Below are 115,041 nucleotides of genomic sequence, written 5' to 3'. Positions count from 1 at the left end.
GCACATGGTGCTCCATGGTGGTGACAGCACCGGCGGACGGGTCCACCGAATGCACGACGGGATCGGTCAGGAACCGCTGCACCAGGCGGTCGATGTTGCCGTCGAGGGTGGCCGAGAAGAGCAGCCGCTGCCCATCGGGCCGCACCTGCAGCAGCAGCTTGGTGATCTGCGGCAGGAAGCCCAGATCGGTCATCTGGTCGGCCTCGTCGAGGACCGTGATCCGCACCTGGTCGAGCACGCACTCGCCGCGCTCCACCAGGTCGTTGAGCCGGCCGGGAGTCGCGACGAGAACCTCGGCGCCGCGCCGCAGCGCACCGGCCTGCTTGGTGATTGAAAGACCGCCGACCACGGTGGTCAGCCGGAGGTTCACGGCCGTCGCGTACGGGGTCAGCGCGTCCGTCACCTGCTGAGCGAGCTCACGGGTGGGCACGAGCACGAGCGCGAGGGGCGCCCTGGATTCGGCGCGCATTCCGGCCGTACGCCCGAGCAGCGCGAGCCCGAACGCCAGCGTCTTGCCGGAGCCGGTGCGCCCCCGGCCCAGGAGGTCACGGCCGGCGAGCGAGTTCGGCAGGGTGGCGGCCTGGATCGGGAAGGGGGTGGTCACGCCTTGGGCGGCGAGGGTCTTCAGCAGCCCCGCGGGCATGTCCAGCTCGTCGAATCTCTCGACGGCGGGGAGTGCGGGCGTCGTGCTTTCCGGCAGCCGGAATTCCTTGGGAGACGACGTGGAGGACGCGGGGGAAGAGGCGCGCCGGCCTGACTTCTGGGGCCTGCGGGGCATGCGATGGTTTTCCTTCCTGGAAACAGCGCAAACCGGGGTTCGCACCCATAAGGTGCGAACCCCGGTTTGCGGTGACGTCGCCGACGATCAGGCGGGGACGATGTTCTCCGCCTGCGGGCCCTTCTGGCCCTGCGTGACGTCGAAGGAAACCCGCTGGCCCTCGAGGAGCTCACGGAAGCCCTGGGTGGCGATGTTCGAGTAGTGGGCGAAGACGTCCGGGCCGCCGCCGTCCTGCTCGATGAAGCCGAAGCCCTTTTCCGAGTTGAACCACTTCACGGTTCCCTGCGCCATGATTTTCTCCTTCTGTAGGCAGAGGCCCCATCCGGAGATGCCGGAAAACAAGAAATGCGCCAGAAAGGAATATTCCCGCCGGGCGCACATAAGTTCATGGGTACCACAACTGCAACAACGCAAGCGTAACACGCTTTGGCGGAGCGTGGGGGCGGGGGCCGGTGGCCCCGCTTCCGGGCCCGGTGGCCGTCCTGCTGATGTGACCGTGTCCGGCCGGGGCGCAGACGGCACCAGGGGCCTGGACGCGTGCGGCCGAACCCCCGGTTACAGCCCCTGCCGGATCAAGGCATCGGTTCGCCGGGCCCCTCCATCGCGGGGCCGAGAATCCGTACGGCCTCGGCCATCGGCACCAGCGCCTCCGGCGCCAGCAGGGGGAGCAGCGGGATCGCCCGTACCCATCCCTCCTGGTCCGCCAGCAGCTCCAGGACGATCGCCCGGGCGGCCGCCATATCGGGGGCCGTGCCGTCCCCGGCGGCATGGGCGAGCGCCAGACAGAGCCGCGGGATCGCGTCGGCGGAGCGGCGCTCCGGGTCGGACGTCGTCGGTACCCCCGCCAGATATGAGGCGACGGAGGCCAGAGCCGCGGCACGTCCGTCGGGCGATGGTGCCGCCTCCGCCAGCTGCCGCGCCATGGCGAGGTCACCCTCCACGGCGCACAGGACGGCCAGCTCGGTGGTGGGGAAATGAGGCGTCGCCGCCGTCCGCAGCCGCAGGATGTCGGTGCCCGTGTCCAGGAGCGAGGGTGCCCCCGTCTCGATACCGAGCCGTTCGAGCAGGGCGAGAAGCACCACGGTCCGGTGCGGCACGCTCTGCCGCGCCAGACACACCTCCGTGGCGACCTCCCGAAGGGCCTCGTATAGAAGGGGGGCGGGTCTGCGCACATCAGGGCCGGCGAGCAGCAGCTCGGCGACCCGCGTCAGCGGATCGGTCAGCGACCCCTCCCGCAGGCGCTTCCCCAGCAAGCCGATCACCGGTGCGGCCACCTCCGCCGCGACCTTCGGGTGCGGGGAGACAAGCCCGGCGGCCACGGCCGGACGGGCCTCGGCGGGAGCCAGCCGGGCGGCGTCCGGCGCCTCCCCGGCGTACGCGAGAGCCTGGGCGACTACCGCCTGCGTACCGCGATCACGACGGTCCGCCACCAGCCGCACCGCCTCCTGCGCCGCCCGACTCGCTGCCTCCGTGAATCCGCCCTGAGAACAGCCCAGAGACAGGGCCGACAGGTGCCGGGCCCGGTGTGCGGGGTCGGAATCGGTATCGAGCAGGGCGTATGCCTGATCGCTTTCCCCGATCACGCCGAGCGCGTGGACGAGGGGGCGCGCCCAGGGCAGGGGGGTCCCGGGCGTGGCGGACGGGTGTGTCCGTACGACGGGGGCGAGGGCGGAGAGCATCCGCGCGCGTGCGAGGAAGGGGTTGCCGGCGTCGAGGGCGGCAGTGGCGCGGTCGAGCAGGGCCAGATGCGGCAGCCGGTCGGAGCTGTCGTCGTGGGGCTCGGGTGCGGTGACCGACGGAATGCGTCCTCGGGGAGCTTGTCGGCGACTCCGCTTGCCCTGGGGCGAGAGGGATGACCGCCCCGGCTCCTCCCCCTCTCTCCTTCTTTCTCTCTCCTCCCGCTTTCGGCTCCGTACCTCCCGATCGCGCGCGACACTCCTTGCCTGGCGGATGCCCATCGCCGCGTCGAGGTTCGCCGACCCTCTTTCTGCGAGATTGTCGCCCAACGCTCCTTCAGCCAGACCTTGCTCGGCCAATAGCTCCCGGAACGGTTCGAGGGCAAGCCACCCGATTTCGGCGTCTCTCATGGTGTGGCTGAGGCGGTCCAGGGTGGGAGCGACATCCCGGCGCAGATACGCGCGATCGGCCTCGGACAGGTTCCCGGGATCGCGCAGCGCGGCCAGCAGCCTTTCCGCGGCCGTCTTCACGAGCCGGGGGGCCACCGACGTGCGGCGAATGAGTGCCAAGGCGCCAACGGCGAGAACCTCCATGAACGCCAACTCGTCCTCGGATTCCGCCTCTTGGCAGAGTTCGATAATGCAGTTCTGGGCCTCGCCCCTGTGGCCTTCGTTGACCTCGGCGATGGCTGCCCAGATGTCGACCGCTGCGGCCCGAGCCCGGGGGCCGCCCATGCTCAGGTCGCGCGCCCGATCCTCAAGGGCTTTGAACCGGCTCTCCCGGTCCTCCCCGGGCAGCAGACTGGCTTCCGTGACCGTGGTCACGATGCCGCCCGCGCCGCCCGCGGCCGCTGCCTGGGACAGGATGTGCGAGGCCTCGGTCTGCTCGGCGTCGCGGAGTTCGCGGGCTGCGGCGGAGAGCGCGGCCGACGTGTCCCAGCCTGGGCCGGGGCCATGAGCGGCCCGAGTGGCGCGCCCTGCCCAGAGCGCCGCTTCCGTCGCGACCTGAATCGCTTCCCCTCCTCCCACGCGTCCGATCTCCATGGAGAGCGCTGCCAAGCGGCTTGCTCTCGCCGAGGGGTCGGGGCCCGAACGCGCGAGGGCGAGGGCACGTTCCGTGTCTCCAAGGCGGACACAGAGGGCGATGGCCTCCGGTGGCACGTGGTGGGTCCAGCCTGTCAACAGTGCGGCGGTGGCAGCCTGGCGTGCGGCTGTCGCGACTTGTGGCTCGGCGAGATCCGCGTGTGCTGCCGTGTCCACCTGGGCGAGCGCGACATCCGCCCCGGTGTCGGAGGCGAGCCGCAACAGCCGGGGAGCGTCCAGTACGTACTCCGCACGCGCGGCCGGATCCTCCAGCAGTCGCACGTGGCCGGTCAGCAGATAGGGCGAGGTGCCCTCGGGCCAGGCGGCGCGGCGCAGCCGGTCGTCAGCCCAGGTGCGAAGTGCCGTGGTGTGGTGTGCCGACTCCTCTGGGGTGAACTGCCGGCGGAGCGAGGCGAGGAGCCCGGGGTGGCTCAGGGAGTACGTGGCGGTCGCCGGACCGTCCAGGACGACGCACTGCCCGTCCGGGCCGTGGACGATCCCGCCCACCTGCTCGGGAGACGAATCGGTCAGCTCCGCCAGGTCGGCCATCCGCAGCCCTCCGCCCGATGCAGTGAGCAGGCCGAGGACCCGACGACCCAAAGGGTGCGCGAGCAGCCTCTCGGCCGCTTCCGACGCCACTTGCTCGATGTCGGCGGCGCGCGTGCCAGGACCGAGCGGCCGGTAGCAGCCTTGCTGTCGAAGAGGATGCTGGGCAGGGATGTCGGCGGGCAGGCCTACCGGGCGCCGGACCGAGGCGATGATCCTCAGGTTGGGGTCGGGGCGGGCGGGGAGCAGCGCCGCGATGCTGCCGGGCCCACGCTGCCCTCGTCTCTTGACGCTGTCCTCCGATCCATCGGTGACATTCCAGGCCGTGTCCTCGTCGAGCCCATCGATGACAAGCAGGAACCTGCGCTTGCCCTCTTTGCTTCTTTTTGCGGCCAAATTGAGATATTCACCCCACTTCTTCCGCTTGTTCACCTCCTTGCCCGTGGGCTCCTTGAGGGCTTGGGCGACTTCTCTTGAGCCTGGATTGGCATTTTTCCGGGTGAACAAATCATCGATCTGCCCGGTGAGTTGATCCAGGAAGGCCGCGCGTGTGTGAGTGCCGTGAGCCTCCGAGACGAAGATGTGCACGAGGTCGACGTCGCGTCGCCGCTTCGCAGTCGCGGCGTATGCGGCGAGCAGTGCGGTCTTACCCACGGCGAGCTTAGAGTGCCAGCACAAATAGGCCGATTCGGACCCGGAAGCGGCGACGAAGGCGGCCATCGTGCCCATCTCGCTCTCGCGGCCGTCCAGCTCGCCGGATGGTGCCAGGGCGCGCAAGGTGCGGGCCCAAGGTCTCCGGCCCCGCGGGGTGAGTTTCTGGGCCGACTGCCCTTGCGCCGCTCTGAGAAGGGCCTCCCACTTCTGGTCCTGCGGCCCACGGCCGGCCTTCACCTCGGCTCCGTGTACCAGTGCCCAGAACACCGCCTCGTTCCTCGCGGTCGGCGCGGTTCGGCCGGACAGCCAGGACCGGAGGGTTTCGTGGTGGAGTGAGCCGCCGGCTAAGGTGCGGGCGTCGCTCGGGCCGTAGGGCTTACTCAGAGCTGCTTCGAGCAGCTCACCCAAGGCCCTGCCCAGGATCTCCCGGGGCTGTTCCCGCTCGTGGATTGGTCCTGGCATTGCCTCTCCTTCCGCTGCGGGTCGAGCGGGGTCGCGCTCGATTCAGGTTGCGTTTTATGCACTGTGACCTGCATAAACCGTGGCAAGGGGGGTGCACACGTCATAGGAGCGGAGCCCGCTCCTGTTCCAAGCTGAGGCCACTCGACCACAGGCCGTACCGGCCTCGAACCGAAGGAGCCTCATGTCCGCCCTGCTCGCCCTCCTCGACAACTCGCTCCCCGTCCGCGTCGCGGCCGCCGGACTGCTGTACGTGGGCCTCGTCGGCACCGTGGCCCTCGTCTCGGTCCTCGCCCCGACCCCGGAGCGCCGCCGCGACGCGCGCTCCACGCTCTCCATCCTCATCCGGTGGCGCCGCTCGAAGTGACCTGATCGACCGGCAGCATGAGCGGGGTCCTGACCCGAGAGACATTTCACCGCCCCGTCTCGCAGGGGCACCGGTTCTGAGACATCTGCCCGCATGGAAGGCGCCTTCATGCGGGAAGGCATGGCGGTACGGCCGCTGCCCGTGCACCAAGCCGTGGTCGGTTCACCTTCGGGTATTCCCTTGGCCGAATCGGCATCCTGCACGGTGGTCGGCTGTTAGCGTCTGGCTGTTCCGGAGAGTCACCGTCATGCCTCCATGGCCAGACCCCGAAAGCGGTGGCCACGCAGTGCCCGAAGAACATGCCGTCGGCGCCGACGAACCGCGGCTCAGCTGGGATCCCCGGTATCAACCCTGCATCCGGACGGTGGGCACCGACGGATCCAGCGTCACCCACTCGCTGCGCACGCTGTTCCGCGACGCCGAGAAGCTGAGTGATCTCGACTGCGCCACCCCCGGTGAGGCGGTCGCCCTCATCGAACATCTGCTGGCCATCTGCTTCGCCTCGGGTAACTGCCCCTCCTCGCCCGAGGAGTGGCTGTCGTGGATCACTGAGAAGCGTGACCTCGCCCCCGTGGTCGACTGGCTGACGGATCAACCGGCCGACGTTTGGGACCTCTTCCACCCGGATACGCCGTTTGGCCAGAACGCACTGCTCGCAGAGCGACTCCAGGAAGAGGGAACTGGGCCCGCACAGTTGGTCATCGAGCGAGCCGGCGACTACAGCCAGCATCTCGATCACCATCATCTGGAGCGCGGAGAGCCTCTTCCCGCCGCCGAGGCGTTCCGCGCCCTGCTCACCCAGCACGTCTACGCTCCCTATGGACGTGGCCGTCTCTCCGGCGGCAAGAAGGGTGATGAGAAGGGCGACAAGGAGCCGGGTAAGTGGATCACTTACATGGCCTCCGGGCGTCTGCTCGGACGGATCCGGGTCATTGCCGTCGGCCGCTCCCTCGGCGAGACTCTGCGGCTCAATCTCTATCCTCCTGAAGGGCCGGGAGAGCCGCTCAACACCTCATGGACGACCGCGGGGGTCGAGCGCCGGAGCTTCAAGGAGAAGGCCAAGCCCCGGGCGCCCCGGAGCTCCGCCGATCTCCACAGTGCGCTTTACCGGTCGATCCTCATGCAGCCCAGTTGCGATGGTCAGGGTCAGATCGTTGTCCACCGCGTTCTGATCGGCGCCGGCGAAGAGCTCGACCTGGACCCGGAACGGCACCTCCAAGACGCCGTGTTCGCCCAGACTCTCGGGGGACAGAGCAAGCCCCTGTGGCCGTCCCCTACCCGGGCCCTCTGGCTTGAGGCCCACGCCCTCTACAGCGCCGTCGACAATGTGACGCACGGGCTCTACGCGCGCCTCTACTCCCTTCGTACGGCCATGGCCCGGCACGAAGGGGCTCCGTTCCGGCTCCGCGCCGTCGGTCTGATCACCAAGCAGTCACTGCCGGCCGACTGGCTTCAAGGCAGCTACCCCTTTGGCCCGTTCATGGTCGCGCACCTGCACCGTGCGTCGTACCGGGGTTCCGTGATTGCCGAGTATGTGGCGCGGATGCTGAAGAGCGCGGCCGTCGTGGCCTTCGAGAATGTCTACCCCGCCGCCCGCGCCGCCGACGAGCCCGGCGGGCTCGAACGGTGCGACGCCCGAGAGGAGTTCTGGCCCGCTGCCGCACCGTCCTTTGAGCTGCTGCTCGACAGAGTCGTCGAGGAGCATGCGATCGACGACGACGATCCGGTCTCGGAACCGCTGCTCGACTACGCCGAGACCCTGCGGACCATGGCCCGCGCCCATCTCGTACGCCGGCTGGACTCGCTCCCGCCCAACAACCGTAGTTACCAGGCCCGGGCCCGCGCCGAGGAGTGCTTCGACAGGGGCATGCGAAGCGCCAAGGCCCCCGCCGAACTCCGAGGGGAGATCGCGCATGACTGACAACTACGCCCATCTCATGGACGACGTCACTCCGGCGGGCTCGTTCCCTCACGACAGCGAGGGCCTCGTCAATTGGCTCGCCGCCCTCGTCCATAACCGCGACTACGGCACCCTCGCTCAACTGCGGCGCGCGGGCGAGCCGAACAATGCCCATATCCGGGCTGGTTGGCACGGCGGAGACACGCACCGCGAGCTGTTCGAGCAGGTCGCCTTTCTCTTCGCCGTCTACCACCAGGGCCGTTCCAAACCCTGCCACGGGGACGGCAGTCTGGGCACCGCGGCCCGCAGGATCGGTGACGGCACCGGGCGCGGGCCCGACAACCCTGGCGCCCAGCGGCTGATCGACCGGGTGGTGGCGAGCCGGCGGATTCCCTGGCGGCATCTTCAGCACGCGGTCACCCGGCTGCGGACCTGCGAGCAAGCCCCGCCGTCCTGGAGCGAGCTCACCGAGGACCTGATTCGCTGGCACGACCGCAAGGCGCGGATCGCCTACCGGTGGTCGGTCGAGTTCCACAGCACGGCGAAGCGGCGCTGAACCGTGAGCAGAAGGTGCTGAAGCGTGCACAGCAAAGCGGACGACACAGAAGGAAGCGACCACGTGACCGAGGCCCCACGGAGCCAGTTCCTCTCCCTGCATGTGATCGAGACGCTCGCCGCGGTCCTGCCCGTCCGCGACGAGAACGGTCAGCCGAAAAGTATGGTCTTCGGCGGGGTCGAACGCCACATGATCACCAGCCAGGCCCGTCGGCGCGCGGAGCGTGTGCACGCCCGTGACCGTGCCAACGCCGGGGTCGGCGCCCTCAAGGGCCACAGCATGGGAGTGCGTACGCGCGAGTGGGCCCTGCTTGCCGCCCGCGAGCTGGAGTCGGCGTACGGCTGGGAGCGGGACGAAGCCATGACCACGGCCCGCGCCGTCATCGAGGCGAGCGGGCTGAAGTTCGGCGACCCGGCGAAGAAGACCGTGGCCAACCTGACCAAGGTGCTGGTCTTCGCCCCGGCCGACGCCGGTGTACGGATCGCCGCCCACCTCGCCGAGCAGGCCGAGTCGCTGCGCCCGTGGCGCGACGAGTATCTGGCGGCCCGGGCGAAGGCCGCCGCGAAGAAGCCCCGTAAGGGAGTGGCGAAGAAGGCCGAGCCGCCGGCGGAGGAGGAATCCGGTGCGGAGCCGGGTGCGGAATCAGGTACGGCCAAGCTGCCGGCGCTGCCCAAGACCACGCGTGACGCCGTGCTGCTCGCCCTCGCACCCCGGGACGCCGTGGACATCGCGCTCTATGGTCGCTTCCTCGCCGAGATCGCGGACTCGCCGAACGTCGACGGGGCGGTGCAGACCGGCCATGCCTTCACCGTGCAAGAAGCGGAACAGATCGACGACTTCTACGCGGCAGCCGACGATGCCAAGCAGGACCGCAAGCGCAACGCCCTCAGCTTCCTGGACGCGGCGGACGACGCGGGCGCGGGCATGACCGGCTACCAGTCGCTCATCTCCGGCACCTTCTACCGCCACGCCGTTCTCGACCGTACTCAACTGCGCACCAATCTGCGTGTGGCCGGCATGAGAGCCGAAGAGGCGGAGGAGACCGCGATCGCCGCCGAGCAGGAGTTCGTGAACTCCTTCGTCGAGGCGTTCCCCGAGGCGAAGAAGAACTCCACGGCCTCCACCGGATCCCTCCCCGGGCTCGTCCTCGCCTTCGAGGGTGAACGCCCCTACAACTACGCCGCGGCCTTCCAACTCGCCGTCGACGAAAGGCCCGTGAGCGAAGGGGGCGAGGGTCCGGCCGGTCCCGCCGCCGTCCGCCGACTGCTGCGGCATCACGCCTTCGTCAGCAAGCGGCGGCCCGATCTGCTTACCGCGCGGGTCCTCACCTACGACCCGGGGATCGACGACATCCTGCGGACATCCGACCTGCCCGCGTCCGTGACCGTGGTCGAGAACGCCGAGGGTCTCACCGGATGACCGCGCCGCATGTGCTGCTCGTCCGGCTGGCCGGGCCCCTGCAATCCTGGGGTGTGGCCGGCCGGTTCGCGCGCCGTGACACCCACACCCGGCCCACCAAGTCCGGGGTGATCGGGCTGTGTGCGGCCGCCCTCGGCCTCGACCGTGACGAACCCCTCGGCGAACTCGCCGATGTGCGCTTCGGAGTCCGCGCCGACCGGCCGGGCACACCGCTGCGCGACTATCACACGGTCGGCGGCGGACGGTACCCGCTGCGCCCCCGGGACCTCGTCACCGACCACCGCCGGGCCGCCGCCGCCAAGACGGCCCCCGCCTCGGCCTCCGGCAGGCACCCCGCCTCGGCCTCCGGCCCGGACGGGCAGCCCCAGGAGCCGTACGGGCGCCACACCCTCGACCACTGGTACGGCTCGCCCAAGCTGATCGAGGCGGACCCGGGCTCCGGCGCCCTGGTCTCCCAACAGGTCCGCCGGCACGCCCTGCTCACCGAACGCTGGTACCTCGCCGACGCCGCCTTCCTGGTGGGCCTCCAGTACGAGGACCGAGCCCTGCTCGACCGAATCGCCCACGCGCTGGAACACCCGAAGCGCCTGCTCTGGCTCGGCCGCAAGGCGTGCCCGCCGTCCGGCGACCTCACCCTGGGCGTCGAACCCGGCACGCTGGAGGACGTGTTCCCCCGCAAGAGCCTTCTCCCGTCCGTGGGGGTCGGCGCTCCCGAGGCGCACGGCGGCAGCCCCTGGGCCTGGTTCGAGAGCCCGGTTCCACTGCCCGAGCACGCTCCGGTCCAGGACCAGCCGGTGCGGTTCGACGCGGCCGGGCCCGTGCACGGACCCCGCTGGGAGACCCGGCACCGCATCACCATCGCCCCGCACGCCAGCGAATGGGACATCATCCCGTGAACACCACGCCCACCGGCCCGTCGCCCGCCGCCGCCCGGTTCGTCACCACGCACACCCTGCTCTCCCTGGACGCCCGGCACCCCTACACGGCCAAGTCCCTCATCGACGCCCAGGACATGCACCGGACCGTGATGAGCGGATTCGCGGGTTGGGTCGACAACGGCAGCAGGGACGCCCGCGCGCAGATGGGCATCCTGTCCACCTGGACCGTCGATCTGAGGGAGGCGCGGCTCTCCCTCGTGGTGCAGTCCGCCGTGCCCGGCGACTGGGACCGCGTGCCGCGGGCGGCGCTCGCCGAGAAGCCGCACACGCTGACCGTCGACCGCACGTTCCGGGTCGGCGACCGGGTCGACTTCCGTACGGTCGTCAACCCCGTCCGGAGCGTGTCGCCCCCGCCCGACGCACCGCGCAAGACGCGGGGCACCCGCGTCGCCCACACCCGGCCCGAGCATGTGAAGGGCTGGTTCGCCCGGCGCCTTCAGCCGGCCGGCGAACCCGCGGTCGCACCCGACGGGGTGACCCGCATCGGGGCGGACGCCGATACCGAGCGGCTTGCCCTGCGGATGCTGCCCAAGATGTCGTCTCCCGCGCCCCACAAGGGGCTTCGGATCGCCCGCGCCGAGGTCAAGGGGACATTCACGGTCACGGACCCGCAGGTATTCGTCGCCGCGCTCACCCAGGGCATCGGGCACGCCCGCGCTTACAGCTGCGGACTGATCCTGGTGCGCTGACACCGGCCGCCTGCCTGTCCGTTCAGCTGTCCGCCCGCCTGACCAGCCGCCCGTCAATCCGGCCATCCGGCCGACGGTCCGCCCACCTCGGCGCCGCCTCACCGACCGGGCGGCGCCGCCGCGTCCTCCAGCAGGACGCGCGGTGTCCCCGTGCCGTCGGCCGGCACGGTCCACACGTCCTCGGCGCCGGGCCGGTCGTCGTCGGCGGAGGGTAGCGCGTAGGCGACGGTCCGGTCGTCGAGCCAGACCGCCTGGTCGTCCACGCTGTGCCGCTCCGCGAGCGGCGTCGACTTCAACGTCCGCAGATCCAGGATGTGTTCGCGCCACAGCGCGGTCTTCCCGAGGACGCGCTTCTTGTACGCGACACGGGTGCCGTCGGGGGAGAGGGACGGGCACTCCACGTTCTCGGCGAGGGTGGTGACGGTACGGGCGGTGAGCGATCCGCGGACCAGATAGGTCTGGTCGCGGGTACCGAGCGTGGCGTAGAAGGTGTCGTCGTCGGGGGCGAAGGTCACGCCCCAGAAGTTCACGTCGGCGTTCCGGTACGGATGGTCGTCCAGGGTGATCGCGAACTCTTCCAAGCTCGGGACGAGTCGCCAGGTCCGGGTGTCGAGGATCGACGTACGGGTGGAGAAGAAGGCCGTGCCGTACGACTCGCCCTTGACGAAGACGGTCCAGGCGGCGAGATGCCCGCTGGGCGAGACCCGGGCGCGGCTCGGGACTCCGGCGAGCGCGATCGAGCGCCGGGTGCGCAGCCCGGCGTCGAGGACCAGGGCGCGGTAGGTGGGGCGGCCGAGGGTACGGGTCGCCTGGAGGCAGACCCCGGTTCCGGCGGCGGCGTGGAAGCGCAGACAGGCGACCGGGGAGGCGGTGCGGGTGGCGCCGGCGGGCGCGGTCGCCGGAACGGAGACGAGACGGTCGTGCCGGGGCCCCGCCGCGGTGGTGCGGAAGACCATCCGGCCCGGCGTGTCCAGGCGGACTTTCCCGCTCGCGAACGCCGGGCCGCCCGGACGCGGCGCGTTCTCCCGCGCGGCCTCGTCCGCCGCCGAGACCACGGCCCAGGTGCCGATCCCCGCGAGGAGCAGCACCCCCAGGGCGAGGATCAGCAGTCGGCGCTGCGGGGTGAGGGTCATCGAGGATCTCCCGAGGGACGCAGGGCCACGCCGGCGACCGCCGCGCAGCAGGCGAGGCCGGCGGTGGCCGTGGCGAGGGCGGGGCCGTCGCCCCAGGACGCCCACGCGGCGCCGAACGCCAGGGAACAGCAGAAGCGCGCCAGTGCCTGACCGGTGCCGACCAGGGCGATGCCGCTGGCCCTCAGCCGGGCGGGCACCACGGTGGCGACGGCGGCGGGCAGCACCCCGTCGGTGGCGGCGTAGAAGGCGCCGTGCAGGGTCAGGACCAGGAAGGGCAGGGCCGGGGTGGCGGGCGCCCAGAGCAGCAGGGTGTACGCGAGTAGCAGACCGGCGTGTCCCGCGAGGAACACCGTCCGGCGGCCGATCCGGTCGGCGAGCCGCCCGGCGGGCAGCGCGAGCAGCAGGAACACGGCCGCGGTGCCGAGCGGCAGCAGCGGCAGCAGTTGCTCGCCGACCCCGGCGCGGCGCTGGAGGAGGATGTAGAGGAACGCGTCGCTGACCGTGGTGAGGCCGAGCAGTACCGCGCAGCCGGCCAGGGCCCGCAGCCGCCGGGTCCGCAGCAGCCCGAGCGCGGCCCGCAGATCCACCCGCGCCTCCCGGGCGTCCGCCGAAGTCCCGGCCGGCGCCTTACGCGTCCCCTTCGCCCGTGCCCCGCCGCTCTCCCCGCCCGCTTCCCTGGCCGGTTGCTCCGGGAGTTGTCCGGTCGGTGTCTTGCGTGTCCCCCCGGCCGGTTCCTTTCCTCGCGCGCCGGCTTGGGCCGCCAGGCGACGTCCGCTCGGTACGAACAGCACGAGGACCAGTACGCCGAGCGCCGCCACACAGCCGCTGACCGCGAACACCGCGTCGTAACCCCCCGACGCCACACCGAGGATGAGGAATGCGGCGAGCGGGCCGAGAAGCGCGCCCGTGGTGTCCATCGCGCGGTGCAGACCGAACGCCCGGCCCTGCCGCTCCGGCGGCGCGGACAGTGAGATCAGCGCGTCGCGCGGCGCGGTGCGCAGACCCTTGCCCGTGCGGTCCAGGGCCAGCGACACCCCCAGAGCGGCCAGTTGGGGGACCAGGAGGAGGGGCTTCACCACCGCCGACAGGCCGTATCCGATGCCGGCCACCAGCTTGTGGCTGCGGACCCGGTCGGCGAGATGGCCGCCGGCGAGCTGGACCAGCGCGCTCACCCCGTTCTGCAGACCGTCGAGCATGCCGAAACCCAACGGCCCGAGTCCCAGCCCGAATACCAGATACAGCGGCAGCACGGCGGTGACCATCTCGGAGGAGGCGTCCGTGATCAGACTGACGGTGCCGAGCGCCAGCACGGTCGGGGAGAGCGTACGGAGAGAGTCGCGGGCCCGGCGGCTGGACGGGGCGCGGGTCGCGTCGGGCGGTGCGGTGCGATCGGCCAGGTACACGGGCGAGTCTCCAACTGCCGTGGGCGGGGCGCGCGATGGTCGGATCCAGGGGCTGTCCGGCGGATCGCCGTCGGACCGACCCTAGCCGCTGGACGCCGTGCGAAGGGCGCGATCGGGACGGCTTCGCGACCGCTTGCCACCAATTCCGCGAAAGGCGTCATCGTCACCGTGTTGTGCGCCTATCTTCCCGTTGTACGCTGCGAGTCGAGCACAACGTCCGCGCTGTGCGCAGGGGGTGTTCGTGGGGGGTTTCACCGGCGGAAGGCCGAAGCGCCGACGCTTCCATGCCGACTGTCCGTCTTTTCACGCACGTGGGATCCGGTCCGCCCGGGTGGGGGATACCCAGGGCCGGCCGCGGCCCGGGGAGCCAGGCCACCGGCTGCCCGGCGACCGCGCCGGGTAGCCGCACCCGCGTACGCCCGCGCGGTCGGCCGGACGGTGCCCCGACGGGCACCGCGACGGCCGCTTCGCGTGTGTGTGCCGGCGAGGAGTGAGGAACGGCGGACCGACCAGCCGCCGCCCCGCTCTCGTCGTGCGCCGCCCGGCCCTTCGTTCGTGCCCTTCGTCTGATTCGTCGTTCGTTCTCAGCACGCTGCTTCGCCCCGTTCCACGCCCGGCGCACCGCTCGTCGTCCAGCGCACCACGGCTCGTCGACCGGCCGGTTCGCCGACCGGCGGCGTGGAACAGCCAGCCATCCGGACCAGCCGCTCTGGTCCGGGACCGACCCGAGGGGGGTGGGTGTGTCCGATCGTGACGTCAACACACCCGGAATATCCGACAGTTCACGTCTCGCCACGCTCGCGGGAGCGGACCGACCGCTCCACGCGCTGGCCCACCGGCTGCTCGATGTGGCCGAACGGGGACTCCCGCTGATGCTCCTCCCCGAAGGGGACGGCTTCGTCTTCACCCGCGCCGCGCGCCGCCCCGGCGACGGCACCCGGACGCTGGAGCGGCGCGGCATCAGCCTGCGCTACGCCGCCATCACCGCGCTCGGCGTCCGCTTCCTGCCCGCCGACCGCCGGCGCGCCGTCCTCGGCGGCCGCACCGCCGAGGAGTTCACCGGGTTGCTCGTCGAGCGGCTTTCCGGGGTGCGCAATCTCGGTGACGCCGCTCTGGTCGCCTGGGCCGCCGCCGAGACCGGGCACCCCAAGCTGTCCGACGCGCTCGACCGGGTCGCCGCCCTGGACCGGCCCGGAACGCCCCAGTACACCGTGGAGGCCGCCTGGGTGCTCTCCGCGCTCGCGGCCGCCCGCGTCACCCGGGCCGTCGACGTCGAGGACCGGCTCACCGCCGCCCGCGACCGGCTGCTGCGCGCCCGGATCGGCCGCGGTCCGCTCTTCCCGCACGCCACCGGACCGGGCCTGACCCCCTGGTACCGCGCGCACATCGGCTGCTTCGCCGATCAGACCTACCCCCTCCAGGCCCTCGCCCGCGCCCACGCGAGCGGTGACGGCGACTCGGAGGCGCTCGCCGCCGCCGACGCCTGCGCCGCCCGGATCTGCGCCCTCCAGGGCGAGGGCGGCCAGTGGTGGTGGCACTACGACGCCCGGCGCGGCACGGTCGTCGAGGGCTACCCCGTCTACAGCGTCCACCAGCACGCCATGGCCCCCACCGCGTTGCTCGACCTGGCCGAGGCCGGCGGCGGCGACTTCGGCGAAGCGGTCCGCCGCGGTCTGCGCTGGATGGCCGAGGTCCCCGAACTCGCCGCCGCCGGGCGCCCCGAGCCGATGATCCGGGACGAACTCGGCGTCACCTGGCGCAAGGTGTACCGGGGCGATCCGAAGAAGGCCGTACGGGCCGCCCGGGGCCTGGGCACCCGGGTCCTGCCGGGGCTGCGGCTCGGGCCGCTCGACCGCGTGTTCCGGCCCGCCGCTGTGGACCGTGAGTGCCGCCCTTACGAGTTCGGCTGGATGCTCTACGCCTGGCTCGGCGGCCTCCCCGGACAGCGGCCGGCGCACCCCGACGCGCTCCCCAACTCCACTGGGGGTAAGCCGAGATGACGTTACGTAGGAACCTGTTCGGCGTCACACTCGACGCCCTCACCCTGGACCAGACCGTCGACCGCTGCCTGACCGCCGTTCGCGCCGGCGAACGTCTGGAGATCGGCGTCGTCAACGCCGCCAAGCTGGTCGCCATGCGCCGCGACCCCGCTCTCTTCCGCGCCGTATCCGGCTGCGATCTGGTCCTCGCCGATGGCCAGTCGGTGGTATGGGCCGGCCGGCTGCTCCGCCGCCCGCTGCCCGAACGCGTCGCGGGAATCGACCTGTTCGAGCGGCTGCTCGCCGAAGCCGAGAAGACCGGACTGTCCGTCTACTTCCTCGGCGCCACCCAGGACGCGCTCGACCGGATGCTCGACCGGATCGCCGTTCGCCACCCGGGCCTGCGCGTCGCCGGAAGCCGGAACGGCTACTTCGACGACAGCGAACAGGGAGCCGTCGCCGACGCGATCGCCGCCAGCGGCGCCCATCTGCTGTTCCTCGGCATGACATCGCCCAAGAAGGAGATCTTCACCGCCGGTTACGGTGCCCGCACCAAGGTCGGGCTCGTCCACGGCGTCGGCGGCTCCTTCGACGTACTCGCCGGCGTCACCCGCCGGGCCCCCGTCCGCTGGCAGCGCCTCGGCCTCGAATGGCTCTACCGGGCCCTCCAGGAACCGCGCCGCCTCGGCCGCCGCTACCTCACCACCAACGTCTCCTTCGCCCTGATGACGGGACGGGAGCTGCTCCGCCGTACACCGGCACCGTCGATCAGCACCGCAAGCAGGGGAGAATCGTGATGCGCGTCGTCGTCGTGGGACAGGGATACGTCGGACTGCCGCTCGCCGTCCGGGCCGCCGAGACCGGCCACGAGGTGATCGGCTTCGACGTCGACACCGAACGCGTCAAGAGTCTGGCCGCCGGGGAGTCGTACGTCGAGGACGTCTCCGCCGAGCGGCTCCGCGCCGCCCTGGAAGCGGGCAGCTACCGGGCCACCGACGCCGTACGCGACTGCGGCGGCTTCGACGTGGCCGTCGTCACCGTACCGACCCCGCTGCACGAGGGCAGCCCGGACCTGCGCTACATCGAGGAGTCGGCCCGCGCCCTCGCCCGTTATCTGCGCCCCGGCGCCACCGTGATCCTGGAATCGACCACCTACCCCGGCACCACCCAGGAACTCTTCGGCCCACTCCTGGAGGAGGGTTCGGGGCTGGTCGCGGGGACCGACTTCCATCTCGGCTACAGTCCCGAGCGGATCGACCCCGGCAACCCCGTCTGGGGCTTCGAGCAGACCCCCAAGGTCGTCTCCGGGGTCAGCCCGGCCTCGCTGAAGGCCGTACAGGGGTTCTACGACGGTCTCGTGGACACCACCGTCCCCGTCGCCTCGCCGAAGGAAGCCGAGCTGGCGAAGCTCCTGGAGAACACCTTCCGGCACGTGAACATCGCCCTCGTCAACGAGATCGCGATGTTCGCCCGCCACCTCGACATCGACGTCTGGCAGGCCATCGACGCCGCCTCCAGCAAGCCCTTCGGCTTCATGCGCTTCACCCCCGGACCCGGCGTCGGCGGGCACTGCCTGCCCATCGACCCGTCGTACCTGTCCTGGCGGGTCCAGCGCGAACTCGGCCAGAGCTTCCGCTTCGTGGAACTCGCCAACGACATCAACAGCCACATGCCCGACTTCGTCGCCCGCCGGCTGATCGACGCCTTCAACACCCGCAGACGGTCCGTGAACGGCTCGCGCGTGCTGCTCCTCGGCCTCGCCTACAAGAAGAACACCGGCGACGCCCGCGAGTCGCCCGCCCTGCGGATCTCGCGGCTGCTGCTCGACCTCGGCGCGGAGGTCCGCGCCGCCGACCCGCACGTCGTCGAGAACCATCGTGTCGATCCCCGGCTCGTCCGTGTCGAACTCACCGAGGAGGAACTGACCGCCGCCGACGCGGTGGTGCTCCTCACCGACCACGACGCCTTCGACTACGACCTCGTCGAGGCCCACGCCCGCTACGTCTTGGACTGCCGCCGCCGGCTGAGCGGTCCCCGGATCGAGGTGCTCTGACCCCATGAGCCCGACCCCTCAGCGCATCGTCTGCGTCGCGGGCGCCCGCCCCAACTACATGAAGATCAAACCGGTGTTGGACGCTCTGGAGGCCCAAGGAGCCGAGACCGTCCTCGTCCACACCGGACAGCACTACGATCCGGCCATGAATGAGGTCTTCTTCCAGGACCTCGGACTGCGCCCGCCCGACCACTTCCTCGGCGTCGGCTCCGGCAGCCACGCCACCCAGACCGCCCGCGTCATGACCGCCTTCGAGCCGCTCCTCGACACCCTCGCCCCCGACGCCGTCGTCGTGGTCGGCGACGTCAACTCCACCCTCGCCTGCGCTCTGGTCACCGCCAAGGCCGGCCCGCTGCTCGCCCACGTCGAGGCGGGTCTGCGCAGCCGCGACTGGTCGATGCCCGAGGAGGTCAACCGGGTCGCCACCGACCGGCTCAGCGACTATCTGCTCGCCCCGTCCCCCGACGCCGCCGACAACCTGCGCGCCGAGGGGTACCGGGACGACCAGATCCACGTCGTCGGCAACGTCATGATCGACACCCTGTTCGCCAACCGGGAGCGGGCCGCCGCCTCCGACGTCCTCGCCCGGCTCGGACACGAGCCGGGCACGTACGGGCTCGTCACGCTCCACCGTCCCGCGAACGTCGACGACCCCGCCGTCCTCACCGGCCTCCTCAAGGCCCTCGGCGAGATCGCCGCCGACTGCCCCCTGGTCCTGCCCGTCCACCCCCGGGCCGCCGGGAAGCTGACCGCGCTCGGCGTCCCCGGAGGCGTTCGGCTCGTACCGCCCGCCGGATACCTGGACTTCGTCGCCCTCCAGGCCGGCGCCCGGATCGTGCTCACCGATTCCGGCGGCGTCCAGGAGGAGACCACCGCGCTCGGCGTCCCCTGCGTCACGCTCCGGGACAACACCGAGCGCCCCATCACCGTCGACCAGGGCACCAACGTCCTCGCGGGCCGCGATCCGGAGCGGATCACCGCCACCGCGCTGCGGATCCTCGCCGACCCGCCACCGCCCCGCCGCCCCGGACTCTGGGACGGCCGGGCGGGCGAGCGGATCGCCCGGGTGATCCTGGAGGGCGGCACGGCGGCCGGCCGGCCGCGGCCCACCGACACCGAGCGGGGCCGGCGCGACCGGTGAGCTACGCGACACGACGCTCAAGACCGGCCGCGCCAACAGTCCCGCGATCGCCGAGGATCACCTTTATCCTCTTTCAGGGCACGGTAGTTGAGGGCCGCCGCACCAGGCGCAGGGGGGAAACGCCATGGACCTCGCAGAGATCTTCCGGGTCATGCGACGACGCTGGTACGTCCTGCTGCCAGGGCTGCTGCTCACCGCCGGGCTCGTCGTGGGGGCCTGGCGGGTGCTGCCGGTCTCGTACAGCTCGCAGAGCACCGTCGCGCTGCTCAACTCCCGCAAGGGAGCGGCGGCCGACGGCAATCCGTTCCTGAGCATGGAGCCGTCGCTGACCGGTATGGCCGACAGCCTCGCCCGCAACGTCAACTCCGATGCGGCGAAGGCGGATCTGAAGCGCGCGGGGCTCACCGAGAAGTACGAGGTGAAGATCGCGGACAACGCACAGGGGCCGTTGCTCTGGATCACCGTCACCGGTCACGACCCGGCGGCGGTCCTCGGGGGGAACCGGACGCTCATGGCGTTCACGGGCAAGCGGCTCCAGGAACTCCAGGCGGACCAGAAGGTGGCCCCGGACGCGATGATCCGGATCACCACCATCGTCCCGCCGCAGAAGCCCGAGGCCCAGCTCAAGTCCACCATCCAGTACCTGGTGATGGGCGGGGGTCTCGGCATCGTCCTCAGCCTGGTGGCGACCTTCTTCGCGGAGGCCCGCCGCCGGGGCCGGGGGACCACCACGCCCCCCCGGCACCGCCAGGGTCCGGGCGGCGGCGACGGGCCCGCGCCGCGCGCCGCCCGGCCCGAACAGCCTGGGGAGCGCCACGCGTTGCCGGACCAGCGTGCCCCGTACGAACAGCGCGACCAGCCCACCGTCCAGCTGCCCGTGCGACCGGCCCCCGGGACCGGCCCCGCCCGGCGCCCTCCGTCCTGGGTCAAGTGACCGGCCCGGGCGGACCCCGGCCAAGAGGAGCCCCCGATGCGGAACGACGCCCCCGACCAGGCGTCCCCGGCACCCCAGGCGTCCCCGTCACTCCAGGCGTTCCCGTCACTCCAGGAATCGCGGGATTCTCAGGGGTTACGAGAGCCCCGGGAGCCACGGGAACCCCAGGGCACCCAGGGCTCCCAGGACGCTCGGGGCTCCCAGAAGTCCCGGGAATCCCCGGTGGCCGAGGAGCCCGGGGGGCCCGAAGCGCCCGACGGGCCGGGCGCGGAGACGCTGGGCAGCAAGGTCCGCTCCGCCACCCGCTGGAGCCTGATCAACACCATGGTGATGCGGCTCGGCAACTTCGCCACCGGCATCATCCTGGTCCGTTACGTCCTCGATCCGGCCGCCTGGGGCGTCTACGGCGTCGCCCAGACGGTCCTCATGGTGCTGCTGTCCGCCAATGAACTCGGCGTCACCCTCGCCGTGGTGCGCTGGAACGGCGACGTACGCCGCTTTGCCCCCACCGTCCTCAGCCTCAGCGCCCTGTCCAGCGGCCTGCTCTATCTGGCCCTGTTCGCCGCGGCACCGGCCGTCGCCGGACTGCTCGGCGCCCCCGAGGCCACCGTCGTCCTGCGGGTGATGTGCCTGTGCCTGGTGCTCGACGGCCTGTCGCAGGTGCCCGCCGGCGTCCTCACCCGGGAGTTCCGCCAGGGCCGCCGGATGGTGATCGACGCCCTCAACTTCGTCGTCAGCACGGGGGTGACGCTGCTGCTCGCCCTCCAGGGCCAGGGCGCGCTGAGCTTCGCGTGCGGCGCAGTCGCCGGGAACGTCGTGGCCCTGGCCGGCTGCGCGTTCGCCGCGCCCGGCATGCTCCGCTTCGGCTGGGATCCCGCCCAGGCCCGGGAACTGCTGCGGTTCGGGCTGCCGCTCGCCGGGGCCAGCCTCCTCTCGCTCGCCGTCGTCAACGCCGACGCCATGATCGTCGGCGCGGTCCTCGGGAATGTCGCCCTCGGCTACTACATGCTCGCCTTCAACATGGCGGGCTGGCCCGTGCGCGTCATCTCCGAGACCGCGCGCCGGGTCTCCTTCGCCGGATTCTCGCGGCTCGCCGACTCTCCGAAGGCCCTGGTCGACGGCTTCGCCCGCGCCCTCGGCCTCCTGATGACCGCGACCGTGCCCGCCTGTGTGCTGCTCGCCGCGCTCGCCGGACCGCTGGTCGAGCTGGTGTACGGGGCGAAGTGGCGGCCCGCCGCCGCGGCGCTGCCCTGGCTGATGGCCCTCGGACTCGCCCGGATCGCCGCCGAGCTGACGTACGACTGTCTCGTCGCCGTCGGCCGCCGCCGCGCGCTTCTGCTGATCCAGGGGATCTGGCTGGTCACGCTGGTCCCGGCGCTGACGCTCGCCGCCCGGGCGGGTGGGATCGGGACCGTCGCCGTCGGTCATGTCGTGGTCGCCGGACTGATCGTCCTGCCCGCCTTCCTCGCCGCCCTGCGGCGCGGCGGCATCGCGACCCGCGCGCTGCTGCGGGTGTGCGCCCGGCCCGTGCTCGGCGGGGTGGTGATGGCGGTCCTGCTGGTGCTGGGCCGCGGCCGGCTGGGGGAGGGGCCCCTCGCGCTGTGCGCCACGAGCGTCGTCGGGCTCATGGGATACGGGCTGTGCGCCCTGCCCGGCCGCACACTGGTACGCGGCGCGCTCGACCGGCGCCGCCGGACCCGTGCCGCCGCCCCGGCCACCATCCCGGACCCGGCCCCGGCCGGCTCCGTACCGACACCCGCCACCGCGACCGCCACTGTTACTGCCGGCGCTGCCACTACCACTACCACTACCACGGCTCCGGCTCCCGCTCCCGACTCCGCTCCTGCGCCACCGCACCAGCCGGCCGGTCCGGCACGAGAACGATGAGGTGAGTCCCCTGGCCCGATCCGGCCGCCGCCGCACTCTGCTCACAGCGACCCTGCTCGCCGCCGTCCTGCTGTTCTCCCTCTTCACCTTCACGGGCCTCGGCCAGCAGGTGCTCTGCCTCGGCGGTGCCGCGCTGTGCGACGCCCGTGCCCTCACGGAACCCCATGCCTCGGGCACCCCTCAGGGCGGCGCCGACGGCAAGCCGGCCGCGCGGAAGGGCTGCGCGAGCCCCCGCGCCTGCGGCTACCCCGACGCCACCACCACCGGCCCGCGGACCGCCACCCTGACCCCTCAGTCCACCGGAAACGCGGCCATCCGCACCGACGGCACGGTGATCAAGGGCTGGGACATCACCGGCTCCCTGGATATCTACGCCAACGACGTGACCGTCGTCGACAGCAGGATCACCTCCACCAACTGGTGGGGCATCAATCTGCGGCCCGGCTACACCGGACTGCGCGTCCTGCACACCACCATCACCGCCGTCCCCGGCAAGGGACCGGACAACGGCGGATCCGACTACGCCGTCTCCAACATGAGCACCAGCCCGGTCGAGGTCGGCTTCTGCGACGTCTCCGTCTTCGGCGACGCCCTGTCCATGGGCCAGGGCGACATCCACGACAACTACGTCCACGACATCACCCCGTTCCACAATCTGGGCGGGGAGTGGCAGCACACCAACGCCGTCATCAGCAACGGCGGCGGCAAGGGCAAGCTGACCATCCGGCACAACACGCTGCTCAACCCGACCCCGGTCGACCAGGGTGCCTCCGCCGCCGTCGGGCTCTTCGCGGACAGCGCGCCCGTCACCCACACCGTCGTCGATGACAACTGGCTCGCGGGCGGCGCGTACAGCCTGTACGCGGGTGGCAAGGACGCGACCGGCATCGAGGTCACCGACAACGTCTTCTCGTCGCAGTACTACCCGAACGGCGGCAAGTACGGGCCGGTCGCCTACTGGAATCCGACGGGCGAGGGCAACGTCTGGCGGGGCAATCGGATGGCGGACGGAACCCCCGTGGCCGCGCCGAAGCAGTGACGGCCGGAGCCGCACGGACGGCAGCGGAGACAGGCGCGAGTGGATCACGCGATCACCTGATAAATCCCCTTGCCGCGACTACGGTTGAGCCGATCCACTCTCCCCTCGCACCACCTCTCCCCTCGCACCGCCTTTCCACTTTCGATCCGCCTCTTTCGACCCCAGGTGGTTGATGCGATGTCCGGCATCCGTGCCCTCCGCGCCCGTTTCGTCGACGCCCCCGACTCGCTCGGCGAACGGTTCCGCGCCGCCCGCTGGGAGCGGTTCCGCGCCTGCTTCCCCGGCATCGAGGAGAAGCGGGTGGTGGACCTCGGCGGTACCGCCGAGAACTGGCTGCGCTCCCCACTCCGGCCCCTGCGGGTGCACCTGGTCAACCTGGAGCCGCACCCCGGCGTGCTGCCCGAGTGGATGAGCGCGGAGGTCGCCGACGTGACCGACCCCGACGTCCCCGCCAAACTCGGCGAGTTCGACCTGGTGGTGTCCAACTCCACGATCGAGCACGTCGGCGGCCCGAGCCAGCGCCGCCGGTTCGTCGCCGCGATCGAGCAACTCGCGCCGCTGCACTGGGTGCAGACCCCGTACCGCTACTTTCCGATCGAGCCGCATTTCCTGGCCCCCGGCTTCCAGTTCCTCCCGCTGGCCGCGCAGGCGAAGCTCGTCCGGCACTGGCCGCTCACCCACAGCCGGCCCGCCACGCCCGAGGAGGGCATGGACGCGGTCATCAACATCGATCTGCTCACCCGTGCCGAGATGCGCCATCTCTTCCCGCGGTCCGTGATCCTCGCCGAGCGGGTCGCCGGCCTGACGAAGTCCCTCACCGCCGTCCGCAACCGCCTGTGATGCGACGGGTGTTACGGGCCCCATGGGAGCTGCTCAAGAGGCGCTTCGGCTGGCTCGTCCTGTACGAGCTGCGCAACAAGGCGCTGCTGGCGCCCACCGCCTGGCCGCTGCGCCGGTTCGAGGACGCGGAGACGGCCCGGCTCACCCGGGCCCTCGGGCGCCGCCCGGCCGCGCGGGTCGTCACCGTCGTCGCCACCCACCGCCGCCCCGAGGCCCTGCGGCGGGCGGTGCGTTCGGCCCTCGGTCAGACCGTGCGCGACCATGTCGTCCTCGTCGTCGACGACGGCGCCGGCTTGGCTGAACTGCCGGACGACGAGCGGCTGTTCGCCGTCTCTCTGCGCCGCAACACCGGCGTCGCCGGCGTGGTGCGCAACATCGGCATCCGGCTCACCGACTCGGCGTACGTGGCCTTCCTGGACGACGACAACGAGTGGGAACCCGATCACCTCGAACACGCCCTGGCCGCCCTCGACGCCCCCGGCGGACCGGACGGCGTCTACACCGCGCTGCGCCGGATCCACCCGGACGGCACCGAACGGGACGTCCTGTCCGTTCCGTTCGACCGGCGCAGGGCCGCCCACACGGCCTTCCTCGACACCAACGCGTTCGTCGCCCGGCGCACCCCCGCCCTCCATTTCAGCAGACTCCGCCGCACCCCGAGCGTGCTGCCCCGCGAGGACTGGGAACTGATCCGCCGCTACGCCCGCACCCACCGCGTGGCGCACCTCGCCCGGCCCACGGTGCGCTACCTGGTGAATCCGGCCAGCCACTACACCGCGTGGGAGGACTAGGACGCGTCTTCGAGCTGCCTCCCCCAGGGCCGAGCACTGGGGCGATGAATATCCACGAGCTTCGACGGCGCTTCGTGTCAGCGGCCTCGGCCTGAAGCCGTGCGGAGCAGTCGTGTCCGTCGGCCATCGGCGGTTCGGCGAGGAAGGCGCGGTGGCTCATCGGTCCTTGAGCGTGCGGTCGTCGGCCTCGGAGCGACTGGCCATAGTGCGGCACCGAAGGCAGCGGCCTGGTGTCCGGCGGGAGACGCGCGAGTCTCCACTCGTGCGGGATGTCACGGTCGCCGACGCCTGGGGCTATCGCCGCCGTCGTCTTCACATGGCCCGCGACTTGATCCGAACGAGGTCATCCGTACGCCTCGGTTCACAGGGCCTCCGGTACGACCGCCCCGGGCAAAGGCTTGTTGTATACCTGTCAATCGCGTCGACTGGCTGGCACGCTCTCAGCCAGCCCCCCCACGCCCTGCCCCTCGCAGCGAAGGAGCCCGCGTGAACCGCCTGCAGACCTCGCCCCGCCGTACCACCGTCCGCGCCGCCGCCCTGCTCGCCTCGGCGGCCATGGTCGTCATCGGTGTCCAGACCGGATCCGCCAGTGCCGGCGCTCCGCGCGAGGCCGGAGCGACCGCGGTCGCCCTCAGCGCCTCGCAGCGCGTCGCCGCCCTCCAGGACGCCCAGGCCGGAGCCGACGCCACCGCCCAGGCCATCGGCCTCGGCGGCCAGGAGAAGCTGGTCGTCCGTGACGTCGTCAAGGACGCCGACGGCACGGTCCACACCCGCTACGAGCGCACCTACGCCGGCCTGCCGGTCCTCGGCGGCGACCTCGTCGTCCACGAGAAGAAGGACGGCGCCCGCTCCACCACCAAGGCGACCGGCGCCCGGATATCGGTCCCCACCACCGCCCCGGCCGTCGCCGCCGCCACCGCCGGCAAGTCCGCCGTCGCCGCCTCCGACGCCCGGTCGGCCAAGGCCGACACCACGCGCAAGGTGATCTGGGCCGCCACCGGCAAGCCCGTCCTCGCCTGGGAGACCGTGGTCACCGGTACGCAGGCCGACGGCACCCCGAGCCGCCGCCACGTCATCACCGACGCCACCAGCGGCAAGGGGCTCTTCTCCTACGAGTCCATCGAGACCGGCGTCGGCAACACCCTGTACAGCGGCCAGGTCACCCTCGGCACCACCCCGGGCAAACAGGGCTCCTACACCCTCACCGACGCCGCACGCGGCGGCGCCAAGACGTACGACCTCAAGGGCGCCACGACCGGCACGGGCACGCTGTTCACCAACACGACCGACACCTGGGGCAACGGCCTCGCGTCCAACCGCGAGAGCGCCGCCGCCGACGCCCACTACATCGCCGCCACCGCCTGGGACTTCTACAAGAACGAGCTGGGCCGCAACGGCCTGCGCGGCGACGGAACCCCCATCAACTCGCGGGTCCACTACGGCGACGGTTACGCCAACGCGTTCTTCGACGGAACCTGCTCCTGCATGACGTACGGCGACGGCCCGGGCAACGCCAAGCCGCTCACCGTCACCGACATCGCCGGCCACGAGATGGCCCATGTCGTCACCTCCTACACGGCGGCCCTCGTCTACAGCGGCGAGTCCGGCGGCCTGAACGAGGCCACCTCCGACATCTTCGGCTCCTCGATCGAGTTCTACGCCAACAACGCCACCGACAAGGGCGATTACCTCATCGCCGAGAACCTCGACCTCAACGGCAACGGCACCCCGCTGCGCTACATGGACAAACCGAGCAGGGACGGCGTGTCCAAGGACGCCTGGTACTCCGGCATCGGCTCGATCGACGTGCACTACTCGTCGGGCCCGGCCAACCACTTCTTCTATCTGCTGTCCGAGGGCAGTGGTACGAAGACCATCAACGGGGTCACCTACGACTCGCCGACCTCCGACGGCCTGCCCGTCACCGGCATCGGCCGGGGCAAGGCCGCGAAGATCTGGTTCCGGGCGCTGAGCACCAAGTTCACGTCCTCCACGAACTACGCGGCCGCCCGCACCGGCACCGTCGCGGCGGCCACCGACCTGTACGGCGCGGGCAGTGCCGAGGTCGCGGCCGTCCAGAACGCCTGGCGGGGTGTCAACGTCAACTGATCAGACCGTGACGGCCGGGTGACAGGAGAAACGCGCGGCGCTCCCGGGAGCGCCGCGCGGTACTCCCCGTCACCCCCGCGCGGCACCCGTGGGCGGCCCGGCCCGGTGCCCCGCCGCGCCGGCGGCTCCGGCCGGGCCCCCGCCCCCGCCGAGCAGGGCCCGCACCGCGGCCCGGGCCGGCCGGCGGCCGAGGGCCGCCCGGGAGAACTCCCGCAGCAGCACCGCCCCCCGGAACGCGGTCGTGGCGGCGAGCCCGTGGCGCCGCCGGTAGAGCCGGACCCGGTTGACCACGAGCAGCGACCACAGCCGCGGCGAGACCCGCGACTCCCCGCCGAGATGGACGGCGCGGGCCTCCGGTTCGAGCCGGGTGCGGTGGCCGAGGTCCCGGGCCCGCAGGCAGTACTCGGTCTCCTCCGAGTAGAGGAAGAACGACTCGTCCCACGGCCCGCAGTCCGCCAGGCACTCGGCGGACAGCGCCATCAGCGCCCCCGTCGCCCAGTCCGGACTCGTCCGCCCCGCGTAGGCGCCGGGTGCGGTGACCAGCTCGCTCCAGCGCGGGAACCGGCCGGCCCGCCGGTTGCCGAGCACGGCCTCGCCCAGCGCCCGGGGCACCGTGGACTCCCGGCGCAGCGAGTGGACCAGGGTGCCGTCCGCCTCGTACAGCAGGGGCACCGTGATCCCGGCCCGGGTGCCGTCCGGCAGCTCGTCGCCGAGGCCCGCGACCAGGGTCGCGGCGCACCCCTCGGTCATCCTGATGTCCGGGTTGCAGACCAGCACCGCCGCGCAGTCTCCGTCGAAGGCCCCGGCCGCGCGCAGGGCCGCGTTGACGCCGAAGGCGTAGCCGCCGTTGCGGCCGGTCTCGACGACGGTGGCGTCCGGGGCGTGCTTACGGAGCACGGCGACGGTGTCGTCCGAGGAATCGTTGTCGGCGACGACGAGCCGCCACTCCAGACCCGCCATCGCGGCCGGAAGCGCGTCCAGGAAGCCGGGCAGCACGGCCGCGCTGTTCCAGGTCACGACGACCACGGCGACCGTGCCGGTCCGGCGGTCCTCGGACCGATCGAGTTGACGGGACATCACATCTCCACGAGCTGAGGCGAGTCGGTGGGACGGGCGAGGGGGCCGACGGGGGGCCCGGGAACCGAGGCGTGCGCGGCCGCCTCCCGCCGTACGAAGCCGAGGCAGCTGCCGCCGAGGCCCAGCAGGAGGAAGAACACCCCCGCGAACATGGGGAAGCTGAGCGTGTCGAAGGTGGCCCCGATGACCAGGGCCACCATCGATGTCGCGAAGAACGCCTGTCCCAGCTCCCGGTCCGCCTCGTCACCCGCGAGGCGCCGGATCGCGCCGCCCTGGTGCACTCCGGTGAGCCCGAGCAGCAGCAGGCACGCCACGCCGAGCGCGCCGAGTTCGGCGAGCGTGAGCAGGTACTGGTTGTCGGTGAAGAAGTAGCGCTCCGGCGTGAAGGTGCCGAAGGCCCGGCCGAAGAGCGGATCCTGGGTGAAGTACTCGTAGATCTTCGGGTACTTGATGGTCCGGGCCTGGGTGCTGCTGTCGGCGTTGTTGAGGCTGCCCGCGAACAGCCCGGTGATGGTGCCGATCAGTCCCGGCACGAGCACCTTGAACACCGCGACCGACCCGAACAGGATGCCGATCGCGGTCCAGCGCCGCTGCGGCTTCCAGCGCGGCATCATGATCAGCACGACGACCAGGACGCCGATGATCGAGGTGCGCGACACCGTCAGCGGGAGCCCGCCGCCCAGCAGCACCACGGGGGCCCACCGGCGCAGCGCCCCGGCGGCCCGGCGCGCCGGATCGAGGGCCTGCGCGAGGGCGAACGGCAGCAGGATCGCCAGCATGCCGCTGAACTCCAGCGGATGCGCGGTGAGCGACCGGGGCCGGGTGAACGAGCCCCGGTCCAGGACCGAGACGCTCGCCACGCTCGAATTGAGCCCGGGGATGTGCAGCGAGTCGGCGATGTTGGTGCCGGTGAAGAAGTCGTACAGACCCAGCGCGGCCACCACCGACCCCATCACCACCAGCCGGCGCAGCAGCACGTCCAGCCGCTTGCGGTCCTGGATCCCGGCCGAGGCCACGACCACCAGCGACACCCACACCAGGAGCACGATCAGTCCCCGGTCGGCCGCCAGTATCTCCTTCTGCGAGCTGATCCGGTCCTGGTTGGCGACGTACGAGAGCAGCACGGCCAGCGCCAGGACCAGCATCACCGTCCGTACGGTACGGGTGCCGGGCGCGGGCGCGATCCGGCCGCGGGACCAGGTCGCGAGATACCAGAACAGCCCGAGGAGCGCGAACACGTTCGCCGGGGTGCCGGCGCCGCCCAGCGCGGGCAGCGCCAGGTTCGACGGCAGGAACAGGGCGAGTGCCAGATAGCCGGTGAGCACCGCCGCGGCGTCGAGCGGACGGGTCAGCAGGGTACGGATCCGGCCCGCGCCCGGCCGGGGCGCCGACGGGGCGGCCCCCCGGGGCTCCGGAAGCCCGCGCGCGCGGCGCCGTGCCGCCGCCCAGGCCTCCACCACGAAGGACAGGACGAAGGCCCCGGCGAGGCCGAACGCCACCACGGCGGCGACCTTCTGATAGCGGGACTTGGGCTCCGACACCGGCTTCTGCGGCGGGACGATCCGGGCCGACCGCACCTCGTAGCCCTCGGGCACCTTCACCTGCCGTTGCAGGGTGCGCAGTTGCTCGGCCGCGTAGTCGGTGATCCGCCGCGTCTCGTCGAGTACCCGCGTCCGGTCCTCGCCGGTGACCGTCAAGGTGAGCAACGGTCCGTCCGCGTTGGCGGCGAAGTCGACCCCGTAGGCGTCCGTGACCCCGCGCTCGCGCAGCGACCGCACCGTCTCCGGCGACTGGAGGGCCCGGATCAGCACATCGGCCGTCCCGATCAGCGAACCGCTCGTGTACGCCAGCGGGTTGCCGTAACTGGGGGCCGGCCGGGCGACCCGCGCCGAGTTCAGCAGCGCCATCTCGGCGCGCGACTCGTAGGTCACCGGGACCGTCGTCGCGAGGTAGCCGCCCGCCAGCAGGCTCAGCAGGGTCAGCGGCACCATCACGTACCAACGCCGGTACAGCACACGGAAGATGTCGGCGATGCTCACGAATCCTCCCCCTGCCGACCCCGGTGGTGCCAGTATCGGTCCCGATGACCACGGACGGGGGCACAGACGTGAAAACGGGTGCGAGAGCCGCGACGACGGCCACGGGTCCGGCCGGCGACACCGCTGCCGACGCGGCCGCGGATCCCGAAGTGGGGGCCGGGGCGCTGATCCCCGAGGGATTCGCCCGGGTGCTGCTGCGCCGCTGGTACGTCCTGCTGTTCACGGCACTCGTCACCGCCACCGCCTGCTACCCGGCACTGCGGCCCCCGCCGCGCTACCAGAGCTCTGCCGTGCTCGTGGTGAAGCCGCCGCGCACCGGCAACCAGCCCAACCAGCTCACCAACCTCCAGCCCTCGCTGGCGATGGTCTCCTACGCGGTGGTCCAACAGATTCAAGCGCCCGAAGGCAAAGCCGAGTTGAAGAAGGCGGGGGTGCACGGAACCTATCGCCTCGTGCCGCGCAACAGCGGCACCAGCGCCACCCCGTCCTACTCGATCCCCACCCTCCAGATCGAGGCCGAACAGACCGCGCCCGAGGAGGCCGACCGGGTCGTCCAGGCGATCGTCGGGGTGTACGGCCGGCATCTGGCCGCCCTCCAGACACGGCAGAACGTCCCGACGGCGAGCCTGCTCACCGTCGACCTGCTCAACCGCCCCGGCACCGTCGCCCTGCCGCCCAATCGCACCCGCGCCGTGGCCGGGGCGGGCGCGCTCGCCACCCTGGTGGGCGTGGTGTCCGCACTGTGGTCCGAGCGGTACGCGACGGCGCGGCGCCGGCGCCGCGCCGCACGCCGGCTCACCGCGGCGCATCGCACTCCGTGAGCCGTCCGTCCGACTCCTCGTACCGCGCGCCCGTCCGCGGGCAGCACCACACCCCGGGCCGAGCGGGATCGGGGGTCAGCCGTTCGCCGGCCCGGCCGACCCAGCCGGTCTGCCGTGCGGGCACCCCCATCACCAGGGCGAAGTCGGGTACGTCCGAGGTGACCACCGCACCGGCCGCGACCAGGGCCCAGCGGCCGATCGTCACCGGCGCGACGCACACCGCGCGGGCCCCGACCGCCGCGCCCTCGCCGACCCGTACAGGGACCGGCTCCCAGTCGCCGCCCCGCTTCAGCCGCCCGTCCGGATCGACGGCGCGCGGATGGTGGTCGTTGGTGAGCACGGCCGCCGGGCCGATGAAGACCCCGTCGCCGAGGACGGCGGGCTCGTACACCAGGGCGTGGTTCTGCAGCTTGCAGTTGTCGCCGAGGGTGACCCCGGGGCCGATGTAGGCACCCCGGCCGATCACACAGTTCTCGCCGAGGCGGGCGTCCTCGCGGATCTGTGCGAGTTCCCACACGCTGGTGCCGGCGCCGACGACCGCCTGGGCGTCGACCTGGGCGGTGGGCTGCACCCGGTAGTTCACGGACATGCCTTTCCACGGAGGGACTTGAGGGGGAAAGCAGGAGAACAGAGGGAAGGGGGCGGAGGGGCAGGGGCGCCGGTCAGATGCCGCGCCGCCGCCAGGACCGCCACCACAGCCACTCGCGCGCCCGGTCGGCCACCGCCGACAGGATCAGCGGCTGGAGGTACGGCATGGTCCGCGCGCCGATCCGGCGCCGCAGCCGCAGCGCCCGGTACTCCGGCAGCGTCTCGGCGTCCGGGCGGCACGCGCGCGCGAAGGCCTCCAGCTCGGCCACCGGCACCACGCCGGTGCGCCCCCGGTCGTACGCCCGGTAGGCGCGCCGCAGCGCCTGCCGGGCCAGCCGGGTGTCGACGAGTTCGGCCAGCCGGCCGGCCTGGGGGAGACGGTCGCCGCACTTGTCGAGGACCGCGGTGAAGGCAGCCCGGCGCTGGCGGATGTCGTCGAGCTGGCCGCCGAAGTCCGTGGTGGACATGTTGTGTCCGTGCACCCGGTAGTACGCCTGGTCCGCGCCCTGGACGTAGCCGACGTCCGCGTGGGCGGCGAGCCGCATCCACATCTCGATGTCGCCCGCGTGCGGCAGTTCCGGGTCGTAGCCGCCGACCTTCCGCTGGAGGCTGGTGCGCACCATCACCTCGGGCGAGGTGATGCACCCGGTGCCCTCGCGGAAGCGCCGTTCCAGCCACCAGTGCCCGGGGTAGACGACGGATCCGGTGCCCTGGGTGCGGGCCGCCGGCAGGGGGCCGCCGTGCTCGAAGCGCAGCGGCCGCCCGTAGCAGAAGCCCGCCTCCGGGTGGGCGTCGAGCAGTGCGGCGGCGCGGACGAGCGCCCCGGGGACGAGCCGGTCGTCGGCGGACAGCAGGACGACGTAGTCGCCGTCCGCCCACTCCAGGAGCCCCTCGTTGTACGTGGCGATGTGCCCCCGGTTCGTCTCGTGGACCCGTACCTCGATCCTCGGGTCGCCGGCCGCGAGCTTGCGGGCCACCTCCGCCGAGTCGTCGGGGGATGCGTCGTCGATGATCAGCACCCGTACGTCGAGACCGGGCTGTTCGTCGAGCACACTGCGTACGCAGTCGGCCAGGAAGTGGCCGTACTTGTAGCAGGGGATCACGACGCTGACTGAGCTCATGTGGGGCGTTCCCCGTCTTTCCGTGGAGGCCGGTTCGGCGGCCGAGGCAGGTGGGGCGGATCGGGTCGGTGGGGCCGGTGGGGTCGACGAGTCGGTGGGCCGGTGGGGCGCCCCGTCCGCGGGACCGGTCCGCGGCGGACCGGCGCCCGGCCGGTGGATCAGCCCGTCGTGAAGAGAGGGCCGACCCAGTAGTTCGTGGCGTTGTACGAGGAGGTCGGGAAGGCGCTCACGGTCCCGTATTTGTAGAGACCGTTGGGCCGGTCCGAGGTGCTCGCCGGAGCGCTCAGCGGATAGTTCAGAAAAGCGGTGCCGAAATAGCCGCCGTCCGAGGCGTAGTTGCCGTTCGGCGCATGGTACGAGACCACATAACGGGTCTGGGCGGTGACGGGGACCGGAGTGGCGAAGGTGAGCCGCTGCCATCCGGTCGCCGTCTCGCCGGTGAAGGTGCCGCTGGCCAGCAGGGTGCCGGTGTCGCTCCACAGACTGCCGGTGTGCGTGCCGGTGTTGGTGGCGGACTTGTAGAAGGTGACACCGGTGACCTTGCCGTCCACCGCCGACTGGAACCGGGTGCCCAGCTCCAGCGAGTTGGCGTCGTTGGTCTCCGCGGCCTTCGACGGGACGGCCTCGGCGCCCCACAGATCACACGGGCAGGCGGTGGGCGGCGGGGTGGCGCTGGTGGTGAAGGTCCAGTCGGACGGTGCCGTCATCACATTGCCCCACAGGTCGGCGGCCTGCACGGACACCGTGTAGGGGGCGCCGAGGGCGAGCTGCCCCGACAGGGTGAAGGCGGCGGTGCGGCCGTCCGCGCTCAGCGTCGCCTTACCCGGCACGGCCGCGCCGCTTTGGTCCTTCACGGTGAACACCAGCGTGCCGGCGTCCACCGCCGTGCTGAACGCGGCGGACAGCGGCGCGGTGATCGACACGCCCGTGGCGTTCGCCGCGGGGGTCCGCGCGGTGACGGTCGGCGGCACGGTGCTCGCGGTGCCGGTCTCCAAGATGGCGTCCACCCAGTAGTTCGCCCCGTTCGCGGACTGGGCGGGGAAGGCGCCGGAAGAGGTGTACTGGTAGACGCCGTTGCCGCCGTCCGTCCCGTTCTTCAGCGCCGTCAGCGGGGCGAGACCGGCGCTCTGGGAGGTGAAGTAGCCCTGGTCGTAGGAGTATCCGCCCTTGGGGGCGAAGTACGAGGCGATGTAGGTCGTGTCGGCCTTCACCGGCACCGGGGTGGCGAACTTCATCTGCTGCCAGCCCGACGCGGTCTCACCGGTGAAGGTGCCGGTGGCGAGCAGTTGCCCGGACGCGGACCACAGACTTCCCTTGTGCGTACCGGTGTTGGCGGCGCTCTTGTAGAAGCGGATGCCGGTGATCGTGCCGGGGGCGGAGCTGCGGATCTTCACCCCGAGTTCGACGGAGCTGCCGTCGGCGCCGTTGGGAGTGGCGGGCGCGGTGGAGGCGGGCCAGACGGTGCACGGGCACTGCTGGGCCGCCACGGTCAGCGGCACCGTCGTCTCGGTGCCTATGTTGACGCTGTCGTCCACGGCCCGGACCTTGAGCTGGACGGAGCCCTGGGTCATCGGTGTCCAGGTATAGCTCCACGAGGCGGTGCCGTCGGCGGCGCGCCAGGTGGTGCCGCCGTCCGTGGAGACCTCGACCCGGGCGACCACGCCGCCGCCGGTGTCCGCGGCCGTCCCGGTGACGGTGATCTGGCGCAGTGCGGGGACGGAGCTGTTCGGGGCGGGGCTCGTCACGGTGACGGTGGGGCCGGTGCTGTCGGCGGAGGCGGTGGCGGCGACCAGCGTGGACTGCAGGGTCTTGGGCTGGATCCCCATGTCGGCGAGGATGTTCACGGTCGCCTGCTGCATCCGCTTGTCCTCGGTGACGACCCCGCCCGCCGGGTCGGACGTCGGCACGTTGGCGAGCCCCCATGACCACTGCACGGTGCCGGTGCCGAACACCAGCGCCTTGGACGTCTGGTCGCGGAAGGCGACCAGACTGTGGGTGGCGGTGCCGTTCCCGTAGGAGTTGCCCCAGTCGAGCAGGTACTTGCCGTCCTGGATGTCGACGGATGTCGACGACATCCGGATCTCGCCGGCCGGCCGCGAGGCGTTCTCGACGTCGGCGTCCCACTCGTAGCCGAGGGTCCCCGTCGGGAAGGTGGCGACCTGGCTGCCGGTCAGCGAGGCGACCGAGGTGTTGCGCCACAGCCGCATCTTCGCGTACGCCGCCGGGACCTTGATGGCGTCGCTGCGGTAGCCGTTCACCTGGAACAGCGAGCCGGTCAGGATGTTCTGCGGCCGGTACGGCGCCCCGCCCTTGGTGCTGTCCGGGTCCATCCAGGTACCCGTCCAGGTGGTGCTGGGGTCGGGGACGCCGTTCGGGGTCGGGAACTTCAGCTTGGTCTCCTTGTAGCAGACCAGGGTCCGGTCGGCCGCCTTGCCTGAGTCGATGGCCGGCTCCAGCCGGGTCTTCCAGAAGATCTCGTTGCCCGCGAAGTACCCCTGGTGCTGGCCGCCCTTGCGGGCGTTGAGGACATGGGTGAACTGCTCGGCGGTCCAGTACTCGTCGTGCCCCTGCGAGATGTACATCCGGTGCTTCGGCAGGATCGTGGCGCCCCGGGTGGCGATGTCGACACCGGAGGTGTAGCTCACGTCGTAGCCGTTGCGTTCCAGCCAGGCGATCATCTCGAACTCGGAGCCGTAGACGCCGTTGTCGCCGCCGATGTCCATCGGACGGTTGTAACTGACCTTGTACGCACGCCCGTCGGGGGCCGGACCGTTGCCGTCGTAGAGATTGGCACCGCCCCATTTGTTGTACGCCTGCCAGGACTGGTCAGCCGTCTGCACGAGGATGTCGGAGGTGCCGGCGTCGTTGCGCACGATGACGGGGTACGGCATCAGGCCGTTGCCGTCCGCCTGGTCGAAGTTGACGATGTAGAGCCCCGAGACGGCGTCCGCCGGCACCGTCCAGGACGCGGTGACCGGCCAGTTGCCGCAGTCGAGCAGCCCCGTCGTCTTGTCGGAGAGGCAATCGGCGCGCTTGGTGGTGTAGTTGGCGGGATAGGTCTGCGCGGCCTGTGCGGCCGTCGATATCTGCCGGGCACCGTCGCCGCCGTACCAGCCGAGCCGGAAGACGGCGACGTGGTACGCGACCGGCGACTGGACCTTGAACTGGACGGTCTCGCCGGGCTGCGCGCTCACCTTCGTCGCGAAGCCCGCGATGTCGCCGTAGCTGTTCCCGGAGAACCAGTCGGACATCGGCGTGCCCGGCTTGGAGTTCTCGCACACGACCGGGTTGCCGCCCGTGCCGCACGGGTCGGTGACGGCGCTCGCGGGTCCGGCCGCCGGGAGGAACAGTGCGGCCGCGAGGGCGACCAGGGCGAACACGGCGGTTCTGGTCCGTCGGAACTGCTTCGGCATCGCGGGGCCTTTCAAGGGCGGTAACGGTCCTGGCCGGGGCGGCCGGCCGGCGGGCGCGCTCAGGCGAGCGCGTGCACCAGCGCGTCGACGACCCGGCGCTGCTGGTCTGGGGTGATCTGCGGGTACAGCGGGAGCGAGAGGATCTCCGCGGCGGCGGCCTCGGCGTGCGGGAAATCGCCCCGCCCGTAGCCGAGTCGGTGGTACGCGGGCGTCAGATGGACCGGCGCCGGATAGTGCACACCCGCCCCCACACCCTCGGCGCCGAGCTTCTCCACCACCGTGTCGCGGTCGGACCCGGGGACCCGCACCACGTACAGATGCCACACGTGCGTGTTGCCCTCGTCCGTGACCGGCCGGATCACCCGGCCGGCCTCGGCGAGCGGGGCGAGGAGTTCGTCGTAACGGGCCGCCGCCGCCCGCCGGGCCGCGTTCCCGGCCGCGAGCCGGCGCAGCTTCGCCCGCAGCACGACAGCCTGGAGCCCGTCGAGCCGGCTGTTGAACCCCGGTACCTCGTGCCGGTACTTGGCCACTCCGCCGTGGTTGGCGAGGGCCCGCACCAGGGCGGCGGCGCCCGCGTCGTCGGTGAGCACCGCGCCCGCGTCGCCGTACGCGCCGAGGTTCTTGCCCGGATAGAAACTGGTCCCCGCGATACCGCCGCGTCCCGGGGTACGGCCGGCCCGGCTCGCGCCCTGGCTCTGCGCCGCGTCCTCCACGATCCGTACGTGCGGCGGGAGTCCGGCCGCGAGGGCGGCGACGTCGGCGCACTGCCCGTACAGATGGACCGGCACCACCGCGCGGGTGGCGGAGCCGGCGGCGGCGACGGCGGCCCGGGGGTCGAGGAGCAGCGTGTCCGGCGCGCAGTCCACCAGGACGGGACGGGCCCCGGTCCGGGTCACCGCCCCGGCGGTGGCGATGAACGTGTTGGCGGGCAGCACCACTTCGTCGCCGGGCTCAACCCCGCTCGCCCGCAGCGCCAGTTCCAGCGCGTCCGTGCCGTTGGCGACGCCCACGACATAGGCGACGCCGCCGAATTCGGCGTACTCGCGCTCGAACGCGGCGACTTCCTCGCCGCCGATGAACGCGGTGTCCGCGAGGATCCGGTCGAATCCGGCGCGTACCTCCGCGTCGACCTCCGCGTGGGCCGCCCGCAGGTCGACCAGGGGGATCCGGTCCATCAGCCGTTCGCTCCTCGTGCCGGGACCGCCGGGAAGCTCCGGGCGGCGTCGTCGTGGTGGTGGTCGGGTCGTAAGGACGTACGGGGCCGCGCGGGGCCTTCTGGCAGGCCCGACCTGGCGAGCCGGTCGAGGGCACAGGGCGGTGCGGCGCGCAGCCGGCGAGCCGGGGACCCGGCCCACACCTCGCCCGGCGGCACGTCGGCGAGGACCACGGCGCCCATCCCGACGAGGGACCAGGCGCCGATCGCCGTCCCCTCGCGGACCAGCGCGCCCGCGCCGAGATAGGCGCCCGCCCCGATCCGGGCGGCGCCCCCGAGCCGCACGCCCGAGGCGAGCGTCGCGAAGTCGCCGACCCGGTCATCGTGGGTGAGGACCGTGTGCGGCATCACCGCGACATGCCGGCCCAGCCGCACGGCCGCCGTCAGGACGGTGTGCGCGAGCAGCACCGTGCCGGGGCCGAGGACGCAGTCGTCCGCGATCGCCACCGTGGGGTGGACCACCGTGGCGTAGCGGTCCTCCGGCAGCCCGAGACGGTCCACCAGCCGGGCCCGGGAGGCGTAGTCGCGCGGGTTGCCCACGCACACCGAGAACACCGTGTCCTCGGGCAGCTCGGCGGCCCGCTCGGTGCCGCCGAGCACGGGGACGCCGCCGACCTCGGTGCCGTGCAGCGCCGGGTCGTCGTCGAGATGGCCCGCGAGCGGCAGGCCGGCGGCGAGGGCGGCCTGCGCGGTCTCCCGCGCGAAGCCGCCGGCGCCGATGACGACCAGGGTGCGGCTCACCGGCGTACCGCCGCGTCCCGCAGGACGGCGGCCACCCGGTCCTGCTGCTCCCCGGTCATCGTGTGGAACAGCGGCAGGATCAGTGAGTCGCGGGCGAGCCGCTCGGTCACCGGCAGCGGCGCCACCGGGTGCCCCGCGTAGGCGGGTTCGAGATGGCTCGCCATGATGCCCCGGCGGGCCGACACCCCGGCCTCGGCGAGCAGTTCGAGCAGCCGGTCCCGGCCGACCGGGAAGTCCTCGGCGAGCAGCACCCAGTACGACTGGACGTTGCCCTGCCCGTACGCGGGATCCTGAACCGGCGTGAGACCCGGCACATCGTCCAGCAACTCGCCGTATCGGGCCGCGAGTTCGCGTCGGCGGGCGACCAGGGCGTCCAGCTTCTCCAACTGCGCCAGACCGACCGCGGCCTGAATGTCGGTCATCCGGTAGTTGAACCCGGTCTCCAGATAGCGTTCCAGGACCGGCTTCCCGCTCGCGTGCCGATCGGCCGCCGACACGTCCATCCCGTGCTCGCGCAGCCGGCGCAGCCGCGCCGCCCACTCCGGGTCGTCCGTGGTCACCATGCCGCCCTCGCCGGTCGTCAGCAGCTTGCGCGGATGGAACGACCAGGCCGCGAGCAGCGCGCCCCGCCCCACCGGCCCGCCGTCCACCGTCGAGCCGATCGCGCAGGCCGCGTCCTCCACCAGCGGCAGCCCCCAGTCCGCGCAGGCCGCCCGCAGTGCGCCGATATCCGCCGGCACCCCCGCCTGGTGCACCGCGAGCACGGCACGCGTGCGGGGGGTGCGGACCGCGTCGACGGTGTCCGGGGTCACATTGCCGGTGGCCAGGTCGACGTCGGCGAAGACCGGGACGGCGCCCACGTACCGGACGGCGTTGGCGGTGGCGATGAAGGACAGCGACGGCACCACCACCTCGTCGCCGGGGCCGAGCCCCAGCGCGAGCAGCGACAGATGCAGCGCGGTGGTGCAGGAGCTGACGGCCACACCGTGCCGCGCCCCGACCCGCTCGGCGAAGGCCGCTTCGAAGGCGGCCACCCGCGGGCCCTGCGCGACCCAGCCGGACCGCACCGCCTCGGCGGCGGCCCGCGCCTCCTCCTCGCCCAGCCAGGGCACCATGACCGGGATCCGCGCGGGTGCCTCCGCCTCCGGTTCGGCGGCGGGGACGGCGGCGGCGGTGGTGCCGGCGTCGGAGCGCTCCGCGCGCCACCACGCGACCAGGTCCCGGAGCCCGTCCCGCAGACCGATCTCCGCCTTGAACCCGATCCGTTCCGCCGCGAGCGAGGTGTCCGCGAGCCGCCGCGTCACCCCGTTGACCGCGCGGGCCGGGCCGTGCACCGGCTCAAGATCGGAGTCCATGGCATCGAGGAGCGCGTCGGCGAGTTCCCGCAGCGAGGTCTCGGTCGCGCTCGCCACGTTGAACACCTCGTCCGTGACGTCCGCGCGCGCCGCCAGGATGTTCGCCCGCGCGATGTCGCGGACATGGACGAAGTCCATCGTCTGGGTGCCGTCGCCGAGGATCAGCGGCGGTTCGCCCGCCTCGATCCGCTCCATCCAGCGGATCAGCACCTCGGTGTAGAGGCCGTGGATGTCCATCCGCGGCCCGTACACGTTGAAGTAGCGCAGCGCCACGTAGTCCAGGCCGTACATGGCGTGGAAACTGCGCAGCATCCCCTCGTTGAACGCCTTCGCCGCCCCGTAGAACGTGTCGTTGTTGTACGGGTGGTGGCGCTCGGTCGTCGGGAAGGACTCCGCCAGACCGTAGACCGAGGCCGACGACGAGGCGATCACCTTGCCCACCCCGGCCGCCGCCGCGGCCTCCAGGACATTGAACGTCCCGTCCACCATCACCTCGTTGGCCAGCCGGGGTTCCTCCGCGCACTGGGTGATGCGGATCGCCGCCAGATGGAAGACGAGATCGGCGCCCGCCGTCACCCGCCGCACCGTGGCCGCGTCGCGGATGTCGCCCTCGACGAGTTCCACCCGCCCGCTCGCCAGCGCTCCGGCCAGATTGGCCCGCCGCCCGCGCACCAGGTTGTCGAGCACGACCACCTCGCGCGCGCCGCCCTCGAGAAGAAGGTCCGTCACATGGGAGCCGATGGTGCCGGCCCCGCCGGTGACCAGGATCCGCTTGCCCTGGAAGTCGTTCAACGTCCCGCTCCCGCCGTTGTGTTCACGTTCCGCTCGGGCCGCTCCGGACCGGTCCGCAGCCCGACGACCGCACCACGGAACGACAGGCTCCGCGACGCCGCCTCCAGGATGTCCAGCACCCGCAGGCCCGCCCGCCCGTCGGTCAGTGGCGCCCGCCGCCCGGTGATCGCCGCCGCGAACTCGCCGACCATGGCGCCCAGCGCCTCCCGCTCCCCGAGGGCGGGGGCGACCATGTCGCCGCTGCGGTACGAGATGAGGGCCTGGCGCCGCTCGTCCGCGCCCAGGTCCCGGGGCGTGGCCAGGTCCACGCCCCGGTCGAAGACCGCGATGCGCTGCGCCGGGTTCAGGTCGTCCCAGATCAGCGTTCGTTTGGCGCCGCCGACCATGGTCGTGCGGACCTTGGTGGGGGAGAGCCAGTTGACGTGCACGTGCGCGATGGCACCCGTGCTGAGCTGGAGGGTCAGATACGTGATGCAGTCCCGGCCCGCGCCGATCGGGTCGGCGCCGTGCGCCGCGACCGCCACCGGCTGTACGTGCTCGGGCAGGATGAAGTCGAGGATGGACAGATCGTGCGGGGCCAGATCCCACAGCACGTCGATGTCCCGCTGGACCAGGCCCAGATTGATCCGCACCGAGTCCACGTAGTGGACATCGCCGAGAGCGCCCTCGTGCACCAGCTCGCGGATCTTCGTCACGGCCGGGGTGTAGCAGTAGGTGTGGTCGCACATCAGGGTGAGACCGCGCTCCTCGGCTTCCGTCACCAGCCGCAGCCCGTCGGCGTACGTGGTGGCCAGCGGCTTCTCGACGAGCACGTGCTTGCCCGCGCGCAGCGCCGCGAGCGCCACGTCCACATGGGTGCCCGCCGGGGTCGCGACGGCGACCGCGTGCACCTCGGGGTCGGCGAGCACCGCCGCGTAGTCGTCGGTGGCCCGCACCGTGGAGTAGTCGCCGAGGACCTGCCGGGCGCGCCCGGCGTCGAGATCGCACAGCCAGCGCAGCCGGAAACGGTCGCAGGCCTGGAAGTTGCGGACGAGGTTGGGACCCCAGTAACCGGCGCCTATGACGGCGACTCCCAGCCGCTCGTCGGATCGGTCGGCGTCGTTCAACGTGTTCCCCTCCAGGTCAGTGGGCGTGCCGGCCGGCGGCGGGAGATGCCGGCGCGGCGCGGTGGTGCGGGGTGGTGCGTTGTGCTCGGGGTGGAGCGGGGCGGTGCGCGGTCTTCGCGTGGTGCGGGGAGCCCTGTCAGTACGCGCCCGTGCCGCGTACGACGGCGGGCCCGGTGCGCAGCAGGATCACCGTGTCCAGGCCCAGCGACCAGTTGTCCACATACGCCAGGTCGAGGCGCACCGCCTCGTCCCAGGGCAGGTCGGAGCGGCCGCTGACCTGCCACAGGCCGGTCAGCCCCGGCTTCACGAGCAGTCTGCGCCGGACCTCGTGGCTGTAGCCCGCGACCTCCTCGGGAAGCGGGGGCCGTGGTCCGATCAGGGACATCCGCCCCGTCAGCACATTGAGCAATTGCGGGAGTTCGTCGAGAGAGTAGCGGCGCAGGGTGGCGCCCACCCGGGTGATGCGGGGATCGTCGCGAACCTTGAACAACAGGCCGTCGCTGTTGTGGTTGGCGTGGGCGAGTTCCGCCCGGCGTTCCTCCGCGTCGGTTCGCATCGTACGGAACTTCAGCATGGTGAACGGCTTGCCGTGCAGGCCCACCCGGACCTGCCGGAACAGGGTCGGGCCCCGGCTGCCGAGCCGTACCGCCAGGGCGACCGCGCCCATCAGCGGCGAGAGCAACAACAGCAGCAGCGCGGCTATCAGACGCTCCATCAGTTCCTTCGGGAGCCGGGAAAGCCGCGACAGCCGGGGTGCCCGGACCTGTATCAGCGGCATTCCGCCGACCGGCCGGACCGCCAGCCGCGCGGCCGACACGTCACCGAATCCCGGGGCGATGAGGAACTCGCCCCCGGCGGCGGCGGTGCTCCACGACAGCCGGCGCATCTGTGCCGCGTCGAGCTCCGGGCCCGGTAACGCCACCACGGCGCTACCGCCCCCGAACGCCCGTAACGCGCCCTGCACTTCGGCGAGTCCGCCGAGCACCGGGACGCCGCAGACGTCCACTGCCTCGGCGCCCTCGGGATCGGTCAGGCACACCCCGGCCAGGTCCATCCCCTGGAACACGGTGGCGGCCGGAGCGCCGGCCCGGCTGTCGCGCAACAGCGCGGTGAGAAGTTCCGCTATTCCGGCCGAAGGGCCGACGAGCACGGCGGTCGTTCGGTGCCGGCCCCGCGCCCACAGGCCGCGCAGCCGGCGCCGCAGCGCGAACCGGGCGGTCAGGGACAGCATGGTGGCGAGCGGCACCGCCAGGATCATCTCGCGTGGCAGCTCCGGCTCGCCCGCGAGGCCCCAGCCGAGCAGCGCGGCGAGCGCGGGCACGACGAGCGCGGCCCGCAGGACCTGCCGGTACAGCCCGCCGCCGGACCCGAACGAGGCCGGGGCATAGGCGTGGTGCGCGGCCAGCGATCCGGCCCAGGCCGGTGGCAGGCCGAGGACGGCCGGCCAGTGACCGCCCCCGGCCCGCAGCACAAGCAGTGCGGCGGCCATGGCGGCGACGGTGTCCGTGGCCAGCAGGACGAGTTGGTGTCTCCGCTTCCATCGCGGACGGTGGAAGCCGGAGTTCGAGTGGTCGGCATACGAGGATTCGACACGGTGCCGCTCATGCGTGACCGGCAGGACGGTCATCCATTCCCCCCAAGGGCGCTTCGCGCGCACCCCCGGACACCACCGCGCCCCGTCCCCCTTGGTCGGTCCGCGGACACGACGGTTCGCGGACAGGGGAAGGACGGCGGTGGCCGACGAGGGAACGCGGCTCTTCCGCCTGAACAGAACGGTGCGGACCGGACGCGAGTCTCCCCAGCCGCGGCCATGTCCACACAGAACACAGAAACCGCCCAGGAGGAGAGAACAAGACGTGACCCAGGCGGATCCGGCAGCGCTCAATCTAGACCAACTCGGGCAGCCCATCCAGGAGTTGTGGAAAACTCCCGGAGATCCTCGAAAGAAACGCGGGAGGAGGGCGGGACGGTCATACTGACCCCGTGCCCAGCATCGTGATTCCCGCGCACAACGAGGAACGCACCCTCGGCCGGCTCCTGACCGGCCTCCTGCACGGCACGGCCGAGGACGAGTTCGACGTGCTCGTGGTGTGCAACGGCTGTACGGACGCGACCGCGTCCGTCGCCGCCGCCCACGGCCCGCGCGTCCGGGTCGTCGAGACTCCCGTCCCGTCCAAACACCACGCCCTGCGCCTGGGAGACGCACACGCCCGCGGCTTCCCCCGGATCTACGTGGACGCCGACGTCGAACTCGGCGCCGCCGACGCCCGGGAACTCGCCGCGGTCCTCGCCGGACCCGATCCGGTCCTGGCCGCCGCACCCGAGCGGCATCTGCCGATGACGGGCTGTACTTGGCCCGTCCGGGCCTACTACCGGGTCTGGCAGCGGCTGCCCGCCGTCCGCGACGGCCTGTTCGGCCGCGGCGTGATCGCCGTGTCCGGCGCGGGCCACGCCCGGATCGCCGCCCTGCCGCCCCTGATGGCCGACGACCTCGCCGCCTCGCTCGCCTTCACCGAGCGGGAGCGCGCCGTCGTGCGCACCGCCCGGGTCGTCGTCCGCCCGCCCCGCACCTGGCCCGACCTGATCCGCCGCCGCGTCCGCGCGGCCACCTCCACCGCCCAACTGGAGCAAGAACAAAAGGAGTCGAAGGTCGAAGGGCCCGCCGCCCACGCCACAGCCCGCACCGGGACGGCCGACCTGCGCGCCCTGCTGCGCGCCGACCCCGCGCTGCTGCCCGCCCTTCTCGTCTTCCTCACCGCCGCTCTCGTCGCCCGCCGCGCCGCACGCCGGGCGATCAAGTCCCGCGACTTCGAGACCTGGCTGCGGGACGACAGCAGCCGCCAGGACTGACCGCCGGGGCCGATCGCCAGGGCTGACCGCCGGGATGGGCCACCGGGACGGACCGCCCGGCCGCACAAGGCCGCCGGGTCTCTTCGCGCTGCCTGTCGGCCTTCCGCCCGCCCGGACGAGCCGCCGAACCGTGATCTGCCGGCTCTCGACGCGGGGCGTCCCGCTGCGCGATGATCACGCCCGCACCACGCCACCCCCTCGCATCTCGCATCCCAACGGGAGTACGTTGATGGCACGTCGCACATCCCTCGGCCTGATCGCCGCGGCCACCGCCGCCGTGGCGCTGATAGCCCCGACCGGTGCCGCCTCGGCCGCCGGCCCGGCCCCCGCCGCCCCGGCGGCGACCGGCCCGCAGGCCCGTATCTTCATGGTCAACCCGGTCCAGTCCACGGGCGACCAGACGCTCACCGACGCCAAGGACTCCGCCGACGCGGTGCCCGCGTCCGCCTACACCCTCGCCGAGCTGCGTAACCTCGACGGCGGCGGCACGCTCTCCGGCCGCTGGGCGTACGTCGGGTCCTCGACAGGCCCCGCCGCCAAGCTCGCCGCGGTCGGCGGCTACAACCGCGGCGACGACCAGTTCGAGCAGGTCATGGCGTACTTCTGGGTCAACGAGGCCCAGGAGTACCTCCAGGGCCTCGGCTTCGGCAGCGAACTGCCCGGCGCCAACGACCGTCCCCAGGCCGTCCGGATCAACCAGTACGGCGCCGACAACTCCTTCTTCACCGACAAGAAGAACGAGATCCGCTTCGGCAAGGGCGGCGTCGACGACGCCGAGGACGCCGAGGTGATCGTCCACGAGTACGGCCACGCCGTGCACAACGCCCAGGTCCCCGGCTTCGGCACCTCCCCGGAGGCCGGTGCGATCGGCGAGGCCTTCGGCGACTACCTGGCCGTCGAGGTCGGTGCGCACGCCGCCGGCCGCTACGGCTGGCCGATCAAGACCGAGCTCGCCTGTGTCGCCGACTGGGACTCCACCCCGTACTCCGGCACCCCGCACTGCCTGCGCCGGCTCGACGGCTCCAAGGTCTACGCCGACCGCGTCGGAGAGGTCCACGCCGACGGCGAGATCTGGTCCCGCGCCCTGTGGGACATCCGCGGCGCGCTCGGCGCCCGGACCGCCGACCGGATTATCGTGAACGCCCAGTTCGGCTTCGCCGCCGACACCTCCTTCGCGGACGCGGCGCGGCAGACCGTCACGACGGCGCAGCGCATGTACGGCACGAGCGCGGCGGACGCCGTCCGCGCCGCCTTCCAGGCCCGTCAGATCCCCGGGATCTGACGTCCGCGACCGGGGTTCCGCCCCGCGGGTGATCCGCGGGGCACTCCGGTGGCATCGGACGCGCCGGCGGGATCCCGGTGGCCGCGAGGGGTACCGAGCAGAGGACATCCCCTCGCGCGAAGGAAGGATCCCCATGGAAACGGACAGGAGCGTCGGCTTCGTCCAGTCCTACGACCGCGGCTCCGGCTACGGATTCGTCGTCGCCATCGGTTCCGAGGAGCCCGTCTACTTCCGTGCCGAGGACATCGAGGGCGGTGGCGGACTTTCCGAGGGCCAGCAGGTCTCGTTCGTCCTGGTCCTCGGGGAGGGCCGCTTCGAGGCCAGAGAACTGCGCCCCTGACGGCCGTATGCCCCCGGATTCCCGGGTGCGTACGGCCGTCAGGCGGCCCGGGACCTCACGGCGGCAGGAAATCCGGTCTCCTTGTGTCCCCGGGGCCCCCGGCGTTCGCACGAAAGCATCCCCACGGCCGCCCCCTGCCCTCCGCCTTCCCGCCTTGCCGCCTTCTCGGCCCCGCCTCCCCGGCCCTCGCCATTTCGGGGCCTGTCCCACCCAGTCAGGAGTACCCAGATGAGCACGGCCGACCTGGTCTTCACCGGTGGCCCCGTCTTCACCGGCGACCCGGCCCGCACCCGGGCCACCTCCCTCGCCGTCAGCGGCGAGCGGATCACCGCCGTCGGCCACGACGAGGTCCGGGAACTGATCGGCCCCCGCACCGAGGTCGTCGACCTCGCCGGCCGGCTGCTGATCCCCGGCTTCCAGGACGCGCACATCCACGCCGTGTTCGGCGGGATGGAACTGGCCGAGTGCGATCTCACCAGCGCCGAGGACGCCGACGCGTATCTGCGGACCGTCGCCGCGTACGCCGCCGCCCACTCCGAAGAGCGCTGGATCACCGGCGGCGGCTGGTCCATGGACAGCTTCGAAGGCGGTCTGCCCACCCGCCGGCAGCTGGACTCCGTCGTCCCCGACCGGCCCGTCCTGCTGATCAACCGCGACCACCACGGCTCCTGGGCCAACACCCGGGCCCTGGAACTCGCCGGGATCACCGCCGCCACTCCGGACCCCGCCGACGGACGGATCGAACGCGACACGGACGGCGTGCCCACGGGCATGCTCCAGGAAGGCGCCACCGCCCTCGTCTCCCGGCTGATCCCGCCCACCACCCCCGCCGACCGGCTCGCCGGACTGCTCCGGGCCCAGACCCTGCTGCACTCGCTCGGCATCACCGGCTGGCAGGACGCCATCCTCGGCGAGTTCAGCGGCCGGCCGGACCCTTCGGACGCCTATTTGGCCGCCGCCCGGGACGGCAGCCTCACCGCCCGGGTCACCGGCGCGCTGTGGTGGGACCGGGCGCGCGGGGCGGAGCAGATACCCGAACTGGCCGCCCGGCGCGCGGCCCTCGGCCACGGTCGGTTCCGGGCCGGGTCGGTGAAGATCATGCAGGACGGCATCGCGGAGAACTTCACCGCCGCGATGACCAGCCCCTACCTCGACGCGTGCGGCTGCGCCACCGCCAACACCGGACTCAGCTTCGTCGACCCCGAGGCGCTGCGCACCCACGTCACCGCCCTGGACGCCCGCGATTTCCAGGTGCACTTCCACGCGCTCGGCGACCGTGCCGTACGCGAGGCGCTGGACGCGATCGAGGCGGCTCTCGCCGCCAACGGACCGCGCGGCAACCGGCACCACCTGGCCCATCTCCAGGTCGTCCACCCCGAGGACCTCACCCGCTTCGCCCGGCTCGGCGCGCTCGCCAACATCCAGCCCCTGTGGGCCGCCCACGAGCCGCAGATGGACGAACTCACCGTCCCCTTCCTCGGGCCGGAACGCGCCGCCTGGCAGTACCCGTTCGGTGCTCTCGTACGGGCCGGGGCCACCCTCGTCGCGGGCAGCGACTGGCCGGTCAGCAGCCCCGACCCGCTCGCCGGGCTGCATGTCGCGGTCAACCGCCGCCTGCCCGAGGCCACCGACGACCGGGTCTTCCTGCCCGAACAGCGGCTCGATCTCACCACGGCGCTCGCCGCGTACACGGCGGGTTCCGCCCACGCCAACGGCCACGACGACGCGGGCAGCCTGCGCCCTGGCCACCTCGCCGACCTGGTCGTCCTCGACCGCGACATCCTCACCGGGCCGCCCGGGGAGATCGCCGACGCCCGCGTGGAGCAGACCTTCGTCGGCGGGGTCCGGGTGCACGGAGCCTGACCGGCGGTACGAAGCCCCGTACCGACCAGCCGAACCGGACCCGCCTCGGACCTCCGCAGCCCGCAGCCCGTCCGGCGGCCGGTCAGCCCACGTGCACCCGCGGACGGCGGGAGCGGTCCGGTTCGGCCTCGCGCAGCACCTCGCGGGTCACCGGCGCGACCTCGCCGTGGCCGAAGAGGAAGAAGCGCAGGAAGTTGGCGAACGGGCCGCCCTCCGTCCATTCGAAGTAGATGTGCGGGCGGGTGCCGGTGACATCACGGACGTGCAGCAGCAGGGCGGCGAGGGCATTGGGGATCGAGGAGCTCTCCACGGCGAGCACCCGGTAGTGGTCGTGCAGCACCTCACCCCGTACGGTCAGGCTCGTCTCGAACTCCGACGGGTCGGTGACCGTCACCTCCACGAGAACGAGGTCCTCGTGGGCGGGGATGTCGTTGTCGGCACGGATCTGCTCCAGCTTCTCCTGGTACTCGGCCGCGTCCCTCAGGCCCGGTTCGTTGGCGATGAAGCGCACCGTCCCGCGCGAGGCGTCCTGGATGAACCGGTTCGCCGTCTCGTCGAAGTCCATGTCGGTGACACGCAGCTCGAAGGCGCGGGCCAGCCGGGAGGCCAGTGAGATGAGGATGATGCCGGCGATGAAGCAGGCGCCGATCTTCACACCGTCGGGCCGCTCGATCACGTTCACCACGGTGGTGTAGAGGAAGACGGCCGAGATGACGCCGAAGCAGACGGCCCAGCGGCGCTGCCCGGCCTTGCGGGCCGCGATCGTCACGGCGATGGCCGCCGAGGAGATCAGCACGAGCACGCCGGTCGCGTACGCGCCGCCCTGCGCGTCCACGTTCGCGTCGAAGATCCAGGTCACCAGGAAGGCGACCAGGATGAACACCAGCACCATGGGGCGCACGGCGCGGGCCCAGTGCGGGGCCATGCCGTAGCGCGGCAGATAGCGCGGCATCAGGTTGAGCAGTCCGGCCATCGCCGAGGCGCCCGCGAACCACAGGATCGCGATCGTCGACGCGTCGTAGACGGTGCCGAAGATGTTGCCGAGGTACTCGTGGGCGAGATACGCGAGGGCACGGCCGTTGGCCTGGCCACCGGACTCGAACTCCTGGTGCGGGATCAGGACGGTGGTCACGAAGCTGGTGCAGATGAGGAAGACGCTCATGATCAGCGCGGCCGTCGTCAGCAGCTTCTTCGCGCCGCGGATCCGGCCGGCCGGGTGCGCCTCGGTGTCGTCCGGATCGCCGTGGACGTGCGGCATCACCGCCACCCCGGTCTCGAATCCGGACAGACCGAGCGCCAGCTTGGGGAAGACGATCAGGGCCACGCCGACCATCGCGAAGACATTGGAGTGCTGCGCGGTCAGGGCCGTGGTCCAGTCCGTCACCACGTGTTCCTCCGTCACCACGTGCCACAGCCCGGTCGTCACGACCACCAGGTTGAGCGCGAGATAGACGCCGACCAGTGCCACCGCGACCCCGATGGCCTCCAGGAAGCCCTTCAGGAACACCGCGCCGAGCAGCGCGATCAGCGCGAGGGTGATCACCATCTGCTTGTCGTGGAGGACGGCCGACAGATGCGGGTTCTCCACGAGGTGGGTGGAGGCGTCGGCGGCCGACAGGGTGATGGTGATGAGGAAGTCCGTCGCGGCGAAGCCCAGCAGGGTCAGGACGAACAGCTTGCCCTTCCAGAACGACAGCAGCCGCTCCAGCATCGCGATCGAGCCCTCGCCGTGCGGGCTCTCCTCCGCGACCCGGCGGTAGACCGGCAGCGCGCCCAGCAGGGTGACGGCGACCAGCACGATCGTCGCGATGGGGGAGAGCAGTCCGGCCGCGAGGGCGGCGATGCCCGGCTGGTAGCCGAGGGTGGAGAAGTAGTCGACACCGGACAGGCACATCACCCGCCACCAGGCCTGGCCCTGATGACCGGTTCCGGCCGTCTGACCACCGGTGCTCTGAGCGCCTTCCGGGCCCTCGGCGCTGCCCTCGGCGGTGTTCGCCGGTACGGAGGACGCGCCCGGCTCCGTACCGCCCGGCGGATGGGAAGAGGTGCCGGGCCGCCCCTTGCCCATGTCGGACAGCCCTTCCAGCATCCAGGCGCGCAGTCGATCGGTACGGGTCGGGGGAGGGGTGGACATCGGGCTCCTGCTGTCCGGTGAGGCGAGGGGGATCGAATTTCAGCCATCACACGGACGGCGGCCGAGTCAGCGTATGCAAGGGGCACGTAGGGAACCCGGCCGTTGGCGTCAGGAAACCGTCAAGATCCCTCCGCCGGGCGTCGTGTCGCTCACAGTCGGCGCAGCCTGGGAGCGTACGCACCCGTGTCCCGCGCACCCGTCCTCGTGTGCACCGGACCCCGTGCCCGCGCATCCCACCCGCACACGCACCGCACCCGGAGTCCCGACCCGTCGGAGGTGGATCATGCGGATGCCGCTCCGGGACGCCGCCGCGCTCGCGGCCGCCGTCCTCGCGCCCTTCCTCGTCGCGCTCGCACTGGTGCCGGCCCGCACCGGTCTCACCGAGACCAACCTGGCCCTGCTGCTGGTCGTCGTGGTGGTCGCCGTCGCCGCCCTCGGCAACCGCTGGGCGGGCGCGCTCGCCGCGCTGTCGGCGGCCTTCTGGTACGACTTCTTCCTCGCCGCGCCTTACTACAGCCTCCGGATCCACGGCCGGGCCGACGTCGAGACCGCGATCCTGCTGTTGCTCGTCGGCCTGATCGTTTCCCAGCTCGCCGCCCACGGCCGGCTGCTCGGCGCCGTCGCCCTGCGTGACGCACGCCATCTGGAACGGCTGCACACCACCAACCGGCTGGCCGAGACCAGCCGCTCGCCCGACGATCTGGCCCGGGTGATCTGCTCCCACCTCGTCGAACTACTGGGCCTCGCCGACTGCCGGTTCGAGTACGGGACGCTCCTCGGCCGGCCGCCCCGGCTCCGTCCCGACGGCACCGTCCAGGTCGACGGCTGGATCTGGGACCTGGAGCGGCAGGGCTGGCCGGAGGGCCCGGTGGAACTCCGGGCCGTCGCGGGCGGCCACTACCAGGGCCGCTTCCTCCTCACTCTCATGCCAGGCGCCCCGGCGCCGTCCCTGGAGGCGCGCCTCGTCGCCGTCGACCTCGCGGGCCGGGCCGCCGCGGCCCTGGCGGCGACGGCCCGGCCGCCCTGTCCACCGGACAGGGCGCGGCAGCCGGTGTCCTCCGGGTGAGCCACCGCGAGGAAAAGAGGAAGCGCGGGGACGGGTCAGCCCCCGGCCGGATCCGGCACGCTCATCGTCACCCGCCACAGCCGGCGCGGCAGATCGCCCTCCTCGAAGGCGTGGACCTCGCGCAGCTCCCAGCCCTCGGCCAGCCGGTCCACCAGCTCACGCGGGAAGAAGTGCACGGCGAAGCCGCCGTGTTCGTGGATGTCGTCGCCGTGCGCGATCCCCGTGCCGTAGTGGGCGTCCCCGGTGTGCCGCACGGTGTAGACGAACGTACCGCCCGGCCGCAGCACCCGGTGGATCTCGCCGACCAGCTCCTCGATGTGCCGTGTCGACAGGTCCATGCAGAGCAGCATGTGCCCGAACATGGCGTCGGCGGACCCGGTGGCGAACGGCAGCGGATCGCGTACGTCCACCAGGGCGGTGGTCACCCGCCCGGCGAGCCCCCGGGCTTCGGCGCGCTCGGCGAGCTGCCCCAGGGCCTCCGAGCTGAAGTCGGCGGCCCGCACCGAGAAACCCTCCGCGGCGAAGTACAGCGCGTCCCGGCCGTGACCCGCCCCCAGCTCCAGCACGTCCCGGGCGCCGGCCGCCGTGAACAGACCGGCCGCGTACCGGGCCGGTCCCGAGGGCTCCTCCCCGTACATGCCGGGATTCTCCTGGTAGATGCGCTGCCAGTGGGCCCGTGGTGCGTCGTGCGTCATGGACGGAGGGTAGCCTGGCCCCCATCGGACAGGGGGGAGCCGGGGGTGTTCCGGGACGACGAGCCGGTGTTCAAGCGCCGCTACGGCAAGTACTACTACAACCCGCGCAACCCGGTCGGCTTCGCGCTGATCATCGGCTCCTTGCTCTTCGCCGGCGTCATGCTCCTGCTGATGAAGGCCCACGCCGGACCCTTCGCAGGACCCGACGAGCCCACCGCGCCGCCGTCGACCGGGACCACCTGGCACGCGCCCGGCTACGACCCGGAGCCGGAGTTCACCGAGTCCTGGACGCCGGATCCGACGACGGCACCGTGACGGTGAGTCGCTCCGGACCATGGAACACCCAGTCCGGCGCGTAGCGCACGGTCAGTTCCGGGCGCGCGCCCGGCCGGAGTGCCGGCAGCCGGTCCAGGAGTTCCGCGAGCCCGGCCTCGGCCTCCGCCCGGGCCAGGCCCGCCCCGGCGCAGTAGTGGATGCCCAGCCCGAAGGCGCAGTGCCGCACGGTGTCCCGGTGGATGTCGAGCCGGTCAGGATCGGGGAAGTACGCCGGGTCCCGGTTCGCCGCGCCGAGGACCAGGACGGTCCGGTCGCCCGCGTGGATCGCGTGCCCCGCGAGCTCGGTGTCGCGCAGCGCCCACCGGGTGACCATCTGCACCGGCGGATCGTGGCGGAGGAACTCGTCCACCGCCCCCGGCAGCAGCCCCGGGTCCGCCCGGAGGGCGTCCCCCAGTTCCGGGCGGGCGAGCAGGGCGAGCACCGCCTTGCCCAGCAGCCCCGTGGTGGTCTCGTGCCCTGCCGTCAGCAGATGGACACAGGTCGCCGTCTGCTCCTCGGGCGACAGCGAGGTCTCGTCCTCGGCGGCCCGTACCAGGGCGGACAGCAGATCGCCCCGGTCCCGGCCCGGTCCGCGCCGGGCGTCCAGTTCTCGCCGGAAGTACGCGGTGAGTTCGGCCGCCGCCCGGTCCGCCGCCACCATCCCGGCCAGGGACCGGTCCACTCGCGCCCCGCCCGCGCGCTGGAGCGCGAGCGCCCGCTCCCGGAACCAGCCCTGACGTTCCTCCGGCACCCCGAGCACGCCCGATATCACCAGGAGCGGGAACGGCGCCGCGAACTCCGCCACCAGGTCGACGCTCTCGCGCGCCACCAGCGGATCGACCAGCCGGCGGGCGATCCGCCGGATCCCCGGCCGCAGCGCCGCCACCGGACCGGCCGCGAGCGCGGGCGCCACCAGCGCCCGCAGTGCCGTATGGCGGGGCGGGTCGAGGAACACCAGCCAGTTCTCGACGACCGCGCGCAGCACCGCGTACCCCGGCGGCAGCGGCGCGGCCGAGGCGCTGCCCGGTGCCGTCCGGCCGAACTCCCGCCGGGCGAGGACCCGCGCCACCTCCGCGTAGCCGAAGACGTACCAGGTCGTCGGCCCGCGCGCGCCGCACGGCACCGCCGCCGGGCGGACCGCGTGCACCGGCCCGGCGTCCCGGTAGCGCCGGTAGACGGGGTACGGGTCGGCCAGATCGAGCCGGGCCGGATCGAAGTCCGGCAGGCCACCGGCCGGGGCCCCGCCGCTTACCGGCCCGTTCACCGGCCCGCTCCCCGCACCAGATCGACCAGGGCGAGCGGGTCGAGCGGCTGCCGGGTGCCCCGCCAGGCCACATGGCCGTCCGGGCGGACCAGGACGTACGGCTGCTCGTAGCGCCGCGCGATCTCCGGGACCGTGCAGCGCACCACATGAAGCGGGACCCGGCGTTCCGCGAACGCCCGTGCCAGCCCGTCCGGTTCGCCCGCCGTGTCACCGCCACCGCTCCTGTCATCGCCCCCGCCTCGGGCGGGCTCCACGAAGGACAACAGGACGAACTCCCGCCCGTACAGGTCGAGGGTCGAGCGGCCCGGCTCCAGCCACGCGTGCGGGGCGCGCACCCCCGGCAGCGTGGACGCGTTCAACCCGGACCCGGACCCGGACCTGGACTGTGCGACTGGGTCTGCCGGATCCGCCGAGTCCGCCGAGCCGGCCCTGTCCGCCGGGAGCTCGGCCGCGATGACCGGGGAGACATAGCGGTACGCGAAGTGCATCTCAGGATGGTCGAACTCGCGCCCCACATCGGAGGAGGCCAGTTCCCGGCGGAGCGCCTTGCGGGCCCGCTCGCCCACCGGATTGTCGTCCAGGAGCGCGGGCGAGAGCTGCCGGTCCTGGGTGCGGAGCAGGTTCGCGTTGGCTTCCGCGACCCCGGCCACAGCCACCGGGCGGCGCTCGGTCTCGTACGAGTCGAGCAGCCCCGGCCCCGCCCAGCCGGCCAGCGCCGCGGCCAGCTTCCAGCCGAGGTCGGCCGCGTCGCAGACCCCCGTGCTCATCCCGAAGCCGCCCGACGGCGACAGGGTGTGCGCCGCGTCCCCGGCGAGGAACACCCGCCCGGAGCGGTAGCGGTCGGCCACCCGGTGGGTCAGATGCCAGGCCCCGTCGGCCTCCACCGTCAGCGGCGTGTCAAGGCCCACCGCCCGCCGTACGACGGCCTGCGCCGGTTCCCCGGTCGCCGGAGCGGTCAGCCGGTACGTCCCCCGTCCGTCGATGGCGCGCAGCGGATACCGCAGCCCGGTCGGCGAGACGAGGAAGTACAGCAGCGGTGCCCGCGGGCCGAGCAGCCGGGGCAGTTCGGGTGCTCGGAACAGGATGTTGCGCAGTACCCGGGGTGGGTGCAGCTCGGGCACGTCGATCCCGCAGATCTTCCGTACGGACGAACCGGCCCCGTCGCAGCCGACCAGATACCGGGCCCGCACCTGCGAGCGGGAGCCGTCCGCCCGTGCCACCGTCGCCGTCACCCCGCCGGGCTCGGGGACGACGCCGAGCAGTCGGCAGCGGGTGCGCACCGGGCCGTCCGGGTAGTGCCCGAGCCGGTCCAGGAGCAGCGGCGCCATCCAGTGCTGCGGGCAGATCGCCTCGGGTTCCGGGGTGTGCCCGGGCAGCGGCCGGTCGGCGACCGTGCCGAACGGCAGCCGGTGGATCTCGTGGCCCGCGACGGCCGTCACCCAGGCCACGTCCAGACAGTGGTCGTCCGGCCAGCCCGCGCCGCGCAGTGTGCCGGACATGCCCCAGCGGCGGAACATCTCCATGGCGCGGGGGCCGACCGTGGTGATCCGGGGGTCCGCCGGGAGGCCGTCCCCCGCTTCGATCAGGGTGAAGTCCACCCCGCGGTGGGCGAGGTCGAGCGCGAGCGCCATGCCGACCGGGCCGCCGCCCACGACCAGGACGTCCGTCTCCCAGCCGCCGCGCTCACCCGGTCTGCGGTACGTGTACGTGTTCATCGCCTCAGCGTTCTCCTTCGGCACGGAACCGGTCGGCGTAGAAGGTCATCAACTCGGGCACCCGGTCGGGCACCCCGGCGCACGCCCGCGCCATCCGGGCGAGATGCCCGAAGCGCATCGCGAACGCCCGCCGTGCGACATCGGGCCGGGGGAGGGCCACCGGGGGCTCCTCCAGTTCGAAGGACGGGCCTGCCGTGCGCCCCCGCCAGCCCGAGTCCAGCGTCACGAGCAGTTCCGCGAGCGGGCGCATCATGCCGGTCATCACGTCGATCGCCGTGTTCATCAGGGGCGAGCGGCGCAGACTGGCGTCCGGGCTCTCGGCGAAGTGCTGGGTCATCAGCTGGAGCATCAGGAAGTAGCAGCGGTTGAACAGCAGCGTCACCTCCCGGGCGTGCGGATCGCGGATCGCCGCCCGGCCCGGATGCGTCGGGTCGAGGGACGGATTACGCAGGGCCGGATAGGCCGGACTCCACGGCGCCCCCTGCCCGCCGGGGCCGTCCGCCCGCTCGGTCATGAGGAGTTCGCCGAGCCGGACGAAGGTGTCGTGGTGGGACTCGGGCACCGGCCCCGGCGCGTCGAGTACCCCGCCCTCGCCCTGGTCGGTGACGAAGTCGACGGCGAACAGGGCGCTTTGCAGATCGTCGACCTCCAGCTGGTAGTCCGGGTGCCGGGCGTCGACTGTCCGGCCGAGGAAGAGATGGTGTTCCCCGCCGCCCCGGCCCCGGTCCACCAGGAACAGGTCGGGGACCCGGGCCAGCCCGTCACGGATCGCCGCGTACAGCTCGCTCGGAGAGCCGAAAGGGGCCGCCGCCCCGCCGCCGGAGGCCGTCAGACCGCCCAGGGCGCCGGGGCCGGCGGGACCGGGAGAGCCGCCGGGGCCCAAGAAGCCGGGGCCGGGCGGACCACCGGCCCTCGCGGGGTCCGCCGCGGGGCCGCCCCGGGTGCCGCCCGCCATCCGCTCGGGCCGCTCGATCGCGATGAACCGCTGCACACTGGCCAGACACAGTGGCTCCAGAGCGAAGTCCAGGGGCATCGGCAGCCGCCCCGGCGCGCCGAAGTCGATCGCCGGCACATGGAACGGCTCGCCCATCGCCATCAGGATGTTGTTGACGACGAGGAAGTGGATCATCTCCTCGCGGGCCACCTCGAACAGACTGTCCCGGATCCCCCGGCTCAGCGTCTCGCCGCCGTCGCCGCAGGCCAGCCGCAACTGCCGGGGCGTCCAGACCCCGCGCCGCACATACGTGAAACCGGCCGCGTGCGTGGGCAGCGAGTACCCCGCGTACAGGTACTGGAGCGAGGTCGCCAGCTCCACCGAGACCGCCAGCCACAGCGCCGCCCGCAACTGTGCCCGGGTGGTGATCCGCGGTGCCGACGAGGCCGGCGCGGGCGCGCTGACCGGGAGCACCGCGTCGGCGGCGGACCGCGCCCGCAGATACGCCAGCAGCAGCCGGGCCTTCGGCAGCGTCAGATCCCGCGACGGCGGCATGTAGTACGTGCGGTCGCGGTTGGCCGGATCGCACATCTGCCAGATCAGCTTCGCGTACGTCTCGACCTTGCAGCGGTCCTCAAGGCTGAACACCTCGTCGCGCATGAACGGATACAGCTGCTCGTAGCAGGCGAAGACCTCCCGGTGCAGCAGCTCGAAGGACACCTGTTCCTTCAGGACCGCGTCCAGGTGCCAGTCGTCGGCCAGCACCCGTACGTGCGCCCCGCCCGCCCCCGCCCACCAGCCGAGCGCGTCCCCGTCGTCGTACGCGGCCACCGCCGAACCGGGGGCGTCCAGCGGACACGGTGGGATGTCGCCGGCGTCGGCCGACAGCAGCAGCCGGGCCGTCCCGGCCCGCGCCCCGCGCAGGGTGAACCAGCCGCGCCCCTGCGCGTCGGTCACCACCCGGCACTGTTCGCCGAAGGCGCCGTCCTCGCCCGCCCCGTCGGTCGCGGACACCCCGGGAGAACCGGAAGTCCCGGACGCCTCAGGCACCTTGCGGGTCTCGTCCGCCCCAGGGCCCCCGGGGTTCTCGCCCGCCTCGGGATCCCCGGCATCCCCGATACCCCTCACACCCCCTGCCCTCCGAGGGGCGTCCCGCCCGGTTCCCCCGCCCTCCGAGAGCCGGCCGGGACGCAGCTCGACGATCCGCAGCCCGCCCGTGCGCGCGTCCGGAGCCGAGGCCACCGGATCGCGCGGCAGCGCCCGGGGGTTGGCGAACTGCCGCACGAGGACCGTCCGCCCGGCCGCCGGCCGGCCCCGTACCGTCGCCCGCACGGCCACCTCCACCGCGTGGTCCTCGTCCCGCTCGCGGTCCGGGTGTTCCACGAACAGCGCGGCGTCGTCCGTCACCACGACCGTCTCGCGCTCCCGCAGCCACACCACCCGGCCGCTGCCCGTGCCGTCCTCGCCCACCAGGCACAGGCCCTCGTCGGCCGCCGGGCCGGCGCCGTCCCCGGCCACCGGCACCGTCACCACCCCGGGGCCCCGGTCGCCGGTGTCCCGCACCATCGCGACCAGCCGGTCCGTCACCGCCGTCCGCAGCTGAAGATCACCCGTCCCCGGCCGGCCGAACGGCAGGTTGAACACCGCCTGTTCGGAGGTCACCCGCACCGAGCAGATCCCCGCCCCGCGGCCCCCCGCCCCGCGTCCCTCCGACCCGTGCCCCCACGCGCCGCCGCCCGGCGCGCCCGCGCAGCCGTACGGAACGAGCAGCCGGCCCGCCGGATGGGTGCGGGGTTCCTCGGGACGCCAGGGGGCGATCACCCCGTGCAGCCGCCAGCGCTGCGGGGCGTCCCCGGGACCCGCGTACCCGTGACCGGGCGTCCCGGGCGCCCCGTCCGCGGTCAGGGTGAACTGCACCAGGAGTCCGCCGTGTTCCTCGGCCGCCGCCCGCAGCGCGACCGCCGCCGGAGAGCCGGCCACCGGCCCCTCCGGCCAGTCGAGCGCGGGGCCCGCCGGCACGGCGAACTGGTGCAGCACCGACGGCACCGGGGCGAAGGACTGCCAGCGCGGCGGCTGGAACCCCGTCACCTCGCCCAGGCACAGATGACCGGAGTCGTGCGACCGGCCCTGGCGGCCGAGGGCGAACCGGCCGGCCATCAGCGTCGTCGTCCAGGCCGAGGCCGGATCGACGTCGAAGACCCGCGCCCGGTTCGCGGTCGTGCCCAGATACGGGTTGTAGTGCCCCCACAGATCCACGGCCCGGCCCACCAGCGGATCGGGGGCCGGGGCCGCGTCGTCCGCCGGATCCGTCCGGAACTCCGCCCCCGCCGCCCGGCTCTCCGCTCCCTCCACGGCCGTCACCCGGGCGTCCACCGAGAAGTGGCCGTTGCCAGAGAAGTGCCCGCCGAGCGCGCCCCGTTCGGCCAGCAGCGCGTGAGCGGAGACCGCCGGGCCCTCGGGCACCAGCACCGTGTTCGTGGCCAGATCGAGCAGCCCGGCCGAGGCCGCCCCGCGCGCCCCGGTGGGCAGCCGGGTGACAGCGGTGCCGGCGAAGGTCAGCCGGGGTGTGTCGAACACGCTCATGCCGCCGCCTCCCACTGCTCCGGGCCCTGCTCGTACCGGGCTCTCGAACGACTCTCGATCGCCCGGACCGCCACCTGGGCCGACTCCACCGCGCCCTCGATCCAGGCGGGCTCCGACGAGCAGTGCTCACCCGCGAAGAACAGCCGCCCCTGCGGCCGGATCGCCCGCCGGCGCTCCTCCTCGCACGCCGCCTCGTCCCGGCCCCAGCGGATGGTGCAGCCGCCGACCGTCCACGGGTGCTCGCCCCAGGCCACCCCGGTCACCCCCCGGACCATCCCGCGCCGCAGCAACTGCGGGTGCATACGGGCCAGTTCGTCGAGAACCACCCGGTGGCGCCGGCGGACCGGCATCCGCCCGAGCACATCGGCGTCCTCGCCTATGGTGTAGCTGGCGAGCAGCGCCGCGCCGCGCTCCCCGGCGCCGGGCGCGCCGTCCTCCGCGGCGGCCGGGTAGTACGTCTGCCGGATCAGCCCGCCGCTGAAGGAGGCGCCGCCCCGGATGCCCTCCCGCTCCCAGAACGGCTCGCGGACGTGCACGGCCACCTTGGTCGCCGGGCAGTAGACGACCTCCCGGACGACGGCCAGCTTGTCCTCGTCGAAGCCGCGCAGGACCATCCCGCGCAGCACCGAGAACGGCACCGTGCACAGGACCAGGTCGGCGTGGCGGACGACGGCCAGCGGGCCGCGCCCTATGCGCAGCCGTACCTGGTCGGCGGCCACTTCCACGCCGGTGACCTCCTGCCCCAGCCAGATCGGGCCGCGCACGCGCGCGGCGAGCCGCTGCACCAGCTGGTCCATGCCGCAGGCGAGCCGGATCAGCTCCGGGCTGGTCTCCGTGAGGATGTCGTCCAGGAAGCTGTTCAGCCGGGTTCCGCACGCGGACCGGATGCCCGGGTGGGCGGCGAACAGCCCGTGCACGTCTATGCGGTCCTTGTTGTCGCCGCGCAGATGGGGGGTCAGGTCGATCCGTTCCACACGGTCGAGCAGGTCCCCCGAGAGGTCGGCGCGCAGCCCGGTGCGCAGCGCGGGCGGCGCGATCGCGTCGACCACGGCCGCCAGCCAGGCGCCGAACACCACGGTCTCGTCCCGGTAGTCGTCGCGGGCGAGCGAGGCGCGGACGTCCGCGATCAGCCGGCGCGGGGCGTCCCGCAGCCGGACATGGCCGCCGCTCGTGGCGAGCAGGGCGTTCTCCTCGGACAGCAGGGTGACGAACGGCCGCACCTGGTCGCCGAGTCCGAGGTGGTCTATGTAGTCCATGGTGCGGTGGTGGGCGGTGGGGACGCGCATGGCGCCCAGTTCCACGAAGGGGGCGCCCTCGTGGGCGCCGAAGCGGTGGGTGCGGATGCGGCCGCCGAGCCGGCGGCTGCCCTCCAGGATCTCCACGCGGTGGCCGAGACGTTCGAGTTCATACGCGGCGACCAGGCCGGCCATCCCCGCGCCGATGACGGTGACGGTGCCTCGGGTGCGCGTGCGGTGCTTGGACAAGGGCTTGCTCCCGTCACTGCGCGGTGTCGGAGGAGGAGGACGGCGGCGAAGGCGGCTGGGGGGACGAGGCGGACGGGGCCGACGGCGCGGCCGGGGAGCGGGCGCCGGAGCGCCGGGGCGCGAGCATGAGCAGATACGCGTCGAGGACCGAGGGCCGGTCCAGCGGGGCCACCAGGCCCACGTACCCGTCCGGCCGGACGAGTCGCAGCTCTCCGGCTCTGCCGAGCAGCCGGGCCTCGCCGGCGCCGGCGGGCGAGACGGGCAGCAGCCGGACCGGCACGGGCGCGCGTCGGCACCGCTGCTCAAGGGCGCGCCGTACGGCCGGGTCGGCGACCCGTGCCGCGTCGACGAGCAGGGTCCAGGTGTCGTACCGCAGCAGGGTGTGCAGCCGTACGGGGCCGTTCGGCGGGTCGCCCGCCGTCACTCTCGCGTCGGGCATCCGGTCGCCGGCCCGGGGGATACGGGTCCGGCCGTGCGAGGGCGCGGGGCGCTGCCAGGACAGGTCGCTGAGGCGGTGGTTGCGGCCGAGATCGCTCAACTGCCGGTCGAGCCGCCGCTGGAAGCCGCGCAGGGAGAGCATCACGGGCACCGTGGCGGTGAAGGCCCGGTAGCCGAGCGGCGGCAGCGGCAGCTCCATGAAGTTGACCCGCATCTCGCGGATGTAGCGCAGGGCGAGGGCGCGCTGTTCGGTGTCGTAGGTGTCGAGGATCCGTTCGTCGGCCTCGCCGCGGTGCACGGCGGCCAGCTTCCAGGCCAGGTTGTGCGCCCCGAGCATCCCCACGTTCATGCCGTGGCCGCCGACCGGCGCCCAGGCGTGCGCGGCGTCCCCGGCGAGCAGTCCGCGCCCGTGCCGCAGCCGGGCGGCGACCCGGTCGCTGAACCGGGCGCGGTTGAGCCAGGGCCGCTCGGGTGGCGAGAGCCGCAGCCGCGGCAGCCGCGCGGTGTCGGCGACCAGATCGCGCAGCTCGTCGAGGGTGGGCGGCGTGGTCAGCCCGGGGTCGGGGTCGTCGCGGAAGCAGAAGAAGCGGTACGCCCCGTCGGGCAGCGGGAAGGCGAGCAGCGCGCGGTGCGGGGCGAGGAAGATGTGTCCGTGGCCCGGCTGTTCGCCGAACGGCCACTCGGGGTGCGCGTTGCCCTGGACGACCTGGAGACCGGTACGCCGGCGGCCCTCGAAGGGGATGTGGAGCCGGTCGCGGACCACGCTCGCGGTGCCCTCGCAGCCGACGATCCAGGCGGCGGTGCCCGACTCGGCCGTGCCGTCGGGCCGGGTGAGGGTGAACTCGGCCCGGTCCTCGTGCACCTTGACGTCCGTGACCTCGGTGTCCCACTCCACCTCCGTGCCGCGTCCGGCCAGTTCCTCGACCAGCAGCCGCTCGATGTCGTGCTGTTCGATGTTGAGGGGGCGGCTGTACGCCGAGCGGTTCCAGCCGGTGGTCAGCTCCCCGAGCCGTCGCCCGCGCCCGTGGATGGTGACTCTGGACAGTTCCACCGCGTTGCCGCGCAGGGTTTTGGCGACACCGAGGGAGTCCAGGGCTTCGAGCGCCCGCGGCCACAGGACGAGGGCACGCGCCTCGCGCTTGGCCGCCGGGGCACGGTCGACGATCCGTACCTCCAGGCCGAGCCCGCGCAGGGCGATCGCCAGCGTGAGGCCGACCGGCCCCGCCCCGACCACGCATACGTCCATGTCCGGCATATGGCCCACTTCCCCACAGTGACGACGACAGCGACAGCGGCTGCGACGGCGTCGTACCGCGTGCCGGGCGGATCGGCCGCCCGTATTTCCTCAGGGTGCGCGCGGATGATCACCGTTCGCCAGGGCGTACGGCCCGGCGCGGGAAGCATTCCACCTGCCCGTATGACTCCGTGTGCATCATGTGTGCGGTTTGGGTGACGACTCACGGCAAAGGGAGTGCGCGGGGTGGGGGACCCGTGTTACCGGGTAGCGGCCAGCCGTCGACATGGCACGGTCATCACACGCGCCAGATCCGGAATGAGACCCTCCGGAATAATTTTGGAGATCACTTTAACGGCGGCGCCTTGTGGGCCCGCCGCCCCGGCCTTACCTTGCGGTACGGCATCGTTCGCCGAGGCGCCGCGGCCACCGCGCCCCTCGGCGGCGATCCGTGACAAACCCAGGGGGGAACATGTCCACCGCTTCACAGCCGCAGCCGCAGCCCGGCGCTCCGGCCCGTTCCAGATCCGCCGCCGCCATCGGCTGGGCCCTCACCATCGGACTCAATATCGTCGCGCCGATCCTCACCTACGGAGCGCTGACCGATCACGGCTGGAGCGAGTTCACCGCCCTGCTCCTCAGTGGCGTGTGGCCGGTCCTCGACACCGTCGTCAACCTCGTCTGGCACCGCAAGCTCGACGAGTTCGCCGTCATCACCCTGTTCTTCCTCGCGCTCACGGCCGTCGTCTCTCTCGTCGGCGCCCACTCGACCCGTGCCCTGCTCATCAAGGACTCGGCGGTGACCGGACTGTCCGGCGCGCTCTTCCTGGGCAGCCTGTTCGCGCCCAAGCCGCTGATGTTCTACTTCGGCCGCCGCTTCGCCACCGACGGCACGCCCGAGGGCGCCGCCTGGTGGAACGGGATGTGGCGGTTCGAGGGCTTCCGGGCCGTCATGCGGCGGATGACCATCGTGTGGGGCGTCTCCTACATCGTCGAGTCGATCACGCGCGTGGTCCTGTCGTACGTGCTCGCCACCGGCACGATGGTGGTCGTCAGCCCGATCCTCATCTACGGCACCCTCGGCCTGCTGGCCGTGTGGACCATGCGCACCGCCAAGCGCTCGCGCGCCGACGGCGCCGCCCGGATGGCGGCAGCGGCGGCCACGCCGGGGGCCGCCCCGGTGGCGGGGGCGGGGCCGGCCGGGGCCTGACCCCGGGATCGGAGTCCGGCGTTCCGGGCTCCGGACCGGACTCCGATCCCGGGGCCCGGTCCGGAGTCTCGGACCAATCCACGCCGGCCCGCCCCGGCCCTGGCGCCCGGCCGCCCCAGGCCGTGGACCCGCCGCCCGGGTCGCTGTCCGGGCTGCCGCCCGGGCCGCCCGTCCCGCCGGACGGAGAGCCCGCCCTCGCACCACACCCGTCCCTTATGTCTCGTATAGGGTGATTCGGTAAGCGTGGCGAGAAGACGCCCCTTGGGGCCCGGTCGATGCGTAGGTCGATGCGTTGGACACTTACCAGTCGCCGGGCGGCGCCCCGCCGCCCGGGGCGGCCCTCGGCTACGCCGGCGTCCTCAACGACCTGCTGCCCGTGGCGCTCTGGCGCGAGGACACCCACGGCCGGATCGTCGAATGGTCGCTGGCCGCTCAGGACCTCCTCGGCTACCGGCCCGAGGAGGTCCTCGGCCGCCCGGCGGGCGCGCTGCTCGTACCGCCCGCCAACCGGGGCCTGGCCGACCAGCTGACCCGTCGGGTCCAGGCCGGCGAGACCGTGGTCGGCACCCTCCCCGTCCTGCGCAGCGACGGCCGGCCGATCAGCATGGAGATGTGGATCGTGCCCGCCGCCGACCCGGAGGGCCGTCCCGGCGCCATGCTCATCGCCTTCGAGACCTCCCAGGTCCTCACGATGCGCGACTCCCTCGCCACCCTCGAATCCCTCTTCACCCAGTCGCCCATCGGCCTCGCCACCCTCGGCCCCGACCTGCGCTTCGTCCGCGTGAACGACGCGCTCGCCCGGATGAACGGCATCCCGCGCTCCGACCATGTGGGCCTGCGGCTCTCCCAGGTCCTGCCGGGGGTCAACGCCGGTGCCCTGGAGGACATGATGCGGGGCGTCCTCGACAGCGGCACCGCCGTCGTCGACGCGCGCCGGGTCGGCCGTACCCCCGCCGACCCCGGCCGCGACCACATCTGGTCCAGTTCCTACGCCCCGCTCCGCGACCACACCGGCCGGCCCCTCGGCCTCATCGCCTCCGTCATCGACATCACCGACAGCGAGCAGGCGCACGTCGAGATGGAACGCGCCCGGCACCGCTTCGCCCTGCTCGCCGAGGCCGGCGAACGCATCGGCACCACCCTGGATCTGCGGCAGACCGCCGAGGAGGTGGTCTCCTTCCTCGTCCCGCAGCTCGCCGACTCCGCCGACATCCAGCTTCTCGAAGCCATCCTGGAACCCGACGAGACCACCGCCGCCACCCGCAACGTCCTGCGCCGTCTCGCCGCCGCCTTCCCCGACCCGGACGGCCCGCTGAGCCGGCTCTCCGCGGGCCGTACCTTCCAGATCCCGCGCGACTCCGTGTACGAGCGGGTCATCGCCCGCGCCCGCGCCATGGATCTGCACGTCGCCGACATCCCCGACCTCATCCGGGACCCCCGGCTGGACGATCTGCGCGGCTATCTCGCCACCCGCATCGGCTCCGCCCGGCTGATCCCGCTCGTCGCCCGCGGCACGGTCCTCGGCACGGTCACCGTCACCCGGCTGCGCACCCGCGCGCCCTTCGCCGACGAGGACCGGGTGCTCGTCGACGAGGTCGTCGCCCGCGCCGCCCTCAACATCGACAACGCCCGCCTGTACACCACCCAGCGCCAGGCCGCCCGCACCCTCCAGCGCAGCCTCACCAACAACGCGCTGCCCGAGGTCACCGGCCTCGAACTCACCGGCCGCTATCTGCCCGCCAGCGTCCACGACGTCGGCGGCGACTGGTTCGACGTGGTCGCGCTGCCCGGCGGCCGTACCGGCCTCGTCATCGGCGACGTCATGGGGCACGGCATCCACGCGGCGGCCGTCATGGGTCAGTTGCGCACCGCCGTGCGCACCCTGGCCCGCCACGACATCCCGCCCGCGCGCATGCTGCGCTCGCTCGACGCGGTCGTCGCCGACCTGGGCGAGTACGAGATGGCCACCTGCGTGTACGCCGTCCACGACCCGGCCGGTGCCCGCTGGACCATCGCCCGGGCCGGCCATCCGCCGCCCGCCGTGGTCACCCCGGACGGCACCGTCACCTTCCTCGACGGCCCGCCGGGCACCCCGCTCGGCACCGGTGCGCACGAGTTCGGAACCGAGGAGGTCGTGCTTCCCTCGGGCGGACTGCTCGTCCTGTACACGGACGGCCTCATCGAGTCCCGCGAGCGCGATCTCGACCAGGGCATGGCCCGCATCGCCCGCGCGCTCGGGAACCCCGCGCGCCCCCTGGACGCCCTGTGCGACGACCTGCTGGCCGGGCTGCCCGACGGGCCGGCGCAGGACGACGTGGCGATGCTGCTCGCCCGTACGACGGACAAGGATGGCGGGCCCGTACCGGACTAGGGACTGCCCGGCGAATCGTGGCCGGGGCCCGGTGGGTGCGGGAGGTCTCCCTCCCACGGTCCCCCGCGCCCCCGGCCCCGCCCCGGCCCACCCCGGCGGGCTCAGCCCCCGGTCCGCGCCTGGTGGAGGTCCCGCAACAGCGCGATCTCGGCACCGTGATGGAGCAGCTCCTGGTTCAGCCACCACACGACATCGGCGAAGACGTCCTCGGGGTCGCTGCCGTGCGGATAACTGCTGTAGCCGACCGTGTCCAGGTCCTGGTCGCTCACCGTCGTGAGCATCGCGCGCCAGGCGGCGGAAGCGGCGGCGAACGCCGCCACGGCCGGGGCCGCGTCCCCGTGGATCCGCACGTCGTCGCGGGTGCGGGAACGGCTGCCGGCCGTGTGGTCCGTGCGCAGCTCGAACATCTCGGTCAGATGGCTCAGCCGCCAGGCGAGCGTCGTGAACGGGGCAGGCTCGGGGTGCGGTGGCGGCGTCGCGTCCCGGCCCCATGCGCCGGCCCGGTCACCGGTCAGCAGGGTGGCGCGGGGCCCCGGGCCGTCCGCGCGCCGGCGCACCGACCAGCAGCCGGCCACCGGCTCCCACCGGTACTCCTCGTCGGTCAGCGCGGTGGCGGGGACCCGGATCCCGTTGCCGCTGTCCCGTACGGGTCCAGTGAGCCGGTCCAGCAGCCGCTCGCGCGCGAAGTCGAACTGCGCGAGGAGAGGGACGAGTCGGGGCGGCATCGCCATGGCACGGCTCCGGAGGTGGGAAGGGGGCGAGGGGCACGCGCACGCTGTCATACGGAGTCCGGCCGCGGCCACGGGATTTCCCGCGCTCCCGCCCCATCCGACCCCAACCGGCCCCGCGCCGACCCTCGCCCCCGCCCGCGTTTCACAGGGGTACGACGGTCACCTCGGTCGCTTTCACGCCCGTCCACACCGGCGTGCCGTCCGCGAGCCCCAGGTCGGCGGCCGCCTGTGGCGTGATCTCGGCGACCAGCGGCGGCACCCGGTCGGAGGTGACGAGGACCCGCAGCCTGCTGCCACTCGCGGTGATCTCCTGTACGGTGCCCGGCCAGATGTTGCGGGGGCTGCCGCCCGGCCGCTCGCGGTGCACGGCCACCGCCTCGGGCGGGATGACCGCCAGCGCCTCCGCCCCGGCCGGCAGCGGCTCGGCGGCGACCAGCGTGCCCCCGTCCGCGAGGGCGAGCCCGTCGCCGGTCGCGATGCCCGGCCAGGCGTTACGGCCCAGCATCCGGGCGACCCACGGCGAACGCGGATGCCGGGTGACCTCGGCGGGCGAGGCGTCCTGGAGCGCCCGCCCGTCCTCCAGGACGAGCACCCGGTCGGCCAGCGACACCGCTTCGACCGGGTCGTGGGTGACGATCAGACAGACCCCGCCGAACCCGGCGAGATGGCCGCGCAGGGCGTGCCGTACCCGGGCCCGGGTGGTCTGGTCGAGAGCGGCCAGCGGCTCGTCGAGCAGCAGCAGCCGGGGCCGGGCGGCCAGCGCCCGGGCCAGCGCGACCCGCTGGGCCTGACCGCCGGACAACTGGGCGGGCCGGCGCCCGGCGAGGTGGCCGACGCCGAGCCGGTCGAGCCACTCCTGGGCGGCGCGCCGGGCCCCGGCGCGCGGCACACCGCGGGCGCGCAGGCCGTACGCGGTGTTGGCGAGGGCGGTCATATGCGGGAACAGCGCCCCGTCCTGCGGTACCCACGCCACCTGGCGGCGGTGCGGCGGCAGTTCGGTGACGTCCGTGTCCCCGAGGGTGAGGGTGGCGTGGGCGCGTGGGGTGAGTCCGAGAAGGGCGCGCAGCAGGGTGGTCTTGCCGGCGCCGTTGGGGCCGACGACGGCGATGGTGGTGCCGGGTTCGGCGGAAAGGGCGAGCCGGGTGAAACCGTCGACCTCGGCACGCAGCGCCCAGCGCTCCCCGGCCTCCTCCGGTTCCTCCGTCTCGCGCTTCCCGTTCTTCTCCGGGGCCGTGACGGCGTCGGCGCCCGCGCCCGCGGCGGACGTCTCCCCGCCGAAGTCCCCGGCCCCGCCCGCCGCCCCGCTCGCCGTCCGCCCGGACCGGGGAGCGGCCGAGAAACGCCCGCGCAGGGCGACCAGCACCGTCATCGCGATGACGAGCAGCAGCAGCGAGACCGAGGTCGCCGCGTGCGGATCGTCCTGGAGCAGCAGGTAGACCTCCAGCGGCAGCGTCTGGGTGGTGCCCGGCAGATTTCCGGCGAAGGTGATCGTGGCCCCGAACTCGCCGAGCGCCCGCGCCCAGGTCAGCGCCGCGCCCGCGAGCAGCCCGGGGGCGACCATCGGCAGCGTCACCGTGCGGAACACTCGCAGGGGCGAGGCGCCCAGCGACGCCGCCGTCTCCTCGTACCGGGGCCGCAGCCCGGCGAGCGCGCCCTCCAGGCTGATCACCAGGAACGGCATGGCCACGAAGGTCGCGGAGAGCACCGCGCCGGAGGTGTGGAAGGGCAGCACGATCCCGAAGGTGTGCTCCAGCCACGGCCCGAGCAGTCCGCGCCGCCCGAAGGCGAGCAGCAGCGCCACCCCGCCGACGGTGGGCGGCAGGACCATCGGCAGCAGCACCAGGCTGCGCACGAACGCCTTGCCGGGGAACGGCACCCGGGCCAGCAGCCACGCCAGCGGCACCCCGAGTACCAGGGACAGACCGAGCGCCCAGAAGGAGACGATCAGCGACAGCTTCAGCGCCTCCACCGTGCCGGGCCTGCTCAGGTGCGTCCCGATCGCACCCCACTCGGTGCGGGCCAGGATGCCGGCCAGCGGCAGCAGCAGGAGGGCGATCGCGAGGAGGGCGGGGACGGTGAGGGCGAGGGGGGTACGGGCCCTGTTCGGCATCGCGCGCGGTCCTACGGCTGCTGGAAGCCGGCGTCCCGGAGGATCTTCTGGGCCTCCGGGGTGCTCAGCCAGGTCACGAACGCGGCGGCGGCCTCGGCGTTGTGCGAGTCCTTCAGGGCGGCGGCCGGGTAGGTGGCGACGGCGTTCTGCGCGTCGGGGATGGCGACCGAGCCGACCTTGTCACCCGCGCTGAGGGCGTCGCTCTTGTAGACGAGCCCGGCGTCGGCCTCGCCCAGCTCGACCTTGCCGAGCGCGGCGCGCACGCTCGGCTCCAGCGAAACCGGCTTCACCGTGATCTTCTGGGCGTCGAGGATCTTCCGGCTGTACTTCCCGGCGGGCACCTCCGGCGCGGCGAGGACGACCTTGAGATCGGGATCGGCGAGATCCTTCAGGGCCGCGACATGGTGCGGGTTGCCCGGGGCGGTGGCGATCACGAGCCGGTTCTTCGCGATGACCGTCGGGGTGCCGGCGTCCGCCCCGGCCTTCTCCATGCTCGCGGTGTCGGCGGTGACCAGCACGTCGGCGGGGGAGCCCTGGGTGACCTGCGCGACCAGCTCCTGCGAGCCCGCGAAGGAGAAGGTGATCCTGGTGCCGGGGTGCGCCTTCTCGTAGGCGGCTCCGGCGGTCTTGAACACATCGGTCAGGGAAGCGGCGGCGAGGACCGTCAGCTTCGTGGACTGGTTCTCGCCGTCGGCCGAGCCGCCGCCGGCCCCGGCCGCCTTCCCGGAGCCGTCCGATCCCGAGCAGGCGGCCAGCGGCAGCAGCAGTCCGGCGGTGACGGCCGCGATCAGGGCGCGGCGTCCGGGGCGCGCGGCGACGAAGGACGGCATGGGACTCCTCTGAGGACGGGAGGGAGAGGGGCGGGGCGGATCAGGGCGGGGCAGGTCGGATCCGAGGGGCTGACCGGGCCGGCACCGGTGTTCAGACGCGGTCGATGTGCACATTGGTCGACTTCACCCGGGCCGTCGCGGTCATGCCGACCTCCAGGCCCAGTTCCTCCACCGCCTCGCGGGTGAGCAGCGAGACGAGCCGGTGCGGGCCCGCCTGGATCTCGACCTGGGCGGCGATGTCGCCGAGCTTGACCGCCGTGACGATGCCGGGGAACGCGTTGCGCGCCGAGGTGTACGGCTCCTCGTCGTCCCCCGGTCCGCCCGCGCCGCCGCTTCGCGCGATCTCGACGGAGAACGCGGCGAGGTCGCGGCCGTCGATCAGCCGGCGGCCGCTCTCGTCGCGATGGGTGGGCACCCGGCCGGCGTCGGCCCAGCGGCGCGCCGTGTCCGGGCTCACGCCCAGCAGACGTGCGGCCTGCCCGATGGTATAGGACTGCATGTGCGTCAGATTAGGCCGAACGTGGTCTCATCTGCAATCGATGCCGCGCTTTCTGCCTGGCAACTGCGCATCACTTAGGCATGTTGCTCACGCCACTCAGGTGCGTCAGCGTCACCCGGGCGTATCACTCGGCCTCACGGCCCACCGATTCGACCAGCGGCAGCAGTCTGTGGGCCACCCGTTCGCGGAGCGCGATCTCGGTCCGGGTGCGGACCACGCCGGGCAGCTGGATCAGCCGCTGGATCACGTCCTCCAGATGACCGGCGTCCCGCGCCACCACCCGGGTCAGCAGATCGCCGCCGCCTGTGATCGAGAACGCCTCCACGATCTCGGGGATCGCCGCGAGCGCGTCCCCGACGTCGTCGAGATGTCCCTGGGTCATCTCGATGTGCACGAACGCGAGCACCGGATGCCCGAGCGCGGCCGGGGACAGCACCGGCCCCGTCGCCGTGATCACCCCGTCCCGCTCCAGCCGGTCGATCCGCGCCTGCACCGTGCCGCGCGCCACCCCGAGAATCCGTGCGTACTCGCGGACGCTGGTCCGCGGCTGCTCGATGAGTAGACGCAGGATACGGGTGTCGAGCGTGTCCACCGTCATGGTCCGTTGGTCCCCTTCTGGCCGTACGAATAAGAAAGTGACTGTACCAATGGCTCACTGATTCAGGCCTCGGTTGAGCCGTCGGGCGATGGGGTGCTTTCCTGTCGGAAGAGTTGGACAGAAGGCGCCGCGCACGCGCCGGACCGGCGAGGACGCCGGATCCCGGACCCGCGGCGCCTTCGTCGTGTCCAGCGGCCGTCTCCATGCGGCGAATCCGGACGGACAGCGGGATCCACCAGCGAGATCCACGGCGAAAGAGGGTGTGTGTACGGCAACGGGGGCGGAACGACCGTCATGAAACAGACGCGGCAGATGAAGCGGACGAACCAGCCGGAGCGGCCAGTGACGGCCAAAGGAACGGAGAAGGTGAGGACGGGGATGAGAAACACGCCGGCGGCCTGCGCCCGGGCGCTGCGCCGTATGTGCGTGGCCCCCGACCCCGGCCGGGTGCGGCTGCGGGTGGCCACCCGTGCCGTCCTCGGCATCGGCCTGGCCGTCACCCTCGCGGGCCTGGCCGGGTTCTCGCTCGTCGCCTCCCTCACCGCCGGCCTCGCCGCGCTCCTCGCCCTGTTCACCGTGGGCGACGCGACGGTCCGCGACCAGGCCGTCACCACCGCCCTGCTGCCGCTCGCCGGCTTCCCCGTCCTCGCCGCCGCGACCGCCCTGCACGACCTGCCGGTGGCGCGTGACCTCACCTGGCTGGTCGTCGTCTTCGCCGGGGTGTACGCGCGCCGCTTCGGCCCGCGCGGACACGCGCTCGGCATCTTCGCCTTCATGCAGTTCTTCGTCACCCAGTTCCTGCACGCGCTGCCCGCGCAGCTGCCGGAGCTCTACGCGGCCGTGCTCCTGGCCCTCGCGGCGGCCGGCGCCGTCCGCTTCGGCCTCTGGTGCGTCGAACGGCGCGTCCCGCCGCCCGCCGCGCCCGCGCCGCTGCCCGGCACCGGCCTCGCCCGGCCCACCACCCGCCAGGCGTTCCAGGCCACCGCCGCCTGCGCGGTGGCCCTCGTCGCCGGACACCTCGTGTCCCCCGAGCGCTGGTACTGGGCCGTCGCCACCGCCTGGTGGATCTTCGTCAACACCGCCTCGCGCGGCGAGACCCTGGTCCGCGGCTTCCGCCGAGTCCTCGGCACCGTCGCCGGCATCGCCGCCGGACTGCTCGTCGCCCTCCCGCTCGGCGGGGCGCCCGCCCCGACGGCGTTCCTGGTCGCCGTGTGCGTCTTCGGCCTCTTCTACACCGCCCCGCTCTCGTACAGCTGGATGATGTTCTTCGTCACCGTCCTGGCCTCCCTTCTGTACGGGCTGCTCGGCGTCCTCCACCCCGGCCTGCTGCTCCTCCGCTTCGAGGAGACCGCGGCCGGTGCCTTCGGCGCCGCCGCCGGCCTGGCCCTGCTGCCGGTGACCACCCACGCCGCCACCAACGCCTGGATCCAGCGCGCGGTCGCCTGCGTTCACGCCTGCACCACCGCCGCCGCCCGGCGGCTCGCGGGCGACCCGCACGCCGACCCGGCCGTACACGCCCGCGAACTCGATCTGCTCCTGGCCCGCGCCCGGCTCACCCTCGCCCCGCTCGTCCACCCGCTCAGCCCGCTGCGCGCCCGCAAGGCGAGGGCCCGCCGGGTGCTCGCCCTGCTCGACGACTGCGCCCGCGAGGTCCGGGGCCTCGCCGCGGTCGCGGCCGACCCCGACGCCTCCCACGACGCCCGCCTCGCCCATGCCGCCCGGCGCGTCGAAGCGGCCGTCCACGCGCTCGTCCCGGCCGTCGTACCGCCCCGTTCCGCCCTCGCCGGTCCGGTCGGTGTGCCCTCGCACCACCCGGGTGCGGAGGCCGCCCTCGCCCACCTGCACGGTCTCGAACGCGCCCTCGTCGGCCTGGCCGCGCCGCTGCGCACCTGCCCGCGCGCCCCGCTGATCACGGCCGCGTGACGCCGGGGCCGTACCGGCCCTGGGGGGGGCGTACGAGCCCCTTGGGGTCGTACGCCCCCCACATGTACACAGCACCCCACCAGCCTGGTCTAGACCGCCTGCTAACGTCGGCCGGGCACCGGCCGGTCCACCCGGACCGGCCACCGGACAGGGGAGGCGTGTCGTGGACGGCATGCGGGCAGAGCGGGACCGTACGGAACAGGAGCGGGGCGGACCGGGGCCGAAGACCGGCACACGGGCGTTCATCGGGTCGTTCACCTCGGCCGGCGGCCCCGGGGTGCTCGCCGCGGCCGTCGCGCCGGACAGCGGCGCACTGACGCCCACCGGGGCGAGCGACGCCGTCGCCGACCCCTCCTACCTGGCACTCGACGGGGACGTGCTCTACGCCGTCTCCGAGACCGCCCCGGGCGCCGTCGCCGCCTTCGACGTCACCGGCCCGGCGCCCCGGCCACTCGGCGCGCCCGTCCCCGTCGATGCCGCCGGACCCACCCACCTCGCGCTCGCCGCCGGCCATCTGCTCACCGCGAACTACACCTCCGGCAGTGTCACCGTGCTCGCCCGTACCGCCGACGGCCGCCCCGGCCCGGTCACCGGCCAGGCCCGCCACCACGGCTCGGGACCGGTCGCGGGCCGGCAGGACGGCCCGCACGCCCACCAGGTGCTGCCGGACCCCACCGGACGCTGGGTGCTCGCCGTCGACCTCGGCACCGACTCCGTCACCATCGGCGTCCTCGATCCCGCCACCGGCGCGCCGCGCCCGCACGGCACCACCGCCCTGCGCCCCGGCACCGGCCCCCGCCATCTCGCCTTCCACCCGGCGGGTACCCACGCCTACGTCCTGAACGAGCTGGAGCCCACCCTCACCGTGTGCCGCTGGGACGCCGGGGCGGGCGTCCTCACCCCGCTCGGCGAGACCCGTGTCGTCCCCGAGGACGCCACCGGACCGGACTACCCCTCCGAGATCGTCGTCGCCCCCGACGGCCGCCACCTGTGGGCCGCCGTCCGTGGCGCCGACACCCTCGCCGTGCTCGCCCTGGAGGACGGGGGCGACACCGCCCGGCTTGTCTCCTCCGTCCCGTGCGGTGGCCACTGGCCCCGTGACCTCGCGCTCGCGCCCTCCGGCCGGCACCTGTACGTGGCGAACGAGCGTTCCGGAGACGTCACCTGGTTCACCGTCGACTCCGACACCGGTCTCCCCGCCCGGGCCGGCGCGATCCCCGCCCCCGCCGCCTCCTGCGTCGTGTTCGGCTGACCCGGACGGGGCCGCGACGGCCCCTGGAGCCCGGAGCCCCGCACCGCGAGGTCCCGGGACCGGTACCAAACGAAGGGCCCGCACCGGAGGATGTCCGATGCGGGCCCGGCCCGTCACGACGCTGTGGTCAGCGGGCCGGCGTCCCCTGCGGCTGCGGTGCGATGCCCAGCTTCGCCATGTACTGCGAGAGCACCAGCCGGCCGATCGCCGGGTACGCGCCCAGCGGCTCGGCCGCCGCGCAGCCCGCCTCCTTCGCCGCCACGTCGAGCAGCCCCTCGGCCAGCTCGGGGCCGATCAGATACGGGGCGAGCGCCAGCTGCTCCGAACCGGCGGCGCGCAGCTGCTCGGAGATCGAGGCGATGGAACCCTCCTGGTCCAGCGCCGCCGCCATCACCGGCACCGCCAGGCGGGCGGCGAGCAGCATGCCGGTGATCCCGGCGGCCTGCACGGCCTCCTCGCCACCGACCGTGGCCAGGATGATGCCGTCGGCGGCCGTGGCGACCGTGAACAGCCGGGCGCGGTCGGCGCGGGCCAGACCGGCCTCGGAGAGACGTACGTGCAGGGCCTCGGCGAGCAGCGGGTGCGGACCGAGCACGTCGGCCAGCTCGGCGGTGTTGCCGGAGTCCATCACCGCCTGGCGGACCTGGCGCATCAGCGCGCTGTCGGGGCCCGCGAGCAGCGGAACCACGACGGCGGCCGGGCCCTCGGGGGCGGCGACCTCGCGGCCGGCGGCCACGGCGATCTCGTAGCGCTGGGTGCGCAGGGCTTCCGCGTCGGTCAGGACGGCGGACAGGGTGGGGAACGTGTCGCCGTCACCGTCGAGGTAACCGACCACGGCCTCCAGACCGGGCAGCTCCGAGCGGGTGATGCTCAGGACTTCCTCGGCCAGCGAGCGTATGGCGGGCGACGGGGTGCCGGGCACGGCGAGAACAAGCGCGGGAGCGCCCTCGGGAGCCGCCACGGGTTCAGGACGGCGGTGCCGCCCGGACTGGCGGGGGCGCGGCATTCGTACAGGCAGGCCGGGAGTGGGCCCAGTGGGGGAGCTCATGCAGCCGCATGCTACTGGTTTTGACCATGGACCCGTTCGCTGAGGGTACGGTCGGGCGTCATCTGCCCCCCTATGTCCGAAAGTGCCGTGGAACCGCCGTTTACCTGGTGAGTTGGAGCAGCCGCGGATCCTCCGGAAGCCGGAGGGTGTCGTCCGCGAGCGCGGCCGCGACGATCAGGGCGCCCGTCAGCGGGTCTGACTCGGCGGGGACTTCGCGGGCCTCGGGCAACAGCTCTCCCAAGTCCGCGCGCAGCGGCCCGAGCAGCGGCTCGCCCAGCCGGAACAGCCCGCCCGTCAGGGCGACATCGGCCGCCGGACCGGCGGGGCAGACGGCCTCCGCGGCCTCCGCTATCCGCCGGGCGGCACGGACGAGGATCCGGGCCGCCACCGCGTCGCCCGCCTCCGCGCACGCGGCGACGTCCGGCGCGAAGGAGGCGAGCACCGCGGGGCGGTCGGGCCGCGGATAGAGCGCGCCGGGCAACTCGGCCGCCGGGCCGAACCGTGTCTCGGCGTGCGCCAGCAGCGCTGCCGAACCGCCGCGCCGCCCGTCGTACGCCCGCATCGCGGCGTCGAGTCCGGCCCGGCCGATCCACGCGCCGCTGCCCGAGTCGCCGAGCAGATGTCCCCAGCCGTCCGCCCGGCGCCAGCCGGACAGATCGGTGCCGAGCGCGATGAGCCCGGTGCCGCCGGCGACCACGGCGCCGGGCCGCTGGCCGAGCGCCCCGGCGTACGCGGTGACGGCGTCGGCCGCGAGGGCGAGACGGCGCACACCCCAGGCGTGGGCGAACGCCCCGGGCAGTTCGGCCCGCAGCCGATCGCCGAGCGTCGCCATCCCGGCCGCGCCGACGGCGACGGCCCCGATCGGTCCGCCGCCCGCCCGCCGCCGCATCGCCTCGACGGCGGGCAGCACCCGTTGCAGCAGATGTCCGGCGTCGATCCCGCCCGGTCCGGTGCGTACCGGCTCCCGGGAGGAGACCGTCTCCACGACCTCCGGGGCCACGGTGCCGACGCCGGTGTCGGCACCGGTGCCGGATCCAGTGCCGGGCCGCTCACCGGTTCGCACGAGCGCGAGCGCGATCCGCAGCCCGGAGCCGCCGGAGTCGACCCCGACGACGAGGCCCGGCCGGCCGGGGGCCGCCGGGGAGGTCACGGCAGCTGCCAGTCCACGGCCTGGGCGCCCTGCCGCAGCAGCAGTTCGTTGGTACGGCTGAACGGCCGGGAACCGAAGAAGCCGCGGTCCGCCGACATCGGCGAGGGGTGCGAGGACTCGATGGCCGGCAGATCGCCGAGCAGCGGCCGCAGATTGCGGGCGTCACGCCCCCACAACACGGAGACCAGCGGCTTCCCGCGCGCGGCGAGCGCCCGGATGGCCTGCTCGGTGACGGCCTCCCAGCCCTTGTCCCGGTGCGCGCCGGGTTTGCGCGGGGCGGTCGTGAGCGCCCTGTTCAGCAGCAGGACGCCCTGCCGGGTCCACGGCGTCAGATCACCGTTGGAGGGGCGCGGGTGCCCCAGATCGGTGTGCATCTCCCAGAAGATGTTGTTCAGGCTCGGCGGTACGGGACTCACGTCCGGCGCCACCGAGAAGCTCAGGCCCACGGCGTGCCCGGGCGTGGGATAGGGGTCCTGGCCGACGATGAGGACCCGTACCTCGTCGAAGGGTTGCTGGAACGCCCTCAGGACGTTCGCCCCCGACGGTAGATAGGTGCGCCCCGCGGCGACCTCCTGCCGGAGGAAGTCGCCCATCGCGGCGATGTTCTCGGCCACCGGTGCGAGCGCGTGCGCCCACCCGGCCTCGACGATTTCGTTCAACGGTCGTGCTGCCACGGCGTCACTCTACTGGCGCAGTACGACAGTCAGGCCCGACGGTGCGCCGGGCCCTGCGCCGGGCCCCGGCCGGGGGCGGAAACCGGGGCCGTTCAGACGAGGACCGTCGCTCGTACGCACAGCACGTCAGGCAGATGTTCGACGAGCAGCTCCCAGCTGTCGCCGTCGTCGGCGCTCCCGTACACCTCGCCGTTGCGGTTGCCGAAGTAGACACCGGCCGGTTCGCCCCCGTCCGTGCACATCGCGTCGCGCAGCACCGTGCCGTAATGGTCGCCGCCGGGCAGGCCCCGGGTGAGCGGCTCCCAGGTCGCCCCGGCGTCGGAGGTCCGGTAGACCCGGCAGCGCCGGCCGGCCGGGACCCGGTCGGTGTCGGCGTTGATGGGGAACACATAGGCGGTGTCCGGCCGGTGCGGATGGGCCACGACGGCGAAGCCGAAGTCGGACGGGAGCCCGCCGCCGATGTCGGTCCACGACCCGCCGCCGTCGTCGCTGCGGAACACGCCCCAGTGGTTTTGCAGATACAGCCGGTCGAGGTCGCCCGCGTCCTGCGCGACCTTGTGCACACACTGGCCGAACTCGGGGTCCGGGTCCGGCAGGAACACCGCCGAGACGCCCCGGTTGGCGGGGACCCAGCTCGCGCCGCCGTCCCGGGTGCGGAAGACGCCGGCCGCGGACACCGCCACCGTCACCGTGTCGGCGTCCCGCGCGTCGGTCACCACGGTGTGCACCGCCTCGCCGCCCCCGCCCGGCATCCACCGGTCCCGGGTGGGGTGCTCCCACAGCGGGCGGACCAGTTCGAAGGACTCCCCGCCGTCGGCCGACCGGAAGAGCGCGGCCGGCTCCGTCCCCGCGTACACGACGTCGGGGGAGTGGGCGGGCGCCGGGTGGAGCTGCCAGACCCGCTCCAGGGAAACACCGGTGTCCAGCGGGAACTTGACCGCCGGACAGGCCGGCTCGGTCCAGCTCGCGCCCAGGTCGTCGGAGTGGAAGACGGAGGGGCCGAAGTGCGCGCTGTCGCCGCCGACGAGGATTCTGGGGCGGGCGCGGCGGTTGTCGATTCCGATCGAGTAGATCGCCTGGGCGTTGAAGTGCGGGTCGTCGAACGTCCACCGGCCGTTCTTCCTGCGGCCGGTGAACAGACCCTTGCGGGTTCCCACGGTCAGCAGCACGTCGGTCATGCCGGCACCTCCAGGACGCCGTTGTCGCGGATACGGGCCAGTTTGCACCGCACCGCCGACAACGGTGTCCCGGAGCCGCTTCGCCCCTGGTCAGGGGCGTGTTGCCGGACTCAGATGGCCCAGGAGTACGGTGCCGGGGCGGGGATCTTCGCACCCAGCTCGCGGGCCGCGCGGCGCGGCCACGAGGCGTCGCGCAGCAGCTCCCGGCCGAGCAGGACGGCGTCCGCCTCCCCGTTCGAGAGGATCTTCTCGGCCTGCGCGCTCTCGGTGATGAGACCCACCGCCGCGACGGGCAGACCGGTCTCCGTCTTGACGCGGGCGGCGAAGGGGACCTGGTAGCCGGGGGCGACCGGGATCCGGGCCGGGCCACCGTTGCCGCCGGTGGAGACGTCGAGCAGGTCCACCCCGTGCTCGCGCAGCAGGGCGGCGAAGCGGACCGTCTCGTCGGGCGTCCAGCCCTGCTCCTCCAGCCAGTCGGTGGCCGAGATCCGGAAGAACAGCGGCAGCTCCTCGGGCCAGACGGCGCGCACGGCGTCGACGACCTCCAGGGCGAACCGGACGCGGTTGTCGAAGGAGCCGCCATAGGCGTCGGTGCGCCGGTTGCTGTGCGGGGACAGGAACTCGCCGAGCAGATAGCCGTGGGCGCCGTGCACCTCCACCACCCGGAACCCGGCGGCCAGCGCGCGCCGCGCCGCGTCGGCGAAACGGGCCGTGATCTCGTGGATCCGCTCCACCGTCAGCTCGGTCGGCACCGGGTGGCCCTCGGCGTAGGCGACCGGGCTCGGGCCGACCGGCTGCCAGGCCAGGCCGGTCGCCGGATCGACGGGGCCGCGGCTCTTCCAGGGCTGCTGCGTCGAGGCCTTCCGTCCGGCATGTCCGATCTGGATGCCCGGCACGGTGCCGTGGTCCGTCAGGAAGGCGGCGATCCGGCGCAGCCCCTCGATCTGCGCGTCGTCCCAGATCCCGAGGTCGAAGGGGCTGATCCGGCCCTCCGGCGCGACCGCGGTCGCTTCGAGCAGGATCAGCCCGGCGCCGCCGGTGGCGCGGGAGGCGTAGTGGGCGAAGTGCCAGTCGCCCGCGACCCCCGCGGCGGGACCGGCCGGTTTTGCCGAGTACTGGCACATCGGGGCCATCCAGGCACGGTTCGGAAAGGTGACGGAGCGAAGGGTGAAGGGCTGGAAGAGAGCGGGGGCGGTGCTCATGGCGGACTCCGTTTCGGGCGTGCCGGGGGAGGGCGGGCGGTGACGGGGCGATGACGCAGCTCGTACGATACCCATCGTAGTACGACGACTGTCAAACTACGAGGACCCTCGTACAATGAAGTCCCGTCCCTCCGAGAGCCGTGGAGCCGCAGCCGTGTCGACCGCGACCAACCCCCGCGCCCTGGACCACCCCGCACGCGAGGAGATCCGGCTCGAAGCCGTGCTGCACGCGCTGTCCGACGCCGTACGGCTGCGGATCGTCCGGGACATGGCCCGCGACGGGAGCGACGGGTTCAGCTGCTCGTACTTCGACCTCCCGGTGAGCAAGTCGACCACCACGCACCACTTCCGCGTCCTGCGTGAGAGCGGCGTCGTCCGGCAGGCCTACCAGGGCACCGCCAAGCTCAGTTCGCTCCGCCGCGAGGACCTCGACGCCCTCTTCCCCGGGCTCCTCGACGCCGTCCTCGAGGCGGCCGAGCGGCAGTCCGGCCGTCTCGGCGACCACTGACGGCTCCGCCGGGGGTGCGTGGACGGGCCGGGGCGCGGACTTCAGGACCCGGCCCCCTCGTCGTCAGGCTCCGGGCGTACGGCATCAGGCCCGGCTCCGGGACCCCGGCTCCTGGCTCCGGCTTCTCCAAGTCCCGTCCCCTCCGGTCCCGTCGCCGAGTCCGGCAGGGCGCGCCGGGGCGCCCTGCCGGCCGGGCGTACGGCCGATCGGGTCCGGCGGGTCCGCCGAGAGCAGGGCGCCCGTACCCCTCCGGCTACATCGAGCGCATCCGCTGGATCTCCGAAGTCTGCTGGGCGACCACGTCGTTCGCCATCTCCTCCACCAGGACGTTGTTGCCCTCGGCCAGCACCTCGCCCGCCATCGTCAGCGCGCCCTCGTGGTGAGCGATCATCAGGGACAGGAAGAGCGTGTCGAACGCCGTGCCGCGGGCGGCCCGCAGCTCGGCGAGCTGGGCCTCGGTCGCCATCCCCGGCATGGTGTGGTGGTCGTGGCCGGTCTGCGGTCGCGGGCCGCCGTTCTTCTTCAGCCACCCCCGCATCGCGCCGATCTCCGGACCCTGCGCGGCGGCGATGCGTTCCGCGACCTTCTTCACCTGCGGCGAGGCCGCCCGCTCGGGCGCCAGCGCGGTCATCACGAGGGCCTGCCGGTGATGCTCGATCATCATCTGCACATACCGGAAGTCGGCACCGTTGGGCGTCTCGTCGGGCAGCATCCGGGCCGCCTCCTCGGGCGAGACGCGCCGCGCGGGCTCGCCCGGCTTCCCTGGGGCCACCACGGATCCGCTCGAACCCGGCGCACCCGCAGCCGACTTGGCGGTCGGTCCGCCGTCATCCGGCCCCGACTCGCAGGCGGACAGGGTGAGTACGGCGACGGTGCACAGGGCGACGGCGGTGGTTCCACGGAAACGGCTGATCAACAACGCGACCTCCACGGGGACTTGGGCTGACCGGTGTCCTGAAGGGTCCGGCCCCCCGGCCCTTCAGGATCTCCGGTTCTCTGCGTCTTCGGGGTAATCGGGCGACGACGGTGTTGCGGTGCGGGGAAACCTCATGACTTTCCTGTTGCCATCTGTTGAGATGAGCACGCTAAGGACGATACTGCCGGAGTCCATCCGTGGTTCAAACCTGAACAGACCTCGAAGAGGACGGAGTGCTTCGTTGCGCCTCACGAGAATCCGGCACAGACGGAACCAAGCCCTGGGCGCGGCCGGCGCCGCGGCCGGCCTTTTGCTCGGCCTGCTCGTCGCGGGCCCAGCTGCCGCGACCCCCGACCCCGGTGACGCCCCGGCGAAGAGCGGCATCACCGCCGGCCAGGCGGCCGACGCCCGCGCCGCCATCGCCGCGGGCGAGATACCCGGCGTGGACGAGATCGTCCACAGCGCCAACATCGAACATCTCGCCAATGTCCCCAAGGACATCCTCCCCAGCCTCAACACCGACCTCGCCTTCCAGGGCAAGTACGCCTTCGCCGGCAACTACGACGGCTTCCGGATCTTCGACATCGGAAACCCGAAGTCCCCGAAGACCGTGGCCCAGGTGCTCTGCCCGGGCTCCCAGAACGACGTGTCGGTCTCCGGCGACCTGCTCTTCCTGTCCACCGACTCCTCCCGCAGTGACGACTCGTGCGCCAGCGTTCCGCAGCCGGCCACGATCAAGGAGTCCTGGGAGGGCATGAAGATCTTCGACATCAGCGACGTCACCAACCCGAAGTACGTCGCCGCCGTCGAGACCAACTGCGGTTCCCACACCCACACCCTGGTGCCCAAGCGCGACGACGTGTACATCTACGTCGCCTCGTACTCGCCCAGCGTGGCCTTCCCGGACTGCCAACCGCCGCATGACGGCATCTCCGTGATCAAGGTCCCGCGCAAGGCGCCCGAGCGGGCCAAGGTCGTGAACTTCCCCGTCCTCTTCCCGGGCGAGGGTCCCGACGGCGGAGGCAACCCCGGCGCGCCCACCAACCCGGGCGTCTCCAAGACCACCGGCTGCCACGACATCACCGTGCTGCCGAGCCGGAACCTGGCCGCCGGAGCCTGCATGGGCGACGGCATCCTCTTCGACATCAAGGACCCGGAGCACCCGCGGGTCATCGACCAGGTCCAGGACAACGTCAACTTCTCGTTCTGGCACTCCGCGACCTTCAACCAGACCGCCGACAAGGTCGTCTTCACCGACGAACTGGGCGGCGGCGGCGCGCCCACCTGCAACGCCGAGGTCGGCCCGAACCGCGGTGCCGACGGCATCTACGACATCACCGGCAAGGGGGACAAGCGCAAGCTGGTCTTCCGCGGCTACTTCAAGATCCCGCGCCACCAGGCCGACACCGAGAACTGCGTCGCCCACAACGGCTCGCTGATCCCGGTCAAGGGCAAGGACCTGATGGTCCAGGCGTGGTACCAGGGCGGCGTCTCCGTCTGGGACTTCACCGACTCCCTGAAGCCGAAGGAGATCGCCTACTTCGAGCGCGGCCCGCTCTCCGCGGACACGCTCGCCATCGGCGGCTCCTGGTCGGCGTACTACTACAACGGCCACATCTACTCGAACGACATCGCCAAGGGCCTCGATGTCCTGAAGCTCTCCGACAAGCGCACCGACAAGGCGTCCGGAATCCGGATGGACGAGCTGAACGTCCAGACGCAACCGGACTACTTCGCGGACTTCGGCCGCTCACAGGACGACCAGGGTCAGGACGACTGACCCGTCGGCAGATCCACGGGCCGATCCACGGGCGGGCCCGGCAGCGGGCCCGCCACCCGGGCCGCGACGTCGTCCCGCACCGCGCGCACCACGGGCATGCCGCCGGGCCGATTACCGCCCGGTGGCATGCCGCGCTCCAGGCCGAGCCCGTAGCGCTGGAACAGTTCGGCCCGCAGCGGGGCGAGCGGCATCGGCGCCCCGGGCAGCAGCAGCGCGAAGACGGTCCCCATGAGCTGTGCCCGCAGCAGCGGATAGTCGGTGTCCGGGTCCGGGGAGCCCGAACGGGCCACGGTGTCGCGCAGCAGCGCGGCGAGCCGCTGCTGTTCGGAGCACTGGAGGAAGCCCTCGGCTTGGAGGATGCCGGCCATGTGCGTCCGCATGAGGACGGGGTGGTCCGCGGCGAGCCCGAGTATCGCGTCGATCGCCCGCGCCAGGAGTTCGGCGCCGTCCTCGGTGCGCGGCTCGCGCTCCAGGGCCGCCGCCAGGGTGCGGTGCATCAGCCGGTGCACCGCGGACTGGAGCAACTGGCGCTTGCCGGGGAAGTAGTACGACACGAGTCCGCGCGCCGAACCGGCCCGCGCGGCGATGTCCCCGAGGGTCGTCGCCTCGTAACCACGTTCGCCGACGAGGTCCACGGTGGCCTGCAGGATCCGCTCGCGGGAGCGCCGCCGAAGCTCTTGATTGACCGATGCGCTGCGTGGGGACATGCTGGACTCCTGCGTTGACTGGCTTTCAGCCAATATACTCAGCGTGTCCTGCCGTCGTGCCCGCGTGCCCGGCGGCGGGGCATGCCGTTCCGTCCTGGACGACACGGGGGATCGTCCAGGACGGGACGGGCATCAAGCCTTGCCCACAGGGGGAGCGGTACGGGCGCGGGTAGGGGTACGGGCCGCGAGGCGGCGGTACGCGTCGATCGCCACGGCCACGCAGCACCAGCCGAACAGCCAGCCGCCCAGCACGTCGGACGGCCAGTGAACGCCCAGGTAAAGCCGGGTCCAGCCGACCCCGAGCACCGACACCACGGCCACTCCGGCGATCGTCCCCCAGCCCCGCCAGGTCTCGCGCCAGTACAGCGCCAGCACCCAGAGCAGCAGCCCGAAGGTGACCGTCGCCGTCATCGCGTGCCCGGACGGGAAGGACGCGTACCGCGCCGAGTCGACCGGATCCGGCCACTGCGGGCGCGGCCGGTCCACCAGGGACTTGAGGCCCTGCTGAAGACCCCAGGCCAGCAGGGACGTCCCCGCCACCCACAGCGCGAGCGGCCACGCGCGCCGCCGGAGCAGCAGCCCGACCATCACCAGGACGAGCGCGCGCATGGTCCATGGATCCCAGACCCAGTCCGTCAGGATCCGGTTGAGGTGGGTGAAGCCGGGATGCGCGACGGCGCTGCGGTGCAGCGCCTCGGCCACGTCCCGGTCGAAGGAGAGCAACGGCGACCAGCCCACGGCCACCAGGACGAGCAACAGCACGGCCAGAGCGCCGGACACGGCGGCGGAGATACGCATCCCCCGATCCTGCCCGACTCGCGGCCCCGCCCGGAGCACCGGGCGGGGCCACGCGGGCGCGGGGCCGGAGTTCGACGCCCCGCTCTTCACGTCTTGTTTCCCGCGCACGAGGGCGAGACGGCGGCCGAGGGCAGCGACTCGGGCGGGGCAGGCGGCCCTCGCCGCTCTGGTGTCGAGTGCGGCGGTCGGAGTCACCCTGGCGCTGACGGTCCCGCGAGTGGTGACCTGGAGAGTGGGATCACCGGAATGTGCCATGCCGACGGCGTGCCGTTGATCGGGCGGTCGGCCCAGGGATCCGGGGCGTGGGTGCCGGGCGAAGCTCTGGGAGAGGCAGTGCGAAGACACAGCCCAGTGCCGGGTCGGGCAACGTTTGCCCTGCCTGTACGGTCAGGGCATGGATGACAGCGGCCGACCGACTCTGGACGAGATCGAAGATCGTTTCGTTGAGCTTGTCGCGGGTCGGCTGTCCCGGGAAGAGGCCGACCGCTGGGCGGCAAGGTGGGTGATGGAGGACGGGGTCGTCTGGGACGGCCTCTCCTGGTGGGCGCTGAACCGCCTCCACGGAATCGATCTCCCTGTGGGTGAGAGCGGCGGCTACCTGCACGACGACGAACAAGTACGGATATGGCTCGTCGAGCTGAGGGAACGCCGAGTGATGTGAAGGGGTCGCGGCGTCGCGCCAAAGCCCCGGTCACCGCCAGGACGTGCGCGTGGCCGCGCGAGTGCGGGAGACCGATCGCGACGAGGGCCGAAGACAGCTGCGGGGCGTCCGCGCGGGCACGGGATCGGTGGTGACCTGGCGGTGAGCCGGATCGGGGGTCAGCTACCGCCCTGCACTACTTCGCCTCGACGGCACCGGCCATCGCGCCCACAGGCCCAGAGCGGCATGATCTGCCGCTCCATCATCCGGGGGGACAAGCGCGCCGCCGACCGACGGCTGCGCGAGGTGGTCGACAGGGCGAACGTCGCTTGACGCGAAACTAGTTCAGTGCCCGGAGCGCAGGGATGAACGCGATCAGGATCGGGACCACCGGGACCAGGGCCGCCGCGGCCGTCAGGCGCAGCCGGTGGGCCGCCGTCAGCCGGGGGGCGGCGTTCAAAAGGCGGTCGACGCGCTGCGGAAGGTCGGCGCCGGGGGCCTGGCCGGGGCCGAACACGCCCCGGTCCTCGTTGAGTTCCACCAGGGCGAGGGCGATCGTCAGCCGTCCGAACCGGCGCGAGGCGACGTCGTCCGCCGCCAGTTCCACCAGACGGTGCATCTCGCCCCGGAAGGCCGCGAACACCGGAACCCCCGGGAAGCCCGCCGCGAGCGCCGTCGCGCAGTGCAGCAGCCAATCGTGCCGGGCCCGGGCGTGGCCCTGCTCGTGCGCGAGCACCGCGTCCAGCTGGCGGCCCTTGAGCCGACGCAGCGCGGCCGTGGTGACGACCAGGCGCGGTGTCCCGCCCGGCAGTGACCAGGCTCCCGGACGCTCGCCCTCCAGCACCACCAGACGCGCGTTGCCGGACGGCTTCTCACCGGGCAACAGCGGTGCCCGCAGCACGAGTTCGTTCCGTCGCTGCTTGCGGCGGGTCCGCGCCCGGCCGATCTCCCGGCCCAGCATCGCCCCGCTCCACAGCCCGCCCGCCGCCAGCAGGACGGCGATCACCGCCGACCACGAACGGCCGGTGCCCAGCTGGTACGCCTCGATCACGGCGTTCGGCGCGGGCGCGAAGACCTGTCCCCGGACGGCCTTCCAGGCCGCCGCCGCGCTGAAGGTCATCGACAGCGCGAAGCTCACCAGGACCGCCGCCACCACGCACTGCCACACCCACAGCGCCACCACGGGTTCCCGTTCCACCCAATCGGCCCGTGCCAGCAGACGCGGTGCGACGGCGGCAGTCAGCGCGCCGAGCAGAAGCAGGGTGAGGGAGACCGACATGGCGCCAGCCTATGAGCGGGGTACACGCCGGGGTATGCCCGTGCGGGGCAAGTGACGTACACCACGGCGTGATCGCGTACGGGCGGACCCGCCCGGCCCGCTCAGAGCGTGACGAGCATCGCCAGCATCGCGAGCGCCATCGACAGCCGGCAGACCCGAGTCAGCTCGGCGACCCCGGCGCCGGCGCTCCCGCCCGCCACACCGACACCCACACCCACGCCCACATCGACACCCGCACCCACACCCACGCCCACATCGACACCCGCACCCACAGCCGCGCCCGCCGGTGCCGCCCCCGGCACCAGCCGCGCGCCGGCGCGCAGCGCGTACCCGCCGAAGTACACGAGCAGCACGCCCGTGAGAACGGGTACGCCGCCGGCGGCCGGGTGCCCGTGCCCTCCGCCGTGCCCCCCGTGCGCTCCCGGTGCCGCGGCCATCGCCACCGCCATGTAGACCATCGCCGACGAGCCGACAAGATGATGCAGATGGTGCCCCCGGCGCGCCCTACCCCGCCCAGCCGCGGCCGCGAGCCCGTACAGCGCCGCGAGCCCGAAGACCACCGCGTACACCGCCCAGCTCCACGACGGCGGGGTGAGCACCGCCGCGGGCAGCGCCATCGCCGCCATCCCGAAACCCATCAGGGCCTCGCTCCCGGCCCCGCCGCGCTCCCCGGGCGGGCCCCCGGACCGGCTCCGCGCCGTCCGTACCATCAGCACCAGGCAGTAGGCCCCGCTCGCGCCGCACAGCGCGACCAGCAGCCACCCGGGCGCAGCCGGTCCGTGCACGCCGCACACCCCCTCCTCGCGGTTCCCTCCGGGGACATGCCCGGCCGGGCATGCCCCACGCGGGCGCACGGGTGTACGAGGGGGGGCATGCGGGGCGCGCGCTAGGCTCGCAACGATCGCATCCGCCGATCTTCACCGCCCGAGGGGAGACAGCACCACCATGGACACCGCCGCACCCCGGCACACCGGCCCGCTCACCTACCGCGACGCCGTTCCCGACGACGTCCCGGCCCTGGTCCCGCTGGTCGAGTCCGCCTACCGCGGCGAGTCCAGCCGGACCGGCTGGACCAGCGAGGCCGACATGATCCACGGACAGCGCACCGACGCGCGGGCGGTCGCGGAGGTCGTCACCGCCCCCGGCAGTCGGCTGATGGCGGTCGAGCGGGACGGCCGGCTCGTCGCCTGCTGCCAGCTCGAACACCGCGGTGACATCGCCTACTTCGGCATGTTCGCGGTCCGCCCCGAGAACCAGGGGGAGGGCCTCGGCCGGCAGATCATCGAGGAGGCGGAGCGCCGCGTCCGCGAGATGTGGGACGTGCGCGAGATGCACATGACGGTGATCTCCGTCCGCGACGAACTGATCGCCTGGTACGAGCGCCGCGGCTACCGCCGTACCGGCAAGATGAGCCCCTTCCCGTATGGTGACGAGCGCTTCGGCATCCCCCAGCGCGACGACCTGGAGTTCGAACTCCTGGTCAAGAACCTCGTCTGACCCGAGCCCGAGCCCGAGCCCGAGTCGGCGGGCCGGGAACCCGCCCGCCGGGGCCCGAGTCCCGGCTCGGGCCCCGGGGTGCACGTCCCGGGGCAGGACCCCCGCGCCCGTCCTCACCCCCGCGCGCGCCCCGCAGGACCTCAGTCCTCCGAGCGCTCCCGCGTCAGCCTGATTTCCGGCCGGTCGGTCGTCACCCCGTCCAGGCCCAGGGCGCGCGCGAGCCGCAGCTCCGCCTGGGTGTTGACCACCCAGCCGCCCACCCACAGGCCCGCCGCGTGCGCCCGCTCGACGGTGTCGAGCGTGAGCCGGCGGATGTTGAGCACCAGCGCCGTCGCGCCCACCGCGAGCGCGCGTTCGATCACGTCGGCCTGCCGCTCGTCGGCGACGAGCGCGGTGCGGACCCCCGGCACCAGGTCGCGGATCTCCGCCAGGGCCTCGTCGTGGAAGGAGAGGACCTGTACCCGCCCGGTCAGGTCCCGCGCGTTCAGTACGGCGGCCAGCGCCCGGGCCGCGCCGACGTCCTTGATCTCGGCCTGGAGCGGCGCCGAGACCGCGTCCAGGACCTCCTCGAAGACGGGCACCCGCTCGCCGTCGCCCGCGTCGAGCGTCCGCAGCTCCGCGAGGGTCTTCCCGGAGATCGGGCCGCTCCCGTCCGTGGTGCGGTCGACATCGGCGTCGTGCATGACGACGAGAGCGCCGTCCTCGCTCAGATGGAGATCCAGCTCCACGAGGTCGAGGCCCGCCTTCTCGGCCTGGACGAAGGAGCGCAGGGTGTTCTCGGGGGCGACGCCCATGACCCCGCGGTGACCGATGGTGAGCAGACTCAAGACCTTCTCGCTTCCGTCGACGGAATTCAGCGCCGCCCAGCTTGCCGCAGAGCGGCCCAGCCAAACATCCCCGCCCCTTTTTGGCTGGATGAGACCGTACTGTTCCGGTCCGCACCGACCCGTCCACCCTGCCTCGATCGTGTGGGCGCAAGGGGGAGTTGGCGAAGGAAGGCCGCATTCCTCAGCCCCCTGCCCCATCCACACAGGAAAATTCACGGCCGGACCCGGGGGTGCGCCGGACAATTTCTCTCGCACCTCTTGTGGCGGCGATCTGTGGATGGTTACGGTGGCGGCACGAAAGGTTCTCCGGCGGAGGAAGTGACATGACGGAAATTCTTGTGCAGGACATGGCCGGTGCGGGGATATCCGCCGACGCTCTCGTGATCGAGCACCCTGCCTGGACCGAGCTCAAGAATGCCGTGGAGGAGCTCCGCCCCTGGCAGAGCGCGGACGGCTCCATTGACTTCGACGCCGAGGGCGCGCCGTCCCGGGCGCACGCCGAGCAGACCGTCGAGCGCGTCGCCGGCGCGGTCGAGCGGCTCTCCCCGCTGCTCCCGCACGATGCCACCTACCACCGCGCGCTCGTCGCCGACCTGCGCAAGTGGTCCGAGGGCGGCTTCGGGGTGCCGGACTTCCTGGACGCGCTGCTCGCCTTCCAGCCGGCCGCCGAGCGCCTGGACGGCCGCCAGCACCTCGTCGTCTTCCCGATGTACACCCAGAACGGCAACCCGGACCGCAACCTCGAAGCGGTCGTGCTGCGCATGGTGTGGCCGGAGTGGCTCTCCGAGCTCGAGGCGACCCGTTACGACAACCCGCTGTTCTGCGGCATCACCTTCGAGGACTTCACCAGCGGCTACGACACGCACTCGGCGGTCCTCTTCCCCGAGACCGTCGCGGTCCGCGAAGCCCCCGAGCGCTTCACCTGGGGCGGCATCTTCTGCGACCGCGAGGCGGCCCGCTTCCGCAAGGTCACCGAGGCCTCCGTCGACATCCTCGGCATCGAGCTGCCCGAGGACATCGCGGCCATGGTCGGGGACCAGGAGCGCTGCGAGAAGGCGTTCGTCCTGTGGGACATGGTCCACGACCGCACCCACAGCCACGGCGACCTGCCGTTCGACCCCTTCATGATCAAGCAGCGCCAGCCGTTTTGGATGTACGGCCTGGAGGAGCTGCGCTGCGATCTCACCGCCTTCAAGGAGGCCGTGAAGCTCGACGCCGAGGGCAACCCGCACGGCCGTGACATGCAGTACGCGGTCCTGTTCGACCGGATGTTCCGCTTCCCGGTCTCCGGCGACCGCAACCGCAACTACGACGGCCTCGGCGGTCAGCTGCTCTTCGCGTACCTCCACAAGCACGACGTGGTGCGCTGGACCGACAACAAGCTGCGGATCGACTGGGAGCGCGCCCCCGAGATCACCAACCAGCTCTGCGGCGAGATCGAGAAGCTGTACCGCGACGGCATCGACCGTCCGAAGCTCGTCCACTGGTTCAAGGCGTACGAGCTGGTCTCCACCTACCTCGCCCCGCACCCCGGCTCCACCTGGGCCAAGGGCGCCGACGCCCTGGACCTGTCGCTGCCGCCGCGCAAGCTCGTCGACGACGTGCTTCCCGACGAGTTTCCGCTCAGCATGTTCTATGAGGCCCTTGCCAAGAAGCTCAAGGGTGTGATCGCCTCCACCGAGGGCATCACCGCCGCCGGCGCCGAGCAGGCCGTGCAGGTCGCCGCGTGACCGGTACGGCGGACACCACGGCGGGGGCCGGCGCGGCCCCCGCCCCCGGGGCGATCACGCCCGCGCAGGCAACGGAGCAGGAGGAGACGACCATGATCGGCAACGGGAACGGCAGCCTGGACGGAGCCGTCATCGCGGTCGCGGGCGCGGCCGGGCCCGCGGGCCGGGCCGCCCTGATGCGCCTGGCCGAGGCGGGCGCCACCGTCGTCGCGGCCGACGCCGACCCGGCACGCCTCGCCGAGGCCGTCGACGCCGCCCGCTACGCGCACGGCGGCGCCACGGTCACCGGCGACACCGTCGACCTCCTCGACCTCGACGCCACCCGCGAGTGGGTGGCGAAGACGGAGAAGGAGTTCGGCCGGATCGACGGCCTCGTCCACCTCGTGGGCGGCTGGCGCGGCAGCAAGACCTTCACCGAGACCGAGCTCAAGGACTGGGACTTCCTGGAGAAGCTCCTGATCCGCACGGTCCAGAACACCTCGCTCGCCTTCCACGACGTGCTGCTGCGCGCCGGGGGCCGCGGCCGCTACGTCCTGATCAGCCAGTCCGGCGCGCACAAGCCGGTGGCCGGCAACGCCGCGTACAACGCCGGCAAGGCCGCCGCCGAGGCCTGGACCCTCGCCATGGCCGACTCCTTCCGCAAGCTGGGGGGCGACGAAGGCCCGCAGGCGGCGGCTGCCATCCTGGTGATCAAGGCATTGGTGCACGACGCGATGCGCGCCGAGCGCCCGAATGCGAAGTTCGCGGGCTTCACCGACGTCACGGAACTGGCCGACGCCATCGCCGGACTCTGGGACCGGCCCGCCCAGGAAGTGAATGGACAGCGCCTGTGGCTGACTCCCAAGCCGTGACCGCGGCCCTGGGCTCCCGTACCGACGCCCGTCGTCACCACGACCCGTCGGTCCGGGGCTTCGCCAGCGACAACTACGCCGGCGTCCACCCGGAGATCCTCGCGGCCGTCGCGCTCGCCAACGGCGGACACCAGGTCTCCTACGGAGAGGATCAGTACACCGATCACCTCCAGCGGATCATGCACAGCCACTTCGGCTCCAGCGCCGAGGCCTTCCCGGTCTTCAACGGGACCGGCGCGAACGTCACCGCGCTGCAGGCCCTCACCGACCGCTGGGGCGCGGTGATCTGCGCCGAGTCCGCGCACATCAACGTGGACGAGGGCGGCGCCCCGGAGCGGATGGGCGGCCTGAAGCTGCTCACCGTGCCCACCCCGGACGGCAAGCTCACCCCCGAGCTGATCGACCGGCAGGCCTGGGGCTGGGACGACGAGCACCGGGCCATGCCCCAGGTCGTCTCGATCACCCAGAACACCGAACTCGGCACCGTCTACACGGTCGAGGAGATCCGCGCCATCGTGGACCACGCCCACTCCAAGGGCATGAAGGTCCACCTCGACGGCGCCCGGATCGCCAACGCGGCCGCGTCGCTCGACGTACCGATGCGGGCGTTCACCAACGCCGTGGGCGTCGACGTCCTGTCGTACGGCGGAACCAAGAACGGCATGCTCTTCGGCGAGGCCGTCGTCGTCCTCAACCCGGACGCCGTCAGCCACATGAAGCACCTGCGCAAGCTGTCCATGCAGCTCGCTTCCAAGATGCGCTTCGTGTCGGTGCAGTTGGAGGCGCTGCTCGCCAAGGACTTGTGGCTGCGCAACGCCCGCCACGCCAACGCGATGGCCGGCCGCCTCGCGGACGGGGTGCGGAGCGTGGACGGGGTGGAGATCCTCTACCCGGTGCAGGCCAACGCGGTCTTCGCGCGGCTGCCGCACGAGGTCAGCCGGCGGCTCCAGGAGCGGTTCCGCTTCTACTTCTGGGACGAGGCGGCCGGCGACGTGCGCTGGATGTGCTCCTACGACACCACGGAGGACGACGTCGACGCGTTCCTCCTGGCGCTGAAGGAAGAGATGGCGCGCTAGCGGCCCTCCGATGTGGCATATGCCTGTGTGAAAGCGCGGCCGGGCGGAAGTCGACGACTTCCGCCCGGCCGCTTTTCCGTGCCTGGCTGTGCCCGTTCGTATCTCTCCGAGTTCCTCGTGCCCCCCCGTGCGCGTTCGGTCGTGCTAGGAGGCGGTGCAGGAGACGGAGCCGGACGGGAGGTTGTTGCCGGTCGAGTTGGCCGTGAAGCCGAAGGTGGTGGTGCCGTCGGCCGGGATCGTGCCGTTGTGCGCGGCGTTGGCCACAAAGACCGCGCCGTTCGTACCGCTGGTCAGAGTCCCGTTCCAGAGACTGGTGATCGCGGTGCCGCTGCCCGGGGTCCAGCCGACCTTCCAGCCGCTCAGAGCGGTGGTCCCGTGGTTCATGACCTCGACCTCGCCTTGGAAACCGCCGCTCCAGGAGCTGACGACCTTGTACTGCGCCATGCAGCTGCGGTCACCGGTCGGGGGAGTGGTCGGGGGAGTGGTGGGCGGGGTCGTCGGCGGCGTCGTGGGCGGGTTGGTAGGCGGGGTGCCGCTGCCGCGGATGCCGGTCACCTCGCCGTGGCCGCCGTCGAAGACGATGTCGGAGCAGGAGAAGAAGTTCTCGTTGCTGTCCGACCGCACCCACTGGATGAAGACCAGCGCGTCACCGGAACGGCCCGAGGGCAGCGGCGTGTTCCAGTAGTAGTGGCCGCCGTCGGTGCCGGGCGACCCCGTCGCGGCCGGGTTGCTGACGGTGTGCACCAGCTCCAGGTCGGCCCACTTCAGCTGGGAGGTCGGGGACCAGCCCTGGCGGGTGAGGTACACCCGGAACTCGCCCGGGTGCGCGGCCCAGTTGCTGTAGTTCACCTGGAACGTGGAGCCCGAGGTCAGGTGCGTCTTCGGCCAGTCGGAACGAGCCTGGTTGTAGCCCTTGAAGTCGTACGGGGAGCGGTCGCCGGCGCTGCAGAGGGTGCCGTCGGGAACGTAACCCTGGCCGCGGCCGCCCGCGTTGGAGTCGAGCACCGCGAACCAGTTGTACAGGGACGAGGAGCCGCTCTGCGCGATGGCCGCCGCGCAGGCGGGGTTGGTCGGGTCGACCGCACCGCTGGAGGTGATGGCGTCCTTCATGCAGAGGTACGTCCGGGAGCCCGGCGCCATCGCGACGCCGTGCGCCTCGGCGGAGCCCTGGCCGAGGAGGAGCAGGCCTAATGCCGAGAGCAGCATCGCCGCGGCGGAGAGTACTGCCGTCTTGGTACGTCTGACCATGGATCGCTGACCTTTCGACGGTCATGCCGGCGGGCCGGAACGCGGCCCCGAGGGATGGGCCGGGGACAGCATTCTGGCGTGGGCATGACATCCAGAAGGGGATGGGAGCGCTCCCACTTCGGACGATAGGGCTGCGTCAATTCGCTGTAAACGGATCGGTCTCCGAAACCTCTACGAAACACCGCGAGCCCCGGGCGTCTGTCGCGCCGGGGCCCGGGGGTGGGGTGGGGTCAGGGGAGCGCGCGCCGTCGTCCGGCGCCCGGCCGGCTACTTCCCGGCGGCCTTGAGGTCCTCCGGCGACGGCGCCGTGCCCCCGAGGTGTGCCGGCATCCACCAGGTGTCGTCCGCGTCCTTGGGGCGTACGGGGTACGCGCGCTGCGCCGCCTCCAGCAGCTCCTGGACCCGCTCGCGCAGCCGCCGGGTGATGGCTCCCGCGTACTGGTCGGCCGGAGCCTCCACCGGCTCGCCGACCCGGATCGTCACCGGGATGTGGTCCCGCTTGAAGTTGCGCGGCCGGCCCTTGGTCCAGACCCGCTGGGTGCCCCACAGCGCCATCGGGATCAGCGGCACGCCGGCCTCCTGCGCCAGCCGCGCCGCACCCGACTTGAAGCCCTTGAGCGTGAACGACTGCGAGATCGTCGCCTCCGGGAACACCCCGACGATCTCCCCGGACCGCAGCGCCTTCAGGGCGTGCTCGTACGCGTGCTCGCCCTGCGCCCGGTCCACCGGGATGTGCTTCATCGCCCGCATCAGCGGCCCCGACACCTTGTGGCGGAAGACCGACTCCTTCGCCATGAAGCGCACCAGGCGCTTCTGCGGCAGCGCGGCCAGGCCGGAGAAGATGAAGTCCAGATAGCTGATGTGGTTGCTGACCAGCACGGCCCCGCCCTGGCGGGGGATGTGGTGCGACCCCTGGGTGTCGATCTTCAGGTCGAGCGCCTTGAACATGGTGAGGGCGGCGCCGACGACCGGCCGATAGACGAGTTCTGCCATCTGGGGGGGACCCCTTACGTGTGTGGCCCGGGGAGGGTTCTCCCGGCGAAGTTACGCAGCCGTAGGTTTTCGGCTTTGGGCAGATGGTGCCCCATGTGGGAGCCCATGACCAGTCCAGACGGCTTCGTGTGGGGAGATTCTCGTCACTCTTGGTGTTCACGGCCGGTCACGGCGGGAATCGATCGGCGCCCGGCGGTGCTGGATCCGAGGAGGACCGACGAGTGGAGGCAGGGGAGATGACCGGGATCCGCAGCGCGGTGTCACTGGACGCCGCGACGCTGGGCGCGGAGCTGGGGGAGCGGGCCACCCTGGTGGAGTTCTCCACCGCCTTCTGTCAGCCCTGCCGTGCCACCCGCCGCGTCCTCACCGAGGTGGCGGCCCTGGTCGACGGTGTCGCGCACATCGAGATCGACGCCGAGGAACGTCTGGATCTGGTCCGCGCGCTCGGGGTGGTGCGCACCCCCACGGTGCTGGTCCTCGACCGGGCCGGGCGGATCGTGCGCAGGGCCTTTGGCCAGCCCCGCAAGGCCGATGTCATCGCCGCGCTCGGACAGGCGGTGTGAGGCGGTGACGCATCTCCCAGATCACGGTGCGCGCTTGACTGCGCACGGTGGCGATCGTCAGGCTGGCCGCATGCTCCCGGAACCCCTTCTCCCCGGTCAAGCGCCGAAAGGCCCCGCCCGCCCGGCGTGCGGCCCGGGTGCCCGAGTCTGACGAGTCTCGACGCCCCCGTACACCGCCACCCCCCATTCCGCAGAAGGACAACTCCATGACGGTCTCGCCTCAGCTCCGTACGTTCCCGACGACTCCCACCCCCCGCGCCGCCGCCGATGACGCCCTCGCGGGCGCGTCCGCCCCCGGTGCCCCGTGGCCGGGCTCGCCCGAACTGCTGAAGGCGACCTTCCGCCGGCACGCCGCCGGGGTCGCGGTCGTCACTGCGTACGGTGACGGGCGCCCGGTCGGCTTCACCGCCACCTCGGTCAACTCCGTCGCCGCCGAGCCGCCGCTGATCTCCTTCGGGGCCGGTACGGGTTCCTCCAGCTGGCCCGTCCTCGCCGAGGCCGAGTACATCGGCGTCCACATACTCGGCGAGCACCAGAGCGAGCTGGCCGCCACCTTCGCCCGCGGCGGCGCCGACCGGTTCGCCCCGCCCACCCGCTGGCATCACGGCCCAAAGGGCGTCCCCGTCCTCGACGGTGTGCTCGCCTGGCTGGTGTGCCGGGTGGCCGCGAAGATTCCGGCCGGGGACCACCGCATCGTCATCGCCGAGGCCGTCGCCGGAGACCCCGAGGGCACGGGCCGTCCGCTCCTGTACCACCAGGGGCGCTTCAACGCGCTGCGCGACTGAGAGTTCCCGTACGGCCGGGCCCGGGGGCGTTGGCAAGGTCACATGGCTGAGCGCTTGCTCACTGGTCACGGAATGGCTGTACTGACGAGTAATATCTCGGTCGGGGCGGCCAGCCGCCCCGACCGGAAACCCGCCCTTCAGGCGCCTATGCTGCGAGCAACAACGCAGCCCAGTTATGACGATGCAGTAGGAGAGCCGGCGTGAGCTTGAGGATCGTTGTCTGTGTGAAGTACGTGCCGGACGCCACTGGCGACCGGAAGTTCGCCGACGACCTGACGGTCGACCGTGAGGACGTCGACGGTCTCCTTTCGGAGCTGGACGAGTACGCGGTCGAGCAGGCGCTCCAGATCGCCGAGGAAGCGGACGACGCCGAGGTCACCGTCCTCACCGTCGGTCCGGAGGACGCCAAGGACGCCCTGCGCAAGGCGCTGTCCATGGGCGCCGACAAGGCCGTCCACGTCGAGGACGACGACCTGCACGGCACCGACGTCATGGGCACCTCGCTGGTGCTCGCCAAGGCGATCGAGGAGACCGGCTACGACCTCGTCATCGCCGGTATGGCCTCCACCGACGGCACCATGGGTGTCCTCCCGGCGATCCTGGCCGAGCGCCTTGGCGTCCCGCAGGTCACCCTGCTCTCCGAGGTCAAGGTCGAGGACGGCACCGTCACCGGCCGCCGTGACGGCGACACCGCCTCCGAGCGGCTGGAGGCCTCGCTGCCGGCCGTCGTCTCCGTGACGGACCAGTCGGGCGAGGCCCGCTACCCGTCCTTCAAGGGCATCATGGCCGCCAAGAAGAAGCCGGTGAAGGCCCTGGACCTGTCCGACCTCGGCATCGAGGCGGACGAGGTCGGCCTGGAGGCCGCGTGGACCAAGGTCGACTCGGCCGACGAGCGTCCCGCGCGCACCAAGGGCACGATCGTCACGGACGAGGGCGAGGGCGGCAAGCAGCTCGCCGAGTTCCTCGCGAGCCAGAAGTTCATCTAGTCGCCGGGGCCCGGGGTCTTCGACCCTGGGCCGCCAGCCCCTAAGGGCTCGCGCGCGCCGTCCCCTCAGGCCTTCCCCGTTTCTTCCGCAGGAGATTGAAGTCCCATGGCTGAGATTCTCGTCTACGTCGACCACGTCGACGGAGCCGTCCGCAAGCCCACCCTGGAGCTGCTGACGCTGGCCCGCCGCCTCGGCGAGCCGGTCGCCGTCGCCCTCGGCAACGGTGCCGCCGACACCGCCGCCACCCTCGCCGAGCACGGCGCGACCCGCGTCCTGACCGCCGAGGCCGCGGAGTTCGCCGACTACCTCGTCGTCCCGAAGGTCGACGCGCTCCAGGCCGCGTACGAGGTTGTCTCCCCGGCTGCCGTGCTCGTCCCGTCCTCCGCCGAGGGCAAGGAGATCGCCGCCCGCCTCGCCGTCCGCATCGGCTCCGGCATCATCACCGACGCCGTGGACCTGGAGGCCGGTGACGAGGGCCCGGTCGCGACGCAGTCGGCGTTCGCCGCCTCGTACACGACCAAGTCCCGTGTCTCCAAGGGCACTCCGGTCATCACGGTCAAGCCGAACTCGGCGCCCGTCGAGGCCGCCCCGGCCGCCGGTGCGGTCGAGTCCCTCGCCGTGTCCTTCGGCGCCCTGGCCACCGGCACCAAGGTCACCGCGCGCACCCCGCGCGAGTCGACCGGCCGTCCGGAGCTGACCGAGGCCGCGATCGTGGTCTCCGGCGGCCGCGGCGTCAACGGCGCCGAGAACTTCGCCGTCATCGAGGCCCTCGCCGACTCGCTCGGCGCGGCCGTCGGCGCCTCCCGCGCCGCCGTGGACGCCGGCTGGTACCCGCACTCCAACCAGGTCGGCCAGACCGGCAAGTCGGTCTCGCCGCAGCTGTACATCGCGTCCGGCATCTCCGGCGCGATCCAGCACCGCGCGGGTATGCAGACCTCGAAGACCATCGTCGCCATCAACAAGGACGCCGAGGCCCCGATCTTCGACCTCGTCGACTACGGCGTCGTGGGCGACCTCTTCAACGTCGTCCCGCAGCTGACCGCGGAGGTCGAGGCCCGCAAGGGCTGAGCCACCGGATCGGTACGGCCGGGGGCCGCGTGGTGATTCCACCGCGCGGCCCCCGGCCGTTTTCCGTCACCGCGCGGCGTCGTGCGTCGCTGCGCGTTTCCGCCTCCGTGCACCGTTTCGAACGCCCGCCGGTCTCGTGCCCGGCCCGTCCCGAGCGGGCCCGCGCCTCGCCGGACGGCACGTCAGGGGAGCCATTGACGCGGGCCCGACCGCCCCACTAGCTTCGCCGAACGGATTGTCCATTCCGTGGAGCGGAAAACAGGAGGGTCTGGAATGGATCAGCAGGAGCGGGTGACGACCAGCCTCGCCGGAGCGGTCGCCAAGGAGATCGGCGCCTCCCTCGCCGCCGTGGACGCCGAGCTGGACCGCCGCTACCCGGGCGACCCCGGCACCCGCCAGCCCGTCCACACCGTCTACGTTCCCGCCGACCTCTTCGACGCCGGCACCCTCCGTTCCTGGGGCGACCAGGCGCTCGCCGCCCTCGACGAGCACGCCCCCGACGCCACCGCGTTCGCCCGCGTCCTCGGTCTCGCCGACGACCTCGCGGAGGACGTCCACGGCCGGGTGCGCGCCAAGCTGGAGCGCGAGCCCGTCGAGGATCTGCGCGTCGACTTCGAGGACGGGTACGGAGGGGCCGACGGGGCCGCCGAGGACCGTGACGCGGCGCGCGCGGCCCGGATCGTCGCGCGGGCGTGCGCGAACGGCAGCGCCGCCCCGTACACCGGCATCCGGATGAAGTGCATGGAAGCCGGTGTCCGCGACCGGGGCATCCGTACCACCGACGTCTTCCTCACCGGCCTTGTGGAACACGGCGGCCTGCCCGACGGCCTCGTCCTCACCCTGCCCAAGGTCACCTACCCCGAGCAGGTCACCGCCTTCGTCCGGCTTCTCGAAGCCTTCGAGAAGGCCCACGGGCTCGGCGCCGGGCGCCTCGGCTTCGAGATCCAGATCGAAACGAGCCAGGCCATTCTCGCCGCCGATGGCACCGCCACCGTCGCCCGGATGATCGGCGCCGCCGAAGGCCGCGCCACCGGGCTGCACTACGGCACCTTCGACTACAGCGCCTGCCTCGGCGTCAGTGCCGCCCACCAGGCGAGCGACCACCCGGCCGCCGACCACGCCAAGGCGGTCATGCAGGTGGCCGCCGCCGGCACCGGCGTACGGGTGTCGGACGGCTCCACCAACGTGCTCCCCGTCGGCTCCACCGCCCAGGTCCACGAAGCGTGGCGGCTGCACTACGGGCTGACCCGGCGCGCCCTGGCCCGTGCGTACTACCAGGGCTGGGACATGCACCCCGGGCATCTCCCCACCCGGTACGCCGCCGTCTTCGTTTTCTACCGCGAGGGCTTCGAGAGCGCCGCGAGGCGGCTTTCGGCCTATGCCGACCGCACCGGCGGCGCCATCATGGACGAGCCCGCCACCGCCCAGGCCCTCGCCTCCTACCTGCTGCGGGGCCTGCGCTGCGGGGCGCTGGACGCCGCCGAGGTCGACGCCCTCACCGGGCTGACCCGCGCCGACCTCGACCGCTTCGCCGCCCCGCGCAGGGGATCGGCGACGGCCGCCGCCGGGTAAGGGCGACGGCCTTCGGGTGGGGCCCGGCGGGGACCCGGGGCGCTTTGCGGATGCCGGCCGGTCAGACGTCCCGCGGGGGAGGGATCTCGCCCGAGCCCCGGGGGATCAGCGTGGTCCCCAGAACGATCGTCTCCGCCGCCCGAGGCGCTTCGACAGCGCCGTCGAGCCGCCGGAACAGCCGCTGTGCCGCCGTGCGGCCCAGCGCGGCCGCGTCCTGCGCGATGACCGTGATGCCCAGCAGGTCGGCCAGTTCGATGTCGTCGAACCCGACCAGGGCGACGGGGAGTTCTCGCCCGGCGAGGGCCCGCACGGCGGTGACCGTCACCCGGTTGTTGCCGGCGAGGAGCGCCGTGACCGGCTCCGGACCCGACAGCATGGCCTCGACGGCGGCCGTGACGTGTGCCGGGTCGGTCGGGCCCAGGGACATCCACCTCCCGTGCACGGCGAGTCCCGCGTCCTCCATGGCCGCCCGGTAGCCGCGCAGCCGCTCGGTCGCGGTGTGGATGCGGGGCCGGTCGCCGATGAAACCGATCCGGCGGTGTCCCTGGGCGATCAGATGCGTCACACCGGCCCGGGCCCCGCCGAAACTGTCCGACCGGACCACGTCGGCGTCGATCCCGCCCGCCGGCCGGTCCACGAAGACGGTCGCGACCCCCGCCCGTATCTCCGGGTCCAGATAGCGGTGGTCGTCGCCCGCGGGGATGACGATCAGCCCGTCCACCCGCCGTGCGCACAGGGCGAGCGCCAGCTCCCGCTCCCGTTCCGGGTCCTGCGCGCTGGAACCGTTGATGAGCAGCGCGCCGTGCGCCCGCGCGACCTCCTCGACCGCCCGGCTGAGCGGGCCGTAGAACGGATCGGCCAGATCCTCCAGGACCAGTCCGATTGATGCCGTACGCCCCTTGCGGAGCACCCGTGCGCTGTCGTTGCGGCGGAAGCCGAGGAACTCGATGGCCTCCTTGACCCGCTGTTCGGTGTCGGGGGTGACGCCGGGTTCGCCGTTCACGACGCGGGAGACGGTCTTGAGCCCGACGCCCGCCCGGGCGGCGACGTCCTTCATCGTGGGCCGGTGGCCGTAACGGTGCTCAAAGCGGCGGGCGATCTCGGTCACGGGACGCGGTTCCTCCGTCGTGTCGGTGGTGTCGGGGGCGTCGGTGCTGTTGCGAGTGAGGGGCGTGCGGGTCGTGCTGGTGGTGAGGGCTGTGCCGGACGGGTCTCGATCGCGTTGCCGTCGAGCATAGGCCCTGGACAACGTTGTCAGAAGACGGGGAGACTGGCCCCGCCCCGCACACCCGCCGTCACCCGGAGACCCGCTCACTCATGCGTACTGACCTCGTCGCCGCCCTGGACTTCGGTGGCACCAAGATCGCCGGGGCTCTCGTCGGCGCCGACGGCCGGATCCGGGTACGCGCCCAGCGGCCCACCCCCGCCCGCGAGCCGGGCGAGACGGTGATGCGGGCGGTGGAGGAGGTCCTCGCCGAGCTCGAAGCCTCCCCGCTGTGGGCGTCGGCGGTGGCCGTCGGCATCGGCAGCGCCGGTCCCGTCGACGCCTCCACCGGCACCGTCAGCCCGATCAACGTGCCCGGCTGGCGCGACTTCCCGTTGGTCGAGCGGGTCCGCGAGGCCACCGGCGGACTTCCCGTCACCCTGGTCGGCGACGGTGTCGCCATGACGGCCGCCGAGCACTGGCAGGGCGCCGCGCGCGGCTACGACAACGCCCTCTGCCTTGTCGTCTCCACCGGCGTCGGCGGCGGCCTCGTCCTGGGCGGGCGCCTCCACACGGGCCCCACCGGCAACGCCGGTCACATCGGCCACATCGTCGTGGACCTGGACGGGGATCCGTGCGCCTGCGGCGGCCGAGGCTGCGTCGAACGCATCGCCAGCGGCCCGTACATCGCCCGCCGTGCCCTGGACGGCGGCTGGCGTCCGGGGCCCGACGGAGACACCACCGCCGCCGCGGTGGCTGCGGCCGCCCATGCCGGCGACCCGGTGGCCGTTGCCTCCTTCGAACGCGCCGCGCAGGCGCTCGCGGCCGGGATCGCCGCGACCGCCTCGCTCGTCGAGATCGACATCGCGGTCGTCGGCGGGGGAGTGGCGGGCGCGGGCGAGGTCCTGTTCGCACCCCTGCGTCGCGCCCTGTGCACGTACGCCACGCTCTCCTTCATCCGCGACCTCACCGTCGTCCCCGCCCTGACCGGCACCGACGCCGGGCTGCTGGGTGCCGCGGCCGCGGCGGCGGACGCGATGACGGACACCGCCACGGACGCCGTGCCGGGCGGTGCGGCCGGCGGGGCGACGGTGGACGGAGCGAGCCGCGGCGCGGGTCGCGTGGCGGGCGATTCCGCGCGGGACTGAGGCACCCTCCGGTACGAGGCGGGCCCGCCCCCGTACCCGGCGCCGGGGCCCCGGGCGCGAACGCGCGCCGGGCGTGCGCCGGTTCGCCCCGCCCGCCCCCGGCGTTTCCGTGGGAGGGTGGTGCGGCCAGTCCACTGGGGCCTACCGAGGAGGGGGAATCGTGATCGTCTGGATCAACGGTACGTTCGGTGCGGGGAAGACCGGCACCGCGCGCGAGCTGGTCGATCTGATCCCGAACAGCACGCTGTACGACCCGGAGCTGACCGGGGGCACGATGCGTCTGCTACTCCCGCGCAAGCGTCTCGCGGAGGTCTCCGACTTCCAGGACCTTCCCATCTGGCGCCGGCTCGTCGTGGACACCGCGGCCGCGCTCCTCGCCGAACTGGGCGGTGTCCTCGTGGTCCCGATGACCCTGATCCGCCAGGAGTACCGGGACGAGATCTTCGGCGCCCTCGCCGCCCGCCGGATCCAGGTCAGACATGTCGTCCTGACTCCGGACGAAACGATCCTGCGCGGGCGGATCGACCAGCGGGCCGCCCGCGAGGCCACGGCCGGTCCCGAAACCGTGACCGCCGACGGCGACCGCGTCGCCGTGTCCGTGTCCGGGGCGGGAGCCGTGTCCGGCGTGGGGTCCGCGGCCGGTTCCGCAGCCGGTTCCGGACACGGGCCGGGAGCGTGGGAGGGCCCGGACGAAGGCGGGACGGCCGAGGCGGAGGCCGCCGCCCGGGTGCGCCGCTGGTGTCTGGACCACATAGCCCCGTTCCGGGAGGCGCTCGGCGGCTGGCTCGCCGCCGACGCGTACCCCGTCGACAACTCCGCGCTCACCCCGGCCGAGACCGCCCGCGCCATCGCCGACGCCGTCAGCGCCGGTCACGCCCCGCCCTGCGGCATCGTGCAGACCCCCGAACCGGCCGGCGAGACCCTGGCCGCCGGTGTCCTGCTCTTCGACGAGCACGACCGCGTCCTGCTGGTCGACCCCACCTACAAACCCGGCTGGGAGTTCCCCGGAGGGATCGTCGAACCAGGCGAGTCGCCCGCGCGCGCGGGCATCCGGGAGGTCGCAGAGGAGATCGGGCTCCGGCTCGACGCCGTACCCCGGCTGCTCCTTGTCGACTGGGAACGCCCTCAGCCTCCCGGCTACGGCGGTCTGCGCCTGCTCTTCGACGGCGGGCTGCTGACCGCCGCCGAAGCCGGCCGCCTCCGGCTGCCCGGTACCGAGCTGCGCGGCTGGCGCTTCGTCACCGAGGCAGAGGCCGCCGGTCTGCTTCCCCCGGTCCGCTACGACCGCCTCCGCTGGGCCCTGCGTGCCCGCGAACGCGGCACCGTGCTCAACCTGGAGGCGGGCGTCCCGCTGGGCTGAGCCCGCCCGGACGCGAGGGCACGGTGCGCGCCGGCACGGTGTGCGAGGCCACGGCAGCCCGCCGTGCCCGGCGGCGGGCCGCTGGAGAACCCCCGGCCCGCCACGCCGACCCTGGGCCCGCGGGACCTCAGTCCGCCATGGGCCCTGGCCCCGGGCCCGCCGCGTGGGCCGCCGCTCGTGCGAGCCGCTCCGCCGTGTCCGTCGTCACCGGTTCGCCGTGGCCGCAGCACAGGACCGATGGACGCAGCGCGGCGAGCCGGCTCATCGAGGCGAGGGCGTCGGCGCGGTCCGCGTGGAAAACCCCGAACATCACGTCCGGCACCGACGCCACCGTGTCACCCGCGAACAGCACGCCGTGGCGCGGCAGATGGACCGCGATCGAGCCGGGCGTGTGGCCAGGGGTGTGCACGATCATCGCGCCGTCGCCGAAGTCCAGTACGTCGCCGTCGGCGAGCTCGCGGTCCACCCGGGTCGGCGGCGCGACGGGAGTCGTGAGCCCGTGCTCGTACAGAGGGATCTCCCAGTCCAGCAAGTCAGGCTCGGGAACCGGGAGTTCGCCCCGGACCACCGGGGCGTCCAGGGCGTGCGCCAGGATCTCGGCGCCGAAGCGGTCCGCCAACTCCCCGGCCGCGCCCACGTGATCGCGGTGGCAGTGGGTGAGGACGATCCGCCGCAGCCGGTACGGATCGAGGCCGGCGCCGCGCAGCGTCGCCTCGACCGAGGCCGCCGAACCGGCCCATCCCGCGTCGATCAGGGTCGAATCCTCCCCGTCGCGCCACAGATACGCCTGGCCGACGGGGAAACGGAGCAGACGCAGTCGGGGGCCAAGCGTTACAAGGTCCATACTCGCGACCGTACTCGGCCTCCGTCCGCCCCGAACGGCCCTACGCTCTGGGCGAGTTCCGCCCAGAGCGTGAAGCGGGGCACCCGGCCGCCCGGCCGGGTGCCCCGCTCGGGTCGGCCCGCGCTCAGGCCTGCTTCGAGCGTGCGTAGTTCACCAGGAAGTGCGCCTCCGCCACCGACAGACGCTCCAGCTCCTGCGGGGACACCGACTCGTTCACCGCGTGGATCTGCGCCTCCGGCTCGCTCAGGCCGATCAGCAGGATCTCCGCCTCCGGGTACAGCGCCGCCAGCGTGTTGCAGAGCGGGATCGAGCCGCCCATGCCGGCCGCCTGCATCTCCTCGTCCGGGTACGCGACCCGCATGGCCTCGGCCATCGACGTGTACGCCGGGCTGGAGACATCCGCCTGGAACGCCTGGCCCTGGCCGACCTGCTCGACCGAGACCCGCGCGTTCCACGGCGTGTGCTTCTCGATGTGCGCGAACAGCAGCTCCGTCGCCTTCGCCGCGTCCTGGCCGGGCGGCACCCGCAGGCTGATCTGGGCCCGCGCGGTCGACGGGATCGACGGCGTCGCGCCCGCCACCGAGTGTGCGTCGATGCCGATGACCGTCACGGCCGGACGCGCCCAGATCCGGTCGGCGACCGTACCGCTGCCCGTCAGCTCCACCCCGTCCAGCACCTTCGCGTCCTTGCGGAAGTCGGCCTCCGGGTACTGCAGGCCGTCCCACTCCGCGTCCGCCGCCAGTCCGTCGACGGTGGTCGAACCGTCCTCGGCGCGCAGCGAGTCCAGCACCCGGATCAGGGCCGCCAGCGCGTCCGGAGCGGCACCGCCGAACTGGCCCGAGTGCAGATTGCCCTGGAGCGTGTCGATCGTGACCCGGACCATCGTCATGCCGCGCAGGGTCGCCGTCACCGTCGGCAGGCCCACCCGGAAGTTGCCCGCGTCGCCGATGACGATCGCGTCCGCCGTCAGCAGCTCGGGGTGCGCCTCCGCGTACCGCTCCAGGCCGCCCGTGCCCTGCTCCTCCGAGCCCTCCACGATCACCTTGACGGTGACCGGCACCCCGCCGTTGGCCTTCAGGGCGCGCAGCGCCAGCAGGTGCATGATGAAGCCGCCCTTGCAGTCGGCGGTCCCGCGCCCGTACCAGCGGCCGTCCTCGCGCTCGGTCAGCTGGAACGGCGGGGTCAGCCACTCCGACTCGGTCAGCATCGGCTGCACGTCGTAGTGCGCGTACAGCAGGACGGTCGGGGCACCGGCCGGGCCGGGCAGCACGCCGTACACCGACTGCGTGCCGTCCGGGGTGTCGAGCAGCGCCACGTCCTCGAAGCCCTCGGCCCGCAGCGCGTCCGCCACCCAGTTGGCGGCACCCTCGCACTCGCTGCGCGGGGCGACGGCCTCGTCCGCCACCGACTGGAACGCCACCAGCTCGGTCAGCTCCGCCTTGGCGGCGGGCATCAGCGACGCGACGGTCTCGGCGATCGGATTGGCGGTCATGGGCACGCTCCTGGTGGGTGCGACGTTGTCGGTGGTGAGGCCGGGTGTGTCGGTGGACCCGGCGAACGCAGGAACGATCCTACGGTCGAATCCCGGCGCGGGGCGGGGCGGCCCGGCTTCCCTACCGAGCCGTAGGATGCGTCCACAGCAGAAAACACCGGTCTGATCAGGAGCAGAAGCACATCGTGAGCAGCGAGAACGCAGACGCCGGAGCGGCAGCGGCCGGAGCGGCCGGAGCGGGGAAGGGCCCTGAGGGCCCAGCGCCGGTGTGGGACGTGGTAGTGGTCGGCGCGGGACCCGCCGGAGCGTCGGCGGCCTACGCGGCGGCCGTCGCCGGCCGTAAGGTCCTGCTCCTGGAGAAGGCCGAACTGCCCCGCTACAAGACCTGCGGCGGCGGCATCATCGGCCCCTCGCGTGACGCCCTGCCGCCCGGCTTCGAGCTGCCGCTGAGCGACCGCGTGCACGCCGTCACCTTCCAGCTGGACGGCCGATTCCCGCGCACCCGGCGCTCCCGCCGCATGCTCTTCGGCCTGGTCAACCGGCCCGAGTTCGACGCCCGCCTGGTCGAACACGCCCAGAAGGCGGGCGCCGAGCTGCGCACCGGGGTCACCGTCAACCGGGTCGAGCAGCACGGCCCGGCCGTCCCCGACCGCCGTACCGTCGCCGTGGTCCTCGGCGACGGCGAGACCGTCCTCGCCCGCGCCGTCGTCGGCGCCGACGGCAGCGCCGGCCGGATAGGCGCCCACGTCGGCGTCAAGCTCGGTCAGGTCGACCTCGGCCTGGAGGCCGAGATCCCGGTGCCGGCGTCGGTGGCGGAGGACTGGAAGGGTCGCGCCCTCATCGACTGGGGGCCACTGCCGGGCAGTTACGGATGGGTGTTCCCCAAGGGCGACACGCTGACCGTCGGTGTCATCTCGGCGCGCGGCGAGGGCGCCGCCACCAAGCGGTACCTGGAGGACTTCATCGGCCGGCTCGGGCTCGCCGGCTTCGAACCGGCCCTCTCCTCCGGTCACCTGACCCGCTGCCGCACGGACGACTCGCCGCTCTCCCGCGGCCGGGTGCTGGTGTGCGGTGACGCGGCCGGTCTGCTGGAGCCGTGGACCCGCGAGGGCATCTCGTTCGCCCTGCGCTCCGGGCGGCTCGCGGGCGAGTGGGCCGTCCGGATAGCCGAGTCGGGCGACGCGGTGGACGCGCGCCGGCAGGCACTGAACTACGCCTTCGCCATCAAGGCCGGACTCGGCGTGGAGATGGCGGTCGGGCGGCGGATGCTCGCCGTGTTCGAGCGCCGTCCGGGGATGCTGCATGCGGCGATCACCACGCTGCGGCCCGCGTGGCGGGCGTTCGCGGACATCACGCGCGGTACGGCCACGCTGGCCGGGCTGGTGCGCGGCGGCGGCATGGCGCACCGCGTGATGGAACTCCTCGACCGCCGCATCGACACCTCGGTGGGCGTGGGCCCGGCGGGGCGGGGCGTCACGCCGCGCGGCGGCGGCGATGGCGACCGTGACGACGCCTCGGCGGCGGGGACCGAGGGAGCGCCGGAGGTGTCGGGGACGTCGGACGTCCCGGATCCGGCGGCGGCCACGGACGCGCCCCGGACGGGGAAGCCCGCGACGGCACCGGGCGGGGAAGGCGAGTCGCCGGAGCCCGGCGTTTCCTGAATCCGGTCCCGAGTGGCCGGACGACCGGGGAACCCGGGGGCCGGCGGGTGAGGCAAGCCGGTGAGTGTATTGAGTGAGTGTGTGTGAGGGCGGTGCGGACGGGGTCCGTACCGCCCTCACCCGTCCCGGGCGGCGGTGAGCCGGAACACGGAGTGACCGGGGCGAGGCCGTACGCAGGCGCGAACCCACAGGGAACGGCCTTTCCGCTCCGTCCGCTGTACGGCTTGCCCCCGCTCTTCGGTCTGCCGCCCGCGCGACCGAGACGTCCCGCTCCATGGCCCCTGCCTCGCCCCGGCCGAACGAGCAGTCCGGGCCGAGGCGCCGGCTCCGTACCGCCGACCGCGTCCGCCCTCGCCCCTTCCCGCTGCGGCCCGCCCCGTACTCCGCGGGAAGTACGGGTGACCACACCGCCCGGCGGACGCCGTCGCGCGGTGGGCGCGTCCAGCGCGGCCGTATGGACGAACAGTCGACCCGCGCCCCGGGCCCGGGCTGTGGAGGACCGCCGTTCGGGCGCCGACCGTGGCGACGGGACCGTGGCGGATGGGCCGCGTCGGAACCGGGCGACGGGCTGCCCTGGCGGTCGGCCCCGGTTGGGGTTCGCGCTGACCGTCTGCGGAAGGTAGTCCCGCACGGCATGCCGGGTACGAAGCGTCAGCAGCGTCTCCTGCCTCAGATGGTGCGGGTGGGCAAGACGCGTCTCAAAAGTCGCGGGCACCCACCTCCAGCCATCCCTCCTTCACTCTGTGTATTGTTAATATAACAGTGCGTATCTTTCCGCATGCTGTTTTCCGGCTGCCTCACCCATCCGAACGACGGCCGACACTGAAGGACAGCCCGATGGCCTCACATGCCACCACCGCCCGCATGTTCGAACTGATCACCGGCAGCTGGCTGTCGGCAGCCATCGGGGCCATCGCCGAGCTCGGTGTGGCGGACGTGATGTCCGAGACACCCCGGCCCGCCCGCGACCTCGCGAAGGAGGCGGGGGTCGACGCCGACTGCCTGCACCGGCTCCTTGCGACGGGTACCGACATCGGCCTCTTCCGCGTACACACCCCTGGCTATTTCTCCCTGACTCCTCTGGGCCGCACCCTGCGCAGCGACAGCGGCACCTCCATGCGGGGCTTCGCCCGGTGGATCGGCAGCCCGGCCGAACGCGGGTCAACCGCCTATCTGGCCGAAGCCGTCCGCTCCGGCAATGCCGTCTTCTCAATGGCGAACGGCAAGCCGGCTTGGGACTACCTGCACGAAAACCCCGATGTTCAAGCCCTCTTCAACGCAGGCATGACCGACATCTCCGCCCAGATCACCGTCGCCGTCGCCACCACCTACGACTTCTCCGCCCACAGCACCCTCGTAGACGTCGGAGGCGGACAGGGCCGGCTCCTCGCTGCGATCCTCGCCGCCCGCCCCCGCCTCGACGCGATCCTCTACGACAAGCCGGAAGTCGTCGCACATGCAGCGCCTGTACTGGAGCAGGCAGGGGTCGCCGACCGCTGCCGCGTTGTCGGCGGCGACTTCCTCACCGGCGTTCCCCGCGGAGGCGATGCCTATCTCCTCTCGAGCGTGATCCACAATTGGGACGATCCCGATGCCACACGTATCCTCAGCCACTGCCGCGACGCCGCCCCCGCGCACGGCCGCGTTCTGATGGCCGAAGCCATCCTTCCGCCGGACGGACAACACGCCCTCAGCAAACGGCTTCTCGACCTATCCATGCTCGCCAACTGCAGCGGTCGCCAGCGCACCGAAACCGAGTTCGCCGCTCTCTGCGAACAGGCCGGGCTCACCCTCCTTCGCACCCACCACACCGACATGTGCAGCGTCGTCGAAGCCGGCGCCCTCGCTACCCAGCCGCGATCTGACGGCAGCCGTTCCACTTCGCAAGCAGCCTGACGTTCACCAGCCGTGAATCGGCGGTCGACGGGCGCAGGGTCCACGACGGCCCGGGACCCATACGCCTGCGGACACGACAACCACGCACGATCAGCTTCGCCCCCACCGCCCTGTCCTTCGCGCACCTCTCCGCGGGGGCAGGTCGAGGTCCGCTCCGCCGGTTCCACGCCGGCTGACGCTGTGAACCGGCGGCCGTGCAGGCGATGGCGGAGGTCGGCATTGACACCTCAACCGGAAACTGGACGACCCGGCCGGGTAAGGCCTCGACGCGGTCCGGCCGATCCGCGACCAGATCGAGCAGCGCATCCGCGGTTCGCTCGCAGCCCTGGCGGCCCGGAACCCCCATCCCGGCACCAGCCGACCCCGGCACCCCGAGCGCGGACATCCGCATCGGATACGCGAGATGCTCCAGCCTCACCCAAGAACTCCAGTCGCAGCTCGACGCACTCGCCGCCAAGAACATCCCCCGGGACAAACTCTTCTCCGAGAAGATCAGCACCCGGGTACGAGTCCGCCCGCGGTTCGAAGCCGCACTCACCGCCGCCCGCGAGATCAAGGTCCACACCCCGCACTGCCGGGTGATCTTCACCGTGCACGAGATGAGACGCCTGGGACGCGACGCCGCCGAGCTGACCGCCCTCGCCGACCACCTCACCGCCCACGGCCTGGTGCTGGAGATGCTCGCCGGGCCCCTGGCAGGCATCTACGACCCCACCGGACCCGGCCGCCTGCTGTTCGGCTTCTTCGCCGCGATGGCGGAGACCGAGCGCGAGAACATCCGCGAGGCCACCCTCGAAGGACTCGATGTCGCCTCCCGAAAAGGCAAGCACGGCGGCCGGCCTCCCGTCATCACCGACGACATGCCGCACACCGTGCTCCGCCGCCGCGCAAAGGGCGAGGCCGTCGAAGCCATTCAGCCACTCATCCCCACCGGCCGCCGGAAGGGTCAGAACCCCAGCCTGTCGAGCATCTACCGGGCACTCGCCGAGCACGAGAAGACCCAGGCGTATCCGGAAGCCGTCGCAGCGGCACACGCCGACTTTGCCGCCCTCCAGCAGCGCAACCACGGCCCCAAGTAGTCACTCAGCGCTACACGCCACTCGGCGGCAGCTATTACGAGAACAGGGCCGTGAAGCTCGGCGCCCGGGACCGGGCCCAACTCGTCGTCCTGCCTACGAGTCGGGCCTGGTGCGCCCCGGCTGGCTCGGCTGACGCCCGGTGGTCGGTGCGCGCTCTACCGGCCCCGCGGCGACAACAGGACCGTCAGAGTGCCGACTTGTCCCGCCACAGCCGGGCCAGTGACGCGTCGCCGGAGACGGTCACGGCCTCCTGCGGAAGCCGGTTCCACAGCATCAGGTAGAGCCGGTCGGCGGGCCCGCTCATCTCGCAGTCGGCCGGCCCGTCGGCGGACGCCTCGATACGCGGGGCCCGCTCCGACAGTCGTACGGTCCGCACGCCGCCGGTGTCCGTGGCACGGACCCGCAGGGTGCGCGGCTGATCCACGCGCACCCGGCTGCGGTCGTGGGAGTGGAAGACGGACAGCAGCTCGTCGATGCCGTCGGTGGCGAGCTCCGGGGTCACGAGGTCCGGCGCGTGCAGCGGACCCAGCGCCGAGGCGGCGTCGGCCCGGTGCACGATCGTCTCGTGTGCCTGCCGCCGCGCCCAGAACGCGAGCGGCGACGGTGCGGGCGCGAACGTCCAGCACTCCAGGTCCGCCGGCGCCTTGCGCAGGACGTCCACCAGGTGGGCGTGGCCCTCCCGGACGTAGGCGACGAGATCGTCGCCGTCGAGCTCCGTGTCCTCGCCGGGCCGGTGGGGCGAGGTGAGACCCCCGGCCACCGTGGCGGCCGCCCAGCGGTGGACCTTCGTCATATGGCGCAGCAGGTCACGAACCTGCCAGTCCGCACAGGTGGTGACCTCCGCGTCGGGCCCGGCCGCCGCGGCGGCCTCGACGAGCGCCGTGCCCGCCGCGTCGAGTGCGTCGATGTGGGTGTCGATGCTCAGGGTGCTCATGGTGTCCATGCACCGGAGTATGGCCGGGTACGGGCCCGGTGTCGCCGGTTTGATCCGCCCGCGCGCGGGAGGCCGGGCGGCCGGGATACCGGGCATCGGCGAGCCGGCGCCGGAGAGCGGACGCGTCGCCGAGCGGCATCGGACCGGGGGCCTTGCGGGCAGGGTGGGCCCTGCCCGGAGCTTTCCCCGCCTTTCCCGCCCCGCCGCCGGGCCGTGCCCAGGGCCGAAGCGGGGCCAGGGCCGTGGGCGGGGCCGTCGGGGCGGACAGGCGTGGGAGACTCGCCAGCATGAACGGCAAGGCGACGACGACCCGCACACGGCTGGACAGGGGGCGCGGCGCGCTCGGACCCGCGCTGGAGCTGGTACACACGGGGCGGGCGCCCACGCGTGCCGTGCTGACCGCCGAGCTGGGCGTCACCCGGGCCACCGCCGGAGCCGTCGCCGCCGAACTGGAGGCACTCGGCCTTATCCGCGTCGACTCCAAGCCGGGGGCCGCCGCCGGTTCCCAGGGCCGCCCCTCCCACCGCCTCTCGGTCGCCGAGGACGGGCCGGTGGCGCTCGCCGCCCAGGTCCACGCCGACGGGTTCCGGGCCGCGCTGGTCTCCCTCGGCGGCACGATCGTCGCCACCGCCCCCGGTTGTGTCACCGTCTCCGCCGACCCCGCCCAGGTCCTCGGCGCCGTGGTCGACGCCGGCGCCGAGCTGCTGCGCGCCTCCGGGCGCCGCTGTGTCGGCGCGGCGCTCGCCGCGCCCTCCGCGGTGGCCGAGCCCGAGGGGACCGCGCTCAACCCGCTCCATCTCGCCTGGCCGGCCGGCGCGCCGGTGGGCGAGATCTTCGCCGAGCGGGTACGGGCCGCCGGCATCGACGGCCCCGCCTTCACCGGCAACGATGTCAACCTCGCCGCTCTCGCCGAACACCGGCACGGCGCCGGCCGGGGCGCCCGGGATCTGCTCTGCGTGGCCACCGGCCACCGCGGGGTCGGCGGCGCGCTGGTCCTCGACGGCCGTCTGCACACGGGGAGTTCGGGACTCGCCCTTGAAGTCGGTCATCTCACCGTCAACCCGGAGGGCCGGCCCTGTCACTGCGGCGCGCGCGGCTGCCTCGACGTGGAGGCCGATCCGCTCGCCTTCCTCACCGCCGCGGGCCGGGCCCCCGGCCCCGAGGTCTCGCTCCTCCAGCAGTCCCGCGACCTGCTGCGCGATCACCCTGGCGACACCCAAGTGCGGGCCGCCATCGAAGAGTTGATCGACCGGCTCGGTCTCGGCCTGGCCGGCCTGGTGAACATCCTCAACCCCGACCGGATCATTCTCGGCGGCCTCCACGGCGAACTCCTCGCCGCCGCCCCCGACCGGCTGCGCGCCGTCGTCGCCGACCGGAGCCTGTGGGGCCGCAGCGGCGGCGTACCGATCCTGCCCTGCACACTCGACCACAACAGCCTGGTCGGCGCCGCCGAACTCGCCTGGCAGCCGGTCCTCGACGACCCCCTAAATGCGTTGGGCGGGCCGGTGCGCGGCGACTAGGGTCCGGCCCATGAGCGACCTGACCAAGATCACCACTCGGACCTCCGACACCGGCATCGACCCCTCCGACACCGCACCTCCGCGCCTCGGCGCCGGACTCACCTTCCACGGCCCGCTCTCCGAGGCCCGCGCCGCCCGGCTCGTCGACCGCCTCGCCGCGCCCGGACCCGGCGCAGTCCTCGATATAGGCTGCGGCTGGGGCGAGCTGATGCTGCGTCTGCTCGCCGCCACGCCCGGCGCCAAGGGCGTCGGCATCGACATCAACGCCGACGATCTCGCCCACGGCCGCCGCCTCGCCGCCGAGCGGGGGCTCGCCGAACGCGTCGAGTTCGCCGAGGAATCCGGACACGGCACCACCCGGCCGCCCGCCGACACCGTCCTGTGCGTCGGCTCCAGCCACGCCCTGCTCGACCCCGACCAGCCCGACCCGGCCGCGGCCCTGCGCGAACTGCGCCGCCTGGTACGCCCCGGCGGACGCGTGCTGCTCGGCGAGGGCTTTTGGGAGCGTGTACCGACCGACGCCGAACTCGCCCGTATGTGGCCCGGTGCCAAGGCCGGCGACCACCTGCCCCTCGACGGCCTGGTGGGGCTGGCGATCGAGGCGGGCTTCCGCCCTGCCTGGGTCGAGACGGTGACGAGGGAGGAATGGGAGGAGTTCGAGTCCGGCTACCGCCACGCCACCGAAGTCTGGCTCGCGGCCCACCCCGGCCACCCGCTCGCCGCCGGGACCCGCGAGCGGGTCGACCGCCAGCGCTCGGCCTGGCTCGGATACCGGGGGATCCTCGGCATCGCCTACCTGACCCTGATCCCGGTCGACTGAGCGGCCCCGGGGCCGGGGCAGCCCCCGGACCTGGCCCCGGCCCGGCACCCGCACCCCGTCTTGAAGCCGGCCCCGGACCGGCTTCGCCCCGGACCGGCTCCGCCCCGCCCGGGGCCGTACCCGCTCGGCCGCCGAATACGGTCGCCTGGTGGCGGGATCCGTTCTACGGTGGCGGCGTGACGACCCAGATGATCATCCTCAACGGCGGTTCCAGCTCCGGCAAGTCCGGCATCGTCCGGTGCCTTCAGGCCGTACTCCCCGACCCCTGGCTGACGTTCGGTGTCGACTCCTTCGTCGACGCGCTGCCCGCCGCGCTGCGGAACGGGGAGGGCGAGGGCGGGATCGCGTTCGCGGCCGACGGCGGCATCGAGGTGGGCCCCGAGTTCCGGGCCCTGGAGGCGGCCTGGACGGCCGGGATCGTGGCCATGGCCCGAGCCGGTGCCCGCATCGTCGTCGACGACGTGTTCCTCGGCGGCGCAGCCTCCCAGGAGCGCTGGCGGGCGGCCCTCGACGGCCTCGACGTGCTCTGGGTCGGGGTCCGGTGCGACGGCGAGGTCGCGGCGGGCCGGGAGCGCGCCCGCGGGGACCGGGTCACGGGCATGGCCGAGAGCCAGGCGGACCTCGTCCACCGGGGTGTCGTCTACGACATCGAGGTGGACAGCACCCACACCGAGTCCCTGGAGTGCGCCCGGACCATCGCCGCCCACGTCCGCTGAGCGCGTCCGCCGACCGGTCAGGTCGGCTGTCGTCCTCCGCCGGCCGCCCCTCGCATCAGGCGGCGGCGCGCGCGCCGGTCGGCCCGGCCCGCACCACCCCGGCGTCGCTCACCCGGCACGACTCACCAGGCGCGCCCGGCTTTGAGTCCGGCCCGCCCGGGCGCCGACAGGTGCAGCACCTGGAACCGGTCGATGTCAGGGCTGTGCGGGGCATCGGCGGAGGGAGCGTCCCACAGGGTGAGGACGAGCAGTTCCCAGTGGCGCGGGTCCACGGCCAGCGCGGTCGCCACCACCCCGTCTCCCGACGCCCGTTCGGTGTGCCGCTCCAGCTCCGCCGCGATCGCGTCGGCCGGGGCGAGGCCCGCGGGCAACGGGAGTCGCCGGCGGGTCGCGGCGCGCGGCGCCGACGCGGTCGCCGGCCCCTCGTCGTACGCGAGCACCGTCCAGTGCTGGACGACGGGCCGCCCGAAGTCGTCCACGATGCCCTGGAACCCCGGCCCCCACAGGAAGGCGTTCATCCCGGCGGGATCGGCCCACAGATAGAACGGGGCGTACTGGTTCACCGGCGAGCCGTCCGCCCGCTCGCGCATCAGATACGCCTTGAGGCCGAGCCCGGGGAAGTCGTCGAGCAGATGGCCCCGGGTCGCGACCCGGGTGCGGACGATGCCCATGTCGTAGTCCGCGGGAAGCGTGATGTCGTACTGCATGGCGTGCACGGGACGGGCTCCTGGGGTCGGTGGGCAGGGGCAGAGTCAGAGTCAGAGTCAGCGGACGGTACGGCGGGACAGCAGCGTGAGCAGCCCGCGTACGGCGGTGTCGAAGGCGTCCGGGGATCCGGCGGCGCGGGCCAGGACGTAGCCGCCCTGAGCGGTCGCGACGATCGCGGCGGCGGTCTCCCGCGCGTCAAGCGGGGCGGTGAACTCCCCGCTGTCCAGGCCCTCCTGGACGATTCCGGCGAGCCGGCCGCGCAGCCAGTCCAGCGTCTCGTCGACCGGCGCGCGCAGCGTCTCGCTCGTCATGACCTCGGGGTCCGTCGTCAGCCGGCCGACCGGGCAGCCGCGCAGCACATCGCGTTCACGCAGCAGATACGCCTCGATCCGGGCGTACGCGGAGCCCTCCCCGCCGAGCACCGTCTCGGCCGCCGCCCGCAGTTCCCCGGCGGTGCGCCGGATCGCGGAGAGGGCGAGATCGGGCTTGCCGGTGAAGTGGTGGTACATGCTGCCCTGGCCGGCGCCCGCCGCCTGCTGGATCGCCTTCGGGCTGGTGCCGACGTACCCCCGCTCCCACAGCAGCTCGCGGGTGGCCTCGATCAATCGCTCGGACGCGCTCACGCTCATGCGGCGACTGTACATACCAGTAGGTACAGAGTCGAGGAGCAGGCGCCGGGCACCCGGCTACTCCCGCGGGGGTACGCGCGAAGGTGCCGGCAGTACGACGACTGCCGGCCGGGTGCGCGGCAGTCTCGAACCATCAGGGCAGACGGGAAACCCGCCGAGGAGCTGACCGACATGAACACCCTGGCCTTCGCGTGCCCCGGCCCGTGGATCCCCTTCCTGTCGTTCGTCGGGGTGGCGTTGATCGTCACCGTGGTTACCGCGCTGCGCCGGTTCGGCGGGCGTCACCCTCGCGGTCTCGGCGGCTGGGGCGGCTTCGGAGGCCCGGGCGCCGCGCGCGTCGACGAGCGGTCGCCGATCGCCGTGCTCGGCCGCCGCTTCGCCGCGGGAGAGATCGACGAGGACGAGTACGGGCGGCGACTGGCCGTCCTGGAGGAGCAGTTCGGCCGGCTGACCGGGGGAGGGGAGAGGCGGGTGTGACCACCGCGCCCGAGGCCGTACGCGTGGCCCGTGCGTACGGACTGCGCACGGGCCACGCGGCGCGCCGTCCGGGGCCGGCCGTGCGCCCCGGCGTTCACGGGGCCGGTGGAGTGCTCCAGCCCCACCTTCCCGGGGGCCCCGGCCCGGAGGCGGCGGGCTCCGCCCGGCGTCGCCGCGTGCCCGCCTCCGGCTCAGTGGGCCAGTGCCGACCGGACCGTCACCGCGTCCAAAGGCTCGTCCGCCGTGAGGAACGGGACGGTGTCCAGGGCCTGGCCGGCGGTGAACGGCCCGTCGGTGGTGGCACCTTGGACGGAATGCGCGTGCGGCGCGAGGGCGACCGGAGAGGGCGGGGCCTGGAGTGTGAACCAGACGACCTTGCCCGCGTCGTACGGCCGGGCACCCCAGCTCTCGCTCAGCGCCTCGATGATGGCGAGGCCGCGCCCGGAGGTCGCGAACTCGGCCTCGCGGGACGTGAGTTCGCCCAGCCCCGGCAGGCGCGGATCATTGTCGCGTACGGAGATGGTGAGATGGTCGAGCAGGAGTGCGACCTCGACGGTGCAGCGTTTGTCCGGCAGCGCGTGCCGGTGGACGTTCGTCAGCAGCTCGGTGACACCGAGCGACGCATGGTCGATCAGGGCGTCGAGCTGCCAGTGGCGCAGATGAGCGGAAACGATTCTGCGGACCTGACCGATCCGCGACGGCAGGGCCTGGAGCTCCACCGTGCAATACCTGCTGGGCTCGCTGATCACGGCTGCGACTCCCCGAAGTAGGTCCGGTAGACGGAGATTCGGAAGACGGCGATTCGGATCTGTCATGCGATGGGGAGCAGGGCGATGGGCGCCGGCACACAGCGTCCCCGCCGTGACATCCTCGGTGAGGTGGTTCCAGCGTGAACCAGTGGTGACACCGCCGCAACTCGCGGCGACACGCCCCTGGTCGGCAATCGCACGGCGGGTAACGGCGGCGACCCGGGGCCGCGCGGGCCTTGCGGTCCAGTCCTGCCGGCCGGGTGCCGCCGACGCCCCGGGGGTGGGGGGGGGGGGGGGGGGGGGGGGGGGGGGGGGGGGGGCGCGGCGCGCGGGGGGGGGGGGCCCCGACCGCGCCCGGCCGCGGGGA

95 protein-coding genes (1 of these 95 cut by a window edge) are annotated in these 115,041 nt (G+C 72.8%); 48 read left to right on the top strand and 47 right to left on the bottom strand.

The genetic code is table 11. From position 1 onward, the window contains the following. The 3 genes from ACGFRB_RS05310 to ACGFRB_RS05300 form a co-directional block, all read right to left on the bottom strand. Positions 1–778, bottom strand: partial view of a DEAD/DEAH box helicase gene (locus ACGFRB_RS05310; RefSeq protein WP_393239252.1) — the beginning only. Its footprint begins 953 nt before the window's first position; only the first 778 of its 1,731 coding nucleotides appear in the window; the start codon lies at positions 776–778; its stop codon lies off the left edge, out of view. Positions 779–865: 87 nt separating this feature from the next. Then, the gene (locus ACGFRB_RS05305; RefSeq protein ID WP_360247276.1) at positions 866–1,069 is read right to left on the bottom strand and encodes a cold-shock protein; all 204 of its coding nucleotides are present in this window, start codon (positions 1,067–1,069) and stop codon (positions 866–868) included. A gap of 281 nt (positions 1,070–1,350) precedes the next feature. Further along, a complete protein-coding gene (locus tag ACGFRB_RS05300; protein WP_393239248.1) occupies positions 1,351–5,145 on the bottom strand; it encodes a hypothetical protein in 3,795 nt (1,264 codons plus the stop codon). Positions 5,146–5,380: 235 nt separating this feature from the next. Here ACGFRB_RS05300 and ACGFRB_RS05295 point away from each other — a divergent pair, with 235 nt between their 5' ends. From ACGFRB_RS05295 to cas6e, 6 genes are all read left to right on the top strand, one after another. Next, a complete protein-coding gene (locus ACGFRB_RS05295) occupies positions 5,381–5,563 on the top strand; it encodes a hypothetical protein (RefSeq protein ID WP_393239246.1) in 183 nt (60 codons plus the stop codon). A 364-nt stretch (positions 5,564–5,927) separates the two neighbouring features. Further along, positions 5,928–7,484, top strand: coding sequence for a type I-E CRISPR-associated protein Cse1/CasA (locus ACGFRB_RS05290; RefSeq protein WP_393239244.1), 1,557 nt, complete (start codon positions 5,928–5,930; stop codon positions 7,482–7,484). Then, positions 7,477–8,019 carry a type I-E CRISPR-associated protein Cse2/CasB gene (casB, locus tag ACGFRB_RS05285; protein WP_393239241.1) on the top strand — a complete coding sequence of 181 codons (543 nt, stop codon included), beginning with the start codon at positions 7,477–7,479 and terminating at the stop codon, positions 8,017–8,019. Before ACGFRB_RS05290 ends, casB begins: the two co-directional genes overlap by 8 nt. Before the next feature lie 63 nt (positions 8,020–8,082). Then, positions 8,083–9,438, top strand: a complete 1,356-nt coding sequence (locus tag ACGFRB_RS05280; RefSeq protein WP_393239238.1) for a type I-E CRISPR-associated protein Cas7/Cse4/CasC — start codon at positions 8,083–8,085, stop codon at positions 9,436–9,438. Then, the gene (gene cas5e, locus ACGFRB_RS05275; RefSeq protein ID WP_393239235.1) at positions 9,435–10,334 is read left to right on the top strand and encodes a type I-E CRISPR-associated protein Cas5/CasD; all 900 of its coding nucleotides are present in this window, start codon (positions 9,435–9,437) and stop codon (positions 10,332–10,334) included. Before ACGFRB_RS05280 ends, cas5e begins: the two co-directional genes overlap by 4 nt. Beyond that, the gene (gene cas6e / locus ACGFRB_RS05270) at positions 10,331–11,065 is read left to right on the top strand and encodes a type I-E CRISPR-associated protein Cas6/Cse3/CasE (protein ID WP_393239232.1); all 735 of its coding nucleotides are present in this window, start codon (positions 10,331–10,333) and stop codon (positions 11,063–11,065) included. The genes cas5e and cas6e overlap by 4 nt, the downstream gene beginning before the upstream one ends. 98 nt (positions 11,066–11,163) lie before the next feature. Here cas6e and ACGFRB_RS05265 read toward each other — a convergent pair whose 3' ends face one another. Both ACGFRB_RS05265 and ACGFRB_RS05260 read right to left on the bottom strand, forming a co-directional pair. Beyond that, complete coding sequence (locus ACGFRB_RS05265; RefSeq protein WP_393239229.1) at positions 11,164–12,198, bottom strand: TolB family protein; 1,035 nt, start codon at positions 12,196–12,198, stop codon at positions 11,164–11,166. Beyond that, on the bottom strand, positions 12,195–13,601 hold the full coding sequence (locus ACGFRB_RS05260; protein ID WP_393239226.1) for an MFS transporter: 1,407 nt from the start codon (positions 13,599–13,601) through the stop codon (positions 12,195–12,197). The genes ACGFRB_RS05265 and ACGFRB_RS05260 overlap by 4 nt, the downstream gene beginning before the upstream one ends. A 740-nt stretch (positions 13,602–14,341) precedes the next feature. On the opposite strand from ACGFRB_RS05260, the gene ACGFRB_RS05255 reads away from it, so the two are divergent. The 10 genes from ACGFRB_RS05255 to ACGFRB_RS05210 all read left to right on the top strand — a co-directional run bounded on the left by ACGFRB_RS05255 (position 14,342) and on the right by ACGFRB_RS05210 (position 26,374). Then, on the top strand, positions 14,342–15,601 hold the full coding sequence (locus ACGFRB_RS05255) for a hypothetical protein (protein ID WP_393239224.1): 1,260 nt from the start codon (positions 14,342–14,344) through the stop codon (positions 15,599–15,601). After that, the gene (locus ACGFRB_RS05250; RefSeq protein ID WP_393239221.1) at positions 15,598–16,377 is read left to right on the top strand and encodes a WecB/TagA/CpsF family glycosyltransferase; all 780 of its coding nucleotides are present in this window, start codon (positions 15,598–15,600) and stop codon (positions 16,375–16,377) included. Before ACGFRB_RS05255 ends, ACGFRB_RS05250 begins: the two co-directional genes overlap by 4 nt. Beyond that, entirely contained in the window at positions 16,377–17,633 is a 1,257-nt protein-coding gene (locus ACGFRB_RS05245; protein WP_393239218.1) for a nucleotide sugar dehydrogenase, read from the top strand. The genes ACGFRB_RS05250 and ACGFRB_RS05245 overlap by 1 nt, the downstream gene beginning before the upstream one ends. 4 nt (positions 17,634–17,637) lie before the next feature. Then, complete coding sequence (wecB, locus tag ACGFRB_RS05240; RefSeq protein WP_393239215.1) at positions 17,638–18,774, top strand: non-hydrolyzing UDP-N-acetylglucosamine 2-epimerase; 1,137 nt, start codon at positions 17,638–17,640, stop codon at positions 18,772–18,774. Positions 18,775–18,898: 124 nt separating this feature from the next. Next, positions 18,899–19,708, top strand: a complete 810-nt coding sequence (locus ACGFRB_RS05235; protein ID WP_393239212.1) for a chain length determinant protein — start codon at positions 18,899–18,901, stop codon at positions 19,706–19,708. Positions 19,709–19,930: 222 nt separating this feature from the next. Beyond that, positions 19,931–21,595 carry an oligosaccharide flippase family protein gene (locus ACGFRB_RS05230; RefSeq protein ID WP_393239209.1) on the top strand — a complete coding sequence of 555 codons (1,665 nt, stop codon included), beginning with the start codon at positions 19,931–19,933 and terminating at the stop codon, positions 21,593–21,595. 1 nt (position 21,596) lies between these two features. Further along, positions 21,597–22,634, top strand: coding sequence for a hypothetical protein (locus ACGFRB_RS05225; RefSeq protein WP_393239206.1), 1,038 nt, complete (start codon positions 21,597–21,599; stop codon positions 22,632–22,634). 177 nt (positions 22,635–22,811) lie between these two features. After that, entirely contained in the window at positions 22,812–23,474 is a 663-nt protein-coding gene (locus ACGFRB_RS05220) for a class I SAM-dependent methyltransferase (protein WP_393239203.1), read from the top strand. Beyond that, entirely contained in the window at positions 23,474–24,265 is a 792-nt protein-coding gene (locus ACGFRB_RS05215; protein ID WP_393239200.1) for a glycosyltransferase family 2 protein, read from the top strand. Before ACGFRB_RS05220 ends, ACGFRB_RS05215 begins: the two co-directional genes overlap by 1 nt. A gap of 555 nt (positions 24,266–24,820) precedes the next feature. Then, a complete protein-coding gene (locus tag ACGFRB_RS05210; RefSeq protein ID WP_393239479.1) occupies positions 24,821–26,374 on the top strand; it encodes a M4 family metallopeptidase in 1,554 nt (517 codons plus the stop codon). A gap of 69 nt (positions 26,375–26,443) precedes the next feature. Here the strand turns inward: ACGFRB_RS05210 and ACGFRB_RS05205 are convergent, their stop codons facing one another. Both ACGFRB_RS05205 and ACGFRB_RS05200 read right to left on the bottom strand, forming a co-directional pair. Then, on the bottom strand, positions 26,444–27,451 hold the full coding sequence (locus tag ACGFRB_RS05205) for a glycosyltransferase family 2 protein (RefSeq protein ID WP_393239197.1): 1,008 nt from the start codon (positions 27,449–27,451) through the stop codon (positions 26,444–26,446). Next, a complete protein-coding gene (locus tag ACGFRB_RS05200) occupies positions 27,451–29,490 on the bottom strand; it encodes an O-antigen ligase family protein (RefSeq protein WP_393239194.1) in 2,040 nt (679 codons plus the stop codon). Before ACGFRB_RS05200 ends, ACGFRB_RS05205 begins: the two co-directional genes overlap by 1 nt. 44 nt (positions 29,491–29,534) lie before the next feature. Here ACGFRB_RS05200 and ACGFRB_RS05195 point away from each other — a divergent pair, with 44 nt between their 5' ends. Continuing rightward, positions 29,535–30,311, top strand: coding sequence for a hypothetical protein (locus tag ACGFRB_RS05195; RefSeq protein WP_393239191.1), 777 nt, complete (start codon positions 29,535–29,537; stop codon positions 30,309–30,311). Here the strand turns inward: ACGFRB_RS05195 and ACGFRB_RS05190 are convergent. The 8 genes from ACGFRB_RS05190 to ACGFRB_RS05155 form a co-directional block, all read right to left on the bottom strand. Further along, positions 30,286–30,894, bottom strand: coding sequence for an acyltransferase (locus ACGFRB_RS05190; RefSeq protein WP_363004330.1), 609 nt, complete (start codon positions 30,892–30,894; stop codon positions 30,286–30,288). The genes ACGFRB_RS05195 and ACGFRB_RS05190 overlap by 26 nt on opposite strands. A 79-nt stretch (positions 30,895–30,973) precedes the next feature. After that, positions 30,974–32,020 carry a glycosyltransferase family 2 protein gene (locus tag ACGFRB_RS05185; RefSeq protein WP_393239188.1) on the bottom strand — a complete coding sequence of 349 codons (1,047 nt, stop codon included), beginning with the start codon at positions 32,018–32,020 and terminating at the stop codon, positions 30,974–30,976. Positions 32,021–32,178: 158 nt separating this feature from the next. After that, positions 32,179–35,433, bottom strand: a complete 3,255-nt coding sequence (locus ACGFRB_RS05180) for a DUF4082 domain-containing protein (protein WP_393239185.1) — start codon at positions 35,431–35,433, stop codon at positions 32,179–32,181. Between the two features lie 59 nt (positions 35,434–35,492). After that, entirely contained in the window at positions 35,493–36,608 is a 1,116-nt protein-coding gene (locus ACGFRB_RS05175; RefSeq protein WP_393239182.1) for a DegT/DnrJ/EryC1/StrS family aminotransferase, read from the bottom strand. Continuing rightward, positions 36,608–37,387: a NeuD/PglB/VioB family sugar acetyltransferase gene (locus ACGFRB_RS05170; protein ID WP_393239179.1), complete on the bottom strand. Its 780-nt coding sequence runs from the start codon at positions 37,385–37,387 to the stop codon at positions 36,608–36,610. The genes ACGFRB_RS05175 and ACGFRB_RS05170 overlap by 1 nt, the downstream gene beginning before the upstream one ends. Next, on the bottom strand, positions 37,384–39,534 hold the full coding sequence (locus tag ACGFRB_RS05165) for an aminotransferase class I/II-fold pyridoxal phosphate-dependent enzyme (RefSeq protein WP_393239176.1): 2,151 nt from the start codon (positions 39,532–39,534) through the stop codon (positions 37,384–37,386). The genes ACGFRB_RS05170 and ACGFRB_RS05165 overlap by 4 nt, the downstream gene beginning before the upstream one ends. After that, positions 39,531–40,640 (bottom strand): Gfo/Idh/MocA family protein, encoded by a 1,110-nt coding sequence (locus tag ACGFRB_RS05160; protein WP_393239173.1) that lies wholly within the window; start codon positions 40,638–40,640, stop codon positions 39,531–39,533. The genes ACGFRB_RS05165 and ACGFRB_RS05160 overlap by 4 nt, the downstream gene beginning before the upstream one ends. A 136-nt stretch (positions 40,641–40,776) precedes the next feature. Further along, the gene (locus tag ACGFRB_RS05155) at positions 40,777–42,267 is read right to left on the bottom strand and encodes a sugar transferase (RefSeq protein WP_393239170.1); all 1,491 of its coding nucleotides are present in this window, start codon (positions 42,265–42,267) and stop codon (positions 40,777–40,779) included. Between the two features lie 356 nt (positions 42,268–42,623). Here ACGFRB_RS05155 and ACGFRB_RS05150 point away from each other — a divergent pair, with 356 nt between their 5' ends. The 4 genes from ACGFRB_RS05150 (at position 42,624) to ACGFRB_RS05135 (ending at position 46,975) form a co-directional block, all read left to right on the top strand. After that, positions 42,624–43,490 (top strand): glycosyltransferase, encoded by an 867-nt coding sequence (locus tag ACGFRB_RS05150; protein WP_393239167.1) that lies wholly within the window; start codon positions 42,624–42,626, stop codon positions 43,488–43,490. A gap of 229 nt (positions 43,491–43,719) precedes the next feature. After that, positions 43,720–44,772 (top strand): M4 family metallopeptidase, encoded by a 1,053-nt coding sequence (locus ACGFRB_RS05145; protein WP_393239164.1) that lies wholly within the window; start codon positions 43,720–43,722, stop codon positions 44,770–44,772. 133 nt (positions 44,773–44,905) lie between these two features. Then, positions 44,906–45,112, top strand: coding sequence for a cold shock domain-containing protein (locus ACGFRB_RS05140; protein WP_361238351.1), 207 nt, complete (start codon positions 44,906–44,908; stop codon positions 45,110–45,112). A gap of 228 nt (positions 45,113–45,340) precedes the next feature. Further along, on the top strand, positions 45,341–46,975 hold the full coding sequence (locus tag ACGFRB_RS05135) for an amidohydrolase (protein ID WP_393239159.1): 1,635 nt from the start codon (positions 45,341–45,343) through the stop codon (positions 46,973–46,975). Positions 46,976–47,057: 82 nt separating this feature from the next. Here ACGFRB_RS05135 and ACGFRB_RS05130 read toward each other — a convergent pair whose 3' ends face one another. Continuing rightward, positions 47,058–49,109 (bottom strand): amino acid transporter, encoded by a 2,052-nt coding sequence (locus tag ACGFRB_RS05130; protein ID WP_393239156.1) that lies wholly within the window; start codon positions 49,107–49,109, stop codon positions 47,058–47,060. A 283-nt stretch (positions 49,110–49,392) separates the two neighbouring features. On the opposite strand from ACGFRB_RS05130, the gene ACGFRB_RS05125 reads away from it, so the two are divergent. Then, positions 49,393–50,175, top strand: a complete 783-nt coding sequence (locus ACGFRB_RS05125; RefSeq protein WP_393239153.1) for a DUF4118 domain-containing protein — start codon at positions 49,393–49,395, stop codon at positions 50,173–50,175. Between the two features lie 35 nt (positions 50,176–50,210). Here the strand turns inward: ACGFRB_RS05125 and ACGFRB_RS05120 are convergent, their stop codons facing one another. Continuing rightward, positions 50,211–50,870 (bottom strand): SAM-dependent methyltransferase, encoded by a 660-nt coding sequence (locus ACGFRB_RS05120; protein ID WP_393239149.1) that lies wholly within the window; start codon positions 50,868–50,870, stop codon positions 50,211–50,213. 45 nt (positions 50,871–50,915) lie between these two features. On the opposite strand from ACGFRB_RS05120, the gene ACGFRB_RS05115 reads away from it, so the two are divergent. After that, complete coding sequence (locus ACGFRB_RS05115) at positions 50,916–51,185, top strand: hypothetical protein (protein ID WP_393239146.1); 270 nt, start codon at positions 50,916–50,918, stop codon at positions 51,183–51,185. Here ACGFRB_RS05115 and ACGFRB_RS05110 read toward each other — a convergent pair. Genes ACGFRB_RS05110 through ACGFRB_RS05090 form a run of 5 tightly spaced genes read right to left on the bottom strand, consistent with a single transcriptional unit; the run spans position 51,145 to position 60,858 of the window. Beyond that, positions 51,145–52,449, bottom strand: a complete 1,305-nt coding sequence (locus tag ACGFRB_RS05110) for a cytochrome P450 (RefSeq protein ID WP_393239143.1) — start codon at positions 52,447–52,449, stop codon at positions 51,145–51,147. The genes ACGFRB_RS05115 and ACGFRB_RS05110 overlap by 41 nt on opposite strands. Beyond that, the gene (locus ACGFRB_RS05105) at positions 52,446–54,164 is read right to left on the bottom strand and encodes an FAD-dependent monooxygenase (protein ID WP_393239140.1); all 1,719 of its coding nucleotides are present in this window, start codon (positions 54,162–54,164) and stop codon (positions 52,446–52,448) included. The genes ACGFRB_RS05110 and ACGFRB_RS05105 overlap by 4 nt, the downstream gene beginning before the upstream one ends. Positions 54,165–54,168: 4 nt before the next feature. Further along, a complete protein-coding gene (locus tag ACGFRB_RS05100) occupies positions 54,169–57,681 on the bottom strand; it encodes a ferritin-like domain-containing protein (RefSeq protein ID WP_393239137.1) in 3,513 nt (1,170 codons plus the stop codon). After that, positions 57,678–59,165, bottom strand: coding sequence for a flavin monoamine oxidase family protein (locus ACGFRB_RS05095; RefSeq protein WP_393239134.1), 1,488 nt, complete (start codon positions 59,163–59,165; stop codon positions 57,678–57,680). Before ACGFRB_RS05095 ends, ACGFRB_RS05100 begins: the two co-directional genes overlap by 4 nt. A gap of 13 nt (positions 59,166–59,178) precedes the next feature. Beyond that, positions 59,179–60,858, bottom strand: coding sequence for an FAD-dependent monooxygenase (locus ACGFRB_RS05090; RefSeq protein WP_393239131.1), 1,680 nt, complete (start codon positions 60,856–60,858; stop codon positions 59,179–59,181). 451 nt (positions 60,859–61,309) lie between these two features. On the opposite strand from ACGFRB_RS05090, the gene ACGFRB_RS05085 reads away from it, so the two are divergent. Together ACGFRB_RS05085 and ACGFRB_RS05080 are read left to right on the top strand one after the other, a co-directional pair. After that, positions 61,310–62,047 carry a VC0807 family protein gene (locus ACGFRB_RS05085; RefSeq protein ID WP_393239128.1) on the top strand — a complete coding sequence of 246 codons (738 nt, stop codon included), beginning with the start codon at positions 61,310–61,312 and terminating at the stop codon, positions 62,045–62,047. Between the two features lie 292 nt (positions 62,048–62,339). Continuing rightward, entirely contained in the window at positions 62,340–64,418 is a 2,079-nt protein-coding gene (locus tag ACGFRB_RS05080) for a SpoIIE family protein phosphatase (protein WP_393239125.1), read from the top strand. 101 nt (positions 64,419–64,519) lie between these two features. Here the strand turns inward: ACGFRB_RS05080 and ACGFRB_RS05075 are convergent, their stop codons facing one another. The 5 genes from ACGFRB_RS05075 to ACGFRB_RS05055 form a co-directional block, all read right to left on the bottom strand. Continuing rightward, complete coding sequence (locus ACGFRB_RS05075; protein WP_393239122.1) at positions 64,520–65,149, bottom strand: DinB family protein; 630 nt, start codon at positions 65,147–65,149, stop codon at positions 64,520–64,522. 142 nt (positions 65,150–65,291) lie between these two features. Beyond that, positions 65,292–67,259 carry an ABC transporter permease gene (locus ACGFRB_RS05070; RefSeq protein WP_393239119.1) on the bottom strand — a complete coding sequence of 656 codons (1,968 nt, stop codon included), beginning with the start codon at positions 67,257–67,259 and terminating at the stop codon, positions 65,292–65,294. 11 nt (positions 67,260–67,270) lie between these two features. Then, complete coding sequence (gene modA, locus ACGFRB_RS05065; protein ID WP_393239116.1) at positions 67,271–68,089, bottom strand: molybdate ABC transporter substrate-binding protein; 819 nt, start codon at positions 68,087–68,089, stop codon at positions 67,271–67,273. A gap of 91 nt (positions 68,090–68,180) precedes the next feature. Next, a complete protein-coding gene (locus tag ACGFRB_RS05060) occupies positions 68,181–68,588 on the bottom strand; it encodes a helix-turn-helix transcriptional regulator (protein ID WP_363004154.1) in 408 nt (135 codons plus the stop codon). Positions 68,589–68,712: 124 nt separating this feature from the next. Then, on the bottom strand, positions 68,713–69,186 hold the full coding sequence (locus ACGFRB_RS05055; protein WP_363004152.1) for an Lrp/AsnC family transcriptional regulator: 474 nt from the start codon (positions 69,184–69,186) through the stop codon (positions 68,713–68,715). Positions 69,187–69,564: 378 nt separating this feature from the next. On the opposite strand from ACGFRB_RS05055, the gene ACGFRB_RS05050 reads away from it, so the two are divergent. Beyond that, the gene (locus ACGFRB_RS05050; protein ID WP_393239112.1) at positions 69,565–71,109 is read left to right on the top strand and encodes an FUSC family protein; all 1,545 of its coding nucleotides are present in this window, start codon (positions 69,565–69,567) and stop codon (positions 71,107–71,109) included. A gap of 172 nt (positions 71,110–71,281) precedes the next feature. Next, entirely contained in the window at positions 71,282–72,361 is a 1,080-nt protein-coding gene (locus ACGFRB_RS05045) for a lactonase family protein (RefSeq protein WP_393239476.1), read from the top strand. Between the two features lie 127 nt (positions 72,362–72,488). On the opposite strand, the gene ACGFRB_RS05040 is transcribed toward ACGFRB_RS05045, so the two are convergent. The 5 genes from ACGFRB_RS05040 to ACGFRB_RS05020 form a co-directional block, all read right to left on the bottom strand. Next, positions 72,489–73,409, bottom strand: a complete 921-nt coding sequence (locus ACGFRB_RS05040; RefSeq protein ID WP_363004146.1) for a hypothetical protein — start codon at positions 73,407–73,409, stop codon at positions 72,489–72,491. A gap of 100 nt (positions 73,410–73,509) precedes the next feature. After that, positions 73,510–74,571, bottom strand: a complete 1,062-nt coding sequence (locus ACGFRB_RS05035; protein ID WP_393239473.1) for an N-acetylglucosamine kinase — start codon at positions 74,569–74,571, stop codon at positions 73,510–73,512. Next, on the bottom strand, positions 74,556–75,233 hold the full coding sequence (locus ACGFRB_RS05030; protein WP_363004142.1) for a uracil-DNA glycosylase: 678 nt from the start codon (positions 75,231–75,233) through the stop codon (positions 74,556–74,558). The genes ACGFRB_RS05035 and ACGFRB_RS05030 overlap by 16 nt, the downstream gene beginning before the upstream one ends. A gap of 92 nt (positions 75,234–75,325) precedes the next feature. After that, positions 75,326–76,411, bottom strand: a complete 1,086-nt coding sequence (locus ACGFRB_RS05025; protein ID WP_393239109.1) for a WD40/YVTN/BNR-like repeat-containing protein — start codon at positions 76,409–76,411, stop codon at positions 75,326–75,328. A gap of 110 nt (positions 76,412–76,521) precedes the next feature. Then, a complete protein-coding gene (locus ACGFRB_RS05020) occupies positions 76,522–77,613 on the bottom strand; it encodes an NADH:flavin oxidoreductase/NADH oxidase (protein WP_393239106.1) in 1,092 nt (363 codons plus the stop codon). Between the two features lie 115 nt (positions 77,614–77,728). Here ACGFRB_RS05020 and ACGFRB_RS05015 point away from each other — a divergent pair, with 115 nt between their 5' ends. Continuing rightward, positions 77,729–78,121 (top strand): ArsR/SmtB family transcription factor, encoded by a 393-nt coding sequence (locus ACGFRB_RS05015; RefSeq protein WP_393239102.1) that lies wholly within the window; start codon positions 77,729–77,731, stop codon positions 78,119–78,121. Between the two features lie 253 nt (positions 78,122–78,374). On the opposite strand, the gene ACGFRB_RS05010 is transcribed toward ACGFRB_RS05015, so the two are convergent. Beyond that, positions 78,375–79,040, bottom strand: a complete 666-nt coding sequence (locus ACGFRB_RS05010) for a DUF305 domain-containing protein (protein ID WP_393239099.1) — start codon at positions 79,038–79,040, stop codon at positions 78,375–78,377. Between the two features lie 157 nt (positions 79,041–79,197). Here ACGFRB_RS05010 and ACGFRB_RS05005 point away from each other — a divergent pair, with 157 nt between their 5' ends. Further along, on the top strand, positions 79,198–80,817 hold the full coding sequence (locus tag ACGFRB_RS05005) for an LVIVD repeat-containing protein (RefSeq protein ID WP_393239096.1): 1,620 nt from the start codon (positions 79,198–79,200) through the stop codon (positions 80,815–80,817). Here ACGFRB_RS05005 and ACGFRB_RS05000 read toward each other — a convergent pair. After that, positions 80,805–81,524, bottom strand: a complete 720-nt coding sequence (locus ACGFRB_RS05000; RefSeq protein ID WP_393239093.1) for a TetR/AcrR family transcriptional regulator — start codon at positions 81,522–81,524, stop codon at positions 80,805–80,807. The genes ACGFRB_RS05005 and ACGFRB_RS05000 overlap by 13 nt on opposite strands. Before the next feature lie 132 nt (positions 81,525–81,656). Further along, complete coding sequence (locus tag ACGFRB_RS04995) at positions 81,657–82,322, bottom strand: phosphatase PAP2 family protein (RefSeq protein WP_393239090.1); 666 nt, start codon at positions 82,320–82,322, stop codon at positions 81,657–81,659. Between the two features lie 394 nt (positions 82,323–82,716). Here ACGFRB_RS04995 and ACGFRB_RS04990 point away from each other — a divergent pair, with 394 nt between their 5' ends. Beyond that, positions 82,717–82,983, top strand: a complete 267-nt coding sequence (locus ACGFRB_RS04990; RefSeq protein ID WP_363004127.1) for a hypothetical protein — start codon at positions 82,717–82,719, stop codon at positions 82,981–82,983. A 319-nt stretch (positions 82,984–83,302) separates the two neighbouring features. Here the strand turns inward: ACGFRB_RS04990 and ACGFRB_RS04985 are convergent, their stop codons facing one another. Then, entirely contained in the window at positions 83,303–84,241 is a 939-nt protein-coding gene (locus tag ACGFRB_RS04985) for a M56 family metallopeptidase (RefSeq protein WP_363004125.1), read from the bottom strand. Positions 84,242–84,342: 101 nt separating this feature from the next. Beyond that, positions 84,343–85,026, bottom strand: coding sequence for a DUF5134 domain-containing protein (locus tag ACGFRB_RS04980; RefSeq protein ID WP_393239085.1), 684 nt, complete (start codon positions 85,024–85,026; stop codon positions 84,343–84,345). A 160-nt stretch (positions 85,027–85,186) separates the two neighbouring features. Here ACGFRB_RS04980 and ACGFRB_RS04975 point away from each other — a divergent pair, with 160 nt between their 5' ends. Next, positions 85,187–85,738 carry a GNAT family N-acetyltransferase gene (locus tag ACGFRB_RS04975; protein ID WP_393239082.1) on the top strand — a complete coding sequence of 184 codons (552 nt, stop codon included), beginning with the start codon at positions 85,187–85,189 and terminating at the stop codon, positions 85,736–85,738. Between the two features lie 140 nt (positions 85,739–85,878). On the opposite strand, the gene ACGFRB_RS04970 is transcribed toward ACGFRB_RS04975, so the two are convergent. Then, entirely contained in the window at positions 85,879–86,565 is a 687-nt protein-coding gene (locus tag ACGFRB_RS04970; RefSeq protein ID WP_363004119.1) for a glycerophosphodiester phosphodiesterase family protein, read from the bottom strand. Positions 86,566–86,888: 323 nt separating this feature from the next. On the opposite strand from ACGFRB_RS04970, the gene ACGFRB_RS04965 reads away from it, so the two are divergent. From ACGFRB_RS04965 to ACGFRB_RS04955, 3 genes are all read left to right on the top strand, one after another. Next, a complete protein-coding gene (locus ACGFRB_RS04965) occupies positions 86,889–88,295 on the top strand; it encodes a DUF6421 family protein (RefSeq protein ID WP_363004117.1) in 1,407 nt (468 codons plus the stop codon). Between the two features lie 92 nt (positions 88,296–88,387). Beyond that, a complete protein-coding gene (locus ACGFRB_RS04960) occupies positions 88,388–89,146 on the top strand; it encodes an SDR family NAD(P)-dependent oxidoreductase (RefSeq protein ID WP_393239469.1) in 759 nt (252 codons plus the stop codon). Continuing rightward, positions 89,143–90,222, top strand: coding sequence for a threonine aldolase family protein (locus ACGFRB_RS04955; protein ID WP_393239466.1), 1,080 nt, complete (start codon positions 89,143–89,145; stop codon positions 90,220–90,222). The genes ACGFRB_RS04960 and ACGFRB_RS04955 overlap by 4 nt, the downstream gene beginning before the upstream one ends. 144 nt (positions 90,223–90,366) lie before the next feature. Here ACGFRB_RS04955 and ACGFRB_RS04950 read toward each other — a convergent pair whose 3' ends face one another. Both ACGFRB_RS04950 and ACGFRB_RS04945 read right to left on the bottom strand, forming a co-directional pair. Continuing rightward, the gene (locus ACGFRB_RS04950) at positions 90,367–91,470 is read right to left on the bottom strand and encodes a lytic polysaccharide monooxygenase (protein WP_393239078.1); all 1,104 of its coding nucleotides are present in this window, start codon (positions 91,468–91,470) and stop codon (positions 90,367–90,369) included. Between the two features lie 267 nt (positions 91,471–91,737). Next, the gene (locus tag ACGFRB_RS04945; RefSeq protein ID WP_363004113.1) at positions 91,738–92,463 is read right to left on the bottom strand and encodes a lysophospholipid acyltransferase family protein; all 726 of its coding nucleotides are present in this window, start codon (positions 92,461–92,463) and stop codon (positions 91,738–91,740) included. 236 nt (positions 92,464–92,699) lie between these two features. Here ACGFRB_RS04945 and ACGFRB_RS04940 point away from each other — a divergent pair, with 236 nt between their 5' ends. The 5 genes from ACGFRB_RS04940 (at position 92,700) to ACGFRB_RS04920 (ending at position 97,437) form a co-directional block, all read left to right on the top strand. Continuing rightward, positions 92,700–93,026 (top strand): TlpA family protein disulfide reductase, encoded by a 327-nt coding sequence (locus ACGFRB_RS04940; RefSeq protein WP_393239463.1) that lies wholly within the window; start codon positions 92,700–92,702, stop codon positions 93,024–93,026. Positions 93,027–93,232: 206 nt separating this feature from the next. Beyond that, on the top strand, positions 93,233–93,811 hold the full coding sequence (locus tag ACGFRB_RS04935; protein ID WP_393239074.1) for a flavin reductase family protein: 579 nt from the start codon (positions 93,233–93,235) through the stop codon (positions 93,809–93,811). A gap of 200 nt (positions 93,812–94,011) precedes the next feature. Beyond that, positions 94,012–94,797: an electron transfer flavoprotein subunit beta/FixA family protein gene (locus ACGFRB_RS04930; RefSeq protein ID WP_363004107.1), complete on the top strand. Its 786-nt coding sequence runs from the start codon at positions 94,012–94,014 to the stop codon at positions 94,795–94,797. 105 nt (positions 94,798–94,902) lie between these two features. Further along, entirely contained in the window at positions 94,903–95,865 is a 963-nt protein-coding gene (locus ACGFRB_RS04925) for an electron transfer flavoprotein subunit alpha/FixB family protein (RefSeq protein WP_393239071.1), read from the top strand. 273 nt (positions 95,866–96,138) lie between these two features. Continuing rightward, on the top strand, positions 96,139–97,437 hold the full coding sequence (locus ACGFRB_RS04920; RefSeq protein ID WP_393239068.1) for a DUF6986 family protein: 1,299 nt from the start codon (positions 96,139–96,141) through the stop codon (positions 97,435–97,437). A 61-nt stretch (positions 97,438–97,498) separates the two neighbouring features. Here ACGFRB_RS04920 and ACGFRB_RS04915 read toward each other — a convergent pair whose 3' ends face one another. After that, positions 97,499–98,494, bottom strand: coding sequence for a LacI family DNA-binding transcriptional regulator (locus ACGFRB_RS04915; protein WP_393239460.1), 996 nt, complete (start codon positions 98,492–98,494; stop codon positions 97,499–97,501). A gap of 260 nt (positions 98,495–98,754) precedes the next feature. On the opposite strand from ACGFRB_RS04915, the gene ACGFRB_RS04910 reads away from it, so the two are divergent. Further along, positions 98,755–99,789 carry an ROK family protein gene (locus tag ACGFRB_RS04910; protein ID WP_393239065.1) on the top strand — a complete coding sequence of 345 codons (1,035 nt, stop codon included), beginning with the start codon at positions 98,755–98,757 and terminating at the stop codon, positions 99,787–99,789. 160 nt (positions 99,790–99,949) lie between these two features. Continuing rightward, positions 99,950–101,149, top strand: a complete 1,200-nt coding sequence (locus ACGFRB_RS04905) for an NUDIX domain-containing protein (protein ID WP_393239062.1) — start codon at positions 99,950–99,952, stop codon at positions 101,147–101,149. A gap of 127 nt (positions 101,150–101,276) precedes the next feature. Here ACGFRB_RS04905 and ACGFRB_RS04900 read toward each other — a convergent pair whose 3' ends face one another. After that, entirely contained in the window at positions 101,277–101,993 is a 717-nt protein-coding gene (locus tag ACGFRB_RS04900; RefSeq protein WP_393239059.1) for an MBL fold metallo-hydrolase, read from the bottom strand. 124 nt (positions 101,994–102,117) lie between these two features. Then, positions 102,118–103,485, bottom strand: coding sequence for a dipeptidase (locus tag ACGFRB_RS04895; RefSeq protein ID WP_393239056.1), 1,368 nt, complete (start codon positions 103,483–103,485; stop codon positions 102,118–102,120). A gap of 266 nt (positions 103,486–103,751) precedes the next feature. On the opposite strand from ACGFRB_RS04895, the gene ACGFRB_RS04890 reads away from it, so the two are divergent. The 3 genes from ACGFRB_RS04890 (at position 103,752) to ACGFRB_RS04880 (ending at position 108,121) form a co-directional block, all read left to right on the top strand. Beyond that, the gene (locus ACGFRB_RS04890) at positions 103,752–105,146 is read left to right on the top strand and encodes a geranylgeranyl reductase family protein (RefSeq protein WP_393239457.1); all 1,395 of its coding nucleotides are present in this window, start codon (positions 103,752–103,754) and stop codon (positions 105,144–105,146) included. An 864-nt stretch (positions 105,147–106,010) separates the two neighbouring features. Next, complete coding sequence (locus ACGFRB_RS04885; RefSeq protein WP_393239053.1) at positions 106,011–107,042, top strand: methyltransferase; 1,032 nt, start codon at positions 106,011–106,013, stop codon at positions 107,040–107,042. 203 nt (positions 107,043–107,245) lie between these two features. Continuing rightward, complete coding sequence (locus tag ACGFRB_RS04880) at positions 107,246–108,121, top strand: recombinase family protein (RefSeq protein WP_393239454.1); 876 nt, start codon at positions 107,246–107,248, stop codon at positions 108,119–108,121. Between the two features lie 184 nt (positions 108,122–108,305). Here ACGFRB_RS04880 and ACGFRB_RS04875 read toward each other — a convergent pair whose 3' ends face one another. Beyond that, a complete protein-coding gene (locus ACGFRB_RS04875) occupies positions 108,306–109,055 on the bottom strand; it encodes a maleylpyruvate isomerase family mycothiol-dependent enzyme (RefSeq protein WP_393239451.1) in 750 nt (249 codons plus the stop codon). Positions 109,056–109,342: 287 nt separating this feature from the next. On the opposite strand from ACGFRB_RS04875, the gene ACGFRB_RS04870 reads away from it, so the two are divergent. From ACGFRB_RS04870 to cpt, 3 genes are all read left to right on the top strand, one after another. Then, positions 109,343–110,575, top strand: a complete 1,233-nt coding sequence (locus ACGFRB_RS04870) for an ROK family protein (protein ID WP_393239050.1) — start codon at positions 109,343–109,345, stop codon at positions 110,573–110,575. A gap of 10 nt (positions 110,576–110,585) precedes the next feature. Then, the gene (locus tag ACGFRB_RS04865) at positions 110,586–111,395 is read left to right on the top strand and encodes an SAM-dependent methyltransferase (protein WP_393239047.1); all 810 of its coding nucleotides are present in this window, start codon (positions 110,586–110,588) and stop codon (positions 111,393–111,395) included. A 188-nt stretch (positions 111,396–111,583) separates the two neighbouring features. Beyond that, the gene (gene cpt, locus ACGFRB_RS04860) at positions 111,584–112,111 is read left to right on the top strand and encodes a chloramphenicol phosphotransferase CPT (protein ID WP_393239448.1); all 528 of its coding nucleotides are present in this window, start codon (positions 111,584–111,586) and stop codon (positions 112,109–112,111) included. Between the two features lie 122 nt (positions 112,112–112,233). Here the strand turns inward: cpt and ACGFRB_RS04855 are convergent, their stop codons facing one another. Both ACGFRB_RS04855 and ACGFRB_RS04850 read right to left on the bottom strand, forming a co-directional pair. Next, positions 112,234–112,827, bottom strand: a complete 594-nt coding sequence (locus tag ACGFRB_RS04855) for a DUF4865 family protein (protein WP_393239044.1) — start codon at positions 112,825–112,827, stop codon at positions 112,234–112,236. A 48-nt stretch (positions 112,828–112,875) separates the two neighbouring features. Then, positions 112,876–113,463, bottom strand: a complete 588-nt coding sequence (locus ACGFRB_RS04850) for a TetR/AcrR family transcriptional regulator (protein ID WP_393239041.1) — start codon at positions 113,461–113,463, stop codon at positions 112,876–112,878. A gap of 156 nt (positions 113,464–113,619) precedes the next feature. Between ACGFRB_RS04850 and ACGFRB_RS04845 the strand changes: the two genes are divergently transcribed. Next, positions 113,620–113,925 carry an SHOCT domain-containing protein gene (locus ACGFRB_RS04845; protein ID WP_393239038.1) on the top strand — a complete coding sequence of 102 codons (306 nt, stop codon included), beginning with the start codon at positions 113,620–113,622 and terminating at the stop codon, positions 113,923–113,925. A 191-nt stretch (positions 113,926–114,116) separates the two neighbouring features. Here ACGFRB_RS04845 and ACGFRB_RS04840 read toward each other — a convergent pair whose 3' ends face one another. After that, positions 114,117–114,674, bottom strand: coding sequence for an ATP-binding protein (locus ACGFRB_RS04840; RefSeq protein WP_393239035.1), 558 nt, complete (start codon positions 114,672–114,674; stop codon positions 114,117–114,119). Between the last annotated feature and the right edge of the window lie 367 nt (positions 114,675–115,041).

Origin of the sequence: Streptomyces sp. NPDC048718 (assembly GCF_043198875.1) — a bacterium.
Taxonomy (GTDB): Bacteria; Actinomycetota; Actinomycetes; order Streptomycetales; family Streptomycetaceae; genus Streptomyces.
This window is presented reverse-complemented; position numbering and strand designations above follow the sequence as displayed.

Bases quoted from the DNA above. Each gene is read 5' to 3' on its own strand.
- ACGFRB_RS05205 (WP_393239197.1), bottom strand. From the start codon at position 27,451: ATGTCCCGTCAACTCGATCGGTCCGAGGACCGCCGGACCGGCACGGTC.
- ACGFRB_RS04845 (WP_393239038.1), top strand. From the start codon at position 113,620: ATGAACACCCTGGCCTTCGCGTGCCCCGGCCCGTGGATCCCCTTCCTG.
- ACGFRB_RS05020 (WP_393239106.1), bottom strand. From the start codon at position 77,613: ATGAGCACCGCCCCCGCTCTCTTCCAGCCCTTCACCCTTCGCTCCGTC.
- ACGFRB_RS05120 (WP_393239149.1), bottom strand. From the start codon at position 50,870: ATGACGCACGACGCACCACGGGCCCACTGGCAGCGCATCTACCAGGAG.
- ACGFRB_RS04950 (WP_393239078.1), bottom strand. From the start codon at position 91,470: ATGGTCAGACGTACCAAGACGGCAGTACTCTCCGCCGCGGCGATGCTG.
- ACGFRB_RS05130 (WP_393239156.1), bottom strand. From the start codon at position 49,109: ATGTCCACCCCTCCCCCGACCCGTACCGATCGACTGCGCGCCTGGATG.
- ACGFRB_RS05135 (WP_393239159.1), top strand. From the start codon at position 45,341: ATGAGCACGGCCGACCTGGTCTTCACCGGTGGCCCCGTCTTCACCGGC.
- ACGFRB_RS05090 (WP_393239131.1), bottom strand. From the start codon at position 60,858: ATGCCGGACATGGACGTATGCGTGGTCGGGGCGGGGCCGGTCGGCCTC.
- ACGFRB_RS05175 (WP_393239182.1), bottom strand. From the start codon at position 36,608: ATGGACCGGATCCCCCTGGTCGACCTGCGGGCGGCCCACGCGGAGGTC.
- ACGFRB_RS04915 (WP_393239460.1), bottom strand. From the start codon at position 98,494: ATGAAGGACGTCGCCGCCCGGGCGGGCGTCGGGCTCAAGACCGTCTCC.
- ACGFRB_RS05075 (WP_393239122.1), bottom strand. From the start codon at position 65,149: ATGGCGATGCCGCCCCGACTCGTCCCTCTCCTCGCGCAGTTCGACTTC.
- ACGFRB_RS05250 (WP_393239221.1), top strand. From the start codon at position 15,598: ATGACGTTACGTAGGAACCTGTTCGGCGTCACACTCGACGCCCTCACC.
- ACGFRB_RS05235 (WP_393239212.1), top strand. From the start codon at position 18,899: ATGGACCTCGCAGAGATCTTCCGGGTCATGCGACGACGCTGGTACGTC.
- ACGFRB_RS05125 (WP_393239153.1), top strand. From the start codon at position 49,393: ATGCGGATGCCGCTCCGGGACGCCGCCGCGCTCGCGGCCGCCGTCCTC.
- ACGFRB_RS04940 (WP_393239463.1), top strand. From the start codon at position 92,700: ATGACCGGGATCCGCAGCGCGGTGTCACTGGACGCCGCGACGCTGGGC.
- ACGFRB_RS04900 (WP_393239059.1), bottom strand. From the start codon at position 101,993: ATGGACCTTGTAACGCTTGGCCCCCGACTGCGTCTGCTCCGTTTCCCC.
- ACGFRB_RS05220 (WP_393239203.1), top strand. From the start codon at position 22,812: ATGTCCGGCATCCGTGCCCTCCGCGCCCGTTTCGTCGACGCCCCCGAC.
- ACGFRB_RS05005 (WP_393239096.1), top strand. From the start codon at position 79,198: ATGAGCACGCTAAGGACGATACTGCCGGAGTCCATCCGTGGTTCAAAC.
- ACGFRB_RS05180 (WP_393239185.1), bottom strand. From the start codon at position 35,433: ATGCCGAAGCAGTTCCGACGGACCAGAACCGCCGTGTTCGCCCTGGTC.
- ACGFRB_RS05195 (WP_393239191.1), top strand. From the start codon at position 29,535: ATGACCACGGACGGGGGCACAGACGTGAAAACGGGTGCGAGAGCCGCG.
- modA (WP_393239116.1), bottom strand. From the start codon at position 68,089: ATGCCGTCCTTCGTCGCCGCGCGCCCCGGACGCCGCGCCCTGATCGCG.
- ACGFRB_RS05215 (WP_393239200.1), top strand. From the start codon at position 23,474: ATGCGACGGGTGTTACGGGCCCCATGGGAGCTGCTCAAGAGGCGCTTC.
- wecB (WP_393239215.1), top strand. From the start codon at position 17,638: ATGAGCCCGACCCCTCAGCGCATCGTCTGCGTCGCGGGCGCCCGCCCC.
- ACGFRB_RS05045 (WP_393239476.1), top strand. From the start codon at position 71,282: ATGCGGGCAGAGCGGGACCGTACGGAACAGGAGCGGGGCGGACCGGGG.
- ACGFRB_RS04895 (WP_393239056.1), bottom strand. From the start codon at position 103,485: ATGACCGCCAATCCGATCGCCGAGACCGTCGCGTCGCTGATGCCCGCC.
- ACGFRB_RS04965 (WP_363004117.1), top strand. From the start codon at position 86,889: ATGACGGAAATTCTTGTGCAGGACATGGCCGGTGCGGGGATATCCGCC.
- ACGFRB_RS04995 (WP_393239090.1), bottom strand. From the start codon at position 82,322: ATGCGTATCTCCGCCGCCGTGTCCGGCGCTCTGGCCGTGCTGTTGCTC.
- ACGFRB_RS05000 (WP_393239093.1), bottom strand. From the start codon at position 81,524: ATGTCCCCACGCAGCGCATCGGTCAATCAAGAGCTTCGGCGGCGCTCC.
- ACGFRB_RS05295 (WP_393239246.1), top strand. From the start codon at position 5,381: ATGTCCGCCCTGCTCGCCCTCCTCGACAACTCGCTCCCCGTCCGCGTC.
- ACGFRB_RS05145 (WP_393239164.1), top strand. From the start codon at position 43,720: ATGGCACGTCGCACATCCCTCGGCCTGATCGCCGCGGCCACCGCCGCC.
- ACGFRB_RS04865 (WP_393239047.1), top strand. From the start codon at position 110,586: ATGAGCGACCTGACCAAGATCACCACTCGGACCTCCGACACCGGCATC.
- ACGFRB_RS05245 (WP_393239218.1), top strand. From the start codon at position 16,377: ATGCGCGTCGTCGTCGTGGGACAGGGATACGTCGGACTGCCGCTCGCC.
- ACGFRB_RS04850 (WP_393239041.1), bottom strand. From the start codon at position 113,463: ATGTACAGTCGCCGCATGAGCGTGAGCGCGTCCGAGCGATTGATCGAG.
- ACGFRB_RS04960 (WP_393239469.1), top strand. From the start codon at position 88,388: ATGATCGGCAACGGGAACGGCAGCCTGGACGGAGCCGTCATCGCGGTC.
- ACGFRB_RS05070 (WP_393239119.1), bottom strand. From the start codon at position 67,259: ATGCCGAACAGGGCCCGTACCCCCCTCGCCCTCACCGTCCCCGCCCTC.
- ACGFRB_RS04925 (WP_393239071.1), top strand. From the start codon at position 94,903: ATGGCTGAGATTCTCGTCTACGTCGACCACGTCGACGGAGCCGTCCGC.
- ACGFRB_RS04885 (WP_393239053.1), top strand. From the start codon at position 106,011: ATGTTCGAACTGATCACCGGCAGCTGGCTGTCGGCAGCCATCGGGGCC.
- ACGFRB_RS04880 (WP_393239454.1), top strand. From the start codon at position 107,246: ATGGCGGAGGTCGGCATTGACACCTCAACCGGAAACTGGACGACCCGG.
- ACGFRB_RS05050 (WP_393239112.1), top strand. From the start codon at position 69,565: ATGAGAAACACGCCGGCGGCCTGCGCCCGGGCGCTGCGCCGTATGTGC.
- ACGFRB_RS05210 (WP_393239479.1), top strand. From the start codon at position 24,821: ATGGTCGTCATCGGTGTCCAGACCGGATCCGCCAGTGCCGGCGCTCCG.
- ACGFRB_RS04990 (WP_363004127.1), top strand. From the start codon at position 82,717: ATGGATGACAGCGGCCGACCGACTCTGGACGAGATCGAAGATCGTTTC.
- ACGFRB_RS04975 (WP_393239082.1), top strand. From the start codon at position 85,187: ATGGACACCGCCGCACCCCGGCACACCGGCCCGCTCACCTACCGCGAC.
- ACGFRB_RS04920 (WP_393239068.1), top strand. From the start codon at position 96,139: ATGGATCAGCAGGAGCGGGTGACGACCAGCCTCGCCGGAGCGGTCGCC.
- ACGFRB_RS05105 (WP_393239140.1), bottom strand. From the start codon at position 54,164: ATGAACACGTACACGTACCGCAGACCGGGTGAGCGCGGCGGCTGGGAG.
- ACGFRB_RS05265 (WP_393239229.1), bottom strand. From the start codon at position 12,198: ATGACCCTCACCCCGCAGCGCCGACTGCTGATCCTCGCCCTGGGGGTG.
- ACGFRB_RS05015 (WP_393239102.1), top strand. From the start codon at position 77,729: ATGAAGTCCCGTCCCTCCGAGAGCCGTGGAGCCGCAGCCGTGTCGACC.
- ACGFRB_RS04910 (WP_393239065.1), top strand. From the start codon at position 98,755: ATGCGTACTGACCTCGTCGCCGCCCTGGACTTCGGTGGCACCAAGATC.
- ACGFRB_RS04945 (WP_363004113.1), bottom strand. From the start codon at position 92,463: ATGGCAGAACTCGTCTATCGGCCGGTCGTCGGCGCCGCCCTCACCATG.
- ACGFRB_RS05185 (WP_393239188.1), bottom strand. From the start codon at position 32,020: ATGAGCTCAGTCAGCGTCGTGATCCCCTGCTACAAGTACGGCCACTTC.
- cpt (WP_393239448.1), top strand. From the start codon at position 111,584: ATGATCATCCTCAACGGCGGTTCCAGCTCCGGCAAGTCCGGCATCGTC.
- ACGFRB_RS05100 (WP_393239137.1), bottom strand. From the start codon at position 57,681: ATGAGCGTGTTCGACACACCCCGGCTGACCTTCGCCGGCACCGCTGTC.
- ACGFRB_RS05140 (WP_361238351.1), top strand. From the start codon at position 44,906: ATGGAAACGGACAGGAGCGTCGGCTTCGTCCAGTCCTACGACCGCGGC.
- ACGFRB_RS05060 (WP_363004154.1), bottom strand. From the start codon at position 68,588: ATGCAGTCCTATACCATCGGGCAGGCCGCACGTCTGCTGGGCGTGAGC.
- ACGFRB_RS05055 (WP_363004152.1), bottom strand. From the start codon at position 69,186: ATGACGGTGGACACGCTCGACACCCGTATCCTGCGTCTACTCATCGAG.
- casB (WP_393239241.1), top strand. From the start codon at position 7,477: ATGACTGACAACTACGCCCATCTCATGGACGACGTCACTCCGGCGGGC.
- cas5e (WP_393239235.1), top strand. From the start codon at position 9,435: ATGACCGCGCCGCATGTGCTGCTCGTCCGGCTGGCCGGGCCCCTGCAA.
- ACGFRB_RS05085 (WP_393239128.1), top strand. From the start codon at position 61,310: ATGTCCACCGCTTCACAGCCGCAGCCGCAGCCCGGCGCTCCGGCCCGT.
- ACGFRB_RS04870 (WP_393239050.1), top strand. From the start codon at position 109,343: ATGAACGGCAAGGCGACGACGACCCGCACACGGCTGGACAGGGGGCGC.
- ACGFRB_RS05305 (WP_360247276.1), bottom strand. From the start codon at position 1,069: ATGGCGCAGGGAACCGTGAAGTGGTTCAACTCGGAAAAGGGCTTCGGC.
- ACGFRB_RS05155 (WP_393239170.1), bottom strand. From the start codon at position 42,267: ATGACCGTCCTGCCGGTCACGCATGAGCGGCACCGTGTCGAATCCTCG.
- ACGFRB_RS04985 (WP_363004125.1), bottom strand. From the start codon at position 84,241: ATGTCGGTCTCCCTCACCCTGCTTCTGCTCGGCGCGCTGACTGCCGCC.
- ACGFRB_RS05040 (WP_363004146.1), bottom strand. From the start codon at position 73,409: ATGAGCTCCCCCACTGGGCCCACTCCCGGCCTGCCTGTACGAATGCCG.
- ACGFRB_RS04875 (WP_393239451.1), bottom strand. From the start codon at position 109,055: ATGAGCACCCTGAGCATCGACACCCACATCGACGCACTCGACGCGGCG.
- ACGFRB_RS05025 (WP_393239109.1), bottom strand. From the start codon at position 76,411: ATGACCGACGTGCTGCTGACCGTGGGAACCCGCAAGGGTCTGTTCACC.
- ACGFRB_RS04935 (WP_393239074.1), top strand. From the start codon at position 93,233: ATGACGGTCTCGCCTCAGCTCCGTACGTTCCCGACGACTCCCACCCCC.